The sequence below is a fragment of the Agrobacterium vacciniicorymbosi genome, assembly GCF_040427045.1.
Taxonomy (GTDB): domain Bacteria; phylum Pseudomonadota; class Alphaproteobacteria; order Rhizobiales; family Rhizobiaceae; genus Agrobacterium.
Genome location: NZ_JBETMF010000017.1, coordinates 1 through 96,829 on the forward strand (window position 1 = coordinate 1; position 96,829 = coordinate 96,829).

The 96,829-nt window shown below is 59.1% G+C and carries 87 protein-coding genes and 1 riboswitch; of the genes, 38 read left to right on the plus strand and 49 right to left on the minus strand.

The window, feature by feature from the left end:
* Window positions 1-212: 212 nt before the first annotated feature.
* From holA to leuS, 3 genes are read right to left on the minus strand one after another with little or no spacing between them, the layout of a single operon-like run.
* Window positions 213-1,250: a DNA polymerase III subunit delta gene (gene holA / locus ABUK73_RS21410; protein ID WP_353579033.1), complete on the minus strand. Its 1,038-nt coding sequence runs from the start codon at window positions 1,248-1,250 to the stop codon at window positions 213-215.
* 10 nt (window positions 1,251-1,260) lie between these two features.
* On the minus strand, window positions 1,261-1,809 hold the full coding sequence (locus ABUK73_RS21415) for a hypothetical protein (RefSeq protein ID WP_353579034.1): 549 nt from the start codon (window positions 1,807-1,809) through the stop codon (window positions 1,261-1,263).
* Window positions 1,799-4,429, minus strand: coding sequence for a leucine--tRNA ligase (gene leuS, locus ABUK73_RS21420; protein ID WP_353579035.1), 2,631 nt, complete (start codon window positions 4,427-4,429; stop codon window positions 1,799-1,801). Before leuS ends, ABUK73_RS21415 begins: the two co-directional genes overlap by 11 nt.
* Window positions 4,430-4,621: 192 nt before the next feature.
* On the opposite strand from leuS, the gene ABUK73_RS21425 reads away from it, so the two are divergent.
* Window positions 4,622-5,281, plus strand: coding sequence for a YggS family pyridoxal phosphate-dependent enzyme (locus ABUK73_RS21425; RefSeq protein WP_353579036.1), 660 nt, complete (start codon window positions 4,622-4,624; stop codon window positions 5,279-5,281).
* Window positions 5,282-5,569: 288 nt separating this feature from the next.
* Here the strand turns inward: ABUK73_RS21425 and ABUK73_RS21430 are convergent, their stop codons facing one another.
* Window positions 5,570-14,062: a GH36-type glycosyl hydrolase domain-containing protein gene (locus ABUK73_RS21430; protein ID WP_353579037.1), complete on the minus strand. Its 8,493-nt coding sequence runs from the start codon at window positions 14,060-14,062 to the stop codon at window positions 5,570-5,572.
* A gap of 153 nt (window positions 14,063-14,215) precedes the next feature.
* On the opposite strand from ABUK73_RS21430, the gene ABUK73_RS21435 reads away from it, so the two are divergent.
* A complete protein-coding gene (locus ABUK73_RS21435; protein WP_353579038.1) occupies window positions 14,216-14,542 on the plus strand; it encodes a hypothetical protein in 327 nt (108 codons plus the stop codon).
* Between the two features lie 92 nt (window positions 14,543-14,634).
* On the plus strand, window positions 14,635-15,816 hold the full coding sequence (locus ABUK73_RS21440; RefSeq protein WP_353579039.1) for a M20 aminoacylase family protein: 1,182 nt from the start codon (window positions 14,635-14,637) through the stop codon (window positions 15,814-15,816).
* A 66-nt stretch (window positions 15,817-15,882) separates the two neighbouring features.
* Here the strand turns inward: ABUK73_RS21440 and ABUK73_RS21445 are convergent, their stop codons facing one another.
* Window positions 15,883-16,026: a hypothetical protein gene (locus tag ABUK73_RS21445; protein WP_353579040.1), complete on the minus strand. Its 144-nt coding sequence runs from the start codon at window positions 16,024-16,026 to the stop codon at window positions 15,883-15,885.
* A gap of 225 nt (window positions 16,027-16,251) precedes the next feature.
* Here ABUK73_RS21445 and ABUK73_RS21450 point away from each other — a divergent pair, with 225 nt between their 5' ends.
* Window positions 16,252-17,352 (plus strand): NAD(P)/FAD-dependent oxidoreductase, encoded by a 1,101-nt coding sequence (locus ABUK73_RS21450; protein ID WP_353579041.1) that lies wholly within the window; start codon window positions 16,252-16,254, stop codon window positions 17,350-17,352.
* Here the strand turns inward: ABUK73_RS21450 and ABUK73_RS21455 are convergent.
* From ABUK73_RS21455 to ABUK73_RS21465, 3 genes are all read right to left on the minus strand, one after another.
* Entirely contained in the window at window positions 17,349-18,326 is a 978-nt protein-coding gene (locus tag ABUK73_RS21455; protein WP_353579042.1) for a threonine ammonia-lyase, read from the minus strand. The genes ABUK73_RS21450 and ABUK73_RS21455 overlap by 4 nt on opposite strands.
* A 116-nt stretch (window positions 18,327-18,442) precedes the next feature.
* The gene (locus tag ABUK73_RS21460; RefSeq protein ID WP_353579043.1) at window positions 18,443-19,876 is read right to left on the minus strand and encodes an aldehyde dehydrogenase family protein; all 1,434 of its coding nucleotides are present in this window, start codon (window positions 19,874-19,876) and stop codon (window positions 18,443-18,445) included.
* Window positions 19,877-20,038: 162 nt separating this feature from the next.
* Window positions 20,039-20,935 carry an NAD(P)-dependent oxidoreductase gene (locus tag ABUK73_RS21465; RefSeq protein ID WP_353579044.1) on the minus strand — a complete coding sequence of 299 codons (897 nt, stop codon included), beginning with the start codon at window positions 20,933-20,935 and terminating at the stop codon, window positions 20,039-20,041.
* Between the two features lie 163 nt (window positions 20,936-21,098).
* On the opposite strand from ABUK73_RS21465, the gene ABUK73_RS21470 reads away from it, so the two are divergent.
* Both ABUK73_RS21470 and ABUK73_RS21475 read left to right on the plus strand, forming a co-directional pair.
* Entirely contained in the window at window positions 21,099-21,893 is a 795-nt protein-coding gene (locus ABUK73_RS21470) for a transporter substrate-binding domain-containing protein (protein ID WP_454892405.1), read from the plus strand.
* Between the two features lie 57 nt (window positions 21,894-21,950).
* Complete coding sequence (locus tag ABUK73_RS21475) at window positions 21,951-22,742, plus strand: amino acid ABC transporter permease (protein WP_353579045.1); 792 nt, start codon at window positions 21,951-21,953, stop codon at window positions 22,740-22,742.
* 1 nt (window position 22,743) lies between these two features.
* On the opposite strand, the gene ABUK73_RS21480 is transcribed toward ABUK73_RS21475, so the two are convergent.
* Window positions 22,744-23,259 (minus strand): nuclear transport factor 2 family protein, encoded by a 516-nt coding sequence (locus tag ABUK73_RS21480; RefSeq protein ID WP_353579046.1) that lies wholly within the window; start codon window positions 23,257-23,259, stop codon window positions 22,744-22,746.
* Window positions 23,260-23,379: 120 nt separating this feature from the next.
* On the minus strand, window positions 23,380-24,672 hold the full coding sequence (locus ABUK73_RS21485; RefSeq protein ID WP_353579047.1) for an MFS transporter: 1,293 nt from the start codon (window positions 24,670-24,672) through the stop codon (window positions 23,380-23,382).
* Between the two features lie 424 nt (window positions 24,673-25,096).
* Here ABUK73_RS21485 and leuC point away from each other — a divergent pair, with 424 nt between their 5' ends.
* Window positions 25,097-26,506: a 3-isopropylmalate dehydratase large subunit gene (gene leuC, locus ABUK73_RS21490; RefSeq protein WP_353579048.1), complete on the plus strand. Its 1,410-nt coding sequence runs from the start codon at window positions 25,097-25,099 to the stop codon at window positions 26,504-26,506.
* Between the two features lie 248 nt (window positions 26,507-26,754).
* On the opposite strand, the gene rplS is transcribed toward leuC, so the two are convergent.
* Window positions 26,755-27,300: a 50S ribosomal protein L19 gene (rplS, locus tag ABUK73_RS21495; RefSeq protein ID WP_113087456.1), complete on the minus strand. Its 546-nt coding sequence runs from the start codon at window positions 27,298-27,300 to the stop codon at window positions 26,755-26,757.
* A 337-nt stretch (window positions 27,301-27,637) separates the two neighbouring features.
* Here rplS and ABUK73_RS21500 point away from each other — a divergent pair, with 337 nt between their 5' ends.
* Window positions 27,638-28,384: a sulfite exporter TauE/SafE family protein gene (locus tag ABUK73_RS21500; protein WP_353579049.1), complete on the plus strand. Its 747-nt coding sequence runs from the start codon at window positions 27,638-27,640 to the stop codon at window positions 28,382-28,384.
* On the opposite strand, the gene trmD is transcribed toward ABUK73_RS21500, so the two are convergent.
* The 6 genes from trmD to ABUK73_RS21530 all read right to left on the minus strand — a co-directional run bounded on the left by trmD (window position 28,366) and on the right by ABUK73_RS21530 (window position 32,952).
* On the minus strand, window positions 28,366-29,067 hold the full coding sequence (gene trmD / locus ABUK73_RS21505) for a tRNA (guanosine(37)-N1)-methyltransferase TrmD (protein WP_353579050.1): 702 nt from the start codon (window positions 29,065-29,067) through the stop codon (window positions 28,366-28,368). The genes ABUK73_RS21500 and trmD overlap by 19 nt on opposite strands.
* A gap of 4 nt (window positions 29,068-29,071) precedes the next feature.
* Window positions 29,072-29,647 carry a ribosome maturation factor RimM gene (rimM, locus tag ABUK73_RS21510; protein ID WP_353579051.1) on the minus strand — a complete coding sequence of 192 codons (576 nt, stop codon included), beginning with the start codon at window positions 29,645-29,647 and terminating at the stop codon, window positions 29,072-29,074.
* Window positions 29,648-29,767: 120 nt separating this feature from the next.
* On the minus strand, window positions 29,768-30,145 hold the full coding sequence (gene rpsP / locus ABUK73_RS21515; RefSeq protein WP_113087452.1) for a 30S ribosomal protein S16: 378 nt from the start codon (window positions 30,143-30,145) through the stop codon (window positions 29,768-29,770).
* Between the two features lie 32 nt (window positions 30,146-30,177).
* Complete coding sequence (locus tag ABUK73_RS21520; protein ID WP_113087451.1) at window positions 30,178-30,495, minus strand: chorismate mutase; 318 nt, start codon at window positions 30,493-30,495, stop codon at window positions 30,178-30,180.
* 8 nt (window positions 30,496-30,503) lie between these two features.
* Window positions 30,504-32,093, minus strand: a complete 1,590-nt coding sequence (gene ffh, locus ABUK73_RS21525; protein WP_353579052.1) for a signal recognition particle protein — start codon at window positions 32,091-32,093, stop codon at window positions 30,504-30,506.
* Between the two features lie 277 nt (window positions 32,094-32,370).
* A complete protein-coding gene (locus tag ABUK73_RS21530; RefSeq protein WP_353579053.1) occupies window positions 32,371-32,952 on the minus strand; it encodes a hypothetical protein in 582 nt (193 codons plus the stop codon).
* 142 nt (window positions 32,953-33,094) lie between these two features.
* On the opposite strand from ABUK73_RS21530, the gene ABUK73_RS21535 reads away from it, so the two are divergent.
* A complete protein-coding gene (locus ABUK73_RS21535) occupies window positions 33,095-34,165 on the plus strand; it encodes an MBL fold metallo-hydrolase (protein WP_353579054.1) in 1,071 nt (356 codons plus the stop codon).
* An 87-nt stretch (window positions 34,166-34,252) separates the two neighbouring features.
* Here the strand turns inward: ABUK73_RS21535 and ABUK73_RS21540 are convergent, their stop codons facing one another.
* Window positions 34,253-34,381, minus strand: coding sequence for a hypothetical protein (locus ABUK73_RS21540; RefSeq protein ID WP_353579055.1), 129 nt, complete (start codon window positions 34,379-34,381; stop codon window positions 34,253-34,255).
* Window positions 34,382-35,254: 873 nt separating this feature from the next.
* Between ABUK73_RS21540 and dapF the strand changes: the two genes are divergently transcribed.
* From dapF to ABUK73_RS21570, 6 genes are all read left to right on the plus strand, one after another.
* The gene (dapF, locus tag ABUK73_RS21545) at window positions 35,255-36,157 is read left to right on the plus strand and encodes a diaminopimelate epimerase (RefSeq protein ID WP_353579056.1); all 903 of its coding nucleotides are present in this window, start codon (window positions 35,255-35,257) and stop codon (window positions 36,155-36,157) included.
* Window positions 36,154-37,428, plus strand: coding sequence for a tRNA (N(6)-L-threonylcarbamoyladenosine(37)-C(2))-methylthiotransferase MtaB (gene mtaB / locus ABUK73_RS21550; RefSeq protein WP_353579057.1), 1,275 nt, complete (start codon window positions 36,154-36,156; stop codon window positions 37,426-37,428). Before dapF ends, mtaB begins: the two co-directional genes overlap by 4 nt.
* Window positions 37,429-37,448: 20 nt before the next feature.
* Entirely contained in the window at window positions 37,449-38,912 is a 1,464-nt protein-coding gene (gene ftsY / locus ABUK73_RS21555) for a signal recognition particle-docking protein FtsY (protein WP_353579058.1), read from the plus strand.
* 2 nt (window positions 38,913-38,914) lie between these two features.
* On the plus strand, window positions 38,915-39,565 hold the full coding sequence (locus ABUK73_RS21560) for a septation protein A (protein WP_353579059.1): 651 nt from the start codon (window positions 38,915-38,917) through the stop codon (window positions 39,563-39,565).
* Window positions 39,562-40,158 (plus strand): DUF2585 domain-containing protein, encoded by a 597-nt coding sequence (locus tag ABUK73_RS21565; RefSeq protein ID WP_454892406.1) that lies wholly within the window; start codon window positions 39,562-39,564, stop codon window positions 40,156-40,158. Before ABUK73_RS21560 ends, ABUK73_RS21565 begins: the two co-directional genes overlap by 4 nt.
* Window positions 40,159-40,250: 92 nt before the next feature.
* Complete coding sequence (locus ABUK73_RS21570) at window positions 40,251-41,441, plus strand: GGDEF domain-containing protein (RefSeq protein WP_353579060.1); 1,191 nt, start codon at window positions 40,251-40,253, stop codon at window positions 41,439-41,441.
* A gap of 17 nt (window positions 41,442-41,458) precedes the next feature.
* Here the strand turns inward: ABUK73_RS21570 and ABUK73_RS21575 are convergent, their stop codons facing one another.
* The 5 genes from ABUK73_RS21575 to ccmA form a co-directional block, all read right to left on the minus strand.
* Complete coding sequence (locus ABUK73_RS21575; RefSeq protein ID WP_113087442.1) at window positions 41,459-42,061, minus strand: DsbE family thiol:disulfide interchange protein; 603 nt, start codon at window positions 42,059-42,061, stop codon at window positions 41,459-41,461.
* Window positions 42,058-42,234, minus strand: a complete 177-nt coding sequence (gene ccmD, locus ABUK73_RS21580) for a heme exporter protein CcmD (RefSeq protein WP_353579061.1) — start codon at window positions 42,232-42,234, stop codon at window positions 42,058-42,060. The genes ABUK73_RS21575 and ccmD overlap by 4 nt, the downstream gene beginning before the upstream one ends.
* Window positions 42,231-43,001, minus strand: coding sequence for a heme ABC transporter permease (locus tag ABUK73_RS21585; RefSeq protein ID WP_353579062.1), 771 nt, complete (start codon window positions 42,999-43,001; stop codon window positions 42,231-42,233). Before ABUK73_RS21585 ends, ccmD begins: the two co-directional genes overlap by 4 nt.
* Window positions 43,002-43,046: 45 nt before the next feature.
* The gene (gene ccmB / locus ABUK73_RS21590; protein WP_113087439.1) at window positions 43,047-43,706 is read right to left on the minus strand and encodes a heme exporter protein CcmB; all 660 of its coding nucleotides are present in this window, start codon (window positions 43,704-43,706) and stop codon (window positions 43,047-43,049) included.
* 241 nt (window positions 43,707-43,947) lie between these two features.
* Window positions 43,948-44,589 carry a heme ABC exporter ATP-binding protein CcmA gene (gene ccmA, locus ABUK73_RS21595; RefSeq protein WP_353579063.1) on the minus strand — a complete coding sequence of 214 codons (642 nt, stop codon included), beginning with the start codon at window positions 44,587-44,589 and terminating at the stop codon, window positions 43,948-43,950.
* A gap of 274 nt (window positions 44,590-44,863) precedes the next feature.
* Here ccmA and acnA point away from each other — a divergent pair, with 274 nt between their 5' ends.
* From acnA to ABUK73_RS21610, 3 genes are all read left to right on the plus strand, one after another.
* The gene (gene acnA / locus ABUK73_RS21600; protein WP_353579064.1) at window positions 44,864-47,557 is read left to right on the plus strand and encodes an aconitate hydratase AcnA; all 2,694 of its coding nucleotides are present in this window, start codon (window positions 44,864-44,866) and stop codon (window positions 47,555-47,557) included.
* Window positions 47,558-47,769: 212 nt separating this feature from the next.
* Complete coding sequence (locus ABUK73_RS21605; protein WP_113087436.1) at window positions 47,770-48,522, plus strand: DUF1223 domain-containing protein; 753 nt, start codon at window positions 47,770-47,772, stop codon at window positions 48,520-48,522.
* Between the two features lie 287 nt (window positions 48,523-48,809).
* On the plus strand, window positions 48,810-49,202 hold the full coding sequence (locus tag ABUK73_RS21610; RefSeq protein WP_353579065.1) for a DUF2794 domain-containing protein: 393 nt from the start codon (window positions 48,810-48,812) through the stop codon (window positions 49,200-49,202).
* A 78-nt stretch (window positions 49,203-49,280) separates the two neighbouring features.
* Here ABUK73_RS21610 and ABUK73_RS21615 read toward each other — a convergent pair whose 3' ends face one another.
* The 3 genes from ABUK73_RS21615 to ABUK73_RS21625 form a co-directional block, all read right to left on the minus strand.
* Complete coding sequence (locus tag ABUK73_RS21615) at window positions 49,281-50,018, minus strand: Bax inhibitor-1/YccA family protein (protein WP_113087434.1); 738 nt, start codon at window positions 50,016-50,018, stop codon at window positions 49,281-49,283.
* Window positions 50,019-50,286: 268 nt separating this feature from the next.
* Window positions 50,287-52,845 (minus strand): ABC transporter permease, encoded by a 2,559-nt coding sequence (locus ABUK73_RS21620; RefSeq protein WP_353579066.1) that lies wholly within the window; start codon window positions 52,843-52,845, stop codon window positions 50,287-50,289.
* Window positions 52,842-53,552 carry an ABC transporter ATP-binding protein gene (locus ABUK73_RS21625; RefSeq protein WP_353579067.1) on the minus strand — a complete coding sequence of 237 codons (711 nt, stop codon included), beginning with the start codon at window positions 53,550-53,552 and terminating at the stop codon, window positions 52,842-52,844. The genes ABUK73_RS21620 and ABUK73_RS21625 overlap by 4 nt, the downstream gene beginning before the upstream one ends.
* A gap of 83 nt (window positions 53,553-53,635) precedes the next feature.
* Between ABUK73_RS21625 and ABUK73_RS21630 the strand changes: the two genes are divergently transcribed.
* Together ABUK73_RS21630 and thpR are read left to right on the plus strand one after the other, a co-directional pair.
* Window positions 53,636-54,286: an arylesterase gene (locus tag ABUK73_RS21630; RefSeq protein WP_353579068.1), complete on the plus strand. Its 651-nt coding sequence runs from the start codon at window positions 53,636-53,638 to the stop codon at window positions 54,284-54,286.
* 68 nt (window positions 54,287-54,354) lie between these two features.
* Window positions 54,355-54,948, plus strand: a complete 594-nt coding sequence (gene thpR, locus ABUK73_RS21635; protein WP_353579069.1) for an RNA 2',3'-cyclic phosphodiesterase — start codon at window positions 54,355-54,357, stop codon at window positions 54,946-54,948.
* Here the strand turns inward: thpR and ABUK73_RS21640 are convergent.
* Complete coding sequence (locus ABUK73_RS21640) at window positions 54,855-55,361, minus strand: low molecular weight protein-tyrosine-phosphatase (protein ID WP_353579070.1); 507 nt, start codon at window positions 55,359-55,361, stop codon at window positions 54,855-54,857. The two genes, thpR and ABUK73_RS21640, sit on opposite strands and share 94 nt — an antisense overlap.
* Before the next feature lie 29 nt (window positions 55,362-55,390).
* Here ABUK73_RS21640 and ABUK73_RS21645 point away from each other — a divergent pair, with 29 nt between their 5' ends.
* The 7 genes from ABUK73_RS21645 (at window position 55,391) to ABUK73_RS21675 (ending at window position 61,299) form a co-directional block, all read left to right on the plus strand.
* A complete protein-coding gene (locus tag ABUK73_RS21645; RefSeq protein WP_353579071.1) occupies window positions 55,391-55,696 on the plus strand; it encodes a 4a-hydroxytetrahydrobiopterin dehydratase in 306 nt (101 codons plus the stop codon).
* 52 nt (window positions 55,697-55,748) lie between these two features.
* Complete coding sequence (locus ABUK73_RS21650; RefSeq protein WP_353579072.1) at window positions 55,749-56,126, plus strand: YkvA family protein; 378 nt, start codon at window positions 55,749-55,751, stop codon at window positions 56,124-56,126.
* A gap of 280 nt (window positions 56,127-56,406) precedes the next feature.
* Window positions 56,407-56,910: an invasion associated locus B family protein gene (locus ABUK73_RS21655; RefSeq protein WP_113087428.1), complete on the plus strand. Its 504-nt coding sequence runs from the start codon at window positions 56,407-56,409 to the stop codon at window positions 56,908-56,910.
* A gap of 266 nt (window positions 56,911-57,176) precedes the next feature.
* A complete protein-coding gene (gene rlmN, locus ABUK73_RS21660) occupies window positions 57,177-58,352 on the plus strand; it encodes a 23S rRNA (adenine(2503)-C(2))-methyltransferase RlmN (RefSeq protein ID WP_353579104.1) in 1,176 nt (391 codons plus the stop codon).
* Window positions 58,353-58,453: 101 nt separating this feature from the next.
* Complete coding sequence (locus ABUK73_RS21665) at window positions 58,454-59,407, plus strand: ABC transporter substrate-binding protein (RefSeq protein ID WP_353579073.1); 954 nt, start codon at window positions 58,454-58,456, stop codon at window positions 59,405-59,407.
* Window positions 59,408-59,626: 219 nt separating this feature from the next.
* A complete protein-coding gene (locus ABUK73_RS21670; RefSeq protein ID WP_353579074.1) occupies window positions 59,627-60,508 on the plus strand; it encodes an ABC transporter permease in 882 nt (293 codons plus the stop codon).
* Window positions 60,505-61,299 carry an ABC transporter ATP-binding protein gene (locus ABUK73_RS21675; RefSeq protein WP_353579075.1) on the plus strand — a complete coding sequence of 265 codons (795 nt, stop codon included), beginning with the start codon at window positions 60,505-60,507 and terminating at the stop codon, window positions 61,297-61,299. The genes ABUK73_RS21670 and ABUK73_RS21675 overlap by 4 nt, the downstream gene beginning before the upstream one ends.
* 60 nt (window positions 61,300-61,359) lie before the next feature.
* On the opposite strand, the gene ABUK73_RS21680 is transcribed toward ABUK73_RS21675, so the two are convergent.
* The 5 genes from ABUK73_RS21680 to ABUK73_RS21700 form a co-directional block, all read right to left on the minus strand.
* On the minus strand, window positions 61,360-61,917 hold the full coding sequence (locus ABUK73_RS21680) for a fasciclin domain-containing protein (RefSeq protein ID WP_353579076.1): 558 nt from the start codon (window positions 61,915-61,917) through the stop codon (window positions 61,360-61,362).
* Between the two features lie 115 nt (window positions 61,918-62,032).
* Entirely contained in the window at window positions 62,033-62,755 is a 723-nt protein-coding gene (locus ABUK73_RS21685; protein WP_353579077.1) for an anti-sigma factor, read from the minus strand.
* Complete coding sequence (locus ABUK73_RS21690; RefSeq protein WP_353579078.1) at window positions 62,752-63,291, minus strand: sigma-70 family RNA polymerase sigma factor; 540 nt, start codon at window positions 63,289-63,291, stop codon at window positions 62,752-62,754. The genes ABUK73_RS21685 and ABUK73_RS21690 overlap by 4 nt, the downstream gene beginning before the upstream one ends.
* 121 nt (window positions 63,292-63,412) lie before the next feature.
* The gene (locus ABUK73_RS21695; protein WP_353579079.1) at window positions 63,413-64,060 is read right to left on the minus strand and encodes a LysE family translocator; all 648 of its coding nucleotides are present in this window, start codon (window positions 64,058-64,060) and stop codon (window positions 63,413-63,415) included.
* A gap of 104 nt (window positions 64,061-64,164) precedes the next feature.
* Window positions 64,165-65,019, minus strand: coding sequence for an SDR family NAD(P)-dependent oxidoreductase (locus ABUK73_RS21700; protein ID WP_353579080.1), 855 nt, complete (start codon window positions 65,017-65,019; stop codon window positions 64,165-64,167).
* A gap of 242 nt (window positions 65,020-65,261) precedes the next feature.
* On the opposite strand from ABUK73_RS21700, the gene ABUK73_RS21705 reads away from it, so the two are divergent.
* Window positions 65,262-66,485: an argininosuccinate synthase gene (locus ABUK73_RS21705; RefSeq protein ID WP_353579081.1), complete on the plus strand. Its 1,224-nt coding sequence runs from the start codon at window positions 65,262-65,264 to the stop codon at window positions 66,483-66,485.
* A gap of 46 nt (window positions 66,486-66,531) precedes the next feature.
* Here the strand turns inward: ABUK73_RS21705 and ABUK73_RS21710 are convergent, their stop codons facing one another.
* Both ABUK73_RS21710 and ABUK73_RS21715 read right to left on the minus strand, forming a co-directional pair.
* On the minus strand, window positions 66,532-67,710 hold the full coding sequence (locus ABUK73_RS21710; protein WP_353579105.1) for a multidrug effflux MFS transporter: 1,179 nt from the start codon (window positions 67,708-67,710) through the stop codon (window positions 66,532-66,534).
* Between the two features lie 17 nt (window positions 67,711-67,727).
* The gene (locus tag ABUK73_RS21715; RefSeq protein ID WP_353579082.1) at window positions 67,728-68,198 is read right to left on the minus strand and encodes a MarR family winged helix-turn-helix transcriptional regulator; all 471 of its coding nucleotides are present in this window, start codon (window positions 68,196-68,198) and stop codon (window positions 67,728-67,730) included.
* 210 nt (window positions 68,199-68,408) lie between these two features.
* On the opposite strand from ABUK73_RS21715, the gene ABUK73_RS21720 reads away from it, so the two are divergent.
* The 5 genes from ABUK73_RS21720 (at window position 68,409) to leuB (ending at window position 75,298) form a co-directional block, all read left to right on the plus strand.
* Complete coding sequence (locus ABUK73_RS21720) at window positions 68,409-70,469, plus strand: M3 family metallopeptidase (protein WP_353579083.1); 2,061 nt, start codon at window positions 68,409-68,411, stop codon at window positions 70,467-70,469.
* A gap of 194 nt (window positions 70,470-70,663) precedes the next feature.
* A complete protein-coding gene (gene typA, locus ABUK73_RS21725; RefSeq protein WP_113087417.1) occupies window positions 70,664-72,484 on the plus strand; it encodes a translational GTPase TypA in 1,821 nt (606 codons plus the stop codon).
* A gap of 236 nt (window positions 72,485-72,720) precedes the next feature.
* Window positions 72,721-73,227, plus strand: a complete 507-nt coding sequence (locus ABUK73_RS21730; protein WP_113087416.1) for a GNAT family N-acetyltransferase — start codon at window positions 72,721-72,723, stop codon at window positions 73,225-73,227.
* Between the two features lie 158 nt (window positions 73,228-73,385).
* Window positions 73,386-73,991 carry a 3-isopropylmalate dehydratase small subunit gene (gene leuD, locus ABUK73_RS21735; protein WP_113087415.1) on the plus strand — a complete coding sequence of 202 codons (606 nt, stop codon included), beginning with the start codon at window positions 73,386-73,388 and terminating at the stop codon, window positions 73,989-73,991.
* Window positions 73,992-74,185: 194 nt separating this feature from the next.
* Entirely contained in the window at window positions 74,186-75,298 is a 1,113-nt protein-coding gene (gene leuB / locus ABUK73_RS21740) for a 3-isopropylmalate dehydrogenase (RefSeq protein ID WP_353579084.1), read from the plus strand.
* On the opposite strand, the gene ABUK73_RS21745 is transcribed toward leuB, so the two are convergent.
* The 4 genes from ABUK73_RS21745 to ABUK73_RS21760 form a co-directional block, all read right to left on the minus strand.
* Window positions 75,279-76,517 (minus strand): cytochrome-c peroxidase, encoded by a 1,239-nt coding sequence (locus ABUK73_RS21745; protein ID WP_353579085.1) that lies wholly within the window; start codon window positions 76,515-76,517, stop codon window positions 75,279-75,281. The two genes, leuB and ABUK73_RS21745, sit on opposite strands and share 20 nt — an antisense overlap.
* Window positions 76,518-76,612: 95 nt before the next feature.
* Window positions 76,613-76,990, minus strand: a complete 378-nt coding sequence (locus ABUK73_RS21750; RefSeq protein ID WP_113087412.1) for a hypothetical protein — start codon at window positions 76,988-76,990, stop codon at window positions 76,613-76,615.
* Between the two features lie 10 nt (window positions 76,991-77,000).
* Window positions 77,001-77,897: a glutathione-dependent disulfide-bond oxidoreductase gene (yghU, locus tag ABUK73_RS21755; protein WP_353579086.1), complete on the minus strand. Its 897-nt coding sequence runs from the start codon at window positions 77,895-77,897 to the stop codon at window positions 77,001-77,003.
* 104 nt (window positions 77,898-78,001) lie between these two features.
* Window positions 78,002-79,315: a cobyrinate a,c-diamide synthase gene (locus tag ABUK73_RS21760; RefSeq protein WP_353579106.1), complete on the minus strand. Its 1,314-nt coding sequence runs from the start codon at window positions 79,313-79,315 to the stop codon at window positions 78,002-78,004.
* Between the two features lie 323 nt (window positions 79,316-79,638).
* On the opposite strand from ABUK73_RS21760, the gene ABUK73_RS21765 reads away from it, so the two are divergent.
* Window positions 79,639-80,769 carry a cobalt-precorrin-5B (C(1))-methyltransferase gene (locus ABUK73_RS21765; RefSeq protein ID WP_353579087.1) on the plus strand — a complete coding sequence of 377 codons (1,131 nt, stop codon included), beginning with the start codon at window positions 79,639-79,641 and terminating at the stop codon, window positions 80,767-80,769.
* Here ABUK73_RS21765 and cobM read toward each other — a convergent pair.
* Genes cobM through cbiE form a run of 3 tightly spaced genes read right to left on the minus strand, consistent with a single transcriptional unit; the run spans window position 80,724 to window position 83,124 of the window.
* Window positions 80,724-81,497: a precorrin-4 C(11)-methyltransferase gene (cobM, locus tag ABUK73_RS21770; RefSeq protein WP_353579088.1), complete on the minus strand. Its 774-nt coding sequence runs from the start codon at window positions 81,495-81,497 to the stop codon at window positions 80,724-80,726. The two genes, ABUK73_RS21765 and cobM, sit on opposite strands and share 46 nt — an antisense overlap.
* Window positions 81,494-81,889, minus strand: a complete 396-nt coding sequence (locus ABUK73_RS21775; protein ID WP_353579089.1) for a cobalamin biosynthesis protein — start codon at window positions 81,887-81,889, stop codon at window positions 81,494-81,496. Before ABUK73_RS21775 ends, cobM begins: the two co-directional genes overlap by 4 nt.
* Window positions 81,868-83,124: a precorrin-6y C5,15-methyltransferase (decarboxylating) subunit CbiE gene (gene cbiE, locus ABUK73_RS21780; RefSeq protein ID WP_353579090.1), complete on the minus strand. Its 1,257-nt coding sequence runs from the start codon at window positions 83,122-83,124 to the stop codon at window positions 81,868-81,870. Before cbiE ends, ABUK73_RS21775 begins: the two co-directional genes overlap by 22 nt.
* Between cbiE and ABUK73_RS21785 the strand changes: the two genes are divergently transcribed.
* A complete protein-coding gene (locus ABUK73_RS21785) occupies window positions 83,123-83,890 on the plus strand; it encodes a cobalt-precorrin-6A reductase (RefSeq protein WP_353579091.1) in 768 nt (255 codons plus the stop codon). The two genes, cbiE and ABUK73_RS21785, sit on opposite strands and share 2 nt — an antisense overlap.
* On the opposite strand, the gene ABUK73_RS21790 is transcribed toward ABUK73_RS21785, so the two are convergent.
* From ABUK73_RS21790 to ABUK73_RS21820, 7 genes are read right to left on the minus strand one after another with little or no spacing between them, the layout of a single operon-like run.
* Window positions 83,857-84,618, minus strand: coding sequence for a precorrin-3B C(17)-methyltransferase (locus ABUK73_RS21790; RefSeq protein ID WP_353579092.1), 762 nt, complete (start codon window positions 84,616-84,618; stop codon window positions 83,857-83,859). The two genes, ABUK73_RS21785 and ABUK73_RS21790, sit on opposite strands and share 34 nt — an antisense overlap.
* Window positions 84,615-85,397, minus strand: coding sequence for a precorrin-2 C(20)-methyltransferase (locus tag ABUK73_RS21795; protein ID WP_353579093.1), 783 nt, complete (start codon window positions 85,395-85,397; stop codon window positions 84,615-84,617). Before ABUK73_RS21795 ends, ABUK73_RS21790 begins: the two co-directional genes overlap by 4 nt.
* Entirely contained in the window at window positions 85,394-86,026 is a 633-nt protein-coding gene (locus ABUK73_RS21800) for a precorrin-8X methylmutase (protein WP_353579094.1), read from the minus strand. Before ABUK73_RS21800 ends, ABUK73_RS21795 begins: the two co-directional genes overlap by 4 nt.
* Complete coding sequence (gene cobG / locus ABUK73_RS21805) at window positions 86,023-87,387, minus strand: precorrin-3B synthase (protein ID WP_353579095.1); 1,365 nt, start codon at window positions 87,385-87,387, stop codon at window positions 86,023-86,025. The genes ABUK73_RS21800 and cobG overlap by 4 nt, the downstream gene beginning before the upstream one ends.
* Window positions 87,384-90,734: a cobaltochelatase subunit CobN gene (gene cobN, locus ABUK73_RS21810; protein WP_353579096.1), complete on the minus strand. Its 3,351-nt coding sequence runs from the start codon at window positions 90,732-90,734 to the stop codon at window positions 87,384-87,386. Before cobN ends, cobG begins: the two co-directional genes overlap by 4 nt.
* Window positions 90,735-90,737: 3 nt before the next feature.
* Window positions 90,738-91,775, minus strand: coding sequence for a cobalamin biosynthesis protein CobW (cobW, locus tag ABUK73_RS21815; protein WP_353579107.1), 1,038 nt, complete (start codon window positions 91,773-91,775; stop codon window positions 90,738-90,740).
* Window positions 91,769-92,194, minus strand: a complete 426-nt coding sequence (locus ABUK73_RS21820; RefSeq protein ID WP_353579097.1) for a DUF1636 family protein — start codon at window positions 92,192-92,194, stop codon at window positions 91,769-91,771. Before ABUK73_RS21820 ends, cobW begins: the two co-directional genes overlap by 7 nt.
* A gap of 115 nt (window positions 92,195-92,309) precedes the next feature.
* Window positions 92,310-92,518, minus strand: a riboswitch (cobalamin riboswitch).
* 106 nt (window positions 92,519-92,624) lie between these two features.
* Here ABUK73_RS21820 and cobO point away from each other — a divergent pair.
* Together cobO and ABUK73_RS21830 are read left to right on the plus strand one after the other, a co-directional pair.
* On the plus strand, window positions 92,625-93,242 hold the full coding sequence (cobO, locus tag ABUK73_RS21825) for a cob(I)yrinic acid a,c-diamide adenosyltransferase (protein WP_353579098.1): 618 nt from the start codon (window positions 92,625-92,627) through the stop codon (window positions 93,240-93,242).
* Window positions 93,243-93,245: 3 nt separating this feature from the next.
* Window positions 93,246-94,703: a cobyric acid synthase gene (locus ABUK73_RS21830; protein ID WP_353579099.1), complete on the plus strand. Its 1,458-nt coding sequence runs from the start codon at window positions 93,246-93,248 to the stop codon at window positions 94,701-94,703.
* Here the strand turns inward: ABUK73_RS21830 and cbiB are convergent.
* On the minus strand, window positions 94,690-95,655 hold the full coding sequence (gene cbiB, locus ABUK73_RS21835) for an adenosylcobinamide-phosphate synthase CbiB (protein WP_353579100.1): 966 nt from the start codon (window positions 95,653-95,655) through the stop codon (window positions 94,690-94,692). The genes ABUK73_RS21830 and cbiB overlap by 14 nt on opposite strands.
* Between cbiB and cobD the strand changes: the two genes are divergently transcribed.
* On the plus strand, window positions 95,654-96,718 hold the full coding sequence (cobD, locus tag ABUK73_RS21840; protein WP_353579101.1) for a threonine-phosphate decarboxylase CobD: 1,065 nt from the start codon (window positions 95,654-95,656) through the stop codon (window positions 96,716-96,718). The genes cbiB and cobD overlap by 2 nt on opposite strands.
* Window positions 96,719-96,829 lie beyond the last annotated feature (111 nt).

Consider the following 96,829-nt stretch of genomic DNA (forward strand, 5'->3'; position numbering starts at 1 on the left):
ACCACCACCCAGCACCAACCGACACAAAGACCAGATGGTAATGCAATGGGTGTGAGATTAAACCGGACAGCAGTGGGCTTGTCCCGAGGATCTGATCACGGTTGATGTTGTGGTTCGTTGGATCCTCGGGATAAGCCCGAGGATGACGATAAACGTGTAAGTCTCAGCCTCCCGGCCTACGCTGCGGAGGCTTTTTATTGCCCGCAAGACACTTATCCAGCGCGCCCCGACTGCAACGTGGTGGACAACAGCGTCAGCAATGCCACGCTTTCCTCCAGACTTTGCCGCTGGCGGCTTTGCAGGATCGCTGCCTGTAGTCGGTTCATCTCGCGCGCAATCGCCGCTGGCTGCCATGTACGCAACGCCCGTTCGATAACGGGTTTGCGGCGGAAGTGAACGCCGCGTCCCATGGTCTGCATGACCTGACCCGCCTGCAATTTCTTCTCGTCCATTTCCGCACGCATCTGGTCCAGCAACTGGAACTGCCGCAGGCAGCCTTGCAGCACCAGAAAGATCGGCGTCTTGGAGGCGATGATCTTCTGCGTGGCGTGAAAGAAGGCATTGCGGTCGCCCTTCAGAATAGCATCCACCGCGTCATCGGCAGACACCGTGCTGGCATCGCCGATGATCGCCATCACGTCGTCTTCCTCGATGACATCATGGCCGCGGCAATAGAGCGCCAGCTTGCGCACCTCGTTGCGCGAGGCGATACGGTCGCCGCCGAGCGATTCGGCAAGCCGCTGGCGTGCAGCAGGTGCGATACGCAGATTTTCCGTCGAAAGCTCCTGATCGATCAGCGCATTCAGCGCCCGCGCATCATCGGCATAACAGGGAATGGCGGCGATGGCGCGCGACGGTTCAGCGATCTTGCGAAGGCCAGTTCCTTTTTTCAGATCACCGGCTTCAACGATCAGGAAGCTTGCTTCGGGCGGATTGTCCGAGAGAACCTGCAACGCATCCACCAGCGCCTTCTCATTGGCGGCGCCCTTGACCCAGACCAGCTTTTCGCCACCGAACAGGCCGATGGAATTGATCTCATCCAGCAAACGACCGGGGTCGCCCTGCAGGTCGGATGCCGTCAGCTTTAGGGAAGCGAAGGCGTCGTTAGCGTCTATGCCGGTCTTGGAGGCGATGAGCGAGGCGCGTTCGGACACGAGGCCGCGATCGGGACCATAGAGCACGAAAACACGAAAACGCTCCGCCGGTCTCTCGGCGAAGCGTTCGAATTCATGCGACTTTATTTCCGTCATAAAACGGCTCTCAGCGGCTGAGAGTGGCGGCGATATCCGTACCGATGATCTCGGCAAGCTCACGGGCGGCACGGTTTTCACCGTCGCGCACGGCGCGGATCTTGGCGAATTCCTGCTGCGGCAGATCGAGCATCGCAGTTACGGTGCGGGTTGCCGCACGCAGAACCTGACCGTCGGAAATGCGCGTCAGGACATAGGAGCCCTTCATGTTCACGCGGCCGGGGTAAGGTCCGTCATAATTGTTTTTGCCGATGGACAGGCTGGTATCGTCGGTGACTTCCGTCGAGGTCGCGCTGGACGTGACGGTGATTTTGACCTCGTATTCCTTGCTGGTTGGCGCACCGGCACCACCATAGGCCAGGAAGACCAGATGATTGCGGACTTCCTGCGTGACGCGGTCACTCGCCGAGGCGAAGTTGACGGTCTCGAGCTTCTGGCGCGTGCCGGAGGCCTCGCCGTAAAGCGGGCGCACCTGGCATCCGGCCAGAATGCCGGCAAACAGAACGACAGAAATTGCGGCTGCTACGCGGCCCCATCTGGAATAGGCATCAGACAACAATGTTCACAATCCTTTGTGGAACCACAATGATTTTTTTCGGCTCGGCACCGGCCAGAGCCGCCTTCACAGCATCCAGTTCAATCACCGCCGCGCGGACGGCATCTTGATCCGCATCGCGCGCGATTGTCAATTCGCCACGCTTCTTGCCGTTGATTTGAACCGGCATCACCACGTCATTTTCTTCGATCAGCGCGGGCACGAAAACCGGCCATGCGCTCTGGGCGACAAGACCGTCATTACCCAGCGCCGTCCAGCATTCCTCGGCCAGATGCGGTGTCATCGGCGCAATCATGCGGATCAGAATTTCGGCAGCATCGCGGGCTGCGGCCTTCACATCGTCAGCCTTGCCGCCATTGGCCACTTCAGCGAAAGGACCGGCGAGCGTGTTGACCAATTCATAGATGCGGGCAATCGCCTTGTTGAAGGCAAGCTTGTCCAGATCGTCCTGAACCGCCTTCAGCGTCTTGTGGGCAGCCTTGGAAACGACGAGACCTTCGCCCTCACTTGCAGGGGCAGGCTTGACCGACTTCAATTCGTCGGCAGCTTCACCGATGATACGCCAGACGCGCTGGACGAAGCGATGCGCGCCTTCGACACCAGCTTCCGACCAGATGACGTCGCGGTCCGGCGGGCTATCCGACAAAACGAAGAAGCGGGCCGTATCGGCACCATAAGACGCGATGATGTCGTCCGGATCGACCACGTTCTTCTTCGACTTCGACATCTTTTCGATCGAGCCGATCTGAACCTCGTCACCGCCGGACAGCAGGAAGGCGCGGCGCTTGCCATCGACTTCCTCGATGCGGATATCGGCAGGCACGATCCACTGGCCGTTCTGGCCTTCGCCCAGACGGTAGGTTTCGTGCACCACCATGCCCTGCGTGAACAGGCCCTTGAAGGGCTCCTTCACGTCCACATGGCCGGTGGCCTTCATGGCGCGGGTGAAGAAACGCGAATAGAGCAGATGCAGGATCGCGTGTTCGATGCCACCGATATACTGGTCCACGGGCAGCCAGTGGCTGGCGACCTTCGGGTCGGTCGGCTGCTCTTCCCAAGGCGCCGTAAAGCGCGTGAAGTACCAGCTGGAATCGACGAAGGTGTCCATCGTATCGGTTTCGCGACGCGCGGCATGGCCGCATTGCGGGCAGGAGACATGCCGCCATGTCGGATGGCGGTCCAGCGGGTTGCCGGGCACGTCGAAGGTCACATCATCAGGCAGCTTGACCGGCAAGTCCTTCTTCGGAACGGGCACAACGCCACAGACTTCGCAATGAATGACGGGGATCGGGCAACCCCAATAGCGCTGGCGGGAAATACCCCAGTCGCGCAGGCGGAAGTTCACCTTGCGCTCAGCCTGCGGCTCAGCACCCAGCGTTTGTGTAGACAGCCTCGACACCACAGCCTCGAAGGCATCGGTTGTCGTCATACCATCGAGGAACTGCGAATTGATCATAACGCCGTCATCGACGTAAGCATCCGCACCAATGGTGAAGGTCTCGGCATTTTCGCCCTCCGGCATGACCACGGCCACGACAGGCAGATCGTATTTGCGAGCGAAATCCAGATCGCGCTGGTCGCCGGATGGGCAACCAAAGATCGCGCCAGTGCCGTAATCCATCAACACGAAATTGGCGATGTAAACCGGCAATTCCCAGGATGGGTCAAGCGGATGGACAACCTTGACGCCTGTGTCCAGACCACGCTTTTCCGCCGTTTCCAGAGCGGCCAGAGACGTGCCCTGACGACGGCATTCGTCGCAGAACTCGGCAAGCTCGGGGTTGTTTTCCGACAGGGTCTTGGCCAGCGGATGGTCTGCCGCAATGGCAAGGAAGGAAGCGCCGAACAGCGTGTCCGGGCGGGTCGTATAAACCGTGATGTCGTCAAAACCGGCGGGCGCGGTGGAGGCGACCGTCTGCCAGCGCAGTGACAGTCCCTCGGACTTGCCGATCCAGTTCTTTTGCATCAGCCGGACTTTTTCCGGCCACTGGTCCAGCACATCCAGTTCGTCCAGCAAGTCCTGGCTGAAATCGGTGATGCGGAAGAACCATTGCGTCAGTTCGCGCTGTTCCACCAGCGCGCCGGAGCGCCAGCCACGACCATCGATGACCTGTTCATTGGCCAGAACCGTATGATCGACCGGGTCCCAGTTGACCTTGGACTGCTTGCGATAGACCAGGCCCTTTTCCATGAAATCAACGAACAGCGCCTGCTGCTTGCTGTAATATTCCACGTCGCAGGTCGCAAATTCACGGGTCCAGTCCAGAGACAGGCCCATGGATTTCAGCTGACCGCGCATGGTGGCGATGTTCTGATAGGTCCAGTCCTTGGGATGAACCTTGTTCTGCATGGCCGCATTTTCCGCAGGCATGCCGAAAGCGTCCCAGCCCATGGGGTGCAGCACGTTGAAACCGCGCGCGCGCTTGTAGCGCGCAACCACGTCACCCATAGCGTAATTGCGCACATGGCCCATATGGATGCGGCCCGAAGGATAGGGAAACATCTCAAGAACGTAATATTTCTCGCGGGCATCGCTGTTGTCGGTCACGAAGACATTGTCTTCGTTCCATTTTTGCTGCCAGCGCGGCTCGGCGTCGCGAGGATTATAACGTTCGATGGCCATACTTGTGTAATCCGGGTATCAAGGGGAAAATTCGCGCTGACCTTCACCACGAAACGACCGGGGCGTCAAGTTTGGCAGGGCTGGTCAGGGTGCAATCTTGGTCGACAGCGTTCAAATGGTGACAATGGCGCTTGGCATCAAGCCCCGTGACGGCTACTGAACCCCTCTCCTCTATCAAACGAAGGTCTGGTCATGGAAATCGAAGCGCGTCTTGCTGATGTCACGCAGCGCATTGCAGAAGTTGCGGAAAAAGCCGGTCGTAGGCCCGGCAGCGTCAATCTTGTGGCCGTCTCCAAGACATTCGACGCCGATGCCATCCAGCCGGTGATCGATTGCGGCCAGCGCATTTTCGGTGAAAACCGCGTGCAGGAGGCGCAGGGCAAGTGGCCAGCGCTGAAGGAAAAGACGCCCGATATCGAGCTGCACCTGATCGGGCCGCTGCAATCCAACAAGGCTGCCGATGCGGTGGCTCTGTTCGATGTTATCCAGAGTATCGACCGCGAAAAGATCGCCCGGGCGCTTGCCGATGAATGCCATAAGCAGGGCAAGGCGCTTCGGTTTTATGTGCAGGTCAATACCGGGCTGGAGCCGCAAAAGGCAGGGCTCGATCCCCGCGAAACGGCGGCCTTCGTCACCCTGTGCCGGGACGAACTGAAGCTCAATATCGAAGGCCTGATGTGCATTCCGCCAGCGGAGGAATATCCCGGCCCGCATTTTGCGCTTCTGGCCAAGCTTGCCAAGGAATGCGGCCTGGAAAAGCTCTCCATGGGCATGTCGGGCGATTTCGAAACCGCCATCGAATTTGGCGCAACCAGCGTGCGTGTCGGGTCGGCGATCTTCGGTACGCGCTGAGTATTGGGTAGTCGAGGGCACAGCGGTAGCAGCCCTCATCCTGAGGTGCCCCGTAGGGGCCTCGAAGGACGGGGGTGCGGGCCAAGTGCGCCAACCAAGGATGCTTCGAGGCTTTGCCCTTCGGTCAAAGCACCTCAGCATGAGGTGGAGTGTGTGGCTTAACGTCACGAGCCAGCGGCACTTCCGCTATATGTTGCGTCCTGACAGAGCTTACCAAACAGAAAAGCCACGGCATCTTTCCAGAGCCGTGGCTTTTTGCTGAGCGGTCGGGACTGACGCCCCAAACCCTTAATCGAACGGGATAGCCCGGTCCTTGCCTGTCAGGGGTTTGCCATCGAGAGAGACCTCGATGTCTGGCGTACCGGCGGTGCGCTTGACCGCAACTTCGCGGACCTTGCCATCCAGCGTGATCTTGGCGGAGAAGCCATCCCACGTCTCAGGCAATGACGGTGCGATATGCAGTGTGCCGCCGATGCGGGTGATGCCGAGAATGCCTTCCACGGCAGCGCGGTAGAGCCAACCGGCCGAACCCGTATACCAGCTCCAGCCGCCACGGCCCGAATAAGCGCCTTCGCCGTAGACATCCGCCGTCACCACATAGGGCTCCACACGGTAGGTCTCGGAGGACGGGCGGTCGAGCGCGTGGTTGACCGGGTTGAGCAGCGAGAAGCATTTCCATGCGTCTTCGTTGCGGCCCAGCTTCGCCAGCGCCAGAACGACCCATGTTGCGGCATGGGTATATTGACCCCCATTTTCACGCACACCCGGCGGATAGGCCTTGATGTAACCGGGATCCTGCGGAGAGCGGGAGAAGGCAGGCGTGAAGAGGCGGATGATGCCCGTCTTTTCATCGACGAGGTTCTTCATGACCGCATCCATGGCCTGACCGGACCGCTGATCCTCGCCTTCGCCTGACAGCACGCTCCAGCTCTGGCCAAGCGAATCGATACGGCATTCCTCGCTGGTGATGGAGCCCAGCGGCGTACCGTCATCGAAGTAGCCGCGACGGTAATAGTCGCCGTCCCAGCCCGCCGTTTCCAGTGCCGCACGCAGCTTGTCGCGATGCGTCTTCCACTTCTCGACCCGGTCCAGATCACGGCGCTCTTCGGCAATCTCGATGAAATCGCGAAGCGTACCGGAGAGGAACCAGCCGAGCCAGACGCTCGTGCCCTTGCCGGCGACGCCGACGCGGTTCATGCCGTCGTTCCAGTCACCGCCCAGAATGAGCGGCAGGCCGTTTTCACCCGTGCGATGAATGGCAAGATCGAGCGCCAGTGCCGCATGTTCATAAAGGCTCGCGGTCTTGTCGCTGGTTTCCGGCTGGAAGAAGGCGTCGTGCTGGCCGGGCGTCAGTGCCGGACCCTTGAGGAACGGAATGTTCTCCTCGAGGATCGCCTTGTCGCCGGTGGCAGCGATATACTGATGCGCCGCATAGGCCAGCCACACCACATCGTCGGAGATGGTGGTGCGAACACCTGCACCCGTCAGCGGCAGCCACCAATGCTGCACATCGCCTTCAGGGAACTGGCGTCCCGCTGCACGCAGAATCTGCTCGCGGGCAAGTTCCGGCTGATAGAGCAGGAAGGCCAGCGTATCCTGCAACTGGTCACGGAAGCCGAAGGCACCACTGGACTGGTAGAAGGCCGTGCGCGCCAGAATACGGCAGGCCAGTGCCTGGTAAGGCAGCCAGTTATTGACCATGTGGTTGAAGCCGGCATCCGGTGTGGACACCTGCAACTGGCCGCTAAAGCCGCTCCAGAAGGTCTTGTTTCCGCTCAGAACCGCATCGAAATCGCTCTGGCGGATATCCTTGACGAGAGCGCGCGCTTCGTCAGCGGTATCGGCATCACCCATGTAGAACAGGACATGCCGCTCTTCACCGGGCTTCAGGTGGATTTCCTGCATGATGGCGGCGCAAGGCGCACCATCCAGCTCCACGCTGCCAGAGAGAGCAGCACCGGAAACCACGGCCTGCGGTGCATGCACCGAACCGTGACGGCCGATGAATTCCCGCTTGCTGGTGGTGAAGCTTCCAACCGGACCATCGAGAGACAGGAAGGCGGTGCGCGCATTGTAGTCGATGCTGTAAGGATTGGACGCAAACAGCGCGCCGGTTTCCTCATCATGACTGCTGAGAATGAACGGCGCCGACTTCTGCGGATTGTTGCCCAGAACCCACTCCACATAACCGTAGGTTTTGAGGCGACGGTTCTGCGTGCCGACATTGCGCACGGTCAGACGCGACAGCTTGACCGGCTTTTCGCGGTCCACCGTCTGGGTGACTTCGATATCCAGACCGTCATCCACGCTTCTGAAGACGGAATATCCAAGACCGTGACGGGCTTCGAACACCGCTTCCGGGTTGCGTGAGAGCGCCGCGAATGGCGAATGCAGCTTGCCGCTTTCGACATCCGAAACATAGATCGCCTCACCCGGACGGTTCACGACCGGATCGTTGCTCCATGGTGTCAGCTGATAGTCACGCGAGTTGCGGCTCCAGGTGAAGCCCGCACCTTCGGCGGAGATGTGGAAGCCGAATGTCTCATTGGAAATGACGTTGATCCATGGTTGCGGCGTCGATTGGCCACCATGCAGACGCACGACATATTCGTCGCCGCTCTTGGTGAAACCGCCAAAGCCGTTCCAGAAGTCCAGATCATGGGCATCTTCCACCGGCTCGCCCTGCGGGAAGACCGGTGCCGGCAGGCGGGCCTGTGCCAGATCGCTGCCTTCCGGCCCGCGATGGGCGGCAAAGAGCGAGACGGCACGGTTAACCTGATCGACGATCTTGCCGTTACGAACGTGAAGAACGACGCGGGAAGCCGCGAGTAGTGCCGACCATGTTTCCTCATCCATCAAATCGCGACGAACGGAGAAGACATGCGGTCTGCCACCATCGGCAGGATTGATGCGGCGCTGTGCTTCGGAAATGAAATCGAGCGCGTGCTGCATATCCTGCGCGTAGGAGGCCGCGCGTTCATTGACGATGACGAGATCGAAGATGACGCCACGGGCGCGCAGATATTCATGCGCACTCAGGGCTTCCTTGGCGATATCCATGTCCATGTCGTCATTGATACGCAGGCTGAAGATCGGAAAGTCGCCCGAGATCGCCAGCGGCCACAGCGAGCGCTGCGAACCGAGGCCGGTTTTCAGCGTGTCGGCATCCGCACGTAGATGCATGTCGGGATAGACGAGATAACGCGCCAGATGCTGGAAGGCCGCCGCCTGTTGCGAGGTCACGCCCACATGGCGCATCTGCACCTGTGTTCGCGTCCAGGCATGCACCAGTTCGTGTGCAAAGGCGTCCGGGTGGCGGTAACGGTCGATGGCCTTGTCCACGTCCTCGCGGCTAGGGGCTGCGATGGTCCAGAAGATGAGGCTGACCTTCTTGCCGGCGGGAACGCGCACGACACGTCGCAGCGACAAGATAGGATCAAGCGTGAAACCATCCGTGCCGGAAAGTGCGGCACCCGCATCGAAAGCTGCGGCCTCACCCAGAGAGCGGCCACGACCGATGAACTTGGCGCGGTCGGTCTCGAATTCGGTCGGACGCGCCGGCCCCGCATTGTCAGCAGCCAGATGCGCGATGACCGTGCTGGGTTCGCTCGGAGACCGCTTGTTGCGCCATGCGCGGATCACATCGCCACGCTTGCCGATTTCCGTCTGCACGAACATGCGCGAGAACAGCGGATGGGCGTTGTCGTCATCCTCATTGGCGATGACAGGCTCCATATAGGAAGTCACTTCGATATAGCGATCTTCCGAACCCACATTGAGCAGGGTCACACGACGGCCTTCGGCATCGTGCTCGGTGGCAACGATGCATTCGACCACGCTTTGCAGATCGCCAACCGTCTTGTGGAATTCGGCCTTGTCGTCGGTAAAGACTGTCTTGGTCTTTTCGCCCACGGCAACACGCGGCTCTGCGGTCGCACTCCACCAGTCGCCCGATACGGTATCGCGCAGGAACAGGAACGTGCCCCAGCGATCTTCGGTTGGATCGGACTTCCAGCGGGAAATCGCCAGACCGTTCCACTTGGAATAGCCCGCACCCGTGGAGGTCAGCATGGTGGAATAATGGCCGTTGGACAGGAACACGACTTCGCGGTCGCGCACGGAAGGGTCCGCAATGGTACGCACTTCGGCCCGTAGGAGATCGGCCTGTTCCTTGCCGGGTGTTTCCGGTTCGTATTTGGAGCTGACGACCGGGACTTCGCGCGGAGCCTTTTCCTGAAGAAGCAGTTCGGCAGCTTCAATCACGGGGTCCGCGTGGAAGAGTTCACGCAGGATGCCGTCCAGAGCGACGTTGGCAACCGCTGCAATCGACATGCCATGGTGGTGGGCATAGTAGTTGTTAACGACGGCGCACACCTTGCCATCCGGCACGCGGGTTGGGGTGAAATCGACGGCGTCGTAGAAACCGAACTGTCCGATCGCACCGAGTTTGCGCAGCTTTTGCAGATTTTCCAGCGCTGCATCTGGGTCGTATTGCGACGCGAGGATCGAGGCATAAGGCGCGATGACCGCGTTCTGGCCAAGGCCACGCTTGAGGCCCAGCGTCGGCACACCGAAGTTGGTGTACTGATAGTTCATATTGTGGTCGCGGGCGTTGAACGCCGCTTCGGAAATGCCCCATGGCGTGCCGAGACGACGGCCATGGTTCATCTGTTCCTTGACGATCAGATTGTTGGTCTGGTTCAGAATGCCGCCGTGACGCTCCTGCATGACGAGCGGTGGCATCAGATACTCGAACATCGAGCCAGACCAGGAGACCAGCGCACCCTGTGCGCCAATCGGCACGACCTGACGGCCCAGACGATACCAGTGCTCCGTCGGCAGATCGCCCTTGGCAATCGCAAACAGGCTGGTCAGACGGCATTCGGATGCCAGAAGGTCGTAGCAGGCTTCGTCCAGTTCCTTGCTATCGACGCGGTAACCAATCGACAAAAGGCGACGGTCCTTGCGATAGAGAAAGCCGAAATCCATCGAGAAGGCGAGGTTGCGGCTGCGGTCGCGCAACGAGTTCAACCGGTCACGCAATGGATCGATGGTGGCGAGATCGAAAGCGCTGTCGGAAATATGCGCTTCGCAGCAATCGACCAACGATTGCGCCCAGCGTGTCACTTCGGCGCTCTGCTCCGACTTGACTTCCAGATTGAGATTGGAGGCCAGCTTCTGGATATCGCGGGCCAGAACCGCCAGATTGATGACGCGGATCGAGGCGAACTCATGCTCGCGCTTGACCGAGGCAAGGGCGTTGGAGAAACCGATGATGCGCTCTTCCAGACGGCGGTGCAGGGGCCGCAGGTTCTTGCGGTCGTCAGGCAGTTCCTTCAGCGTTTCGCGCAGGATACCTGCGACATCGCCGATACCATCGAGATTGCCCTGAAGATGCGCAGACGGTGCTTCCGCCCACTGGCGGCAAGCCGAGGAGATGGCGATCAGGTGACCGGCAAGGTTGCCGCTATCGACGGCGGAGACGTAGCGGGGACCCAGCGTATTGAGCGTATCGGTGTGATACCAGTTGTAGAGATGGCCGCGATATTTCTCCATCTTCTCGACCGTCTCGATGGTCTTTTCCATCCGCTCGACGGTTTCCGAGAAGCTGATCCAGCCGAACTGGCGAGCGGAAATCACCGACAGCAGATAGACGCCGATATTGGTCGGCGACGTGCGGCTGGCAACGATGGGCTCCGGCGTTTCCTGATAATTGTCAGGCGGCAGGTAGTTTTCGCCCGATGTGACGAAGGCTTCGTAATAACGCCATGTGCGACGCGCGATCTTGCGCAGCTCGCTGGACACATGTTCAGACACGAACAGGCGATCTTCGGTTTCAGCCGACTGGCTGACATACCAGGCAACGGCTGGCGAGAATATCCACAGCAGCGCAAAGGGAATGCCGACCAGGAACGCATTGTCGCCCGGAAGCGAAGCAAACAGCAGACCGAGCAGCGACACCACCGGGGCGTGCCACATCTGGCGATAATAATCGAGAATGCTGCCCTGCGCGCTGGACTGGATAGAGGCGGCGGTGCGCCATTCCAGCATCAGCTTGCCGCTGACGAAGAGGCGGTAGAGCGAACGGACGATCGCATCGGCCATCATGCAGGCGCTGTCGGCGATGAAGACGATGCGTAGCGCGACCTGCGCGTTGGTGGCACGAACCTCGGACCACAATGTGTGGAAATGCGCCTGCGGCACGATATCGGTGGAACGTGGAACGATGCCGGACAGAAGCGAAATCGTGGGGGCAACGAAAAGCGAGAAGATCAGCAGGATCTGCCAGATCAGCGCACCCAGCGGGCCCATGAAATACCAGCCCAGAATGGAAGCGGCAAACCAGGCAATCGGTGTCAGCGAACGACGCAGATTGTCGATCATCTTCCAGCGACCGATGGCGGTCACGCCGCGCTTCATGTCCATGATGTAGGGCAGAAGCTGCCAGTCGCCACGCGCCCAGCGATGCTGGCGCGAAACTTCCACCTCGTAACGGGTCGGGAAGTCTTCGACTAGCTCGACATCCGTCACAAGTGCGCAGCGCGCAAACGAGCCTTCGAGAAGGTCGTGCGACAGGACGGCATTTTCATCGATCCGGCCCTTCAGCGCCGTCTCGAAGGCATCGACGTCATAAAGGCCCTTACCAGTGAAGGTGCCTTCGGAGGTCAGGTCCTGATAGACGTCGGAAACGGTGAAGACGTAAGGGTCGATACCGCGATTGATGGAGAAGACGCGCTGGAAGACCGAGGCGTCCTTGCCTGTCGTCAGCGATGGCGTCACGCGCGGCTGCAGCAGGCCGTAACCATGGATCACGCGGCCCGTTTCAGGGTCGTGGACCGGACGGTTGATCGGGTGGTGCATCTTGCCGACCAGCTTGGTCACCGCATCGCGCATCAGGCGCGTGTCGGCATCCAGCGTCATGACGTATTTGACGTTGTCAGGCACCATATTGGCGCCGTTGAGGAAGGTCGTGTCCTTGTCGCCACGCAGCAACATGTTCAGCTCATGCAGCTTGCCGCGCTTGCGCTCCCAGCCCATCCAGCAATCTTCCGCGGGATTGTAGAGGCGGCGGCGGTGCAGAAGGAAGAACCTTGTCTTGCCATCAAAAGCGTAACGGGCCGATAGGGCAGCCACTTCGCGCTTGGCATATTCCAGAATCTCGACATCTTCCGCCGACTGCTCATAGGACGCATCGCGCCAGTCGCTGATCAGCGCAAAGGAAATGTCGCCATGCGGATTGGCAAGATAATGAACCTCGATATTGCGGACCATCTCGTCCACGCTGTCGCGGCTCGTCAGCATGCAAGGCACAGCAACCAGGGTCCTTGCGCCTTCCGGTATGCCTTCCTTAAACTCGTATCCGACCAGACGGAACGGTTTGACGAAGAACGTCACGAGTGTGTTGAAAAGACCCGTGGCCCCTTCGGATGCCGGCAGGGCAAACATCAGCAGGAATGCGGTCACCACATACCAGGGCATCCCGGCATCGGCGAGGAACCAGCCGACCGCAAGCATGGCAAGCGCCGTCAGCGCGATGACGGGAACCGCCACCGACATCCAGTTGAATTTGCGCATGATGCGCACGACACTTTGCGAAAACAGCGGCTTGTAGCCGATGCGCTCTTCCAGCTCTTCGCGGCGCTGACCGATCAGGAAGCTGCCGACATTGGGCGCATGCGGGTGTTTCTCATCGGAATTGGCCGTTTCCGTCACCATATCGACAGCGACCTGCGCCACTTCGATTTCGGTTTTGGGCGAACGGCGGGCCAGAAGCTCGATGGTGTTGCGATAGGTGTTGCGCGAACCGAAATCCAGCGTTTCGTAATCGGTCTGCTCCCGCAGAACCTTGTCGATATGGCTGACTTCCTCGAACCAGACCGACCATTCCGTATCGTCGATCTCACGCAGGCTTTTGACGATGTTCCCCATCGTCACATTGCCGGAGGCCAGGCGGTTATGCTCGGCCATCATGATGTTTTCGGCATCGGTGCCAGCGCTGCGAAGTCGCTCTTCCAGCCAGTTCAGCGCAAAGCCGGAGGTCTGCGAGCCATTTCTCAGGCGATAGAGGAACTGGGTGGAGAAGGTCGGGTCATCGACCAGATTGTCGATCTGCTTGAGAAGTTCGGCAGACGCCTCGGCATCGTTGAGGCGGATGATCTCATCGACTACCTCGTTGGCCCGCTGGCGCATGCGACGCGACCGCTCGACGCGGATGGAGATGCGGCGCAGGTTCTCGATCAGCACGAAACGCAGGATCGATGGCAGCGCCCACAACTCGCCGATCTGCAAGGTTTTTGATGTCTGGTAGCCCTCGACCAGCGCCGTCATGCTTTCGCGCGAAATCGTGCTGTGCGTATGGGCGACATAGATCCAGGCCAGCGCCATGACGCGCGGTATCTCGACATTGCCGATCTTCACCGTCGGCAGCTGGCGATAGAATTTGCGCGGGAAGTCGCGGCGGACCTCCTGAATGGCTTCTTCGATCACATAGTGGTTGTCCAGCAGCCATTCGGCCGCCGGTGTGATCGTCGCACCATTTTCGGCATCGACAGCCGTGGTTCTGTAGACGCGCAGGATTTCCTTTTCGTTTTCACGATGGCGCGCGAAAAAGTCGAACTCCATGAAACCCGGCAGGCCTTCGGCGCCGGATTTGGAGAGCTCGGCTCCACAGTCCCTCAACTCCTCGATTGTGAAGTAGACGGAGCGGATCGAATCATTGTGATCGATCTGCTTTGCTTCTGAATCACGGGCGGCGGCGGTCGGCGTAATATGAAATGACATCGGCTCGTATTCTGCACTCTGGTGAGGATCTGGTCTATTTAACCGGAACTTGTTTCAGATTGCTTTTGGAAATTGAAACAACTTTGGCAGCTTTATTTCTTGCTGATCCTGAACCTTTGCTGAACCACCGCGAACCAGCACACGATGATCGACATGAAACCTGCTCGCCCATCAACATGGCATTTTTGGGCAGAAGGCTTCACATCTCAAGAAAATCAACTATTTGACACTGGATTGGCAGGTCGGGCGCGTCATCGCGCCATGCCTTTCATGAAACACTTCGCACACTCCCCCAAAGCGAAAACACGTCATGTTGTGCCCTATCCCGTTTCGTCACTGAACCCCTTGGGTGCCCACGTCTTTTTGAAAGACAAGAAGCTACCCAAAGGAGGGAATGGTTTAAGGCGTCATCAGTTCCATGCCACCTGTCGTGCTTCTGCGCAAGCGCCGAAATTGCCGGGCTTGAATCATGCCGGCTGATGCACCCCTCGACCCTTATCAGGGGCCGGTAATGCTGCTAAACAAGGCAGACGCAAAATAGCCATTTCTAGACAACATGCCGGACCTGAAACATGACGATACAGCCGAAAAACGCCGCCGCATTCGCCAACCACATGCCGGATGTCCGGGCGATCCGTCATCACCTCCATCGCAATCCGGAAATCGGACTGTCGGAATTCAAGACCTCGGATTTCGTTGCCGCCCAACTGGAAGCGATGGGTTATGAGGTGACGCGCGGGCTTGCCGCAACCGGCGTCGTCGCCACCCTGCGCAATGGCACGGGCGGCAAGACCGTCGGCATCCGCGCCGATATCGACGCGTTGCCCATCGTTGAAGAAACCGGCGCTGATTATGCCAGCCTCACTCCCGGCGTCATGCATGCCTGCGGCCATGACGGACACACGGCCATGCTGCTGGGCGCAGCCAAGATCATTGCGGAACGCCGCAATTTCGATGGGACGGTACACCTGATTTTCCAGCCAGCGGAAGAAAATTTCGGCGGCGCGCGCATCATGATCGAGGACGGCCTGTTCGAGCGCTTTCCGTGTGATGCGGTCTTTGCGCTTCACAATGAACCCGGCCTGCCCTTCGGCCATTTCGTGCTGCGCGACGGGCCGATCATGGCGGCGGTGGATGAGTGCAAGATCACCGTCAATGGCTATGGCGGTCACGGTGCGGAACCGCAAAGCGCGCTCGATCCCATCGTTGCCGGTGCCAGCATCATCATGGCGCTACAGACCATCGTGTCGCGCAACATCCACCCTCTGACACCGACGGTCGTGACCGTGGGCGCTTTCCATGCGGGGGTGGCCAGCAATGTCATTCCTGAGAAAGCGGAAATGCTGCTCACTATCCGTTCTTTCGATGCCGACGCCCGCGACGAACTGGAAAAGCGCATCCGTCTCATCGCGGAAGGACAGGCAGCAAGTTACGGCATGAGCGTGACCCTCGATTACCAGCGCGGCTATAATCCGACTGTCAACCACAAGGCCGAGACGGATTACATCGTTGACCTCGCCACCCGCTTTGCCGGTGCCGACAAGGTCATGGAGATGCCCCGCCCCACCATGGGTGCGGAAGATTTCGCCTATATGCTGGAAGAGCGCCCCGGCGCCTATTTCTTCCTCGGCACACAGCGAACCGAAAACGATCCGCCGCTGCACCATCCCAAATTCGATTTCAATGACGATATCCTGCCTGTGGGCACGGCATTCTGGGTAGAGCTGGTGGAAGATTACCTGAAGGCTCAATAGCCATTAGGCAAAAGGCCGGTCAGTGACCGGCCTTTTGTGATCGGGCTTGGGAGAATTTTGGGAGAATTAGGGAACCAGACCAAGAATGACTGCGCCGACAAAGGCGAAGCTGACGCCGACGATGGCCGTATGGATGGTGGCCTGCCAGCTGCGCGATGGCGCGGGCGATGGTGTGAAATCTTTGATTTTTCCGGCTTTGGAATAAGACATCGAACCCTCCCTCGTTGACACTGCCGGATGAACCGGCCTCTCGACTGTGGATGCTAGAATAGCTTTATTCTCTAGTCTTTCTGTAGAGATGATTTTCCATTATTTGCCGAAATCGGGAAAAATACTGATCGTCACTTGCCTCCCAACACGCATCGATCTACCCGATTTGCAGTATCAACGCGCAGCACCATTTCCGGTTCAACACAAAAGTTAACGGAAAGTCACTTGGCAGATATCGACGTCATCATCATCGGCGCAGGCGTGGTCGGGCTTGCCACGGCACGCACCCTGTCTCAGTCCGGGCTGTCCACAATCGTTCTGGAGCGTGAGGGCGAATTCGGCACCCAGACCTCGTCGCGCAATAGCGAGGTCATCCATGCCGGGCTTTATTACCCGAAGGGTAGCCTGAAGGCGCGTTTCTGTGTCGAAGGCAGGCACGACCTCTATGCTTTCTGTGAAAGCCATGGCGTCGGTCACCGCCGCTGCGGCAAGCTGATCGTCGCAACAACCGGCGAAGAAATCCCGCTTCTGGAAAACCTGCGGGCGCGCGGCCTCGAAAACGGCTGCGATGACCTGACGCTGATCGATGCGGCGCAGGCGAAGCGCATGGAGCCTGCACTTAGCGGCGAGGCAGCCCTGTTGTCACCCTCCACCGGCATCATAGACAGCCACGCCTATATGCTGGCGCTTCTGGGCGATGCGGAAGATGCTGGTACCGTAATCGCCTATCATGCGCCGTTCCTGCGCGCCGAACCGACCGATGGCGGCTTCCACGTCGATGTTGGCGGAAACGAGCCGATGCAATTGACCTGCCGATTGCTGGTCAATGCGGCAGGGCTCACCGCACCCCATATGGCCCAGAACATCGAAGGTCTCGCCCCCGATCACATACCCGTCCCGCGTTTCGCCAAGGGTTCCTATTTTTCGCTGTCGGGCAAATCACCCTTCTCGCGGCTGATCTATCCCGCACCTCACAGCCACGGCCTTGGCGTTCACCTGACGCTCGATCTCGGCGGGCAGGCGCGCTTCGGGCCGGATGTGGAATGGGTCGATGAGATCGACTATGTCGTCGATCCCCGCCGCTCGAAAGGCTTCGATGAGGCGATCCGGCGCTACTGGCCCGGTCTTCCTGACAATGCACTGGTGCCTGCCTATTCCGGCATTCGGCCAAAGATTTCAGGCCCTGACGATCCCGCCATGGATTTTCGTATCGATGGGCCGGAAACCCACGGTATCGACGGTCTCGTCAATCTCTTCGGCATCGAAAGCCCGGGGCTGACGGCATCGCTGGCGATTGCCGCAGAGGTGTCGCGCCGCCTCACCTAATCCACAAAGCGCGACAGGGCAGACGCCATCACCTCGGGATCGACATTACCGCCGGAGGCGACCGCGATGACCGTTTCCGCCTGCAACGCTGCACCGTGAAACAGAGCAGCAGCCAGCGCCACCGCACCGCCGGGCTCGACCACCACCTTGAGGCGCAGAAAGGCCAGTACCATGGCGCGCAGGGCTTCCTCTTCCGTCACCGCAATGCCGGTGCCGCAGTGGCTGGCCATGATCGGGAAGGTGATGTTGCCGGGCTGCGGCGTTATGATCGCATCGCAGACGGAGCCGGAGAGCGCCTGATTGCGCTCGATCTTGCCCGATGCCAGCGAGCGGGCAACGTCATCGAATTTTTCCGGCTCACAGGTCCGCACCGTGTAACGCGGCGCTCTAGCTTCCAGCGCCAGCGCGATGCCCGATGTCAGGCCACCGCCACCGCAGGGGACCAGAACCTCGGCCTCATCGATGCCCAGTTCCTGCACCTGCTCGGCAATTTCCAGACCCACCGTGCCCTGTCCGGCAATGACCAGGGGTTCATCGAAGGGCTTGATCAGCGTCAGTCCGCGCTCCTGCGATAGCTTCGCGCCGATGGCGTCGCGGTCGTCTTTCGAGCGGTCGAACAAAACGACTTCGGCCCCGTAGGCTTTGGTATTGTCGATTTTTATTTTCGGCGCATCCTGCGGCATGATGATGACGGCGGGAACGCCGTGCAGGGCTGCGGCCAGCGCCACGCCCTGCGCGTGGTTGCCGGAGGAAAAGGCGATGACGCCGCGCTGGCGCACATCCTCAGCAATGCCTGAAACGGCAGACCAGCCGCCGCGAAATTTGAAAGAGCCGGTGCGTTGCAGGCATTCGGCCTTCACCAGAATTCTGCGCCCGGCGATCTCGTCCAGAAAGGGCGATGACAGCAACGGCGTTCGAACCGCCTCGAAACCAATACGCTGGCGTGCCGCCTCGATCATCGAAATATCTGTCATGCTGTCCCTGTCTCTCTGCCTGTTTGCGCTCACACCATAGGCAGAAATCGCCGCCGGAGAAGAGGCAAAAAAAATCCCCGGACAGTGCCGGGGATCGTTTTCGTCAGATACCGATATCAGGCCAGCGTGTAGGCCGTCTTCACCGTGGTGAAGAACTCGCTCGCATATTTGCCCTGCTCACGCGGGCCGAAAGAAGATGCCTTGCGGCCACCGAAGGGAACGTGGAAGTCCACGCCTGCGGTTGGCAGGTTGACCATCACCATGCCCGCTTCCGCATTGCGCTTGAAGTGGGTTGCATGCTTGAGGCTGGTGGTGGCGATGCCGGAGGATAGGCCGAATGGCGTGTCATTGGCAACGGCCAGTGCCTCGTCATAATCCTTGACGCGGATGACGGCTGCGACAGGTCCGAAGATTTCTTCCTGCGAAATGCGCATGCTGTTGGTGGCTTCGGTAAACAGCGTCGGCTGAAGGAAGAAGCCGGGTGTTTCGCGCTTGACGAGATCGCCACCGAAGGCAACCTTGGCGCCTTCCTTTTTGCCGATCTCGATGTAATCGGTGTCCTGCTTCAGCTGCTTTTCATCAACCACCGGGCCGACATGGGTTTCCTTGTCCATGGCGTGGCCGACATTGATCTTGGCCAGACGCTCGGTCATGGCGGCAACGAACTTGTCGTGAATGCCTTCGGTCACGATGATGCGCGAAGACGCCGTGCAGCGCTGTCCGGTGGAGTAGAAGCCAGAGTTTGCGGCGGCTTCCACGGCAACGTTGAGGTCGGCATCGTCAAGCACGACGAAGGGGTTCTTGCCACCCATCTCCAGCTGGAATTTACGGTTGAAAGGCAGCGACGACGCTGCAACGCGCTGGCCGGTGCCGGTAGAGCCGGTAAAGGTGATGCCGGACAGATGCGGGCTGTCGAGCATGGCCTGACCGACGACCGAGCCGCGACCCATGACGAGGTTCAGCACGCCCTTCGGCAGACCGGCGCGGTGGAGAATATCGACAATCGCCCAGGAGCAGCCCGGAACGAGATCGGCTGGCTTGAAGACGATGGTGTTGCCGTAGCAGAGAGCTGGCGCGATCTTCCAGGCCGGAATGGCAATCGGGAAGTTCCACGGCGTGATGATGCCGATGACGCCGAGCGGCTCGCGGGTGACTTCGACGCCGATATTCGGGCGGGCAGAGGGAATGACTTCGCCAGCAAGGCGCAGCGCTTCACCGGCAAAGAAATCGAAGATTTGCGCGGCGCGGATGGTCTCGCCGATACCTTCGGCCAGAACCTTGCCCTCTTCGCGGGCCAGAAGCGCGCCGAGTTCTTCCTTGCGGGCCAGAATTTCGTCAGCCGTCTTTTTCAGGATCGCGTGGCGTTCCAGAATGCCGGATCGCGACCATGCCGGAAAAGCGGCCTTGGCGGCAGCAATCGCCTCTTTCGCATCGTCTGCGCTCGCCTGCGCATAAAGACCGACGACCTCGTTGGTGTCGGACGGGTTGATGTTTTTCGACGTGTCGGCGCCGATCCACTCGCCGTTGATAAGATTCTGGTGAACTGTCATGAAGTGCTCCCTGTGATGTCGAGCGGCGACCATCTCGTCACCCTCTTTCGTCCAAGGCCAACCGGCCAAAAGCTAGCCGCGCGGATAAGCGGCAAAATTGGTCGCGACCTTATGTCATCTTATCTGTCTGGAAAAGTCACCATATCATAATATTATCAGATTTTATGAAGATCGCTGCCGACCGTTCATTTTTTCGAGGTGCAGAAGGAGGCCACTATGGTCGATATCCGCACCGCCATCGCCGACGAAAAGATCGAATTCCTGCGTGATCGTCTGCGTCAGCGGCAAATCCAGCGACAGGTCTTTCGCCGTCGCCAGCACGCCGTTGAGATCCTTCAGCTGGAATTTGGAAGGACCGCCCGGCACGAAGTCGCGTTTGACCATGCGCTCACCGTGCAGTTCCAATATCCGGCTTTCGGCAAAACCGCCGCGAATGGCATTGCGGAACCCTTCGCGCGAAGCACCGCCCGCCTCCACCAGCATCATCGCCTCGGCAACCGCACCGATGGTAATGGCCACGATCTGCTGGTTGGCCAGCTTGCAGAGTTGCCCGGCACCCGAGGGGCCGACATAGGTCAGCCTGCCCATGGCGGCAAATACGTCCGAAAGGCTCGTGACCAGCGCCTCATCACCACCCGCCATAATGGCCAGCGTGCCCGCACTTGCGCCGACGACACCACCGGATACCGGCGCATCGATGTGACCGATTCCGAGTGCGCTCAGCCTGCCGGAATGGTCGCGCGCGATGGGCGGGGCAATGGAGCTGCTGTCGATGACGACCGCGCCTTTTTCCAGCACCTGCGCCACGCCGCTATCGAACAGCACGTCGCCCACCGCCTTGCCATCGCTCAACATGGTGATGACGACATCGGCACCCTTGGCGGCGTCTGCCGGAGACGAGGCCAGCACTGCACCATCGGCCACCAGCGCCTGCGCCTTCTCGGTGCTGCGGTTCCAGACCCGCACGGTAAATCCAGCCTTCAGGAGATTGCGCGCCATGGGCCCGCCCATCAATCCCGTGCCGATAAAGGCGATCGCGCGGCTATTGTCTTTGGTCATCGTCATTCCTCCCGAATTGGTTTCAATGTGCACATTACCATCGTCTCCGAAAGGGCGTTTGGGCTCGGCGCGGTTCGCTGAGGCACGCAGCCCGCGCAATGCGCTCTTGCTCTCCCACTTCAAACCATGTCATTTTCCAGCATTGCCAGCAGGAGATACGACATTGCTCAGACGCTCGTTTTTCATCGCCATTGCCGCGACCATTCTGTCGCCCGCCCTTTCCTTCTCCGCCGACCTGCCGGACCTGAAGGGCAAAACCGTGGTCGTTGTCACGGAAAATGCCTATCCGCCGCTGCAATTCGTCGATCCCGCCTCCGGCAAGGCAATCGGCTGGGAATATGATGCGATGGGCGAGATCGCCAAGCGGCTGAATTTCAAGGTCGAGTATCAGAACACATCCTGGGATGCGATGATCCAGGCCGTGTCCGATGGTCAATACGACATCGGCATGACCGGCATCAGCATCAAGGACGAGCGCAAGCAGAAGGTGGATTTCTCCAATCCCTATATGCGCTCGGAAATGTTCATGCTGGTGCGCGCCGATGAGACGCGCTTTACCGATGCCAAGAGCTTCGCCGCCTTCGACAAGGGTCTTGTCGGCGCACAGGCTGGGACGACACCTTTCTATACAGCCGTCTACGACATTCTCGACGGCAATGAGCAGAACCCGCGGGTGAAATTGATGGAAACCTTCGGCGCCACCGTGCAGGCACTGAAAACCGGCGATGTCGATCTTGTGCTGACGGATGGTGTGGCTGGCAAAGGCTATGTCGATGCATCTGGCGGCACGCTGAAGCTGATCGGCGGCCCCTTGGGCGGCGATGATTTCGGCTTCATCTTCAAAAAGGGCTCCGATCTGGTCGCGCCTGTGAATGCCGCCATTGCCGCGCTGAAGGCGGACGGCACCTTTACCGCACTCGATAAGAAGTGGTTTCTGGACTACAAGCTCGGCCAGTAAACCCATGCTTGGCAATGACAGAAAGACGACAGCGTGAGCCAGAGGCGCAGATCCACCGTGACGGATGATTTTCCATGGTGGCTGGTGGCGCTCGTCGGCATCGGGCTGGTGCTGGCCGTGGTCATTGCGGTCAACGGCATCTACGCGCAGGTCTTTGCCACCGTCATCAAAGGCATCGGCATGACTGTTTTCGTCACGCTGGTGGCCTTCGCGCTCGCCTCGCTGTGGGGTCTGCTCATCGCCATCATGGGCATGGCCGATACGCTCGTGCTGCGCCAGATTGCCCGTTTCTATATCGAAACGGTGCGCGGCATCCCTGTTCTCGTCGTGCTGTTCTACATCGCCTTTGTCGGCGCACCCGCCTTCGTCAGCCTGTTCAACTGGGTTATCACCCCGCTCATTCAGGCCGGATGGGTTGAAGCGATGCTGGTGCGCGATTTTTCGCTGACATGGCGGGCCATTCTGGCACTGACCATCTGCTACGCCGCCTTCATCGCGGAAATTTTCCGCGCCGGTATCGAGGCGGTGGATGAGGGGCAGATCGAAGCCGCAAAGGCACTCGGTCTCAACCGCTTTCAGCGCTTTCGCCTCGTCACCTTTCCGCAGGCCATCCGCACGATCTTCCCGCCGCTCTCCAATGATTTCGTGTCCATGGTCAAGGACAGTTCGCTGGTCTCGGTACTGGGCGTCATGGATATCACCCAACTCGGCAAGGTCTATGCGGCGGGCTCGTTCCGGTTTTTCGAAACCTATTCCATCGTCGCCTATATCTACCTCATCCTGACGCTCGGCCTGTCGCTGGCCCTGCGGCGCGTAGAAAAATCCCTGCGCCGCAGCCCGCGCGGATAGATTACTGGCCTTTGAGCGCCGAATCCCAATGCTCATCCGCCTTGCCATCCACGAAACGCCATGTGTCGAACCATGTCGTCGTGTAGGTCTTGGACGGGTCTTTCGGGTCCTTGACCTCATGCACGAAACCAACCGTCACCAGATCGCCCTCGGCGGTCACGAAAGCGACGGGTGAGCTGATCTTGTCCGGAATGGGCTTCTTCGGCACTTTCAGCACCTCGGTGAAGAACTTGATCACACCGTCACGGCCCGATGCGGCATTGGGATTGTGCTGGATATAACGCTCGGTCAGATATTGATCCGCCTTGTCCCAATGGCCGGCTTCCAGCAGATCGCGGATGATCTTGTAGGTCACCTGCTTGTTAACATTGAGCTTTGGGTCCGGGCTGGTGAACAGCGCTTCGGCGTCGGGCGCCTTGACGACGGCTTCCTGAGCCTGGGCTGGCAGAGAGGCCAGCGCAAATGCGGGCAGCGAAAGAGCGCAACCAAGCGCGATATGTCTGATGAAGCGTATCATGGGTTCTCCTCATGGGTGCGGGCAGTGGATGCCGGACCATAGAACGCGGAGAACGCTGCCGGAAGCAGGCAGTTTTTCCGCCGCTGGTCACATGCAGGGAACCAGCGGCGGAAAGAGGCGTCAGGCGTGCGCTTCAGCCTGCTTCTTCCCCTGCGCCGCAATCATGCGACCGGCAATGATGACGAGCACGCCCGCCACCGCCAGGCAGGCGGAAAGGAAGAACATCGGCGCAATCGTGCTGCCCGTCTGATCCTTGATCCATGGCACCACATTTTGCGCCACGAAGCCGCCGAGGTTGCCCACCGAGTTGATGGCGGCAAGACCCGCCGCCGCACCGGCACCTTTGAGGAACCGGCCCGGCAGGCTCCAGAACACCGGCTGGCCTGCGAAAATGCCAGCGGCTGCAATGCACAGGAACGCAAATTGCAGGACCGGCATCGTCACCAGCGCCGACATCAACAGGCAGAACGCGCCGAGGAAGGCAGGTCCGACGATATAGGGCGTCTTGTTTTCCGCACGGTCGGCAGCCGCTGGGATGACGTAGAGCGCAACCGCAACCACGATCCACGGAATGATGTTGATGAAGCCGTTGGTGGTGTTGGAAACGCCAAAGCCCTTGACGATGGTCGGCAGCCAGTAGCTGAGACCATAGGCCGCCAGCGGAAAGCCGACGAAGCACAGCGACATGAACAGCACACGCGGATTGATCAATGCCTTGAAACCGTTTTCGGCATGTTCTTCCATATCGGAGTTTTCAGACGCGATGCGGTTCTTCAGCCAGTCCTTTTCCTCCTGGGTCAGGAACTTCGCCTTCTCAGGCGTGTCGTCCAGATAGAAGATGGTGAAGATACCGGCGATGACGGCCGGAACGCCCGTGGCAAGAAACACCCATTCCCAGCCCGCATAACCGAACAGCCCGTCGAGATCGAGCAGCATACCGCCCAGCGGTGCGCCCACGGCATTGGCCAGCGCGCTGAAGATCATGAACAGCCCGACCATCCGTCCGCGATAATCACGCGGGAACCACAGGGTCAGGAGATAGAGAACGCCGGGAAAGAAACCCGCTTCGCAGGCGCCCAGCAGAAAGCGCAGAATATAGAACATCGTCTGGCTGCTGGTATAGGCCAGCGCAATCGTCACCAGCCCCCAGGAAATGATGATGCGCGCAAACCAGCGACTGGCCCCGAACCGGGTCAGCAGCAGGTTGCTCGGAACTTCGAAGATGAAATAACCGATGAAGAACAGCGATGCGCCAAGGCCATAGGCATATTCGCTCAATCCCAGATCGCCCACCATCTGCAGCTTGGCAAAGCTCACATTCTGCCGGTCGATATAGGCGATGAGGTAGAGAAGCCCCAGAAACGGCATCAACCGCCAGGTGATTTTTGAAATGAGTGCTTTTTCAGATACCAAAACGTACCCTCCCCTGTCAGCTGCATGAACATGCAGGCCGAATACAATCGAGAGCGCAGCCCTTCACGCAAGCGTTACGGCGTCGTGAGATCACAACTGCGCGAGAGCGTAACGCGCGAAACTCGATTTTTATCCCGCCAAGGATGATCAATCTCGCGGCGGCGAACCGCCCGGCTAAGCGGATTTCATTCGGCGCGGCAATATTGCCGTGGAAAAGCCGATCTGCTATGAAAGATACATGGGATCGAAATTCGGATGTCTCGCGCAAAACATTTTCGTGCTGCAGGACCACAAGCGTCTGCCGGCACGCTTTTTCGCGGATATTTCCGGCGCGCTGAATACGCGACTTACGTTCGCCTGATAGCCCCTCGCTGCCAGTCTTTTCGCGAACCCAAATCCTTTTCAATATCTGATGGATATAGCCATGAGCGCACCTCGTACCCTCTATGATAAAATCTGGGACGACCACGTCGTCAATCGTGACCCGGACGGAACCTGTCTTCTCTACATCGACCGTCACCTCGTGCATGAGGTGACGAGCCCGCAGGCCTTCGAAGGTCTGCGCCTGGCCGGTCGCCCTGTTCACTCGCCCACCCGTACGCTGGCCGTGGTCGACCACAATGTTCCCACCACCGCCGACCGTCTTGAGGGCATCAAGAACGAGGAAAGCCGCATTCAGGTGGAAGCGCTGGCGCATAATGCTGCGGAATTCGGCGTCGAATATTACTCCGAGCGCGACAAGCGCCAGGGCATCGTTCACATCGTCGGGCCGGAACAGGGCTTTACCCTCCCGGGCATGACCATCGTCTGCGGTGACAGCCACACCTCCACCCACGGTGCCTTCGGTGCGCTCGCGCACGGTATCGGCACATCGGAGGTCGAACACGTTCTGGCGACCCAGACGCTGATCCAGAAGAAGGCCAAGAACATGCTGGTGCGTGTCGATGGCAAGGTGCCAGACGGCGTCACCGCCAAAGACATCATTCTGGCCATCATCGGCGAAATCGGCACGGCTGGCGGCACCGGCCATGTCATCGAATTTGCCGGTGAGGCGATCCGTTCGCTCTCCATGGAAGGCCGCATGACGGTCTGCAACATGACCATCGAGGGCGGCGCGCGCGCCGGTCTGATTGCGCCTGATGAAACCACCTTCGACTATATCAAGGACAAGCCGCGCGCACCCAAGGGCGAGACGCTGGAACAGGCCATCGCCTATTGGAAGACGCTGAAGTCCGATGAAGGCGCGCATTACGACAAGGTCGTTGTGCTGGATGCCGCCAACCTGCCGCCCATCGTCTCCTGGGGCTCCTCGCCGGAAGACGTGGTCTCGGTGCAGGGCACGGTTCCCGATCCGGATGAGATTGCCGACGAGAACAAGCGCAATTCCAAGCATCGCGCGCTGGACTATATGGGCCTTAAGCCCGGCACCAAAATGACGGATATCGCCATCGACCGTGTCTTCATCGGCTCCTGCACCAATGGCCGCATCGAGGATTTGCGCGCCGCCGCCAAGGTGGTCGAAGGCCGCAAGGTCGCCCCCACGGTCTCCGCCATGATCGTTCCCGGCTCCGGTCTGGTGAAGGAACAGGCGGAAAAGGAAGGTCTGGACAAGATTTTCCTCGAAGCGGGTTTCGAGTGGCGCGAGCCCGGCTGCTCCATGTGCCTTGCCATGAATGACGACCGCCTCGCCCCCGGCGAACGCTGCGCCTCCACCTCCAATCGCAACTTCGAGGGACGTCAGGGCTATAAGAGCCGCACCCACCTCGTCTCCCCTGCCATGGCGGCAGCGGCAGCCGTTGCGGGCCATTTCGTGGATATTCGCGAGTGGCAGTAAACCGGCCATGATGATCGACCGAAAGCCCTCCGGGTTTTCGGTCCTTCGGCCTGCGCTGACTGACAGCGCCTTCCCTGCATAGCCCTTTGAAAATCATTGAGCCGTGATTCTCCGTCTTTGACGGGGAATGGCCTCTGCTCGTCTTTAAGACTGCTCACGCCTCAATGGCCCAATCATCCAGACATGCAGCAAAAAGAAAAGGCGGCCCGAAGACCGCCTTTTTTTAAAATTCCCGATGGGGGAAAAGCTTATTCAGCTGCACCTTCAGCGGCCTTTGCTGCTGCGGCTTCTTCAGCTGCCTTGGCTTCAGCAGCTTCTGCTGCGGCCTTTTCAGCGGCCAGAGCCTGTGCTGCTGCAACCTTTTCAGCTTCGATGCGTGCCTTTTCTTCGGCAGCGGCCTGACGCTCAGCGTCGTTGAGCTTGCGAGCGCGAACGCCGGTGTCTTCAACGATACGAGCGGACTTACCGCGACGGTCGCGCAGGTAGTAGAGCTTCGCGCGGCGAACCTTACCGCGGCGGACGATTTCAACGCCTTCAACCAGCGGCGAGTAAACCGGGAATACGCGCTCTACGCCTTCGCCATAGGAGATCTTGCGAACGGTGAAGCTTTCGTTGATGCCGCCGCCGGAACGGGCAATGCAAACGCCTTCATAGGCCTGTACGCGGGTACGGTTGCCTTCCGTTACGCGTACGTTGACGCGAACGGTGTCACCTGGGGAAAATTCTGGAAGCGTACGCTTCGCTTCGATCTTGGCAGCCTGTTCGGCTTCCAGCTGTGCGATAATGTTGGTCATGTTAACCTCTGAGTTCTTCTGAAACAGCCAGAGCGCTCAACTGTCATCCCTTGAAACCTTGTCTCGGGACCATGCCTTGCGGCAGGAGCGGGTTCACCATTCTTTGCTTGCGGTTAAAGGGGTAAACCCCAGTTCCACGCGGGCCATTACAGCAAGACGGCGCATTTGTCATCCCTCTTGTGACATTATTTTGTCGGTCGCTGCCTGATTGTCGTCCATCCCGTCAACGGATATGGAGGTTTCAGGCGTAGCGCATCGGCGCGAAAATACAAAGAATGAGAGCGTCCTATGCGTCCGCAAGAACGCAGGCGCTCTCAGAGACGCGCCGGGAGGGGCCATGTCATTCTTCATCATCCTGCTGCTGCTTGCCAGCGGCTTTCTGTCCGGTGCCGTCAATGCCATCGCCGGCGGCGGCACGTTTCTAACCTTCGGTGCCATGACGATTGCCGGAATCGCGCCGATTTCGGCAAATGCCACCTCCTCCATCGTGCAGTTTCCCGGCTATGTCACATCCGTCATCGCCTACTGGCCGGAAATCCGCGCCCACTGGAAAGGCGCGGTGTTTCTCGCCATTCTTTCCATTGCTGGGTCTACCGCAGGCGCGCTGCTGCTTCTGTCGCTGGATAACCCCTCTTTCCGCCAGCTCGTACCATGGCTGCTGCTCGCTGCTACGCTTCTCTTTGCCGCAGGTCCTTGGCTGCGCCCGCGCACAAGTGTTGAGCGCTCACCCGGCAATGCAGCCAGCCTCACCGGTCAGTTCTTCACATCCATCTATGGTGGCTTCTTCGGCGCGGGCATGGGCATCATGATGCTGGCCGTGCTGGGCCTGACGGCAGGTGGCAGCTATCACCACCTCAATGCGCTGAAAAACCTGCTGGCCGTCGTCATCGCGGCGGTCGCCATCGTCGTTTTCGTCGGTGGCGGTGTGGTGGCATGGCCTGCCGCGCTGATCATGATCCCGGCCTCGGCCATTGGCGGCTATAGCGGCGTCTATATTGCGCGCCGCGTGCCGCAGTGGATCATCCGCGCCTTGGTGATCTCGGTCGGCCTGCTGCTGTCGGTCTATTATTTCGTATCGACCTGAGTTGGCTTAGCCAGAAGGTCCGGGCGACGCTCTTTCGTCAGCGCCAGCGCCTGCTCATGCCGCCAGGTGTCGATAGCCTTGTGGTTGCCGGAGGTCAGAACAGCGGGAATATCGCGCTCTTCCCAGACCTGCGGGCGGGTATAATGCGGATGCTCCAGTAGCCCGCCCTCGAAACTCTCATGCACGCCCGAGAGGTCGTTGCCCATCACACCGGGCAGAATGCGAACCACGGCATCCAGCAGCGTCAGCGCTGCCGGTTCACCACCGGAGAGAATATAGTCGCCGATGCAGACTTCTTCGAGATCGCGCGCATCGATCACCCGCTGGTCCACGCCCTCGAAACGGCCACAGATAATGATCACACCATCCCCGGCGGCAATCTCGCGCACCCGTTCCTGTGTCAACGGTCGCCCACGCGGGCTCATCAGCAGCCGCGGACGCGTATCATCCTTTGAGACGGCATCGATAGCCGCTGCCAATACATCCGGCTTCAGCACCATGCCCGCACCACCACCGGCTGGCGTGTCATCCACGCTGCGGTGTTTGTCGGTGGCAAAATCACGGATTTGCACCGGCTCGATCTGCCACTGGCCGCGCTCCAGCGCCTTGCCCGCCAGCGAATGGGAGAGATGTCCCGGAAACATGTCCGGGTAGAGCGTCAGCACCGTTGCCTTGAAGCTCATCGGCTTATTTCTTGCTCTTGCCGAAAATCGGATGATCCGGGTCATCCTTGCCGTCTTCAGGATTGTCGATCAGCCCGGCAGCAAAGGGATCGATCAGGATTTTTTTGGCCTCGAGATCGATTTCCAGAACAGCAGCCTCGGAAAAGGGAATGAGCGCCGGGCGTCGGCCCGCACCCTTCAGTTCCAGAAGATCGCCCGCACCGAAATCATGCACGGCAGTGACAGAACCATAGCTCTTGCCGTCGGCATCCACTGCCTCCAGCCCTTCCAGATCGGTATAATAGAATTCGTCATCATCCAGATCGTCATCCGGCAGATTGTCGCGGTCGACGAACAGCTCGATACCATTCAGAGCTTCCGCCGCATTGCGGTCGTTAATCCCGCGAAAGCGCACGATGACAACAGTCTTGGCTTCGCGAATCTCAAGAATCTCGAACACGCGCCCGTCAGCGGCAACCAGATTGCCGTAATCGCCCAGCGCCGTCGGATCGTCCGTATAGGAACTCACCCGCACCTCGCCACGCAGTCCCTGCGCCGCGCCAATCTTGGCCATGAGAATGGGGTTTTCCAGCTTTGCCATCGGTCGTCCGTTTCGGTGTTCGTCTTTAAAAATCTATGTACGGCATGTTGCGGTCAAAATAAACATAAACGGGTGGCGCGGAAAACCACGCCACCCGTTTCATAACCGTGCAGGCCGGAATTATTCGGCAGCAGATGCTTCTGCGGCAGCAGCAGCGGCGTCGTCGGCCTTCTGCTTCTTCTCAGCAACGCGCTCGAGAGCCTTCTTGCCTGGCTTTGCCTTTTCAGGGTTGCTGCGTGCGTCGCGGGTTGCGATGCCAGCTTCTGCGAGGAAGCGCAGAACGCGGTCGGTTGGCTGTGCGCCCTTTTCAATCCATTCCTTGACGAGGTCAGCGTTGATCTGGATGCGATCAGCATTGTCCTTGGCAAGCATCGGGTTCCACGAACCGACCTTCTCCAGGAAACGGCCGTCGCGTGGCGAACGGGCGTCTGCAACGACGATCTGGTAGTACGGGCGCTTCTTGGAACCACCGCGTGCGAGACGAATTTTCAGTGCCATGTGAGTTCTCCTTATAATGGCTTGCCCGCCGGTCAGGCGGTCTTGTCGGTGCCGTTGTGTTCAGCGGCAATTGCTTCATGATGCCGGATGACTTCCTTGATGATGAAGTTTAAAAACTTCTCAGCAAAATCCGGGTCCAGATTGGCGTCCTTTGCCAGACGGCGCAGGCGTTCGATCTGGTATTCCTCGCGCGCCGGGTCTGCCGGCGGCAATTCGTGGGTTGCTTTCAAAACGCCAACCGCCTTGGTGCGTTGGAACCGTTCTGCCAGCATATGCACCAGCGCCGCATCGATATTGTCGATGGACTGGCGGTATTGCGAAAGTTGGGCCTTTATCTCTGCATCGGTCATGCCAGCTCTCACTTCTTCTTGCCAAAACCGGGCAGGCCGGGAAGACCACCCAGACCCGGAAGCTTCGGTCCGCCCAAACCGGGAAGACCGGGCATTCCGCCCATGCCACCAAGACCGGGAGGCATAGCGCCGGGCTTGCCAAGACCTGCGGCTTCCGCCTGCTTTTGAAGCGCTTCCAGCTGCTTGGGGTCCATATTGGCGAGATCAGGCATTCCGCCCATTCCGCCACCCATTCCACCGCCAAGGCCCATCTTGCCCGCAAGTCCACCCATCATCTGTTTCATGATGCCGCCCTTGCCCTTGCCGCCCATGGCTTTCATCATGTCGGCCATGCCGCGATGCATCTTGAGCAGCTTGTTGATTTCGGCAGCGTCCGTGCCGGAACCGGCAGCGATGCGCTTCTTGCGGCTGTGTTTCAGCATGTCAGGGTTGGCGCGCTCGGCCTTGGTCATCGAAGAGATGATGGCGATCTGGCGGTCGAACATCTTGTCGTTCATACCGGATGCCGCCATCTTGTCCTTCATGCCCGCCATGCCGGGCATCATTCCCATGATGCCGCCCATGCCGCCCATTTTCTTCATCTGGCCCAGCTGGTCGGCCAGATCGTTCAGATCGAACTTGCCGGACTGCATCTTCTTGGCCATCGCCGCGGCTTTTTCCGCGTCGATGTTTTCAGCAGCCTTTTCGACCAGCGAAACAATGTCGCCCATGCCCAGAATTCGGTCGGCGATACGGCGCGGGTGGAACTCGTCCAGCTCGCCCATGCGCTCGCCGGTACCGATCAGCTTGATCGGCTTGCCGGTCACCGCACGCATCGAGAGCGCTGCACCGCCACGGCCATCGCCGTCCATACGGGTCAGCACGAGGCCGGTAATGCCGACGCGCTCATCGAAGTTGCGGGCCAGATTGACGGCGTCCTGACCGGTCAAACTATCCGCGACCAGCAGAATTTCATGCGGCTTGGCGTTTTTCTTGATATCCGCCATTTCCATCATCAACGGCTCGTCGATGTGGGTACGACCGGCGGTATCGAGGATCACGACATCATGGCCGCCGAGCTTGGCCGCCTGCACGGCGCGCGAAGCGATATCGGTCGGCGATTGTCCTGCAATGATCGGCAGCGTATCGACGCCCGTCTGCACGCCGAGCTGGCGCAACTGCTCCTGCGCTGCCGGACGACGCGTGTCGAGAGATGCCATCAGCACCTTCTTCTTGTCGCGGTCGGTCAGGCGCTTGGCGATCTTGCCTGTCGTGGTCGTCTTACCAGAGCCCTGCAGACCCACCATCATGATGACGACGGGGGCAGCCGCGTGCAGGTCGATGGCCACGCCTTCGGAGCCCAGCATCTCGACCAGTTCGTCATGGACGATCTTGACGACCATCTGGCCGGGCTTGATGGCTTTGAGAACCGAGGCGCCGACGGCCTTTTCACGTACCTTGTCGGTGAAGGACCGCACGACTTCGAGCGCCACGTCCGCTTCCAGAAGCGCACGGCGAACCTCGCGCAGGGCCGCCGTTACATCGGCTTCCGAAAGCGCGCCACGGCCGGTCAGTCCATTCAGAATGGAGCCAAGGCGGTCCTGGAGGTTTTCAAACATTGCGTCATCCTTCTTCGTTTCGGGGTCACCGAAACGTCGGTTCTTTTGCTGTCAAAAACAAGACGCCCGGGAAAGGGCATAGCCAAAAAGCACCCGAGGGCGCATCGCGCTGTCGGATGTTTGCCTCCGGGATCTCTTTATACCTTGCGGGTCCCGGTCGGCGGCTGCGGTCATGAAACTGCCAGCTGATGGGCGCGGGTAAACAGCAAAAGCCCGCAGGAGTCAAGCCAAAGCTGGTTTTTGCCGTTCCGGATGCTGTCGTCCGCGCGCCGTCAGATCAATTCTTCGAGCCTTTGGCGAGATATTCCTGGCGGTAGCGCTCGATGGCGACATTGTATTTGATGACATTGTCGGAGCTCTTGGACGCTTCCATGGCCATGACGCGGACCCAGCGCCCGGCTTCCTGCGAAAACTCGTAGGGCGTGAGGTTATGCTCTTTAAGAACCTTGGCAGGGTCGAGCTTGAGTTCGGTTGCCGCCTGCAAATGCCCCTGCACGCGCGCATAATCGTCCAGCGTCGCCAGCTTGCCCTCGATGTCGACCTGCTCGGTCTTGGCGAAACGGCCCCGGTTGGGATCGCCGAATGCCTCGCCGAACACCCGCATGATGTCGCCATCGGGGGCGGATGTCTTCAGCGCCTCGGTAAAGGCAACGTCGACGGCCTCATAGGAGTGCATGTCGAGACCCAGTATGGCGATCACCTCCTGCTTGTCCTGATGGTTGGCGATCCGTCCGTTGGCAGAGGCCCATTCCTCGAAGGTCACGCCGTTCACCGGTTCGGGCAATGGTTCGGCCCGCACCGTCGCGGCCAACATGAGCAGAAGCACAAAAGGAAGAGCAAGAAATCTGAGGATCGTCATGGTGGCGTCTCCTGAAATAGGTTTACGAACATGAAAAATCGAAATGGTTGTACGTCGGTAGTTTTACAACAATTTTTCAAAATTCGACAAGCCTGACGCCGTCGGCATTGAATGCGGGGCTTCGCAGACTTACACATGAGGGATGAAAAGACGAAGCCTCTTCAAACTCTCCTTTCTCGGTGCACTGCTTGCAGGCGGCGGTCTTTACGCGCGCCAGTCCAGTGCCAGCGCCTATTATAAAGGCCCGCTCTCCGACCATTTCGATGGCGCGCGGTTTTTCAATCCCGGCGGCGAAGCGCCCAATGGGTTTCTCGATCTCATGAAGTGGCGGTTCGATGGCAACAAGGCCACATGGCCGGACGCCTATCCCAGCCCGTTCCCCTTCGTCAAACCGGACGAGCGCGTGAACGGCACAAATCTGCGGGTCACCTTTATCGGCCACGCGTCCTTCCTCATCCAGACGGCTGGCCTCAATATCCTGATCGATCCGGTCTGGTCGGAACGCACCAGCCCCTTCAGCTTCGCCGGTCCCAAGCGTGTCAATCCGCCCGGCATCCAGTTCAAGGATCTGCCGCCCATCGACATCGTACTGGTCACGCATAATCATTACGACCATCTCGATCTGGAAACGCTGCAACAGCTGCACATCCACCACAAGCCGCATTTCATCACACCCCTCGGCAATGATGTCGTCATCCGTACCCGCGTGCAGGCGGCAAAAATTTCGACCGGCGACTGGGGCGACGTATTGCCCGCCTCACCGGATGTGAAAATCCATTTCGAGCCCTGCCATCACTGGTCGGCGCGAGGCCTCAACGATCGCCGCATGGCGCTCTGGGCCGCCTTCGTCATCGAAACACCAGGCGGCAAGATTTATCACATCGGCGATACCGGCTTCCACAGCGGCCTGAACTACCACGCCGCCGCCAAGAAACACGGCTCTTTCCGCCTCGCCAACTTGCCGTTTGGCGCTTACGAGCCCCGCTGGTTCATGAAAGGCCAGCACCAGAACCCGTCAGAAGCCGTGGAAGGAATGAAAATCTGCAACGCAGCCTATGCCTGCGGCCACCATTGGGGCACTGTTCAACTCACTGACGAAGCCATCGACGCGCCGATCATCGCCTTGAAGGCAGCGCTGACAGAATACGACGTCTCCCCAGACCGCTTCCGCCCGATGCACCCCAGCGAAGTCTTCGACGTGCCGATGGCATGAATGAAAAAGGGCGCTTCGGCCATGCCAAAAGCGCCCTTACCCGAGACATCGCCCCGGGCACCATCCCACTGCACAACAGCGAAATGCTTACTTCTTCTTGGTCGTGCTCTCGCTGGCCTTCACCTGCGACCCAAGCGTCGGAGCCGCCGCAGGCGCCACCTTGTCCTTCTTGGGTTTTCTGACTTCTTTATTGCTACGAACCTGACCCTTGGCCATGATCTATACTCCCATTCTGCGCCCCCATCTTAGCGGCTATCTGGCCTGCAAAGGCAAGCGGTTTCTGATAGAGGGGGTTGATTGGTCGGGCGAATGCGACGGGGACGGTTGTGTTTTTTGGGTTTGTGGCTGGGGGAGCTTTGGCTGCAACGTTAGCACGGTACACCAATATCGTTGTGAAGCGGGAAGTCAGTCTAGACACAACGGCAGCAACCCTCATCCTGAGGCGCGAGCAAAGCGACCCTCGAAGGACGAGGGTTGCGGGCGTGGGGGGGGGCAGAGTGTGCGGCGGATGCTTCGAGGGTCGCTTCGCTCCCACCTCAGCATGAGGGCGGAGGGTGTGGCGGGCGTCCCCATGAGAGCGCAGGGCGAGATCGCCCCCTCTGCCCTGCCGGACATCTTCCCCACGAGGGGGAGATTGGCAGGAGGCACGCTCACTGCACCAGTTGTAGACATGGGAGGGATCGCAGACCAGCAACTTAAGCCCGTGCATCAGAATGGCTAAAGAGGGCAGGTAAGAGGCTGGATGCGCGGCACACCGCAGCAACCCTCATCCTGAGGTGCCCCGTAGGGGCCTCGAAGGACGGGGGTAGCGGGCTTAGGGCAGAGTATGCGGCAGATGCTTCGAGGCTTTGTCCTTCGGCCAAAGCACCTCAGCATGAGGGCGGTGGGTGTGGCGGACCTCCTTACAATAGCGTCCAGCAAGCCGTAGCCCCCCTGCTTACAAGACAGAGAGGCGCGATTACTCCAACGCCAGCCACCCCCCACCAAACCCAACACCTCACCACGCACTGGTAATTCGCCCTCAATTCCGCCATATAGAGGCAAATGCGCCAGCCGTGCTGGGCAAACACCCCAAACAGGTTCAGGATCATGTCGAATACGGTCGAATTTGCGAAGATGAACGGGCTTGGTAACAAGATCCTTGTTGTCGATATGCGCGGTCGCAAGGATATGGTCACACCGCAGGCGGCGATTGCGCTGAATGCTGATCCCGAGACCGCGTTCGATCAGATCATGGCCATTCACGATCCCAAGATCGATGGCACCGATGCCTATATCGATATTCTCAATTGCGATGGCACCAAGGCGCAGGCCTGCGGCAATGGCACGCGCTGCGTGGTGCAGGCGCTGGCTGCCGAGACCGGTAAAAAGGCATTCACCTTTCAGACGGTGGCTGGCATTCTCAATGCCTCCGAGCGTGAAGATGGCATGATTTCCGTCGATATGGGTCTGCCGCACTTCCGCTGGAGCGATATTCCGCTTTCCGAAGAATTCCACGATACCAGCCGCATCGAGCTTCAGATCGGGCCAATCGACGATCCCGTGCTGCATTCGCCTGCCGTCATGTCGATTGGCAATCCGCATGCGGTGTTCTGGGTGGACCGCGATCCAATGGAGTTCGATCTGGAGCGTTTCGGCCCGCTGCTGGAAAACCACCCGATGTTTCCGGAAAAGGCCAATATCACGCTCGCGCAGGTCATATCTGACAGGGCGCTGCGCACCCGCACCTTCGAGCGTGGCGCGGGCCTGACGCTGGCCTGCGGTTCCGCCGCCTGTGCTGCCGCCGTGTCCGCTGCCCGCACGGGCCGCACTGGCCGCACCGTCGAAATCGATGTCGCCTCCAGCCCGGTGCGAATCCCGCTCACTATCGAATGGCGCGAAGACAACCATGTCATTATGACCGGCCCTGCCGAATGGGAATGGGCTGGCACCCTCAACCCGGTAACGGGTACATGGCAGCGCGATGCCGCGCCGGAACAGGCGGCTTTATGAGCGGCGTCGAGGTCATAACCTTCGGCTGCCGCCTCAATACCTACGAATCGGAAGTGATGCGGGCGGAGGCCGAGAAGGCGGGGCTGAACAATGCCGTGCTGGTCAACACCTGTGCCGTGACAGGCGAAGCGGTGCGTCAGGCACGCTCCGCCATCCGCCGCGCCCGCCGGGAAAACCCGCATGCCCGCATCATCGTCACTGGCTGTGCCGCGCAGACGGAAAAAGAGACTTTTGCCGAAATGCCGGAAGTCGATGCCGTGCTGGGCAACGAAGAAAAGCTGAAAAGCGCCTCCTATCGCGCGCTTCCCGATTTTGGCGTCTCGGCGGAAGAAAAGCTGCGCGTCAACGATATCATGAGCGTGCGCGCCACCGCGCCGCAGATGATCAAGCATATCGATGGGCATGTGCGCGCCTTCATTCAGGTGCAGAACGGCTGCGACCATCGCTGCACCTTCTGCGTCATTCCCTACGGACGCGGTAATTCCCGCTCCGTGCCGATGGGCGCTGTGGTCGAACAGGCCCGCAAGCTGACGATGAGCGGGTATCGCGAAGTCGTACTGACCGGCGTCGATGCCACCAGCTATGGTGCCGATCTGCCGGGCGAACCCTCGCTGGGATATCTGGCCAAGGCGCTACTGAAACAGGTGCCCGATATCCTGCGTTTGCGGTTATCCTCCATCGACAGTATCGAGGTGGACAGGCATCTGCTGGACCTCATCGCTGACGAGCCGCGCTTCATGCCGCATCTGCACCTGTCGCTCCAGCACGGCGATGACATGATCCTGAAACGCATGAAACGCCGCCATATGCGCGCCGATGCCATCGCCTTCTGTCATCAGGTCAAGGCGCTGCGCCCGGAGATGGCGTTCGGGGCAGATATGATTGCTGGTTTCCCGACGGAAACCGAGGAGATGTTCGAAAACGCCGCGACCCTTGCGGAAGAATGCGGCATCTCCAACCTGCATGTCTTCCCCTACAGCCCACGCCCCGGCACGCCAGCGGCGCGCATGCCGCAACTGGACCGTGGGCTGATCAAGCAGCGGGCGGCACGGCTGCGCCAGCGCGGCGAAACCTTGCGGGATGCGCATCTGACCCGCATGGTCGGCACCACGCAGACCGTGCTGGTCGAGAATAACGGCTTTGCCCATACTGACAATTTCACCCTCGTTGCCGCAGCCGATCTTGCACCCCGCACCCTTGCGCAGGTTGTGATTACCGGTCACAACGGAAAACACTTGAGTATGCAATGTCTGGCAGCACACGCTGCGTGACTTAAAGATACGGAATCGTCATGGCCCTCGGCTTCATCAAAAAAGTTTTTTCCTTCGGCAAGGATAAGGCCGAAACGGACAAGCCGGACGCGGACCAGACGCCCCTACCCACGAGCGATCACCCCGCCACCTTCGAAGAGGTGTTGAGCGAAGCCGAAGCGCATGCGCCCGTGGCCGACGATCCGGTTTCCGAGGTCGAAATGGAAACCGCGGGCGGCCCCGCCCCCGACAGCTTGGTCGAGAGCGAGCCCAGCCCGCAGGAAACCGACGCAGAGGAAGAAGAAGCACCGCTGCTTCCGGGCACCGAGCAGGTCGGCGATATCGGCATGGTGCCGCTTTCGCTGCTGCAGGCCGAAGCCGAAGCGCAGGACGATAGCACCGCCTTAGAGCAGGAGCAGGTCGCTCCCGACGCGCCGCTCGACGATGCCGCCATGGATAAATTGCTGGAAGAGGCGGAGGAAGCGACGGGGCCAGAGCTTGCCGATGCGACCCCTTCCCCAACCGTGCTTCCCAAGGGATTTGCCTCCGCAAGCGACCGGATCGAGCCCGTCGAGGCGCTGCCGGAGCCGAAACTCACCTGGTTCCAGCGCCTGCGCGCGGGGCTTTCTCGTACCTCATCGCAGCTGACCAGCCAGATTTCTGCCCTCTTCACCAAGCGCAAGCTGGATGAAGACACGCTGGATGAGCTGGAAGATTTGCTGATCCAGTCCGATCTCGGGCTGGAAACCGCCATGCGCATCACCGGCGCGCTGTCATCCGAACGCTATGGCAAGGATGTGAGCGGCGAGGACGTGGCCCGTATCATGGCGGGTGAGATTACCAAGGTACTGGCCCCAGTCGCCAAGCCGCTGGAGCTTGATCTGTCTCACAAGCCGCATGTCATCCTCGTCGTCGGCGTCAATGGAACCGGCAAGACCACGACCATCGGCAAGCTGGCAGCGAAGCTGTCCGGTTCCGGCCTGAAAGTCATGCTGGCGGCGGGCGATACGTTCCGTGCCGCAGCCATTGAGCAGCTGAAAATCTGGGCGGATCGCACCGGTTCGGAATTCATCGGCACCAAGCTTGGTGCGGATGCAGCGGGACTTGCCTATGACGCTTACGAGCATGCGCTGGCCAAAAAGAGTGATGTTCTCATCATCGACACCGCTGGCCGCTTGCAGAACAAGACCGAATTAATGGCCGAGCTGGAAAAGATCGTGCGCGTGCTGGGCAAACTCGATCCGGATGCTCCGCACACCGTGTTGCAGACGCTGGATGCGACCACCGGCCAGAACGCGATGAACCAGGTCGAAATTTTCCGCAACATCGCGGGCGTTTCCGGCCTGATTATGACAAAATTGGATGGCACGGCGCGCGGCGGTATCCTCGTTGCCATTGCTGCGAAACATAAGCTGCCGGTGTATTTCATCGGCGTCGGTGAAGGCGTGGACGATCTGGAGCCCTTCGAGGCGGAAGATTTCGCCAAAGCGATTGCGGGAGTTTGAGTATGGATGTGGAAAGCAATCAGCGCGAAAGCGAAAAAATGGTGCGGGAAATCAGCCCGCTATTGAAATTCGCGCTCGAACTGGGGCCGTTGCTGATTTTCTTCTTCGCCAATTCCAAAGGCGAGTGGCTGGCAACGACGTTCCCGGTTCTCACCGAGTTCGGTGGCCCGATCTTCATCGCCACCGGCCTGTTCATGATCGCGACGATCGTTGCGCTGACCGTCTCCTGGATATTGACGCGCACCCTGCCGATGATGCCGCTCATCTCGGGCATCGTGGTTCTCGTCTTCGGGGCGCTGACGCTCTATCTGCAGAACGACACCTTCATCAAGATGAAGCCGACTATCGTCAACACCCTGTTCGGCGTCATCCTGCTCGGTGGTCTGCTGTTCGGTCAATCACTTCTCGGCTACGTCTTCAACTCTGCCTTCAAGCTGAATGAAGAAGGCTGGCGCAAGTTGACCTTCCGCTGGGGCTTTTTCTTCCTGTTTCTGGCCGTCCTCAACGAAGTCGTCTGGCGCGGATTTTCCACCGATACATGGGTTGCTTTCAAGGTCTGGGGCACCATGCCCATTACCATCATCTTCACCATGGCGCAGATGCCGCTCATCATGCGCCACTCCACCGAACCGCTGACGAAAGACAAGAAATGACAGTTGCGGACATGTCTGCGTCGCGCTCGACGTCCTACAAATGGTTCGGTGTCGCAGCAGCTTTGCTCGTCGCGCAGATTGTCATTCTGTACTTCATGGGCCGCGTCCCGATCTGCGAATGCGGTTACGTCAAGCTGTTCGAGCCGGGCGTGAATACGCCGGGCAATTCGCAGCATTTGGCCGATTGGTACACGCCATCCCACATCATTCACGGCTTCCTGTTTTATGGCTTTGCTTGGTTGCTGTTTCGCAAGCAGAATATCGGGATGCGACTGTCCTTCGCCGTTCTCATCGAGGCGGCCTGGGAACTGCTCGAAAATTCGCCCATCATCATCGACCGCTACCGCACCGCGACGATGGCGCTAGGTTACAGCGGTGACAGCATCTTGAATTCGGCTATGGACACGGTGTTCATGATGGTCGGCTTTTTCTTCGCCGCCCGCATGCCGATCTGGCTGACTGTTGTCGTCGCAATCTTTTTCGAGATTTTCACCGGCTGGCTGATCCGCGATAATCTGACCTTGAACGTGTTGATGCTGGTCGCGCCCATCGATGCCATCAAGGAATGGCAGAATGCGCTGCCTGCCTCCTGAACCACTGTATGAAATCTAATTATAAGCGGATACTTTTTTAACGAAGCCTCATTAGAGGTTGTGCTTTATTGTTTTGCATAAGGGTCGATATCTTGCAGGATAATTTTGCCTATCTGCTGCCCTTTATCATGCTGACCTTTGGGCTGATCTTTATCAGCCTGCAAACAATCGGCTTCCGCTCCGGTCGTTACTGGGGCATCGGCTATATCTGCGCGGCCAGCGGCTTTGCCATTCCCATGGTGTTGCAGGACAATTTCGCGCTGACGCAGGCCGTCTTGTCGAACATCGTGTTTTTCGCAGCCTTTTTTTGCTACGGCCACGCCTTGCTGCTGCATTTTAACGCAAAACCGCATGTGTGGCCGCGCGTAGCGCTGGCCGTCTTTGCGTTTCTGGGCGTCTGTTTCTTCATTTTCTTGCAGCCCGACTTACGCCTCGGCCTTGCCCTCAGCGACACTATGTGTGCCGCTCTTTTGGCGCCATCCATCTGGCTAGTGCGCAAGAAATTGCGTCACGGCATGGACAGGCTGCTGCTGGCCGCCGTGGCCGCCGTTGTGCTGGAGACCATGACGCGTGTCGTCGTGCTGCTGTCGATGACCAGCAGCAACTCCCTGCAAAGCGTCGATGACTATCTGACATCAGACTATGCCTATCTCATGCAGTTTGCCGCCAGCATTTTCGGCTTTCTGCTGGCGCTTGCGGTGCTGGCCAGTGCGGCGGCGCATATTCTGGCGCAGCATCGCTTTGCGGCGGATCACGATCCACTCACGGGGCTGCTCAACCGGCGCGGCTTCGATCTTGCTGCCCCTGACTTCCGCGCCTCGGAACCGCCTTCAGGCGTCGTGCTGATGGGCGATATCGACCATTTCAAGCAGGTCAATGACGACTTCGGCCACGCGACCGGCGATCTCGTCATCATCGCGGTAGCAGAGCTATTGCGGGAAAGACTGCCTGATAATGCGAAGATAGCGCGCTTCGGCGGCGAGGAATTCGTCGTCTTTATTCCCGACCTCAAGGCCTCGGAAGCGGCGGTTCTGGCCAATATGGTGCGCTGTGGCTTTGCCGCACGCGACTGGAGCGAGATCGGCATGAACCGGCAGATCACCACCAGCTTCGGCATCTCCTCCGTGGCGCGGGGCGATCACTCCATTCATGATGCGATTGGCCGCGCTGACGGTTTCCTCTACCGGGCCAAGCAGGCGGGCCGAAACCAGGTGGTGCAGGAGGGCATGCATGTTCAGGCAGCGAAAGCAGCGCCCGCGCTCAAGGCCGTGCCGAAATCCTGATCTGCGCGTTGGAGCTTTCAGTCTCCGGCGATCGCTCTTTCGATGGCCGGGATAATGTCCCGCTCATAGGTCGCGGCATCGATCGGCCCGACCTTTTTGTAGACGATAATGCCGTTTCTATCCACGAGATAGGTCTCTGGAATGCCATAGACACCCCAGTCAATGGCGGCTTTGCCATTCGGGTCGATACCGATGGCATCATAGGGATTGCCGAGTTCGCCGAGGAAACGCAGGGCGTTGTCCGATTTGTCCTTGTAATTGATGCCGACCACGTTCAGCCGCTCGTCTTTCGACATTTCCGTCAGCATTGGATGCTCCTGCCGACACGGCACACACCACGAAGCAAAGACATTGACCAAGGTCACCTTGTCCTTGATCGCCGCATCGGTCAGCGCGGGAAGGCCGGAGCCTTCAAGCGGCGGCAGTGCCAGCGATGGTGCCTTGGTGTTGATCAAAGCAGACGGGATGGCGCTGACGTCAAGCCCGTTGACGTCCTGCTCATACAGCATCTTGGCGGCGATGGCGGCAAAGCCTGCGAAGGCGAGCAAGGGCAGAAGGGCAAGAAGCACGCGCGCTTTTTTACCCGAGGAAGCGGGAGCGATCTGGCTATCCTTGGTCATGCGGATGCTCCGTCTGACGGGGCGGCGCGCGCCCGGCGGCGGACGCCGGAGGCCTCAAGCTGCGCCATTTCCTTGCGCCGAGCGCGTCCATCAAACCAGATCCAGGCAATCAGGACCGAAACGATCAAACCGGTCAAGGCATAGGACATGCCGATATAAAAAGCGTGGCTCATGGCTTGGCACTCTCCCGGCCTGCCATGCGGGCAGCCAGACGGCGTTGGGCCGCAATGCGTCTGCGCCAGATTTCATTGCGCATGGAAGCGATGTGAAGGGTGAAGAACAAAAGCGTAAAGCCGAGCGCCATGATGAGCAGCGGCCAGAGAAACTCCGATGCAATGGCCGGGCCACTCATGCGAATGACGCTGGCAGGCTGGTGCAGCGTGTTCCACCATTCGACCGAGAATTTGATGATGGGGATGTTGACGAAGCCGACGAGGATCAGCACCGCGCTGACGCGGGCTGCCTTGGAGGGATCTTCCATGGCCTTGTTGAATGCGATCAGACCCAGATACATCAGAAACAGAATGAAGACGGAAGTGAGCCGCGCATCCCACACCCACCATGTGCCCCACATGGGCTTGCCCCAGAGGGAACCGGTGACCAGAGCAATGAGTGTGAAGGCAGCGCCGATCGGGGCGGCAGACCGGTGGGCGACATCCGCCAACGGGTGCCGCCAGACCAGCGTGCCGATGGCGGATGCGGCCATGACCGTATAACACATCATCGACAGCCAAGCGGCGGGCACATGCACATACATGATGCGCACCGTATTGCCCTGCTGGTAATCGCTATCCGTCGTAAAGGCGAGATAGAGACCGACGGCAAGACAGAGTGCCGACAGCGCCGCCAGCCACGGTAAAATGCGAGAGGCCAATGCCAGAAACCGTGTCGGGTTGGCAAGATCACTGAATTTGGTCATGGCAAGGCTCGTATCGTTCATGGCGTCTTTCTACAGCGAGAGCGTGATGGCCGCAATTGATCCTTATCAATCCATCGAACTGCGCAATGCCAAAGCGGCAAAGAACGGACCGACGACCGATGAAAAAAGCGTGATGGCGATCAGGATCAGGAACGGTGGCATGAAAGGTGCGGGGTCCTGAACGGCGGCGTAGGATGCGCTGACACCGAAAATGAGAACGGGAATGCAAAGCGGCAGAACGAGGATGGACACCAGCAACCCGCCACGCGGCAGAGCCACGGCCACCGCCGCACCCACTGCCCCAATGAAGGTCAGCGCAGGGGAGCCGACCAGAAGCGTCACCATGACAGCGCCAATGGCGACTTCGCTCATGTTCATGAACAGGCCGAGCAGCGGCGATGCGATGACCAGCGGCAGGCTAGTGGCTGTCCAGTGAGCGAGGCATTTCACCAGAACCGTCAGCACCAGCGGGTTTTCCTGCATCAGGATGAGATCGAGCGAGCCGTCGTCGCGTTCGGCCTGAAACAGGCGGTCGAGGCCGAGGAGAGCGGCGAGAAGCGCGCCGATCCAGACAATGGCGGGGCCGATGCGGGACAGGAGATTGAGGTCAGGGCCGACACCGAAGGGGATGACGGCAACGACGGTCATGAAGAAAAGGACACCGATCAGCGCACCGCCGCCTGCGCGGATGGAGAGTTTGAGGTCGCGGAGGAAGAGGGCGGTCATTGGGTGGTGCTCGCAGCGTAGGTCAGATCGCACCGCGTGGATAATGGATGGGTTCGGTGGGTGTAGCTACCCCCCTCTGTCCTGCCGGACATCTCCCCCTCAACGGGGGAGATCGGCTGGGCGCTCAGACACCACTTCACTCTCGACGCGAGAGATAGCCGAAAGGTCGCCGCGAGTCGATCTCCCCACCTGAGGGGGAGATGCCCGGCAGGGCAGAGGGGGGTAGCGGCAAACTCGACGATCACCACGCTATCTCCACCCCAGCAAACCCCGTCATCTGCAACTCCTGCGCATTACCCAGCCCAAGCGATTGATGCGTCGCGGCCATCACGATACCGCCCTTTGCCAGATGCGATTCCACCAACCCCGTGAACATAACATCCGCACTCGCATCCAGTGCAGCCGTCGGCTCGTCCAGTATCCAGATGGGTCTCCATGCAACAAGTAGTTTGGCCATGGCGAATCGGCGCTGCTGACCGGCGGAGAGATAGCCGAAGGGAAGATGGGTGATGCCGGACAGGCCGACGGTTTCGGCAGCCTCTTCTATCCCCATGGAGGGACCATGGTTGAAATCACCCAAAAAATCTTTCCAGAAATCGAGATTTTCGAAAACCGTGAGTTCCTGCTTCATTGCATTCTTGTGGCCGAGATAGTGGCTGGCTTCTGACGCGTGGGTGCCGTTTTCAATCCCTTCGCCGGCTATCTTTATGCTGCCTGTTTCCGGCCGCAACAGGCCCGCGATGACGCGTAAAAGCGTGGATTTTCCAGAGCCGTTCGGCCCGGTCAGTACCAGCGCCTGCCCGCTCGTTAACTTGAAGGAAACATTCATGAATATCAAATCTTCGCCGCGGCGGGCGGCGAGATTTTCTGCTGTCAGCAGCATGGGATCATCTCGTTTAAGATTTTAATCATCTCGATGGCAAAAAAATCGATTTAGGGCTTTTTCCGGTCTGGCACGTTTCGATGAAATTATCTATATGACTTTCAACCACGCCAGCGGTCGGCGTGATCATCATATAGCGCCGGGCCTGAAGGGTGTGAAAACATCCTTCTCGTGCGGACAGCGGAAATGACCGTACCCGCATCCTGATGTGCACGTGTTGCACAGGGGTCCGCACGCGCGTGTTGGCTACTCAGAGGAAGCGGGGTTTTTATCCGTGGCTAAATCTCTAGACAGTTTCAATTGTCGTTCCGTTCTTACCGTTGACGGTAAGGACTATGTTTATTTCAGTCTGCCGAAGGCGGAAGCGAACGGCCTGACGGGCGTTTCGAAACTTCCCTATTCGATGAAGGTTCTGCTTGAGAACCTGCTGCGCTTTGAAGACGGCCAGACCGTTACCAAGGAGCACATCACGGCCGTTGCCGACTGGCTGAACAACAAGGGCCGCGTCGAAAACGAAATCGCCTACCGCCCTGCCCGCGTTCTGATGCAGGACTTCACCGGCGTTCCAGCCGTGGTCGATCTTGCCGCTATGCGCGATGCCATGGTGGCTCTGGGTGGCGATCCTGAAAAGATCAACCCGCTCGTTCCCGTCGATCTGGTTATCGATCACTCTGTTATCGTCGACGAATTCGGCACGCCAACGGCTTTTGCCCGCAACGTGGAGCTGGAATATGAGCGCAACGGCGAGCGTTACCGCTTCCTGAAGTGGGGCCAGCAGGCGTTCAAGAACTTCCGCGTTGTTCCGCCCGGCACCGGCATCTGTCACCAGGTGAACCTCGAATATCTCGGCCAGACGGTCTGGACCAAGGAAGAAGACGGCGAAACCATCGCTTACCCAGACACCTGCGTCGGCACCGACAGCCACACGACCATGATCAATGGTCTGGGCGTTCTGGGCTGGGGCGTTGGCGGTATCGAAGCCGAGGCTGCCATGCTTGGCCAGCCGGTTTCCATGCTTCTGCCTGAAGTCATCGGCTTCAAGCTGACGGGCAAGGTCAAGGAAGGCGTCACCGCCACCGACCTCGTGCTCACAGTCGTTCAGATGCTGCGCAAGAAGGGCGTTGTCTCCAAGTTCGTCGAATTCTTCGGCCCTGGCCTTGATTCGATGACATTGGCCGACCGTGCCACCATCGGCAACATGGGTCCAGAATACGGCGCGACCTGCGGCTTCTTCCCGGTTGACGGCGAAACCATCAACTACCTTACCATGTCTGGCCGCACCAAGGACCGCATCGCACTGGTCGAAGCTTATTCCAAGGCGCAGGACATGTGGCGCACGGGCGACGGCTCCGAGCTTGTCTTCACCGACACGCTGGAACTCGACCTCGGCGACGTCGTGCCATCCATGGCCGGTCCAAAGCGTCCTGAAGGCCGCATCTCTCTGGAAGGCATCGCCTCCGGCTTTGCGACAGCATTGGAAGCCGACTACAAGAAGCCCGGCCAGCTCGACAACCGCTATCCTGTCGAAGGCACGGATTTCGATCTCGGCCATGGCGATGTTGCCATTGCTGCCATCACCTCCTGCACCAACACGTCCAACCCATCGGTTCTGATTGCTGCCGGACTTCTGGCCCGCAACGCAGTGGCCAAGGGTCTGACATCCAAGCCTTGGGTCAAGACGTCGCTTGCACCGGGATCTCAGGTTGTTGGCGAATATCTGGAAAAGTCCGGTCTTCAGAAGGATCTGGATGCCATCGGCTTCAACCTCGTCGGCTTCGGCTGCACGACCTGCATCGGTAACTCCGGTCCGCTGCCAGCGCCGATCTCCAAGACCATCAACGACAAGGGTCTGATCACCGCTGGCGTTCTCTCCGGCAACCGTAACTTCGAAGGCCGTATCTCGCCGGACGTTCAGGCGAACTACCTCGCTTCCCCGCCGCTCGTCGTCGCTTACGCGCTGGCTGGCACGGTTCAGAAAGACCTGACGACCGAGCCGCTTGGTACGGGTTCCGATGGACAGCCTGTATTCCTTAAGGACATCTGGCCGACATCTGCCGAAATCCAGGAATTCATCCTGAAATACGTCACGCGCGAACTCTACGAGTCGAAGTATGCAGACGTGTTCAAGGGCGACGAGAATTGGCAGGCCGTTCAGGTTCCTCCGGGCCAGACCTATGCATGGGACGACAAGTCGACCTATGTGCAGAACCCGCCTTATTTCGTGGGCATGGGCAAGACCGGCACAGGCTTGAAGAACATCAAGGGCGCACGCGTTCTCGGTCTCTTCGGCGACAAGATCACCACCGACCATATTTCTCCGGCCGGTTCGATCAAGGCTGCTTCCCCTGCCGGTGCATACCTCACCGAAAACGGCGTGGGCGTTGCCGACTTCAACCAGTACGGCACACGCCGTGGTAACCACGAAGTGATGATGCGCGGCACATTCGCCAACATCCGTATTCGCAACCACATGCTTGGGCCGAACGGCAAGGAGGGTGGCTACACCATCCACTATCCGTCCAAGGAAGAGATGTCGATTTACGATGCGGCCATGCAGTACAAGGCCGAGGGCGTTCCGCTCGTCATCTTCGCAGGCGTAGAATACGGCAACGGTTCTTCGCGTGACTGGGCTGCCAAGGGCACGAACCTGCTCGGCGTCAAGGCTGTCATCGCGCAGTCGTTTGAGCGTATCCACCGTTCCAACCTCGTTGGCATGGGCGTTGTCCCATTCGTCTTCGAAGAAGGCACCACATGGGCAAGCCTCAACCTCAAGGGCGATGAAACAGTCGAGATCGACGGTCTCGAAGGCGACATCAAGCCACGCGAGAAGAAGATCGCCAAGATCACCTATGGCGACGGCACCGTGAAGGACATTCCGATCCTTTGCCGCATCGATACGCTGGACGAAGTGATCTACATGAACAATGGTGGCATTCTGCAGACCGTTCTTCGCGATCTGGCTGCATAAGCCATCGATCATCGAGACAGAAAAACGCCGGGAGCAATCCCGGCGTTTTTGCGTAAGATGACGGGAGTGAAATGGCGGGCACGCTTCGTGATCGGCACTCACCCCATCGTGACTTTCTATTGAAGGGATTTCGGCGCTATTTTCGCCGTCGCGTCCCGACATGTATTGATAGCATCAATGGTCTGGATAGGCGTCCAGACAAGGGTTTCGCAATGTCTTTTAAATATGGACCTTTGACATTTGGTCTTTCACTGTGTGTGCTCAGCACCGTTGCGGCGGTCTCCGCGCAGGCGCAGGAGACGGTAAAGGGCGTTGTGGAGCTTTTCACCTCGCAGGGCTGCGCGTCGTGCCCGCCCGCAGATGAGGCAATGCGCAAACTCATCCAGAAGGGCGACGTGATCGGCCTGTCTTACCATGTCGATTACTGGAACTATCTCGGCTGGGCGGATTCGCTGGCGTCTAAGGAAAATACCGAGCGGCAATATGGCTATGCGCGGGCGCTGGGCCGCAACAATGTCTATACGCCGCAGGCGGTGGTGAATGGTCGCGACCACGTCAAGGGCGCCGATATGAACGCCATCTACAGCCGCCTGGATGCCTTCAAGAATGCGGGCGAAGGCCTGAGCGTGCCGGTAAAGGCACAGCGCATCAACGATGAGATCGCCATCGATATTGGCGAAGGCCATGGCAAGGCGGATGTCGTCGTTGCCTATTTCACCCGCGAGCAGATCGTGGACGTCCAGAAGGGCGAAAATCAGGGAAAGAAGATTTCCTACTGGCACAGCGTCTATGACGTTCAGACTGTGGGCATGTGGGATGGAAAGTCGATGGCGGTGAAGCTGCCAGCCAGCATCATGAGCAAGGCGCAGAACGGCGGGTGCGCGGTTCTGTTGCAGACGACGGATGCGCAGGGCAATCCGGCTGCCATCATTGGCGCGAGCGTTCTTTTACCATCTGGGAATTGAGTTCACCCTGAAGGGTGAGGAGATCCGGTCCGGGCATTGGGGGCTGGGGGTAAAGGGTCAATGCACCGGACCGGGTCATCTTGGTGCCTAGGCATCAATTGACTTCAGCAATATTCCACCCAATTCGGGCCATGGTTTGACCGAAATAGGGCAATTGCACCTTTAAGATCTGCCTAAATTATTACCTGCGAAGCATTTTTTGAAGGGCTGCGCCAAGGCTTGCAATTTCGCCAGCGTGGCGGCAGACTGTCGTACAAATGTCATTTGCAGTTGAGCGAGGTTGCCTGATGACCGATCAGCCGGATTTGCAGCGCGCAGGTTCATCTCACAGAGATAGCTCATCCGTCATCGATCTCCGTGAATACAAGCAGAGCAAGGACCCCTTGCCGATCACCTTCCATCGCCGTGAACTGGATGCGATATTGCGCATCTATGGGCGCATGGTGGGTGAAGGAGAATGGCGCGACTATGCCATCGACCATTTGAAGGACAAGGCGGTGTTCTCCGTTTTCAAACGGTCCGGCGAGATGCCTCTGTTCCGCATTGAGAAGAACCCCAAGCTTGCGGCCAAGCAGGGCGCGTTCAGCGTCGTCAATGTCGATGGTCGCATTCTGAAGCGAGGGCACGAGTTGCCGCAGGTGCTGAAAGTCTTCGACAAGGTGCTGAAGCTGATCGAGTGATCCCCAGCATCGCGAGAGATACGGACAACAAAAAAGGCGGCCCGAGAGCCGCCTTTTCGATGTCTATCTCATCAGATCTTACTTGTCGCGGTTTCCGAGGAACTGCAGCAGGAACATGAAGAGGTTGATGAAGTCGAGGTAGAGCGTCAGCGCGCCCATGATGGCTTTACGGCCAGCAGTCGCAACATCGTCACCGTCGAAATACATTTCCTTGATCTTCTGCGTGTCATAAGCCGTCAGACCAGCGAAGATCAGCACGCCGATGGCGGAGATCGCAAAGCCCATGGCAGACGACTGCAGGAAGATGTTGACGAGCGACGCGATGATCAGGCCGAACAGACCCATGATCAGGAACGAGCCCATGCCGGACAGGTCCTTCTTTGTGGTGTAGCCGTAAAGCGACAGGGCACCGAAGGAAGCAGCCGTGATGAAGAACGTCTGTACGATGCTCTGGCCGGTATAGACCAGGAAGATCGACGACAGCGAGATACCCATCAGCGCGGCGTAACCCCAGAAGGTTGCCTGCGCGGCAGGGACACTCATGTTCTGAATGCGGAAGCTAAGGAAAAGCACCAGACCCAGCGGTGCGAACATCACTACCCATTTCAGCGGGGAGCCATAGAGCAGCTGCGCGAAAGCGGGGTTGGAAACCGCCATTGTATAGGTGAAGAAGGACGCTACGCCGGTAATTACCAGCGCAAGTGCCATCAGGTTATAAACCTTCAGCATATAGGTGCGCAGACCCTGGTCGATCATGGCACCAGACTGTGCATGACCCTGGGCCATACGGTTCTGGTAATTGTTGAAGTCAGACATTGTTACCTCTTTTGAGCTCCGAAATTGCTACGGTGTCGGGCATATCGTCGTTTCACGACTATATCCCAGGCGCCGCTGCGGAGCTACAGCAAGCCTACCGAAGAATATGATGATATCGTTTCATAGATACAAGAGCTTTCAGAGCCGAAAAAACACCGTATGCGCGAAAATCGATAACGTTTTGGCGATCATTACAGAGATTTAATCGTTAAAGTTAAGTGGCGTACAACTTTTCAGAATGCTCTTCGGTTCCGGGCTCTCGTTTATCTTACTCTCCTGCCTGCCGCAGAACCGGCGCTGCCTTTTGCCCCAGTATCCGCCATGTACCGATGAGGCCGATGCCGACAGTCATGACGAGGGCCACGACGATGGTGCCGATGGCGACATCCGGCAGAAAGCTGGAGGGCAGTTTCATGATGCGGGCAATGACGAACCATGCGGAAACGCCACCGGCAAACAGCGCAAAAATGGCCGTCGCCAGACCCAGCATCATGTATTCGTAGGAGAAGGCGCGGATCAGCATGGCGCGTGTGCCGCCCAAGGTCTTGAGAATGACCGCGTCATGCGTGCGGGCGCGATTTCCGGCAGCCAGAGCTCCAGCCAGCACCAGCACCGAGGCGATAAGGGCAACGGCGGCGGCAGCGCGAATGGCAGTGGCAAGCTGATCGACAAGGCGGTTGACCACATCCAGCGCATCCTTCACCCGCACACTTGTGATGGTCGGATAGGCATTGGTGACGGCGCGCAGGATTTCGCCTTCCTTGGCAGCCGTGGCCGATGGGTCGGACAACGTCGCGAGCCACGCATGCGGCGCACCGCGGAACGTATTGGGCGAAAAGACCATGACGAAGTTGAGAGACAGTGATTCCCATTGCACGTCGCGCAGATTGGCAATCTTGGCGGTGATGTTGCGGCCTAAAACATTGACGGTGACGCTATCGCTGATCTTCAGGCCAAGTTCACCCGCCTCTTCCGATGCAAAGGACACGAGCGGCTCGCCACTATAATCCTTGTCCCACCAGCTGCCTTGAGACAGCTTGGCATTCTCGGGCATGTCTTGCGCATAGGTAATCCCGCGATCACCACGCAGAACCCAGCGGCCTGCGGGTGGCACGTCGATCTTGGTGACATCCTGGCCGTTGAGCGCCAGAATACGGCCGCGCAGCATCGGCACTTCGGTCAGCACGCCCTCCGGTGCCTGTTTCTGCACAAGATCACGGAAGCCATCGCGATCTGCGCCCTGAATATCCACGAAGAAGAAATTCGGCGCCCTCTCGGGCAGGCTGCCCGTCAGTTCACGGCGCAGATTTCCGTCGATCAGCGTCAGCGTGACGAGCAGCGTGAGGCCGAGACCGAGTGACAGAACGACAGACGGCGTCAGTGCGCCGGGGCGGTGGATGTTGCCGATGGCGAGCCGCAGAGCGGCGGAATGAACACGCGGGCTTCGCCTTGCAATGGCCTTGATGCCCCAGGCAACCAGACGCAGCACCACGAAGACGAAAGCGACCGCCGCCAGAAACACCGAGGCGATATAGCGCTCTTCCGCAGAGAAGATGGCAAGACCAGCAAGTGCCGCCAGAAGAACAGCGGTGGCAAGAAGATAGGGCCAGGACGGCAGGCGGTTTTCCTCGAAACCCTGCTCGCGAAACAGCGCGGTTGCTGGCACTTCCCTCGCCTGCCCCAACGGCATAACGGCGAAGGCAAGCGTTGTCAGCAGACCGAAGATGCCTGCCAGAAACAACGGGCCGGGATAGATCGCCAGCTCATTGGGAACGGGAAGCACACCTTCCAGAAACCGCATGGCAATCAGCGGTGTGACCGCCCCCAGCATCAGCCCGATGACGATGCCGATGCAGGCAATGAAGGCGATCTGGAACAGATAGGTCATGGTGACGACGCTGGCCGGTGCGCCAAGGCATTTCAGCGAGGCGATGGTCGTGCGTTTGGAATCGAGAAAAGCGCGCACAGCATTGGCGACGCCAACGCCACCGACGATAAGAGCCGTCAGACCCACAAGCGTCAGGAACTGCGAGAAACGGTTGACGTTTTCGGTGAGCGAAGGGGCGGCACGATCGCTGGTGCGGATTGACCAGCCCGCGTTGGGAAATTCCCGGTTGGTATCTTCGGTGATCGTCGCGCGTTTGGACGGGTCGTTCAGACGGATTTTGTAGCCATGTTCGACAAGGCTGCCGGTCTGGACAAGGCCCGATGCGAAGAGCGCATCGCGGCTGATAAGCAGCCGCGGCGCAAAGCCAAAACCATCAGACAAAGCATCCGGCTCATTGAAGACGGTGGCGGACAGTTTGAGTCGAACATTGCCGAGCAGCAATTCGTCACCGACCTTGATACCAAGCCGTTCGAGCAGAAGAGGGGCGGCGACAGCGCCGTAAGCTTCGCCCTGCTTCGCCAGCAATTGCGAGAGCGGGGCGGCTGGTTCCGCCTCAAAGGTGCCGTAGAGCGGATAGGCACCATCCACGGCCTTAACCTCGGCCAGTGTCTGTTGCGACCCATCCGCCAACCGTGCCATGGAACGCAGACCGGTGGAAACGGCAACTTGGCCAAGACCATCCAGATAGGCGCGCTCATCCGTGGTCACTTCGCGATTGCGCAGTTCAAAGCGCACATCGCCGGCCAGAATGGATTGGCCTTCGGTGGCGATGGAGCTGGTGACGGCGCGGGAAACGGAATTGACGGCGGCAATCGCCCCGGTTCCCAGAGCAATACAGGCCAGAAAGATGTAAAAGCCGCGAAAACCGCCGCGAATTTCACGCCGGGCAAGGCGCAGCGCGTTGCGGATATTGAACAGCGACGGCACGAAGCGGCTCATGCCAAAACCGCCTGCGCAGGCTTCGATATCGTGCTATCGCCTTCGATCAGGCCTGAGCGCACCTTGATCTGGCGCGAGCAGCGGGCGGCGAGTGAAACATCGTGGGTGACGAGGATCATCGTCATGCCGCGTTCTGCCTGTTTGGAAAACAGAAGATCGGCAATCTGTTTGCCGGTATCCGTGTCCAGATTTCCGGTCGGCTCATCCGCGATCAACACGGCGGGCGAAGGCGCGAGCGCACGGGCAATGGCGACGCGCTGCTGCTCGCCGCCGGAAAGCTGGCCCGGATAGTGATTGAGCCTTTCGCCGAGCCCAACGGCCACCAGCTCCTTTTTGGCGATGTCGAAAGGGTTGGCGACATTGGCCAGCTCCAAAGGCACGGCAACGTTTTCCAAAGCGGTCATATTCGCAATCAGGTGGAAAGACTGGAATACGATCCCGACATTGCGCCCGCGAAACTCCGCAAGAGCATCTTCTCCCAGATTGTGAAGCTCTGTTCCCGCAATTGTGATCTCGCCGCTATCGAGCCGCTCCAGACCGGCCAGAACCATCAAAAGCGTGGATTTGCCGGAGCCGGAAGGCCCGACGATACCAACGGCCTCACCTTCTGCGATGCTGAGGTCGATGCTTTTGAGAACGTGGACGGAAGCGGCGGCGTTGCCCAGGGTCAGATCCGCCTTATTCAGCTCGATGATGCTTTTCGTCACAATTCGCGTTCCTATATGAAGGAGAAGGGCAATCGGGAATTCAAAAATATCCTGACATTGCCAGACAAATTAGGAAGGCCGTCATGCGTTTTAAAGCCGTCGCTGCTCAATTCATCGTCATCTGCACTGCGGTGCTGACCGCCAGCTTTGCGCAGGCACAGGATAAACCGGTGCAACTGGTGGGATTTGGCGACAGTTTGATGGCCGGATACCAGCTGCCGCCGACCGACAGCTACACCGCCCAGCTGGAGGCCGCATTGAAGGCCAAGGGCATGGACGTGACCATCGCCAATGCTGGTGTTTCTGGCGATACGAGTTCCGGTGGACTGGCACGGGCCGAATGGTCGGTGCCGGATGGAACGGATGGCGTGATTTTGGAGTTGGGAGCCAATGACGCCCTGCGCGGCATTTCACCGGAGGAGACCGAAAAGAACCTCGAGGCGATGATTTCAGGTTTTCAGAAGCGCAACATTCCGGTCCTGCTGATTGGCATCATGGCACCACCGAATATGGGTGACGATTATGCCAAGCGCTTCAACCCCATCTACCAGCGCCTTGCAGAAAAACATGGGCTTCCTCTCTACCCATTCTTTCTGGACGGCGTCGTCCTGAATGAATCCCTGCAACTGGAGGACAGAATGCATCCCAATACCAAAGGCATAGCCGTGATGGTCGAAAAATCCATGCCAACGGTAGAAGCCTTCATTAAGACTATCGGTGCGCAAAAAAAATAAGCGCTTGCGCCAAGCAGCGTTGCATGATTCGCTACACTTGTTCTGCCAAAAGATTCGGGGAGCTCGCCATGCCGAGACTGTTTACCGCCCTCGAAATTCCGCGCAATGCGGCGATGAGCCTATCATTGTTGCGCGGTGGTCTGCCGGGTGCCCGGTGGATCGATGTGGAGAATTATCACATCACCCTGCGCTTTATCGGCGATATCGATAACCGTACAGCCGACGAGGTGGTGAACAGGCTTGACCGGATCGACAGACCGGAATTTCAGGTCAACCTCACCGGCATCGGCTCGTTCGGCTCCAAGAAGCCGCACTCCATCTGGGCCGGAGTGTCTCCCTCCGCAGAGATGACAGCCCTGCAAGGCGAGATCGAGCGCATTTGCCAGCGCCTCGGCCTTCCGCCAGATCCGCGCAAGTTCACGCCCCATGTGACACTGGCCCGGCTCCGCAACTCGCGGCTGGACGATGTGGTCCATTACCTCTCCGGGCGCGGCGATTTTCGCACCTCTCCCTTCACGGTCGGACGCTTTGTGCTGATGTCCTCGAAGGAATCGGTCGGCGGTGGCCCCTATATCATCGAAGAGGCATTCCCTCTGAGCGAAGCCTGGCCTGTCTCCAGCTTTTCCAGCGCGGATTTGCAACCGGCAAAGAGCATGCTGTAGACGGTCTGAAAGCCGTCTTCGCCGCCATAATAAGGGTCAGGCACGCTTTCGCGGCGGCCTGACGCATATTGGCTGAAAAGGTGGAGCTTGTGCGCATGCTGCTTCGGGCAGGATGCCCTAAGCTTTTCCAGATTGTCTTCATCCATGGCCAGAATGATATCGAAGACCTCGAAATCGGCGGGCCTGACCTGACGGGCCTTCTGGCCAGAAATATCGATGCCGTGCAGCTTTGCGATGGCAACGGAGCGTGGGTCGGGCGCATTACCTGCATGCAAGCCACCAGTACCAGCGGAATCGATCACGAAATGATGATCGCCCTGCTGTTTTTCGTCCAGATGTGCGAAGATGCCCTCTGCCAGAGGTGAGCGGCAGATATTTCCCATGCAAACAAATAGGACTGCTGTGCGTTTCATAAAACCATAGCCAGAAAGAGGTGACGCCCATGAATTACCCCAAACTCGACAGAGACGCCATCGATGCTGAGCTTGCCAAGCTGGAAGGATGGTCTTTGCGCGAAGATGGGCTTGCCATCGTCAAGGCGTTCAAATTCGCGAACTTCGCCGAAGCCTTCGGCTTTATGGCTCAATTCGCGCTGGTGGCGGAAAAGCTGAACCACCATCCCGAATGGTCGAATGTCTATTCCCGGGTCAAGGTGTGCCTGACGACGCATGATTCTCAAGGCGTCACCGAACGGGACTTTCTTCTGGCGACTGCCATGCAGAAGGCAGCGGCGGGCAGACATGATTGAACGGGCTGCGTCCCGTCCTATATAAATGTCCATGACCAAAGGACACACAACCATGGATGACGTGAAGATTGGTGAAATCCTGATGCCGGGAGAGCCCGACCATCAGGAAGAGCGCGAACAGCAGGTGCGTGCCAAATTCTGGCCGAAGATGAAGCGGGTGATCAGCAAGGTGCCGTTCGCGCGCGATGCGGCTGCCGCTTACTACTGCGCCATGGACCGCGACACGCCGTTCCGCGCCAAGGGTATTCTTCTGGCGGCACTCGGATATTTCATTCTTCCCTTCGATGCAGTACCCGACATCTTCGCCGTGGTTGGTTTTACCGATGACATCGCCGTTTTGACCGCAGCGCTTGCCATGATCCGCGCCCATATCAAAATGGAACACTACGAAGCGGCCGATGCGGCGATAGATGCTTTGAAGAAAGAGTAACGGCTCTGTGATGGCGTGTGTGAAACCGCGCCAAATGCTGACAAATTCTTGCCTGAATTCTTGTGTCATTGCTGATGACGCAGACACAACTGGTGTTTGCTTCGCTGGCGCTAGGAGTCACCGATCTGTTACAGGCCAATGCAAATCTCGACTTTTAGCATTGGCGTTGACGGTTTGGTAACCGATCTTTAGCCAATATCAGGATGACGGACTTCACCTAGCATCGGCCCGGCGCAGCCGTTCGGCCAACTGGAAGACAATAAACCCGGCAGGAAATTCAATGTTTGTAAGAAGTGTAGCAACCGCAGTCGCCATTTTGCTGGCCAGCATCAATGTAGCCTCTGCACAGTCGCCCACGCGCATCCAGCAGTTCAACGCATGGGGTGCCTATTCGTACAAATCGGGTAAAAGCACCGTTTGCTATGTTCTTTCCATTCCCACGGCAAAGGAACCGGCCAGCGTCGACCACGGTGATATCTTCTTCATCGTTTCGCAGCGCCCTGGCCAGAATATTTCCTATGAGCCACAGGCAATGGTGGGCTATGCGCTGAAAGAGGGTTCGAAGGTCAATGTGACCATCGACAACAAGAACTTCGTGATGTTCACCAAGGACAAGGCCGCCTGGGTGGAAAATGCCGCTGAAGAGCCGGCACTGGTTGCAGCCATGAAGGGCGGCAAGTCCATGACGGTCAAGGCGACATCTGCCCGCGGCACCGCGACGTCCTATTCCTATTCGCTTTCGGGTATTTCGGCTGCCTTCAAGCAGATCGAAACCTGCAAATAAGCGCGACGGGATATCGTTTTGGAATGGCCGGTCTGTGACCGGCCATTTGCGTTTTGGCTATTTTGGTGCTAAAGGCCCGCCAACACTGACGAGTGCCTGCGCGACAAGCGCGTCACTCTTGATTTTTCTCGACATGCAGACGGTTTCAGCCTTTCTCTAGAAGGTAGCGCAACGCTGTATGGGATGATGGGATAGGCACGATGTCCGTACTGGAAGCCACCGCAGGTCTTGCAATCAAAAGCCCGCTGATCGCCAATAGCGATCTCATGTCCGGCAAGCCGTCGCTGATCGGCCTGACGCGTGAGGACATGGCGGATGCGTTGCTGGATGCAGGCGTGCCGCAAAAGCAGGTCAAGATGCGCGTCAGCCAGTTGTGGAACTGGCTCTATGTGCGCGGCATCTCCGATTTCGATCACATGACCAATGTCGCCAAGGATCTGCGCGAAACGCTGAAGGCGAAGTTCACCATTGCACGCCCCGAGATCGTCGATGAGCAGGTCTCCAATGACGGCACCCGCAAATGGCTGATGCGTTTTCCGCCGCGCGGTGCTGGCCGTCCGGTCGAAATCGAAACCGTTTATATTCCGGAAGAAGGTCGCGGCACGCTGTGCATTTCCAGCCAGGTCGGCTGTTCGCTGACTTGCTCCTTCTGTCACACCGGCACACAGCGCCTCGTGCGCAACCTGACGGCGGAAGAAATTTTAGCGCAGCTTCTTCTGGCGCGTGACCGTCTGGGCGATTTCCCCGACCGCGAAGCACCGCAGGGCACGATCATGCCAGCCGAGGGACGCAAGGTGTCCAACATCGTGATGATGGGCATGGGCGAGCCGCTCTACAATTTCGAGCATGTCAAAACCGCGCTGTTGATCGCGACGGATGGCGATGGCCTGTCGCTTTCCAAGCGCCGGGTGACGCTGTCGACCTCGGGCGTGGTGCCGGAAATCTTCCGCACCGGCGATGAAATTGGCGTGATGCTGGCCATCTCCTTGCATGCGGTGCGCGACGATCTGCGCGACATGCTGGTGCCGATCAACAAGAAATATCCGCTGAAAGAGCTGATCGAGGCCTGCCGCAACTATCCCGGCCTGTCGAATGCCCGCCGTATCACCTTTGAATATGTGATGCTCAAGGACGTCAATGACAGTCTGGAAGACGCCAAGATGCTGACGCAGCTTCTGAAAGGTGTTCCAGCGAAGATCAATCTTATCCCCTTCAACCCATGGCCCGGCACCAACTACCAGTGCTCGGACTGGGCGCAGATCGAGAAATTCGCCGATTTCATCAATCAGGCCGGTTACGCCTCGCCGATCCGCACACCACGCGGGCGCGATATTCTGGCTGCCTGCGGTCAGTTGAAGTCGGAATCCGAGCGTATGCGCAAGACCGAACGCATGGCGTTCGAAGCCATGATGATCGCCAATCACGGCGCGGATGACGAATAAGAACAAGAATTGATAGGTGAGTTCAGGCTTGCGCGATTGATTTCGTTTTAACCCTTTCTTAAAGAGGGCAACGACAAGCGAAACAACCGGAGGAATATCCTATGCGCGCAATCGTTCTGGCGCTCGCCGCTGCAACGGCCTTTGCCCTGCCTGCAAAAGCAGAAGACGTCACCGTTGCCGTTACCGCAATCGTCGAACATCCCGCACTGGATGCCGCGCGTGATGGCGTGAAGGCAGCCCTTGCCGAAGCTGGCTACAAGGAAGGCGAAAATCTGAAATTTGTCTACCAGTCGGCGCAGGGCAATCCCGGCACGGCAGCGCAGATCGCCCGCCAGTTCGTTGGCGATGCACCAACCGTGATCGTTCCGATTTCAACCCCATCCGCACAGGCCGTCGTCGGTGCTACCCGCGACATCCCGGTCGTCTTCACCGCCGTATCCGATCCGGTCGGCGCACAGCTGATCAAATCCATGGAAAAGCCGGGCCGCAACGTCACCGGTCTTTCCGATGCGCTGCCGGTCAACGAGCATCTGGCGCTGATCAAGGAAGTCGCTCCCAACGCCAAGACCGTGGGCTACATCTACAATTCCGCCGAAGCCAACTCGGTTTCGACGCTGGAGCTTCTGAAGACCGAAGCCGAAAAGGCCGGTTTGAAGGTCGTGGAATCGGTCGCGACCAAGTCTGCCGAAGTACAGGGCGCGACGCGCGCGCTGGTGGGCAAAGCTGACGTGATCTACGTCCCGACCGACAACACCATCGTTTCCGCCTTCGAAGCCGCAGCTGGCGTCGCCTCCGAAGCCAAGATTCCGCTGTTTGCCGCCGATACGGATTCCGTTGCCCGCGGTGCAGTCGCTGCTCTCGGCTTCAACTATTTCGACGTGGGCAAGCAGACGGGTGCAGTCGTCGTTCGCATCCTGAAGGGTGAGAAGCCCGGTGACATTCCAGCAACGGTCGCTGTCGGCACCGATCTCGTCTTGAACAAGAAGGCTGCTGAAAAGGCTGGCATCACGTTTCCCGAGAGCCTGACGAAGCGCGCGACGAAGATTATCGACTGATCCTATCCGTCATTCCGGCCTTGAGCCGGAATCCAGCAGCGCCGCGTCTGCGGTGCAAAAGAGTCTTCTTCGATCAAGGACTTGATCGCACTGGATCCCGGATCAAGTCCGGGATGACGAAAGAACACTTTGAAACCGACCCGAGTGCCGCACCCGTGCGGCCCTCATGTTATCCCGACCGAACTACCGAGATCGGCGGGCAAACTAAGGAATTCTACCGTGAGCCAAATCGCCTTCTGGGGCGCCGTTGAACTAGGGCTGGTTTTTGCCTTTGTCGCTATCGGCGTTTATCTCGCATTTCGCGTGCTCGACTTTCCCGATCTCACCGTCGATGGGTCGTTTCCGCTGGGCGCTGCCGTGGCGGCGGTGCTGATTGTTGCGGGGTTCAACCCTTGGCTGGCAACGGCTATTGCCATGGTTGCCGGTGCGGCAGCCGGTATGGTGACGGCGGTCTTGAACGTCCGCTTCAAAATCCTCAATCTTCTGGCCTCGATCCTGACCATGATCGCGCTGTTTTCCGTGAACCTGCGGGTAATGGGAAAGCCGAATGTCGCGCTGCTCAACCAGGAAACGGTGATCGAGCCCTTCTACGGTCTCGGCATTGCCGAATATCTGCTGCGCCCGCTTTTTGTCGGCGTGCTGGTGGTCATCGCCGTCATTCTCGTCTGGCGCTTTCTGGAAAGCGATGCGGGCCTTGCCATGCGCGCGACCGGTGCCAATGCGCGAATGGCGCGGGCTCAAGGGGTGAAGACCGGTAACCAGATTTATCTCGGCATGGCGCTGTCCAATGCGCTGGTGGCACTGGGCGGAGCCCTCTTCGCACAGACGAACGGCTTTGCCGATGTGACGTCAGGTGTGGGCACCATTGTCGTGGGTCTTGCTGCCGTCATCATCGGTGAAACGCTGTTCGGATCGCGCGGTATTCTGATTGCGCTGATCGGCTGTGTTCTGGGCTCCATCGCCTATCGCCTGGCGATCCAGCTGGCGCTTTCCAGCGACGCACTTGGCCTCAAGGCCTCCGACCTCAACTTCGTGACCGCCGTGCTGGTTGCGGTTGCGCTGATATTGCCGCGCCTGCGCCGTGGGGGAGCAACATCATGATTTCGCTTTCCGACATCCAGGTTGTCTTCGGACGCGGCACGCCGCTGCAAAAGCAGGCATTGGCCAAGATCGATCTCACCATTGAAGACGGCTCCTTCGTCACCGTCATCGGCTCCAACGGTGCTGGAAAATCCACGCTGCTGGGCGTGCTGGCGGGCGATGTTCTGCCAACCGCCGGTAAAGTGACCATCGGTGGCGTGGACGTGACCCGCAAGCCCACGGCAAACCGTGCTGGACAGGTGGCGCGCGTGTTTCAGGACCCGCTGGCCGGAAGCTGCGGCGCGCTGACCATCGAAGAAAACCTCGCGCTTGCGGCAGCACGCGGCAAGACACGCGGATTGCTGCCAGCACTCGGCGGCGGACGGCGGGCGTTCTTTCAGGAGCGGATCGCGTCCCTCAATCTGGGGCTCGAAAATCGCCTGAAGGACCGTATGGACCTGCTTTCAGGCGGTCAGCGTCAGGCCGTATCGCTGGTGATGGCAACGCTGGCTGGTTCCGACGTTCTGCTGCTGGATGAGCATACGGCGGCGCTCGACCCCGGCATGGCGGAATTCGTGATGCAACTGACCCAGAAGGTGGTAGCGGAGCGCAAGCTGACGACCCTGATGGTGACGCATTCCATGCGACAGGCGCTGGATTATGGCGACCGCACCATCATGCTGCATGCGGGCGAGATCGTTCTCGATGTCTCCGGCGAGAGCCGCAAGGGCTTGCAGGTGGAAGACCTGATCGAGATGTTCCGCAAGATACGCGGCCAATCCATTGATGATGATGAATTGCTGATCGGGTAACATAGGAAAAGAAAAACGCCGTGCGCCTGGGGGAGCGCACGGCGTTTCTTCGCGCCGAAATTACATCTTCGGCAGCAAGACCTTGTCGATGACGTGAATGACGCCGTTCGACTGCTTGACGTCGGCAATCGTCACATGGGCGACATTGCCGTTTTCGTCGGTCAGCGTGATTTTTTTCATGTCGTATTTGGCCTTCAGGATGCAACCGCCAACGGTTTTCACATCATGAGTGCCATTATCGTCTTTGATCATTTTTTCGATGGTGCTGGACATCGCATCTGCCGCAACGACGTGGCAGGTGAGAATCTTGGTGAGCTTGGCCTTGTTTTCCGGCTTCAGCAGCGTCTCGACCGTGCCCTTTGGCAGAGCGGCGAAGGCTTCATTGGTAGGAGCGAAAACCGTGAACGGGCCCTTGCCTTCCAGTGTTTCAACCAGACCGGCAGCCTTGACGGCGGCAACGAGTGTGGTGTGATCCTTCGAATTCATCGCATTCTCAACGATGTTCTTGTTCTCGTACATGGCAGCGCCGCCAACCATCGGGTTCTTGGCCTGGGCTGCAAATGCGACGGTGGAAACGGCTGCGGCAAGCGCGATCATGCGCAGGCTGGACTTCATCATGGCGTTTTCTCCTCTGGTTCCGCCAATCGTCCCTGCGTTGGTGCAGGTGACGTATCCGGTACATGAGAAGCTACGGAGCGGGATCAGAGGAAGTTTCAGCCAGGCGAATCTTTTTTTAAAGCTGCCGTGTCGTGCCGCTGGCAATGACGGGGCCGGTGGGTTTGCCGGTGGGCGAACCGCCATAGGGCTCTACGCTGACGGCGAGCGTGATGCCATCGCGAAGCTGGTCTCGCATATCTGGTGGAATGGTCATTTCCGCGTTTTTGCTCGGATCAACGAGACCGAGCGAGTAAGGCGTGCCATCTGCCTTGACGAGCCAGAGCTGCAACGAATTTTGCGATTTGTCGCCCGCGGCCATCGGCGTCAGTGCCATGCGCCCGGAGCCTGCATCATAGGATACCATCAAGGCCATGGGGGCATTGGGTGACGACAGCTGCGCCGTATAGGAGATTTGAAGTGGCTGTTGCGGGGATGAGGGCAGCAACACGAAAGAGATTGCCGCGATAACTGCACATGCGGTGGTCAAGGTGCTGAGGCCACGCCAGAAGGCCAGCGAGCCCCATAGCGAGGGCAGGAAGCCGGGCTTTTCCTTTGCGTCTGAATGAAACAGACGCGCTTCTATTGCCTTGTAGGTAACACTAGCGGGCGCTACCGGCTCATATTCTGCGTTGAGACCGGAAAAATGCGCTTCCCACTGGCGCACGCGTTGGGCAAAACTCTCTTCGGTGCGGATGCGCTTTTCCACCAGCCGCCGGTCGTCCGCAGACAACACGCCAAGCACATATTCGGCGGCGATCACGTCGTCCCTTGGAATATTGCTGTCAGCCGGTTCTTTCATCGCTCCATGCACTCTTTCAGCTTGATGAGGCTGCGCCTCAACCATGTTCGCATCGTATTCAACGGAACCGCGTAAACTTGCGCCAGTTCCTGATAGCTCATGCCCTCCACATAGGCCTGCCGCACGGCTTTCGCCCTGCTCTCCTCCAGCTCATCCAGACAGCGCTCAATGCTGCGGCCTGTATCCTTCTGTAGCGTCGCTTGCTCCGGGTCCGGTGCTGCATCGACCAGATCGGGAACATCGCTCAACTCGCTGGCAATCGGCTTGCGGGCGCGGATGATGTCTATCGACTGGTTACGGGCAATGGCGGCCAGCCACACTTCGGCAGTGCCGGAGGCGGCGGAAAACAGCCGTGCCCGCTGCCAGATTTTGACATAGACTTCCTGCAAGGCTTCGTCAGCGTCTGTACGGTCTTTGAGTATACGGAGACAGATGGAAAAAAGTTTCGGGCTCGTGGATGTGTAGAGCGAGGCGAACGCATTTCGGTCTGACAGGGCCACAAGGCCAATCAGCGTGCTCAGATCGTCTTGCCGCATCGCTCCATCCCGCCCGAAGGCCAGTTCCCGAATAGTCTGCAAGCTGGCAGGGTCTTGCCGAAAAGACAAGCGCCGCGTGTCACATCAACTCCCATGACGGACAGCCAGCTCTGCCAGCCAACTATTTGGCAGTGGTCAGAAAAATCTTCACGGCAAACAGCGAGAAGACGCCTGCGATGGTATAATCGAGACCACGCAAAACCTTGCGATTGCGCTGCAGCCAGCCAGACAGCCCATCTGCAGCCACGACGATGCCGATACCGATCGGTACTGCCACAATGATCGACCAGAACCCGAGGAAAATCAGTTTGCCCGTGACATGCGGATCGGATGCGCTGACGAATTGCGGCAGGAATGTCATGAAGAAGATAATGACTTTCGGGTTGAGTAGATTGACCCAGAGGCCGTTGAGCAATGCCGACTTCTTGGACGCCTTCGCCTTCTGCTCCGTCGGCCGTTCCATAACGAAATCCGAGCCCTTGCGAATGGCCTGAATGGCCAGCCAAACGAGATAGGCCGCACCACCGGTTTTCAAAACGAGAAAGGCCGTCGGAGAAGCGACGATCAGGGCTGCCACGCCGAAGGCGACGAGCATCGTGTGGACGGTGATACCGAGATTGGTGCCGACCAGCGTCATGAAACCGGATGCGCGCCCTTCCCTAACAGAACGGCTGATCCACAGCGTCATATCCGGGCCGGGTGTGACCGACAGCAGCAGAATGGCGATTGTAAAGGCAATCAGGGTCGGCAGACTGGGTAGAAAATCCACGGCGGCACCACACTCGCAAGGGTTTGATGCATGTTCATAACGCGGTTTCCAGAGCCTGCCAAGCCAGACGAAAGAATGCCGCGCCCGAGGGCGCGGCAGGCATATCAGCTGTTCAGGAAGGATTTGAAGTCGTTGCTGTAATCCTCGTGCCAGCGCGACAATGGCGGGCGATTTTCAACGATGTCATTTGCCGCCCAGAGGATGCGTTTTTCATCCGTCTTGCGGTCCACTTCGCCATCCGGGCACAGAATGTAGAAATCGCCCTTGCCGATGCTCTCGACCATGAAGTCCACCGTCTGTTCCGGTGTCCAGGCACCCGATGGCTTTTCCGTCCGGCCATTGGCGGTCAGCCCGGTGAAGACGAAACCGGGGATGAGAAGATGGGCGGAGACATTGCCGGTAGAGGCATTTCTCAACTCATATTCCAAAGCTTCGGTAAAGGCTTTGACGCCTGCCTTAGACACATTATAGGCCGGATCGCCCGGCGGCGTAGTGATGCCCTGCTTGGAGCCGGTGTTGATGATAAGGCCCGGTTCGCCATGGGCCAGCATGCCGGAGCCGAAGACGCGGCTGCCATTGACGACGCCCATCAGATTGACGCCGAAAACCTTTTCCCAGTTTGCCTGCGGCCCAAAAATGGCGCTGCCGGGCTGCACACCGGCATTGTTCATCAACACATGGACACGTCCGAAACGCTGGATGACAGCGCGCTCCAGAGCTTCCAGTTCATCGAGTTTCGAAACATCCGCTGGAATGGAAACGATCTGCTCATTGCCGTTTTCGGCAAGTGCAGCAATCTCGCTTTGTGCCGCGGCCAGCTTCTCGCCATCGAGATCGACCAGCACGACGCTCATGCCGAAGCTGGCGAATTTACGCGCAGCGGCAAGGCCGATGCCGGATGCCGCGCCGGTGATGACGGCAACATTGTCCTTCGTGAATGCGTTGTGAAGTATCGTCATTGGTTTCTCCTTTTCGCTACCGCTTCAAATCTCCGGCAGTGACGTCCCATGGAACCATGCGCTCTACTGACGCGGTGGAAGTTTAGTATTTTTATCCCTCAAAGTCACATGACGATGAATGCGTTCCATCCGCGCCTTGCTTTGCATTTTTGTTGCACCCGCCGATAAACTCGCTAAAAGTGCCGAAATCCCAAGGAAATGGCGATATCCAAATGTCGCCGGCACGCAAATGGATTTCACTGATGGCACTCCCGAAAGACGTAAAGAAAGTCGTTCTCGCCTATTCCGGCGGGCTCGATACTTCCATTATCCTCAAATGGCTTCAGACCGAACTGAATGCGGAGGTGGTGACCTTCACCGCCGATCTCGGTCAGGGCGAAGAGCTGGAGCCTGCGCGCAAGAAGGCCGAGATGCTGGGCATCAAGGAAATCTTCGTCGAGGATGTGCGCGAGGAATTCGTGCGCGATTTCGTCTTCCCGATGTTCCGCGCCAATGCCGTCTATGAAGGCGTCTATCTGCTGGGCACCTCTATCGCCCGTCCGCTGATTTCCAAGCACCTGATCGACATTGCCAAGAAGACCGGCGCAGATGCCATCGCTCACGGCGCGACCGGCAAGGGCAACGACCAGGTTCGTTTCGAGCTTTCGGCCTATGCGCTGAACCCCGACATCAAGATCATCGCCCCATGGCGTGACTGGACGTTCAAGAGCCGTACCGATCTTTTGAACTTCGCCGAACAGCACCAGATCCCGGTTGCCAAGGACAAGAAGGGCGAAGCGCCGTTCTCCGTCGACGCCAACCTTCTGCATTCGTCCTCCGAAGGCAAGGTTCTGGAAGATCCGGCAGTCGAGGCCCCCGAATACGTGCATATGCGCACCATTTCGCCGGAAGCCGCACCTGACAAGGCAACCATCATCAAGGTCGGTTTCCGCAATGGTGACGCCTGCTCCATCAACGGCGTTGAAATGTCGCCTGCGACATTGCTGGCAGTGCTCAACGATTACGGCCGTGACAACGGCATCGGCCGTCTCGATCTGGTCGAGAACCGCTATGTCGGCATGAAGAGCCGTGGCGTTTACGAAACGCCGGGTGGTACCATTCTCCTGGCCGCCCACCGCGCCATCGAGAGCATCACGCTCGACCGCGGTGCAGCCCACCTCAAGGACGAGATCATGCCGCGCTATGCCGAGCTGATCTATTACGGCTTCTGGTTCTCGCCGGAGCGCGAAATGCTGCAGGCGCTGATCGACAAGAGCCAGGAGCATGTGGAAGGCGAAGTGACGCTGAAGCTTTACAAGGGCAACGTCATGGTCACCGGTCGCGAATCGGCCAAGTCGCTCTATTCCGACAAGCTGGTGACCTTTGAGGACGACCAGGGCGCTTACGACCAGAAGGATGCAGCAGGCTTCATCAAGCTCAATGCGCTGCGCCTGCGCACGCTGGCCAAGCGTAATCTGAGCAAGTAAGCCTTGCCGAAACCCATCCTGAAAGCCCCGGACCTCCGGGGCTTTTTCATGTCTGCCTGCGCGACAGAATGACGAAGCCGATATAACTCGCCACCGCGCTCAGTTCCATCAAGGGAATGATCGTGCCGAAACTCATGAGCGGCGAGCCGAGCAGCGACGCTGCGACCCCCGCCAGAAAACCAGCACTCATCTGGATAAAGCCCATCATCGCCGATGCCGATCCGGCAATATGCGGAAACGGGCCCATACCCGCCGTGATGATATAGGGCGTCAGCAGCGCAAGCCCGAAGGTTGCCACCGCAACCGGCCCCATGATCGACAGGAACGAGGGTGCTATGAGGTGGACCGAGAGAAAGATCAGCACTCCTCCTGTCGCAGACATACAAAGGCCCATCACCGCCGAGCGACGATCGCCAATCCTGCGGGCGATGAAACGCAAGGCGATGGACCCCAGAAAATAGGCGCCCGATTGCATCAGCATTCCCACACCAAAGGCGGTCGGCGATAACCCGACCTCGTTGATGAGAACGAATGGCAGCATGGTGGATTGCGCGTAGAGCGCACCGACAGATCCGCCCAGCACCAGCGCCGACAAGACGAAGCGCGGCGACGCCAAAAGCTCTCCATAGGCGATGAGCAGGCGGGATGGCCGCAGACGGCTAGCGTCCGGCACCGTCGTCTCGCGCAGACACAAGATGACGGCTGTGACCGATATCAGCCCGAAGGCGAGCATCAGCACGAAGACAGACTGCCAGCCGAAGGCCAAAAGAGACAGGCCACCAATTGTCGGCCCCGCCGCCGGACCGACCGCCAGCATGATGCCGATGAGGTTCAAGATGGCCGTGGCTTGCGGGCCGCTGAACTGGTCACGCACGACAGCACGGGCAACGGTAACCCCGACGGATGCGCCGATGCCTTGAATGAGACGGGCAGCCAGCAGAACCTCGACACTGGGCGCAAAAGCCGCAAGAGCGCCGCCTGCCAGATAGATCAGCAAAAACAGGATGGTGGCCTTGCGGCGACCGAAAGCATCCGACATCGCGCCGGAAATAAGCTGGGCAACGGCGAAACCACCGAAATAGAGCGTCAGGCTCATCTTGATGGCGGATTCGGTCGTCGCAAAAGCTCTGACGAGTTCCGGCATGGCTGGCGTGTAGATTGCCATCGACACCGGCCCGAGCGAGGTCAGCATGGCGCCGAGAATGGCGGTGCGCCGCACCGTCATCGGAGGGTGGCCTTGGGTCATTGCGAGGTCTGCTTGCTTTTGTCGCTCGCCGCGATCTGCAGGTTTTTCTGCAAGATCGTCAGGAGATCATGAAATTTGGAAAGATCGTTCTCATCAAAACCATCGGTGGCCTGACCGATGAGGCTGTCCACCTCACGGCGGATGGCAACAAGCAGTTCCGACGACGCATGCGTGAGATAAATACACTTGGAACGGCGATCATCGGGGTTCGGTCGTCGTTCCACCAGATCCAGCGATTCCAGCTTGTCGAGATAGGTGCAGACCGTCATCGGTTCGAGCCCGATGCGGCTGGCAATATCCGCCTGCTTGCTGCCATCGATGGCGGCGACCGTCAAAAGTGCCCGCGCCTCACCGGGCGTCAGCCCAAGCCCTGCCTCACCGATCCGTCGTTCAAAGACGCTGTTGAGAAACCGCGCGCTGCTGTTGAGCAGGAAGGCCAGCGATTCTTTTTCGAGTGAGGTGTTCATGGCGCGCCTTATTCGTAAGGTTCTCTTATTAAAAATTCCGATCTCTCTGGCAAGGCTTGCCGCTAACGGCCAAAGGGCCCGCTTGGAAATAGTTTTGCGAATGCAGCGGTTGTACGTACGACCCGCACATCTTGTTGATCCGCCCATATTGAAACACAGCCGCAGCCATGCCCATATGGTTGCAAATCGCATCTGCATGAGGACTTGACCATGACATCCACCGCCACGCTCTACCCATCCTTGACAGAATGGAATGGAAAAAACGGTCTGCCCCGGTTTGAACAGGTCCGCGATGAGGATTTTGCCGGCGCTTTCGATGCGGCGCTGAATGCGCATGATGCCGAAATCAACGAGATTGCTGAGAGCGCCGAAGCGCCGAGCTTCGCCAACACCATTATCGCACTTGAAATCGCTGGCGATGCCCTGTCGCGAGTATCCGCGCTGTTCTGGAACAAAGCAGGCGCACACACAAACCCAGCCATTCAGGCACTGGAACGCGACATCGCGCCAAAAATGTCGCGGCATTATTCCAAGATCAGCATGAATGAAGCGCTGTTCAAGCGCGTTGATACGCTGTGGGAAAAGCGCGACACGCTTGGCCTGACCGGCGAAGAACTGCGCGTTTTGGAACGGCACTGGAAGGGTTTCGTGCGCTCTGGCGCGAAGCTAGCGAAGGATCATCAGGAACGGCTTGCCGCCATCAATGAAGAGCTTGCCGGGCTGGGTGCGAAATTCGGACAGAATGTTCTGGCCGACGAAAAAAGCTGGAAACTGATTTTGTCTTCCGACGAAGAGCTTGCGGGCATTCCCGGCTTTTTGCGCGATGCGATGCAGGGTTCCGCGCGCGAGCATGGGGAAGACGGCAAGTTCGCCGTGACCCTGTCGCGCTCGATCATCGAGCCCTTCCTGACATTTTCCGAACGCCGCGATCTGCGCGAACAGGCCTTCAAAGCGTGGGTTGCGCGCGGCGAAAATGGTGGAGAAACCGACAATCGCGACACGGTGAAACGCACGCTGGAACTGCGCGATGAAAAGGCAAAGCTTCTGGGCTACGCCAATTTCGCCGCTTACAAGCTGGACAATACCATGGCGAAGACGCCAGAGGCCGTGAACGGGCTTTTGACCCAGGTCTGGGAAAAAGCTGTTGTCCGTGCAAGCGAGGAAGAGGCCGAGCTGGCAGACCTCATCCGCGACGAAGGCAAAAATCACGACGTTATGCCATGGGACTGGCGTCATTATGCCGAAAAACTGCGGGCAAAGAAATTCAACTTCTCCGAAGCCGAGTTGAAGCCCTATCTGCAACTGGAAAAAATCATCGAGGCCTGCTTCGATGTGGCGCGCAGACTGTTCGGCATCAAAGCCATCGAACTGAAAGACGTGACCGCCTATCACCCTGACGTGCGGACCTTCGAAATTCGCGACGACAAGGGCGACCTCGTTGCCATGTTCCTCGCCGATTTCTTCGCCCGCCCTTCGAAGCGATCTGGCGCATGGATGAGTTCTTTCCAGTCGCAGCACAAGCTGCCTCTGAAGAACGGCACGACAGGCGAATTGCCGATCATCTACAATGTCTGCAATTTCGCCAAGCCCTCCGAGGGCAAACCTGCTCTGCTGTCTCTCGACGACGCCCGCACGCTGTTCCACGAATTCGGCCACGCGCTGCACGGCATGCTGTCCAACGTGACCTATCCATCCGTATCGGGCACAGGCGTTTCGCGCGACTTCGTGGAACTGCCGTCGCAGCTTTACGAGCACTGGCTGACCGTGCCGGAAATCCTCGAAAAATACGCCCTGCACTACGAGACAAGCGCACCGATGCCAAAGGCGCTGCTGGACAAGGTTCTGGCAGCACAGACCTTCAACGCCGGTTTCAACACAATCGAATTCACCTCCTCGGCCATTGTAGACATGGCCTTCCACACCCGCGGCGCCGTTGCCGACCCGATGGCGGTGCAGGCCGAGGTTCTGGCATCGCTCGACATGCCGAAATCCATCGTCATGCGCCACGCCACACCGCATTTCCAGCACGTCTTTTCTGGCGATGGTTATTCGGCGGGCTATTATTCCTACATGTGGTCCGAAGTCTTGGACGCCGACGCCTTCGCAGCCTTCGAAGAAACCGGCGACCCCTTCAATGCGGATATGGCGCGCAAGCTGAAGGACAACATCTATTCCGTTGGCGGCTCGATCGATCCGGAAGAGACCTACAAGGCATTTCGCGGCAAGATGCCAAGCCCGGATGCGATGTTGGAAAAGCGCGGACTGGTGTAAGCAAACGGGATCGGCTGCCGGTTTTGTTTCATTTCCGGCAACTGAAAACTGTCACACAACTCTGTTACGGCGTTTTCGCAACGGGCTTATGTTATGGGCCCCCCTTTCGCATTTGCAAAAAAAAGGTTATGAGCCCGCCAAACTAAATTGGCGCACACCCGATTGATAGCGCCCAACCTCAGAGATCTTGAACAATGGCACTTCGCAACATCGCGATTATCGCGCACGTTGACCATGGCAAAACGACGCTCGTTGACGAGCTTCTGAAACAGTCCGGCTCGTTCCGCGAAAACCAGCGCGTTGCTGAACGCGTGATGGACTCGAACGACCTCGAAAAAGAACGCGGCATCACCATTCTCGCCAAGGCGACTTCGGTCGAGTGGAAGGGCGTTCGCATCAACATCGTCGACACCCCCGGCCACGCCGACTTCGGTGGTGAAGTCGAGCGTATTCTGTCGATGGTGGATGGCGCGATCGTTCTGGTCGACTCCTCTGAAGGCCCAATGCCGCAGACCAAGTTCGTGGTTTCCAAGGCGCTCAAGGTTGGCCTCAAGCCTATCGTTGCGATCAACAAGATCGACCGTCCCGATGGCCGCCATGAGGAAGTCATCAACGAAGTGTTCGACCTTTTCGCGAACCTTGATGCGACTGACGAGCAGCTGGACTTCCCGATCCTTTACGGTTCCGGTCGCGATGGCTGGATGAACGTCAATCCTGAAGGACCAAAGGATGAAGGTCTTGCACCTTTGCTCGATCTGGTTCTCAAGCACGTTCCAGAGCCTACGGTTGAAGAAGGCCCGTTCCGTCTGATCGGCACGATCCTCGAAGCCAACCCCTTCCTCGGCCGTATCATCACCGGTCGTATCGCCTCCGGTTCGATCAAGCCGAACCAGGCCGTCAAGGTTCTGGCCCAGGATGGCAAGACCATCGAAACCGGTCGTATTTCCAAGATTCTCGCATTCCGCGGTATCGAGCGTACAGCCATCGAAGAAGCCCATGCGGGCGACATCGTCGCTATCGCTGGTCTTTCCAAGGGTACGGTTGCCGACACGTTCTGCGATCCTTCCGTCAACGAAGCGATGACGGCGCAGCCAATCGATCCGCCAACGGTTACGATGTCCTTCATCGTTAACGACTCTCCGCTGGCTGGCACCGAAGGCGACAAGGTAACGTCCCGCGTTATCCGCGACCGTCTCTACAAGGAAGCCGAAGGCAACGTTGCGCTGAAGATCGAAGAAGCCGAAGGCAAGGATTCGTTCTTCGTGTCCGGCCGTGGCGAATTGCAGCTTGCCGTTCTGATCGAAACCATGCGTCGTGAAGGCTTCGAGCTTGCTGTTTCGCGTCCTCGCGTTGTCATGCAGAAGGACGAGAGCGGCCAGACCATCGAGCCGATCGAAGAAGTCGTCATCGACGTGGATGAAGAACATTCCGGTATCGTCGTTCAGAAGATGTCCGAGCGCAAGGCAGAAATGACCGAGCTTCGCCCATCCGGCGGCAACCGCGTTCGTCTGAAGTTTCTGGCTCCAACGCGTGGCCTCATCGGCTACCAGTCCGAACTGCTGACCGACACACGCGGCACGGCAATCATGAACCGTCTGTTCCACTCCTACCAGCCGTTCAAGGGTGCTATTGCTGGTCGCGTCCAGGGCGTTCTGCTGTCGAACGGTTCCGGTGAAGCCGTTGCCTACGCCATGTTCAACCTTGAAGATCGCGGCCCGATGATGATCGAGCCCGGCGAAAAGGTTTACGCGGGCATGATCATCGGCATTCACACACGCGACAACGACCTCGAAGTCAACGTGTTGAAGGGCAAGCAGCTGACCAACATCCGCGCCGCCGGCAAGGATGAAGCCGTCAAGCTGACGCCGCCGATTCGCATGACGCTCGACCGCGCGCTGTCCTGGATTCAGGACGATGAGCTGATGGAAGTGACACCGAAGTCGATCCGTCTGCGCAAGATGTATCTCGACGCCAACGACCGCAAGCGTTTCGAAAAGGCAAAGCTTGCCGTCTGATTTTCGGCATCATCTGTGACTTTGGAAAACCCGGCCATTGCGCCGGGTTTTTTGTGTCTCGGGCTGCGTTAACCCTCTGCCCGTTTTATTTGGGGGATGAGTCGCATGCGACTTGCTTCAATGGTAAATATAGCGTTAATTTTTACCCTTCATCCACATGAATAGGCTGTGGGTAAGCTTCGAGCCGTTAACCTTTATGGCTGGTAAGTTTTCCCCGCCGGGGTCAGAATCGCGTTATGAAAACGTTATCCATAGACATTCGCCGAGCAGAGCCGGACGATGCGCACGCTATCTCAGATGCGCACAGATCGTCGTGGCAGCAGGCCTATGCGGGTCTCATTCCCCATAAGCCCCTGCGGCAAATGCTGGATCGTCGCGACGAAAAATGGTGGCGCAAGGCAACGCGCGGATCGGCTACCATGCTGGTGGTGGAAGTGGCGGGCGTTGTCGCCGGTTATACGACACTCGGGCTCAACCGGGCCCGCGGTCTGCCCTATGATGGCGAAATCTACGAGATTTATCTTCGTCCGGAATATCAGGGCATGGGACTTGGCTCCGTCCTGTTTACCGAAGCACGCCGCCTGCTGAAATCTCTGGGCTGCAGAGGCGTGGTTGTCTGGTGCCTCGAAGACAGTGATGTCGCCAACAGCTTCTTCCGCTCTCACGGCGGCGAAGACGTGGCGGAAGGCATGGAAGACTTTGCCGGTACGCAATTGCGCAAGCTCGGCTTCGTCTGGCACTGAATTTATCCTTCATTGAAAAACGTGCGTTCTGTCACCCGTCTTTTGGCGGGGTGTACCGAGTCCGCGCTGTTTGGCCTTCAAATATTCCCGATTTTGCGCTATTGCGACAGAAAGCGCGCGCGATATGGCGCTGCATTCGCAACATTTCGGAGTGAGAGATGGATAAGTTCACCAAACTGACGGGTGTCGCCGCCCCCATGCCGGTCGTCAATGTCGATACGGACATGATCATTCCGAAGGACTACCTCAAGACCATCAAGCGCACGGGCCTTGGCAAGGGTCTCTTCGCGGAGTCACGTTATCTGGAAGACGGTTCCGACAACCCGGATTTCGTGCTGAACAAGCCTGCCTATCGCAACGCGCAGATCCTGGTCGCTGGCGACAATTTTGGCTGCGGTTCGTCACGCGAGCATGCGCCTTGGGCATTGCTGGACTTCGGTATTCGCTGCGTGATCTCCACCAGCTTTGCCGATATCTTCTACAATAACTGTTTCAAGAACGGCATTCTGCCGATTGTCGTCAGCCCGGAAAATTTGGAAAAGCTGATGGACGATGCATCGCGTGGCTCCAACGCCGTCGTGACCGTCGATCTGGAAAATCTGGAAATCAGCGGCCCGGATGGCGGCACGATCAGCTTCGAACTGGATGAATTCAAGCGTCACTGCATGCTGAACGGCCTCGACGACATCGGGCTGACGCTGGAACATGCAGGCGCCATCGAGGGCTTTGAAAAGTCCAACGCCTCTGCCCGCCCCTGGGCCTGATCCTTTTCGCACGCATTCAAGGCCGGTTTGGTGCTTCCCGTACCAAATCGGCTTTTGCCTTCCTTGAAATAGGCTATGGCCGGGGTTAAGAAGCCCGCACCCTGCGGCGATTGCGCTGCGGGGCCAAGGATTTTTGACGCGCCCGCTGTTTCGAAACCATCGATGGTTTTGCGGTGTGGCCAAGGAGGGTTTTCATGACAGTGCGCACGCTTTTTCTGCTGCCCGGTGACGGCATCGGCCCCGAAGCCATGGCGGAAGTCCGCAAGCTGATCGATTATATGAACAGCGAAAAAGCTGCGGGCTTTACCACCGAAGAAGGCCTCGTGGGCGGTTGCGCCTATGATGCGCACGGTGTTGCCATCTCCGATGCGGATATGGAAAAGGCGCTGGCAGCGGACGCCATTCTGTTTGGTGCGGTCGGCGGTCCGAAGTGGGATGCCGTACCGTACGAAATGCGCCCGGAGGCCGGTCTTTTGCGCTTGCGCAAGGATCTGGAGCTTTTCGCCAATCTTCGCCCGGCCATCTGCTATCCGGCGCTGGCTGCCGCATCCTCGCTAAAGCAGGAACTGGTGGAAGGCCTCGATATTCTCATCGTCCGCGAACTGACCGGCGGCGTCTATTTCGGTGAACCCAAACAGATCATCGATCTGGGCAACGGCCAGAAGCGCGGTATCGATACGCAGATTTACGACACGTTCGAAATCGAGCGCATCGCCAGCGTGGCTTTCGAACTGGCCCGTACCCGCGGCAACCGCGTTTGCTCCATGGAAAAGCGCAATGTCATGAAGTCGGGCGTCTTGTGGAATCATGTCGTCACCGAAACCCATGCGGCGAAATACAAGGACGTTCAGCTGGAGCACATGCTGGCCGATGCCGGTGGCATGCAGCTGGTACGCCAGCCCAAGCAGTTCGACGTCATCGTCACCGACAATCTTTTCGGCGACATGCTGTCTGACGTTGCTGCCATGCTGACGGGTTCGCTGGGCATGCTGCCATCCGCTTCGCTCGGTGCACCGGATGCCAAGACAGGCAAGCGCAAGGCCATGTATGAGCCCGTACATGGCTCGGCCCCTGACATTGCCGGCAAGGCCATTGCCAACCCCATCGCCATGATCGCGTCCTTTGCCATGTGCCTGCGCTATTCGTTCAACATGGTGGACGAAGCCACGCAGCTTGAAACAGCTATCGCCAACGTTCTGGATAAGGGCATCCGCACCGCCGACATCATGGCGGACGGCAGCCGTCAGGTCAGCACGTCTGAAATGGGCGATGCGGTTCTGGCAGAATTCAAGGCGCTGTCGGCCTAATCGATGCGTTCTGGGCAGGCGGCATAGCGGCCTGCCCAACATCTTCCTTCGGCAAGAGATGCTCATATCTCTTGTCGGTGAGCGTTTTCAGAAACGCCACAACAGCATCCACCCGCTTATCGTCCAGCGCCGGTGCGGAGGTCAACTCCGTCATGGCGATATTCTCGGGCACCTCTGGCGCATCCCATGCCTGCCCCGTTTCCGGGTTGATCTGACGGCTGGGCTTTTTGCTTTTGTATTTCACGTAAAACAGCACGACGGTGCGCAAATCCTTAAACACGCCATTGTGCATGTAGGGACCGGTCACCGCGACATTGCGCAGAGTCGGCACCTTGAACTTGCCGCGCTGGGCCGGATCGCCCGCAACGGCGGGGTTTTGGGCAAGACCCAGATCAACGGCATCGGGCTTCGAACCATTTGCCGCCCTGACCACCTTATTGGCGGGAACGCCGATATTGAAATATTTGTGGTTGGTGAAGATACCGTCGGACAGTCCATTCGGACCCTTGATCTCATGGCAGGTGTTGCAGTTCGTGAACTGTGTCGATGACATCAACACGCGGCCCAGTTCTTCCTGATCGGTCAGCTTTTCTTCACCCCGCAAGAAGCGGTCATATTTCGAATCGAAGGTGGAGAATTCATCTGAACGCTCGAAGGCGGCGAGCGCCTTGGTCATGGCGGCAAAGGCAGCGTCATCGCTTTTAAAGACGTCGCCGCCGAATTGCGTGCCGAAGGCTGCCGCATAATCCGGGTTTTCCTTCAGGCGCTTCACAACGGTCGCCTTGTCGGGCATTCCCATCTCGATGGGGTTGAGGGGCGGACCGGCGGCCTGATCTTCCAGCAGAGACGCGCGGCCATCCCAGAACTGCCCGCCGACATACTCGCCCCCAGCGTTTTTGCCGAAGGGTGGAGAAAAGCTGGCATAGGCGGCACTCGGCGCGTTGCGGTCTCCAAGAGACGTGCCATCGTCGCCCAGCGAGACATCGTGCCCCACGGCGCCGCTGTCACGCGCATCGGTAAAGCCTGCCCCCTGCATATGGCAGGTGGAACACGACATGGTGCGGTTCATGGAAAGATTGGGATCGACAAACAGAGCGGCGCCGAGCTTTTCCAGCGTCGCATAATCCTCGCCGCCATGGGCAGCCTGACCCGTGCCTATGCCAGCGGGCAGGAAGGAAAGCGCACATGCAGCGATAACGCAGAGAAAATGCCTGGGCATGGCAGACGCCGGAATAGATGAAACTGGCGTGCTCTATAGCATTTCAAAATGGCGAAGCACAGAAACTTTCTGCGCCCGCTCCACTTTGCCGCAGATCAGATTTCAAAGTAGTTTTCGAAGGATTCCGGGAAATTCTGCCGGGCCAGACGTTCGTCGATGACGAGCATGGACTGGTAGGACAGCGGATCGAAATCCTTGTCCGCAGGCAGGACTTCGCGACCGAACAAGAGGCTGAGACGCGCAGCGTCGAGATTGCCACGCTCGAAAGGCTCGGCTCCGAATTGATGCCAGAGCGCGTGCATGAAGGCGGCATCGATCTTGTGGGTCGCCGAATTGTCGCGCGCGCGGCGCGGAATGAATTTCACGGGCGTGACGCCGCGCGGATTGGCGCGGCGTATGGTGAATTGAATGCCCGTGCTCGGCATGCCGGATGGAAAGCCGCGGTGTTTCGTCATTTCAGGCAGCTTTGCCATCGTCTGTTCCTTATGCTTTGCCGATCTTGTCCTGTGTCTTCGTATCGAAGTCGGACGCATCGTGACGTTCGTGTAACTGTTCCGACGGGTCGCCATTGACCTTGTTGACCATGCGACCGCGTTTGACCGCAGGGCGCTCTGCAACCTCGTTTGCCCAGCGCTGAAGGTGCTTATAGCCCTTCACATCCAGAAAGACATCGGCCTTCGCATAGGACTGGCCGCGCGCCAGATTGCCATACCATGGCCAGACGGCAATATCCGCAATCGAGTATTCCGAACCGGCCAGATACTGGTTCTCTGCCAGATGACGGTCCAGCACGTCAAGCTGACGCTTGGCCTCCATGGCAAAACGGTCGACCGCGTACTTGATATGAATGGGCGCATAGGCATAAAAATGACCGAAACCACCACCGAGATAAGGTGCGGACGCCATTTGCCAGAACAGCCAGTTCATGGCTTCCGTGCGCGCCTTGTGCTCGCTCGGAAGAAACGCTCCAAACTTTTCCGCCAGATAAAGCAGGATAGAGCCGCTTTCGAACACGCGGGTCGGCTCCGGGGTGGAATGGTCCACCAATGCCGGAATTTTCGAATTCGGATTGGCCTTGACGAAATCGGAGCCGAACTGGTCGCCATCGCCGATCTTGATCAGCCACGCATCATATTCCGCGCCCGTATGGCCTGCGGCCAGCAGCTCTTCCAGCATGATGCCGACCTTCTGGCCGTTTGGCGTTGCCAGCGAATAGAGCTGCAACGGATGCTTACCGACCGGCAGTTCCTTGTCATGGGTCGCGCCTGCAATCGGGCGATTGATGTTGGCGAACTGACCACCATTGCCCTTTTCCCATTCCCAGACATCGGCTGGTTCGTAACCGGCGGGAAAGTTATTTTCGGGGGATTTCTCGGTCATGAAAATCTGTCCTTATTCAACGGATCAAGCGCCAGCGTTCAGCACTCGAAAGCAATATAGGCATCACCAGGGATTTCCTCCACCGCATCATCGATGAGAAAAATTCAACCTTTGGCGATGGCGTGAAAAAACGTGCCCGTGACTTGCCCGCGTCTGCCACCGGATGCTCCGAGCGGTTTTCCCTGCCCATCGGCAATCTGCGCAAAGGCCTCGTCGTGACCTTGATCGATCACCCGCGCATAGTGGAACTCATGGCCACGCAGGACATCGCCAGCGCGCCCGATGGGACTATCGGCTGATATCGTCGCCTGCCGATAGCCGAGGTTCATCTTGCGCTTGGCAAAGCTTGTGGCATGCGACAGCAGCCCCGTCATCGCGTGGGTGACGCCATCCGCATCCTCGATGGCAGCGCCCAGCACCATGTAGCCCCCGCATTCGCCGTGAACAGGTTTCGTTTCCGCAAACCGCGCCAGACCCGATGTGAAGGTAGCCGCAGCAGCGAGTTGGCCCGCAAAAAGCTCGGGATACCCGCCGGGCAGCCAGCAGATATCGCATGACGGGTCCGGAGCCTCATCGGTCAGCGGCGAAAAGGGCACGATTTCGGCCCCGGCTTCGCGCCAGTGGCGGGCAAGATGCGGATAAAGAAAAGTGAAGGCGCCGTCCTGAGCCAGCGCGATCCGCTGGCCCGGCGGGGCAATGGCCGCCTCGGTAGAGCCAAGCGGTACCGTGACGGGTTGCGCCAGGGACAGAAGCGCATCGAGATCGATAGCCGCCTCCATGGCATCTGCCAGCCTGTCGATGTGTTCGTCTATTTCAGGATGTTCACTGGCCTGCACGAGCCCCAGATGCCGCTCCGGCAGCACCAGTGAGAGATCGCGCATCACACAGCCCGCAACGGGCAGGCCAATCTTCTCGATGGCTTGCGAGCAGAGCGTGCGATGCCTCTCGCTGCCCGCACGGTTCAGCACCACGGCAGACATTTTGACCGCTGGATCGTAATGGGCAAAGCCATGGGCGACGGCGGCTGCTGTCTGCGACTGGCCGGAGACATCCAGCACCAGCAGCACGGGAATACCGAACAGCCGCGCCAGATCGGCCGCAGAGCCGGCTCTGTTATCCGGTACAACGATCCCATCGAACAGGCCCATGGCGCTTTCGATCAACACCAGTTCCGCATCTTCAGCCTGCTGAGCGAAAAGATGCCGCAGCAAATCCGGCTGCATGGCCCAGCTGTCGAGATTGAGCCCCGGCGTTTTTGCCGCGAAAGCATGAAAGCCGGGGTCGATATAGTCAGGCCCGGTCTTGATGCCACGCACTTTTACGCCCCGTCGCGCAAACGCACGCAACAGCCCAATAGTCACGCTGGTCTTGCCCGACCCGGAGCGCGGCGCGCCGATGATGATCGCCCGCGCCGTCATGAGGATAGTCCCTTCGACATTATAGCGTAGAACATGTGGCTTACCCCCCTCTGCCCTGCCGGGCATCTCCCCCACAGGTGGGGAGATCGGCAAGACGCACACTCCTCTGCCAACTCCAAGCGTTCAAATTGGCCGAAACGGCGCCACATATCGATCTCCCTCCTTGTGGGGGAGATGCCCGGCAGGGCAGAGGGGGGTAAGCCACACCCGCCGCCGTCCAAGACTATCCGATCGACCGGTTCTCCCAAAATAAGCAATCTCGACATTCACACTGCCTGCTGTTTCCCGATGACGGCCAAACCCGTAACCGCTATAGAAACACGATGGAAACGGATGGAAAAAATCTGCGTCGCGGCTGGACGACCGGCGCTTGCGCCACGGCGGCGACGAAGGCTGCCTGCACCGCGTTGCTGACCGGTGAGTTTCCATACCCTGTCGAGATCGAACTTCCAAGCGGCAAGCGCGTCGGCTTTTCGCTGGCCACCAGCCATCGAGGCGATGGTTTTGCTAAGGCCGGCATCATCAAAGACGCAGGCGACGACCCTGACGTGACGCACGGCGCGCTGGTGGAGAGCACGGTTCGGCCCGGAAAACCTGGCACCGGCATCACCTTCAAGGCGGGCGAAGGCGTTGGCACCGTCACCCGCCCCGGCCTGCCACTGGCCGTCGGGGAGCCTGCCATCAACCCCGTGCCCCGCAAGATGATCGAAAAGGCCATTCATGAGGTCGCGGGTGAAAATGCAGATTTCGAAGTGGAAATTTCAGTTGAAAATGGCGAGAAGATCGCCGAGAGGACGCTGAATGGCCGACTAGGCATCCTCGGCGGTATTTCGATCCTTGGCACCACCGGCATAGTCATTCCTTTTTCCTGCTCTGCCTGGATTCACTCCATCTGGCGCGGAATTGATGTGGCACGCGCCGAGGGGCTGCCCCATATTCTCGGTGCCACCGGCAATGCTTCGGAAAAAGCCGGACAGGCATTTCATGGCCTGTCGGAAACGGCACTGATCGACATGGGCGATTTCATCGGCGGCATGCTGAAATATCTGCGCACCCACCCGGTTGAGAAACTTACCATTGCCGGTGGTGTCGCCAAAATGACCAAGCTCGCTCAAGGCATGCTCGACGTTCATTCCAAGCGTGGCCTGGCGGATCTGGATGCGCTGGCGAAACTCGCGACGGAAGCGGGCGGGGATGAGGCTTTGGCAGACGCCATCCGCCACGCCAACACCGTGTCCCATGCCTTCACCATGGCAGGCAGCGCGGGCATAGACTTGGGCAGCGTCGTGGCCGAGAAGGCCTGGAAAACGGCAGCGGATGCGCTCAACACGCCTGAAACGGCGCTGGAAATTCTGGTCTTCGATAGGGATGGAGCGTTAAAGGGGCGCTATGGCTTTGCGCCATCCCATCACGTCTCGGCTTTTCCATCCGGCGAGCGGAACCGCCGCACATAATCCGTACTGTAAAGCGCACTCTCGCGAAAATCTTCTGACGCCAAGCCCTTGCCGACGAAAATCAGCGCTGTGCGCTCCACCGGCTCTTCCGCGAGTTTGGCTTCGATATCGCCCAGCGTGCCTCTGATGATCCGCTCCTCCGGCCATGAGGCTCGCACGACGATGGCCACTGGGCAGTCCGCTCCATAAAGCGGCGTCAAATCCTCAACCACCTTCGCAATGGCATGGATGGCAAGGTGGATGGCAAGCGTTGCACCCGTCGCGCCGAATGCCTTCAGCGTTTCTGTCTCCGGCATTTTGGAGGCACGGCCCGACACGCGGGTCAGCACAAGACTTTGGGCCACTTCCGGCACCGTCAATTCCCGCCGCAAAGTCGCAGCGGCTGCTGCAAATGAGGGAACTCCGGGGGTAACGGTATAATCCAGCCCTAGACGTTCCAGACGGCGGATTTGCTCGCCCATGGCGCTCCAGACGGAGAGATCGCCGGAATGCAGCCGCGCCACATCCTTGCCCTCACGGGCGGCGGCAGCATATTCAGCCTCGATATCATCGAGCGAAAGCGCTGCCGTATCGACGATGCGGGTACCGGGAGGGCAATAATCCAGCAGCGCCTTCGGCACCAGCGAGCCCGCATAAAGGCAGACCGGGCAGGCAGCGATGAGATCGCGCCCGCGCACGGTGATAAGGTCTGCCGCACCCGGACCGGCACCGATAAAATGAACCGTCATTCGTTGTCTCCTAAAGTGGCAAGCGCCACCGTCATATCGCCGATCACCATTCGCGGGGCAATCAGCCTTGATTTCGGTCCTAGAGCCGCAAGCGCCGCAGCCTCGCTCAAACTGGGCGAACCGGAATGCTCTAGGCTCACAGCCGATTGCGTGATGGTGCGAGCGCTAGCCAGTTCGAAATCTGGCTGCGCCACCACGACGAAGGCCATATTGAGCCGCGTGGCGGCCTCCAGCAAACCCGGCTCATCCGCCTTGATTGGCGCCGTTGCGATGAAATCGATTGCCACACCCTGTTCTTTCGACGCCGCTTCGAGTGCAGCGATGATCGTCTCTGCACTGGTTCCCTTGCGGCATCCAATCCCGGCAACAATCACGGCTTGACCCATGCCCATTGCGTGACCGGCATGGCCGGACGCCAGCCCTGCATGGAGCCAACCGGCGAGGCGCGCGCGACCTCGAGCCGGATCAGCGAACCGCCCAACCGCGCCTGTGCGGCCAGCAACATCGCCTCCATCTCCAGAGTCACCGCATTGGCCACCAGCCGACCGCCGGGTTTCAACGCCGCGATTGCGCCATCCAGCACGCCATCTTCACTGCCGCCGCCGCCGATGAAGATCGCGTCAGGCGTGGCCAAGCCCTCAAAAGCATCCGGTGCGACCCCAATCACCATCTCAAGCCCCGGCACGCCGAAGGTTTCGGCATTGCGCATGGCGCGTTCTGCCCGCTCCGCATTCTGTTCGATACCGATGGCACGCAAGGACGGATGCGCCAGCATCCACTCGATGCCTATGGAGCCGGAGCCCGCACCGATATCCCACAGCAATTCGCCGTGACGAGGGGCCAGTGAGGAGAGTGTGAAAGCGCGTATTTCGCGCTTGGTCATCTGACCATCATGCTCGAACAGTGCATCGTCCAGACCTTGGGTGTAAGGGAGGATGCGCGCCTTTTTATCCGCAACGACATCAATTGCCACGACATTCAGTGGATCGATATCGTCATGAGAAAAGGACCCGGCCTTGCCGTGCCTTATATTCTCGCGCGGACCGCCTAAAGCCTCCAGCAGAATAAAATCCGAACGCCCGAACCCGTTCTCCGCCAACAGTGCTGCCAAAAGGGCAGGGGCTTTTTCATCCGATGTCAGGACGATGAGTTTTGCACCCGGATGCAGATACGGACGGATGAGGTCAATGGAGCGGCCATGCAAGGAGACGCATTCCACATCCTGCAAGGCCCAGCCAAGCCGCGAGGCCGCCAGCGAGAAGGCCGATGGCGCAGGGTAGGAGATGGTTTCACCCAAAGCCACATGCCGAAGGAGGGTAACGCCCACACCGTAAAAGAAGGGATCGCCGGAAGCCAGCACGCAGACCTTGTGACCACGCAGCGCCACAACATCGGCCATATCAACATCGAACGGCACCGGCCATGGCCGCGCTTCACCCTTTATGGCACCCGCTGCCAGCCCCAGATGCCGCTTGCCGCCAAAGACGAATTCGGCGCTTTCGACAGCGCGGCGCGCGTCCTCGCCCAGACCGGCGAGGCCATTTTCGCCGATGCCGACGATGGAAAGCCAGTGTCCAACCGGCTTTTTGCTGGATGCGCCATCGATTCCGGCATATTCAGACGCCATGACACGCTCCATTCTCATTCTCGGCGGCACGGCGGATGCCCGCATTCTGGCCGGAAAACTGGCTGAAGACTCCGGCTACCGGTTGCTTCTGTCCATGGCTGGCCGCACCCGGAATCCCGTTGCGCAACCCGTGCCGATGCGCACCGGCGGCTTTGGCGGTGCGAGTGGCTTGGCGGCGTTCATCACCGAAAACCAGTTCGATCTGCTGGTCGACGCAACGCACCCTTATGCGGCGCGTATCTCTACCAACGCTATCGAGGCCGCACGGCTGGCCAATATTCCTCTTGTCACGCTGGAGCGCCCGGCGTGGGAAAAACAGCCCGGTGATGACTGGCAGAGCGTGGCCGATGTCGAGAGTGCTTTGGCTGCTCTCGGCGCGGAAAGCACAAACGCCTTCCTCGCGCTCGGTCGTCAGGAACTGCTGCCCTTCGAGGCAGCACCGCAGCACCATTATCTCATTCGCAGCGTCGATCCGGTCGAGCCACCGCTCGACGTACCACATGCGCACTACATCACTGCGCGCGGCCCCTTTGCTCTCGACGACGAAATGACCTTGCTGCGCGATAACCGTGTCGCCTTCATCGTTTCCAAAAACTCCGGCGGCACGGCGGCCTATGCGAAGATCGAGGCGGCGCGACGGCTGGGCATCACGGTGCTGATGATCGAGCGCCCGGCGATTTCCCGCACAGCGACCGTACCGACCATCGATGCCGCTCTGGCCGCCATTCGCCATCAGCTTTCCCTTTTGGACGAACGGGGCGAATAGACGATGGGTGGATGCCCATCGCGTTTGATCAGCCGCGTTTCCACCGAACCGACAATGATGCAGGTGGCCATGTCCGCCATATCGCTTGCCGCTTCAGACAGCGGCACCACCCGCATACGCTCATCCGCCCGCCCGGCAGCACGCCCGAAAATGACGGGGACGGTGCCCGGCAGATGGGCGCGAAGCACATCAAACGCCGTTGCCAATTGATGCGGGCGCGCCTTGCTGACGGGGTTGTAGAAGGCCATCACGAATCCGGCCTCAGCCGCCGTAATCAGCCGTTTTTCGATCAGCGACCAGGGCTTGAGGTTATCCGATAGAGAAATCGCGCAGAAATCATGCCCCAGCGGTGCTCCCGCTTTCGCAGCAACCGCAAGCATCGCCGTGACGCCAGGAACTACGGACAAATCGATCTCCCGCCATTCGGCAGGGCCGTTTTCGATAGCCTCGCAAACCGCCGCTGCCATGGCGAAAACACCGGGATCGCCGCCGGAGACGACACAGACCTTGCCGCCAGCCGCTGCTATCGTCAGCGCAGCCTCTGCGCGGGAGAGTTCCTCACGATTATCGGAGGCATGACGGCGTTGGTGCGGTGCCAGCGAAAGCCGTTCGAGATAGGGAATATAGCCGAAGAAGTCTTCCGCCTCACGCACTGCTTCCAGCGCTTCCGGCGTGATCTGGCCCTCATTGCCCGGGCCGAGCCCGACGACGGTGAGACGACCGCTCATACCGGCTCTCCACCTGCAGGCCGATCTTTCCAGCCCGGAACCAGAACCAGCGAGAAATACGGGGCAGGCGAGCCATCATGCTCCACCAGACGCATGGCATGGCCGTTTTCCATCGTACCGCGTTCGACATAAAGCGCGCTTTGCAATTTGCCCGCTCTTTCCAGCGCCCGGCGGATTTTCGGCAGGTTGCGACCGACCTTCATGATGACAGCACCATCGGTACCGGAAAGCCGTTCCGCCAATGTCTCTTCGCCCAGAGTGCCCGGTAAAACGCTCAAGATATCATCGCCTTGAACCAGCGGCAGCCCGGCCATGGACCAGCAACCGGACATGGCGGTAATGCCCGCCACGACCTCTGCCGGATAAGATGGAGCAAGCCGCAAATGCAGGTGCATATAGGAGCCGTAAAACAGTGGATCGCCTTCGGAGAGAACAGCAACGTTGCGCCCGGCATCGAGATGAACCGCGATATCCTTCGCAGACTGATCGAAAAAACCAGCAATGGCTCCGCGATAATCATCACCGTTCTTGTCGCTTTCCACCGTTACCGGATAGACCAGCGGCATTTCCAGCGTGCCGGGGCGAATGAAGCTTTCAACGATACCGCGCCCGTTGCCCTTGCTGCCCTTCTTGCAAAAGAAGGCGACAACGTCGGCATTTTCGATGGCGCGCACCGCCTTCAGCGTCAAAAGCTCGGGATCACCCGGCCCGGTGCCGACACCCGTTAGCTTGCCCTTCAGCGCCGTCTGCGGCGCGGGATCGAAAAGTGCCGCGCTCATAGGCCGGGCCTCGCGACCGCGTTGACCGCCGCTGCCGTCATGGCCGAGCCGCCGAGGCGGCCCTTGACGATGGCATAGGGAATGCGCAGTGGACTTTCCTCCAGCGCATCCTTCGATTCCATCGCACCGACGAAACCAACCGGCATGCCGATGATGGCGGCGGGGCGGGGTGCGCCGCGCTCCAGCATTTCAAGAAGATAAAACAGCGCGGTCGGCGCATTGCCGATGGCCACCACCGCGCCATCCAGCTTTTCGCCCCAGAGATCGAGGGCGGCAGCGGAACGGGTATTGCCGATGGCCTTTGCCAGTTCCGGTGTTTGGGGGCTGCGCAAGGTGCAAATTACCTCATTGCGGGCGGGAAGGCGTGCACGCGTCACGCCATGCGCCACCATTTCTGCGTCGCAGAGAATGGGCTTGCCCGCTTCCAGCGCACCGCGCGCAGCTGCCACGAAATCGGGAGAAAAGCGAAAATGCTGTGCTGCTTCCACCTGCCCGCAAGCGTGGATCATGCGGATGGCAATTTCAGCCTGATCAGGCGTGAAGGCGGACAGATCAGCCTCTTCCCGCACCATCGCAAAGGAGCGCTCGTAAATCGCGTTTCCATCGCGAATATAGTCGTATTCAATCATCGATCATCCTGTCGGAGCGCCGCGACGATCTTTTGCCTGCCAAGACGGGCAAGCAGCGCGCGGGCATTTTCTCCGGGCTTATGTTCTTTTTCATACAAACGGGCAAGTCGCGAAAGTGCGGCCTTCTGTTCAGTGACGGGCAAAATCACGTCTGGCGCATCCGAAACACGGCCCGAATAGCGAAACGCCAGCCCCTCGGAAGAGCCGGAGATGGCAAGCGGTGCCGCCGTGGGATGAGCACACCCCTTGCCGCAGCCGGAAAGATGCAGCGTGATCGAGCCATCCAGCAGAGCCGCACAGTCCGTCGCCGCGTGTTCGGCCAGCTCTCTTGTGGCGATGAAGGCGGAGGCGCAAGCCGGTTCACCAGCACACACGGCAATGCCGGAACGTGGATCATGCGCATTCGTGACGAAGCCTGCTTCGTGCGCCTGGACGAGAAGCCTTTGGCATGCCTCTTCGTTTCCGAGACAATAGAGGGCGTGGGCTGGACCGGGCCTGACAATGTTGATGCCAAGCGTCGAAGCCACAGTGCAAAGCGAAGACAGCGCCTCTGCCGGGATTTGTCCATAAGCTGGCGCAAGGGCAGCGGCGAAGAGGTTCTGCGAGAGGCGCATCAGACCGTAATGGTGCACTTCTTTATCGGCGGCAATATTTTGCCCAGAAACACTTCCGAGCAATCTGCCCGCACATACGGCCCGCACCGTTTCAATATCCAAGTCACGACCACGCGCGTCCAAACCCCGATCGGCGAGATACGTCAGCAGATCGATGACCGCGTCGGCTGCATGTTCGGTTCGCAGGAAACCGGCCTGCAATGCCTTGGCTTCCGCGCCACCCAGCACAAGCTGCCACAGCACGCCATCATGGGCGCGAACGGCCTTTAGCCTGATATCTGCCAGCAGATCAGCCATGCTCACATGCCCGCCGCCATCGATGATGACAGACATTTTCGCAGCCAGCCTTTCGGACAGGTGAAGCGCATCGCTACGCTCCTCTATCCGCCTGACGATATCGCGCGGATCGGCAATGGCCGTGTCATCCATGCCTGCCAGAGGCGAAGTTTCCACCGCCAAACCCTGCCTCAGCGGCAGACCAAGAGCCAGAACATCGTGTTCAAGCGCCACGGCACTTTCAGCCGTCAGACCACGAAATTGCAAACCGCCACGCGCGGTTATGTCGATCAGCCCGTTACCGTTCTGGACGGCGAGGGCACATAGCGCCGCAAGATCGTTGGGAGAAATAGCATCCGTAAAGGCAATGCGCGACAAAAGTCCGTCGCCCGTCTGCATCGGGGCAGACAGGGCAGGGCAGGTGCCGCGACGGGTAAAAGGCTTGATATCCACACGGCTGGTAGCGTTCATGCGCTCGCCCTCACCGTCTTTGGCGCAATCAGCATTTCCAGCTCGGCATCGACAGCATTGCGGCGGCTGTGCCAGAGGCCGCGGCGGCGGGCGGAGAGAAAGCGTTGCGCCATCACCTCTGCGGCCTGCGGATTTTCCCGCAGAATGAAATCACGGACCTCTTCATTGCCGAAATAGGCATCATAGAGCGCCTCGATCAAAGACGATGACACCGCATGCGTCGTTTCGGCAAAACCGATCAGCCGGTCCACCGTTTCGGCAAATTCCGCCGCACCGCGTGGCCCGTGCCGCATCTGCCCGGCAATGAAGCGCGGATTGATGGCGCGGGCGCGCACGACACGGGTGATGGCCTGCGCGATGGAGCGCGCACGAGGACGGGCTGGATCGGTCGTATCCAGCGCCACTACATCAGCCGATTGACCGAGAGCCGCCTTGGCCGCCGCAAAGCCGCCGATGAAGGCGACATCGGAGGAGCCATCGAGAAGATCGCGACCCGGATCGTCGCCGGTGTGCACCAAAAGATCGGCCTTTTCCAACTGGTTTGCAAAGCCTGCATCGGCGAACACGCCAAGTCCGTCAGCGCCGCCGAAAGCATGGCTGGCGGCATCCAGATAGATCTGGCCCAGCTCTTCGCGCTCTTCCCAGCGCCCGTTTGCCAACTTTTCTTCGATACCGGCACCATAGGTACCAGGCGCGGAGCCGAAAATACGCGCCGGTATGTGGCCGAGGCTCGTAGCTTCTTCGCCCAAAGGGTTATCACCCGGAGATTCCTCCCGGCGCGCGATGGCCTTCGCGGCGGCATCGAGCAGGGCAATCAGAGCCGGGAACATATCGCGGAACAGGCCGGAAATACGGAACGTCACATCAACCCGGGGCCGTCCCAGGGCGGCGGGCGGCAGCACTTCGATGCCGGTGACGCGGCCAGTCGCCTGATCGTAAATCGGTCTTGCACCCATCAGGTGCAGAGCTTGGCCTACATCCTCGCCGCCATTGCGCAGCGAGGCAGACCCCCAGAGATCGAAGACCAGATGTTTCGGCCAATCACCATGGCTCTGCAAATAGTGCCGCAGGACTTCTTCGCTCGCCATGCGGCCAAGCTCGAAGGCAGTCGGCGTCGGCATGGTGCGTGGGTCTGCGGCATAGAGATTGCGGCCCGTCGGCAGTACATCCTGTCGGCCACGTGCCGGAGCGCCCGCTGGTCCCGGTGTGATATGCCGCCCGTCAAGCGCTGCGAGGAGCGCTGTCTTTTCCGCTACCGCGCTTTGCTCTCGCAGCGAATCCGGCTCATCGTCCGCGCAGCGACCAAACACATGCTGGCCGTCTTTGATGGCGAAATCCTTGAGATCGCAGAGAAAGGCATCGATCCGCGCCAAAGCCGTGTCGGCATCATCCTGCGTACCGACACCAGCATCGCCGGCAAGCCCGGTTTCCTGCGCCTTCTCGACAATCAGTTTTGCCAGCCGGTCACGGCGGCGGCGATCCAGGCCATCGGCCTGCGCATATTCATCGACCAGCTGTTCCAGCGCCATCTGCTCCGGCGACAGCCCGGCATCGACCAAGACAGGTGGAATATGCCCGATGGTGACGGCAGCGATGCGCCGCTTCGCAACAGCAGCTTCGCCCGGATTGGACACGATAAAGGGATAGATCACCGGCAGCGGGCCGGTCACGATTTCTGGGAAGCAGGCCTGAGACAGCGCCACCGTCTTGCCGGGCAGCCATTCAAGCGTGCCATGAGCGCCGACATGGATGATGGCATGTGCATGAACGCTTTTTTGCATCCAAGCCCCGAAGGCGACCAGCGCATGCCGTGGCGGCAGGGCCGGGTCGTGATAATCCACCCGCCGATCTTCATTGCGGCCACGATCCGGCGCAAGTGCCACCGTTACGGAACCGAATCGAGCGGCGCGGAAGTGGAACATGCCATCGGTAACGGCATCGTCATCGTCCGCATCGCCCCATGTCTCATCCAAGGCCAGATCGGCATATTGTGGCAGGTCACTGCGGAAGGCTGAATAATCGGCTAGGCGGAAACTGGCAGTGTCTTCTTCAACGCGGTCGAGCAGCGCCCGCGCCGTCTCCGGAATATCACCTACAACGTAACCCGCATCGCGCAAGTCGTGCAGCATTTCCAGCACGCTTTGCGGCACGTCCAGACCAACGGCATAACCTGTCCGTCCCGGGGCTGCGCCCGGATAATCCGGCATGAGAATGACGACATTCCGCTCAGACGGAGCGGCATTCTTCAAACGAAGAAAAGCGGAAATGCGGTTCGCAACCTGCTCGACACGATCCGGCTCAGCCTGATGAACGAGGCCACGCCCACCCTCCGGGTCTGGTGCCTTAAAGGAAATCGCTCCGGCCAGAAGACGGCCATCCAGCTCTGGCAACACCACATGCATGGCAAGATCGGAAGGGTTGAGGCCACGCATATTGTCCGCCCAGCCATCGCGGCGGGTGGTGGCCATGATGACCTGAAAGGTTGCCACGCCCAGCCGGTCGAACAGGCTCTTGCCGTCCTCATCCGACTGGCTGGCAAAGGCAGTTGCCGTCACCATCGCCGCCGGCTTTAAACGACCGAGCGTCTCTTCCAGAAACCGGATCGCTTCATTGTCTTTCAAACCGCTGACGAAGATCGGCAAAGGGGCAAAGCCGCGCTCGCGAAGCGCTGCATAAAGCGCGTCGATGGGAGCGACATCGGCGGCCATCAGCATGGAGCGGTAAAACAGGATTGGTAGCAGGGGTGCACCATTTGCAAAGCCATTCAGCGCAGCATTGAGGTCAACGACGCCTTCATCGGGCTTGTAAAATCCGCTTTTTGGCAAGGGCTCTGCTGCCATGTCCGGCCAGCCTTCCCCCCGCGCAAAGGCCGCAAGTCCTTTTGCAACCCGGTCCATATTCTCAGGCCCGCCTTCCCGGAAGAAAGACAGGATTTTGAACTGCGTCGGCAGATCGACTGTGGAGGCAGCCTCAAGCTTCTCATCGCGCTCGCTGCATTCCCCCGGCAAAAGCACCAGCTTGATACCGCGCCGCCGCGCCATTCTCGACAATTCGTCCACGCCGTAACGCCAGCGGTCGGCGCCGCCGAGAATCCGGATAAGGATCAGCTTGGCATGTTCCGCCGTCTTTTCGATCCACAGATCGAACGACATGGGATGGCGAAGTTCGGAGAGGTTGGCGGAGAGGAGCGAGACCGACCCATCCGTACTGCGCTGCCATCCACGTTCCAGCCCACCCAGATCGCTGGCCGAAAAGGACAGCACCACCACATCCGCCTGACCCTGGTTGAGATCAACCGGCTCGATCAGGTCGTCCAGAGACGAGGATGTGGTGGCGAGGATGTGCATAGATCAGGCCGCCAGCATCCGCTCGATCTTTGCGCGGTCGAGACCCTTTTCGCCGATCACCACCAGACGGCTGCGGCGCACCTCGCCGGACGCCCAGGGGCGGTCGAAGTAATGGTTGACGCGTGAGCCAACCGCCTGCACCTGCAACCGCATCGGCTTGGACGAGACCTCGACAAAACCCTTGATGCGCAGCACGTTTTCAGAGGCCGCCGTTTCGGAAATGCGAGCAGCCAGTGCATCGGCATCCGTCACGGCACCCAGTTCCACGACGAAGCTGTCGAACTCGTCGTGATCGTGGTCTTCTTCCTCATCGTGATGGGTGTGGCGGTTTTCGATATCCTCTTCCACCGCAAGGCCAAGTCCGATCAGCACGGCAGGATCGACGGCACCATTGGACGCAACGACGATCTTCGCAGCCTTCGGCAGATGCGCATTGATATGCGCCTTGGCGCGCTCCAGACCTTCGGCATCCAGTAGATCACCCTTGGTCAGAACGATGAGGTCGGCGCAGGCAATCTGGTCCTCGAAGACTTCTTCGACCGGATCGTCATGGTCAAGTGCTTCGTCATTCTGGCGCTGGGCGGCAAGCGCCTCCAGATCATGCGAGACCATACCTTCGGCAAGGGCTGCGCCATCGGCCACGGCGACCACGGCATCCACCGTCACCCGGCTTTTGATCGCGGGCCACTGGAAGGCCTGCACGAGTGGCTTTGGCAGAGCAAGCCCCGACGTTTCGATCAGAATATGCTCGACGCGCGGCTGACGGCTCAGAATCTGTTCGATGGCGGGTTGGAAATCATCGGCCACGGTGCAGCAGATGCAGCCATTGGCCAGTTCAACGATGTTTTCCTCCGGGCAGCTTTCGATGCCGCAGCCCTTCAGAATTTCGCCGTCGATGCCGACATCGCCGAACTCGTTGACGATAATCGCCAGCCGCTTGCCCTCGAGCTTTTCCAGAAGGCCGCGCAAAAGCGTGGTTTTTCCCGCGCCCAGAAAGCCGGTGATGATGGTGCAGGGAACGCGATCGAGCGTTGTCATGATGTCTCCTCGGTGAAATGCAAAGGGGGAATGCGCGACACAAGGCCACGCTTCAAACTATCGGGGCGTCCGCGCCAGGGCATCAACCCATCCGGTGCTTCGGCCAATAAGCGCGCGCCAGTCATCAGGTCTGCGGCATCATCTTCGGTCAGTCCGCCGAACATATAGGACCAGCCGTCGGCGCTGCGCATGGCGGCGCTGAGGCCACGCTTGCAATTGGCAAGGCAATTGACGCTGCGAACGGTCACGCCTTCACTCGCTCCAAGCGCTAAGGCAGCCTCCGTCAGAAGCGCGCCGGGGCGGGGGTCTGCATTCGGTTCGGCTTCGGACCGGCAGCTGCGGCAGACGAAGACCACGACGCCGGGTGCGGTGTCACGGTCCGTCTTTTCGGTCTGGCTGGTCGATGTCGCTGTAATATCCAAGGGTCTGCTTTCCGCGCCTTCAAAATGTCTCAGGGGTGCGGATATCGAAAACGGAATGCGGGACACGCACAACCATCGTTCGAACAACCGGCTGACCGGAGCACCCCGCCCGGCAGACGTTTTTCCTGAAACGGCAGGTCTCCTGGCTTGCGGCTTCGACACCCTTGCGCTGCCTTCCCGGATTGTCATCCAGTGGCGTTCAGCGCGGGCTCACCGCTTACAGTTGCGGGGGCAGCCACGGATTTGTCCGCTCAAGCGAAATGCACCGTGTTCCCTCTTAGCTTTTCCCGTTGCCGGAAAAAGACCGTCAGTCCTTAACCCTTATGCCCTGCGATGCTTTTGTGTCAATGCCGCGCATCATTGCCGCGGCACGCGTTTTGGTTATAGTCGCCGCTTTGAAAAAGCATGAGACCCGGAAGGACCAGCCGCCATGACCCGCGACATCAGCGACAGCGAAGCCGAACGTCACCGCGCCAAAATGGTCAACCGCAAGGCCGTGCAGGATGCTGAAGTCTCGGAAAAGACCATCGAAAAAGGTCTGCTGATGATCAACACCGGCCCCGGCAAGGGCAAGTCCACCGCCGCTTTTGGTCTGGCCCTACGCATGCTGGGCACCGGCAGGCGCGTCGGCATCGTGCAGTTCATCAAGGGCGCATGGTCCACCGGCGAGCAGGGCGCTCTGGCACTGTTCGGCGACCGTGTCGAATGGCGCACCATGGGTGAAGGTTTCACGTGGGACACTCAGGATCTCAAACGCGACGTCGCTGCTGCCACCAAAGCCTGGGAAGAGGCAAAGACGCTGATGGCCGATGAAACCATCGGCCTTGTGGTACTGGATGAGCTCAACATCGCGCTGCGCTATGACTATCTGCCGCTGGAGGAGGTGGTGGAGACCCTGCAGAACCGTCGCCCCGGCCTGCACGTCATCGTCACAGGCCGCAACGCCAAGCAGCCGCTGATCGATGCCGCCGATATGGTGACGGAGATGACGCTGGTGAAACACCACTTCAAGGCAGGCGTCAAAGCGCAGTCCGGCATAGAGTTCTAATTCATGACAGCACGCGTTTTGATGTTTCAGGGGACCGGCTCCGATGTCGGCAAATCGCTGATGGTGGCGGGGCTGGCGCGTGCCTTTACCCGGCGCGGGCTGTCCGTCATGCCCTTCAAACCGCAAAACATGTCCAACAATGCCGCCGTGACCGCCGATGGCGGAGAGATCGGCCGGGCGCAGGCCTTGCAGGCGCGCGCTGCAGGAGTGCCCCTATCCGTACACATGAACCCCGTGCTGCTCAAACCCCAGAGCGAGACCGGCGCACAGGTGGTTGTGCAAGGCAAGGTCATCGGCAACGCCAAGGCTGCGGATTACCAACACATGAAAGCCGGGCTGATGCCGCGCGTGCTGGAAAGTTTCGAGCATCTCAAAACCAAGGCAGATCTGGTGCTGGTGGAAGGCGCGGGCAGTGCATCCGAAGTCAATCTCCGCGCCAATGACATTGCCAATATGGGCTTTGCCCGTGCAGCCGATGCACCCGTCATCCTCATCGGCGATATCGACCGGGGCGGCGTCATTGCCAGCCTCGTCGGCACTAAGACGGTTCTGGATGCAGATGATGCGGCGATGATCGAAGGTTTCATCGTCAACCGCTTCAGGGGCGATCCGAGCCTGTTCGATGAGGGGATGCGGATCATCGCAGACAAGACCGGCTGGAACCAGATCGGCTTGCTGCCGCATTTTGCCGATGCCAGCCGCTTGCCCGCCGAAGATGCACTGGGGCTATCGGCACCGGGACAGAGGAAACCGGGTGCGAAAATCCGCATTGCGGTCCCCATCCTGCCGCATATCTCCAATTTCGATGATCTAGACCCCTTGGAGGCGGAACCGGATGTCGAGTTGATACGGGTGCGCCAAGGAGATGTCATTCCGGCAGATTGCACGCTGGTGCTGCTCTGCGGTTCCAAATCCACGATTGCCGATCTCACCACTTTGAAAAATGCAGGTCTGTATGTGGATATCAAGGCGCATCTTCGGCGCGGCGGTTCTGTGCTTGGTCTATGCGGCGGTTACCAGATGCTGGGCAATAGTGTTGCCGACCCTGATGGGATAGAAGGCGCGCCGGTGACCGTGCAGGGGCTAGGTGTGCTTGACGTCGATACCGTGCTGACCGGCGATAAGAAGCTTGTGTCGGTGACAGGTCGCAGTTTCGACGGCGTATCCTTCACCGGCTACGAAATGCACGTCGGTGTGACAAAGGGGCCCGACGATATCAGACCGTTTTCGACCATCGGCAATCATACAGACGGAGCTGTCTCCCCGGACGGTCGCGCTTTCGGCACTTATATCCATGGTCTTTTCGCAGATGATAACCAGCGCAGCGCATGGCTTCAGCGTCTAGGAGCCGAGCGCTCCGCGCTCAATTACGAGGAGCAGGTCGATGCCGTGCTGGACGGCCTGGCCGATCACATGGAACGGCATCTTGATCTCGATGCGCTGCTGGCTATAGCGCGATAAGGAGTGCTAAGGCTCCCAAAAAGCCGATCAGCAATGCGTCGGCAATACGGGCAAGCTTCAGCGCCCTGCGAATATCAGCAGCCGTCAAATCCCGCCGCCCGCCTTCGCCCATGAAGCGCGCCTCGATCATCTGCCCGCCATAAGAGCGTGGTCCGGCCAGCGCAAAACCCAGTGCACCCGCCATCGCCGCTTCCGGCCATCCGGCATTGGGCGAGCGGTGGTGGCGCGCATCGCGAAACACGGCGCGCATTCCGTTTCGGGGCGAGGCCCCTTTCACAAAACAAGCCGCCAGAATGAAAAGAAATCCGGTGAGACGGGAAGCGGGTAGGTTGACCAGATCATCCAGCCGCGCGGATGCCCATCCAAACGCCTCGTGGCGGGGCGAGCGATGGCCAATCATACTGTCAGCCGTATTGATGGCCTTGTAGCCCGCACCGCCGGCAAGGCCGAGAAGCCCGAGCCATAGCGAAGGCGCGACGATGCCATCAGAAAAATTCTCCGCTAGGCTCTCAATCGCCGCCCGGCACACTGCTGCCTCGTCGAGCTTTTCCGGGTCACGCCCGACGATCATCGACACCGCCTTTCGCCCACCCTCGATCCCATCGCGCTCTAGCGCAATGGCTACCGCCTCGACATGCTGTTCCAGACTTTTCTGCGCGGGAAGCGATGCTCCGAGAACTGCAACGATCAGAAAGCCGAGGGGAAGCAGGAGGAGCCCGGCCTGCAAAAGCCCGGCGATTAACACCGTCAAACCGAGGAAGACGGCCAGAGCCGCCACACCCATCACCTTGCGGCGTGAAAATGAATCACTCTCCCAGTTCCATTTTCTGTCGAGGAGGGCGATAAGCGAACCGATCCAGGTCACGGGGTGGCCGATGCGCTTGAACAGCCAGTCGGGATAGCCGACAAGGCGTTCGATCAGCAGGGACAGAAAAGCGAGAGCGAAGAACATGGGCGAAAGGGTACCAGAAAAAGCGCAGCCAGCGATCCGCCATGGTGGCAATCTGGGTCGGGCGCGTCTGCTTTTTCCCAAAGCGCCCGAACCGTGGATCGATCTTTCCACCGGGATCAACCCGCACTCCTACCCGCATTCGTCCATTCCTGCCAGCGCCTTTGCCCGCCTGCCTGAGCCAAGCGCCGTGGAAAGGCTAAAAGAGATAGCCGCAACGGCGTTCGGCGCACCTTCGGCGGCGCATATCGCGGCGGCACCGGGAACACAGATGCTGATGCCGCTGCTTGCGCAGATCGCTGTCAGGAGAGGTGCCAAAAGCTGCGGCGTTCTCTCCCCCGCCTATGCAGAACACGCCCGCACCGCCCGCATGGCAGGGCTTTCCGTCACCGAGGTATCTGATATCAAGGCCTTGAGCGCCTTCGATTATGCCGTCATCATCAACCCCAACAACCCCGATGGACGCGTGTGGGAGCGCCCAGAAGTGCTGGCCCTAGCTAACACCATGCACCAAAAAGGCGGGCTGCTTGTTGTGGACGAGGCCTTCATCGAGACGGGCTATGCCGAAAGCGTTGCGGACGCGGCGACCTCGGATGGCCTCGTCGTCCTGCGCTCCTTCGGCAAGTTTTACGGCATGGCAGGCATTCGCCTCGGCTTTGCCATTGGGCATCCAGATATCGCAGAAAGTCTCGAATCGAGGCTGGGACCATGGGCCGTCTCCGGTCCGGCATTGCATATTGCGACCGAAGCTCTAGTGGATCAGGTTTGGCGAGATGAAATGCGACTCCGGCTAAGGGAGGATTCCCAACGATTGACTGAACTTTTGGACGTAGCTGGTCTCTCGATTGCTGGGGGAACATCGCTCTTCAAGCTTGTCCGCGATGATCAGGCGCCCACAGTCTTCACTCATCTCATGGAAAACGGCATTCTCACACGCAGTTTCGATGAAAGACCGGCCGACCTGCGCTTCGGACTTCCGGGGGTGGAAGCTGAATGGTTTAGACTGGAGGCGGCTTTGGTGGAATTCCACTCGGCCACTAGGACCTCCCGTCATCCTCGGGCTTGACCCGAGGATCTAATGAATCCCAACGTCAAACGTGGTTAGATCCTCGGGACAAGCCCGAGGATTGTTTGCTGCTATCAAGCTATTGTCGGTGCGGGACTGCGCGCCCTTCAC

What these genes read in the sequence shown, in the direction of transcription:
- holA (WP_353579033.1), bottom strand. Translation starts at nt 1,250, where the DNA reads ATGACGGAAATAAAGTCGCATGAATTCGAACGCTTCGCCGAGAGACCG.
- leuS (WP_353579035.1), bottom strand. Translation starts at nt 4,429, where the DNA reads ATGGCCATCGAACGTTATAATCCTCGCGACGCCGAGCCGCGCTGGCAG.
- ABUK73_RS21425 (WP_353579036.1), top strand. Translation starts at nt 4,622, where the DNA reads ATGGAAATCGAAGCGCGTCTTGCTGATGTCACGCAGCGCATTGCAGAA.
- ABUK73_RS21430 (WP_353579037.1), bottom strand. Translation starts at nt 14,062, where the DNA reads ATGTCATTTCATATTACGCCGACCGCCGCCGCCCGTGATTCAGAAGCA.
- ABUK73_RS21435 (WP_353579038.1), top strand. Translation starts at nt 14,216, where the DNA reads ATGAAACCTGCTCGCCCATCAACATGGCATTTTTGGGCAGAAGGCTTC.
- ABUK73_RS21440 (WP_353579039.1), top strand. Translation starts at nt 14,635, where the DNA reads ATGACGATACAGCCGAAAAACGCCGCCGCATTCGCCAACCACATGCCG.
- ABUK73_RS21445 (WP_353579040.1), bottom strand. Translation starts at nt 16,026, where the DNA reads ATGTCTTATTCCAAAGCCGGAAAAATCAAAGATTTCACACCATCGCCC.
- ABUK73_RS21455 (WP_353579042.1), bottom strand. Translation starts at nt 18,326, where the DNA reads ATGACAGATATTTCGATGATCGAGGCGGCACGCCAGCGTATTGGTTTC.
- ABUK73_RS21460 (WP_353579043.1), bottom strand. Translation starts at nt 19,876, where the DNA reads ATGACAGTTCACCAGAATCTTATCAACGGCGAGTGGATCGGCGCCGAC.
- ABUK73_RS21465 (WP_353579044.1), bottom strand. Translation starts at nt 20,935, where the DNA reads ATGACCAAAGACAATAGCCGCGCGATCGCCTTTATCGGCACGGGATTG.
- ABUK73_RS21480 (WP_353579046.1), bottom strand. Translation starts at nt 23,259, where the DNA reads ATGATACGCTTCATCAGACATATCGCGCTTGGTTGCGCTCTTTCGCTG.
- leuC (WP_353579048.1), top strand. Translation starts at nt 25,097, where the DNA reads ATGAGCGCACCTCGTACCCTCTATGATAAAATCTGGGACGACCACGTC.
- rplS (WP_113087456.1), bottom strand. Translation starts at nt 27,300, where the DNA reads ATGACCAACATTATCGCACAGCTGGAAGCCGAACAGGCTGCCAAGATC.
- ABUK73_RS21500 (WP_353579049.1), top strand. Translation starts at nt 27,638, where the DNA reads ATGTCATTCTTCATCATCCTGCTGCTGCTTGCCAGCGGCTTTCTGTCC.
- trmD (WP_353579050.1), bottom strand. Translation starts at nt 29,067, where the DNA reads ATGAGCTTCAAGGCAACGGTGCTGACGCTCTACCCGGACATGTTTCCG.
- rimM (WP_353579051.1), bottom strand. Translation starts at nt 29,647, where the DNA reads ATGGCAAAGCTGGAAAACCCCATTCTCATGGCCAAGATTGGCGCGGCG.
- rpsP (WP_113087452.1), bottom strand. Translation starts at nt 30,145, where the DNA reads ATGGCACTGAAAATTCGTCTCGCACGCGGTGGTTCCAAGAAGCGCCCG.
- ABUK73_RS21520 (WP_113087451.1), bottom strand. Translation starts at nt 30,495, where the DNA reads ATGACCGATGCAGAGATAAAGGCCCAACTTTCGCAATACCGCCAGTCC.
- ffh (WP_353579052.1), bottom strand. Translation starts at nt 32,093, where the DNA reads ATGTTTGAAAACCTCCAGGACCGCCTTGGCTCCATTCTGAATGGACTG.
- ABUK73_RS21530 (WP_353579053.1), bottom strand. Translation starts at nt 32,952, where the DNA reads ATGACGATCCTCAGATTTCTTGCTCTTCCTTTTGTGCTTCTGCTCATG.
- ABUK73_RS21535 (WP_353579054.1), top strand. Translation starts at nt 33,095, where the DNA reads ATGAAAAGACGAAGCCTCTTCAAACTCTCCTTTCTCGGTGCACTGCTT.
- ABUK73_RS21540 (WP_353579055.1), bottom strand. Translation starts at nt 34,381, where the DNA reads ATGGCCAAGGGTCAGGTTCGTAGCAATAAAGAAGTCAGAAAACCCAAG.
- dapF (WP_353579056.1), top strand. Translation starts at nt 35,255, where the DNA reads ATGTCGAATACGGTCGAATTTGCGAAGATGAACGGGCTTGGTAACAAG.
- mtaB (WP_353579057.1), top strand. Translation starts at nt 36,154, where the DNA reads ATGAGCGGCGTCGAGGTCATAACCTTCGGCTGCCGCCTCAATACCTAC.
- ftsY (WP_353579058.1), top strand. Translation starts at nt 37,449, where the DNA reads ATGGCCCTCGGCTTCATCAAAAAAGTTTTTTCCTTCGGCAAGGATAAG.
- ABUK73_RS21560 (WP_353579059.1), top strand. Translation starts at nt 38,915, where the DNA reads ATGGATGTGGAAAGCAATCAGCGCGAAAGCGAAAAAATGGTGCGGGAA.
- ABUK73_RS21565 (WP_454892406.1), top strand. Translation starts at nt 39,562, where the DNA reads ATGACAGTTGCGGACATGTCTGCGTCGCGCTCGACGTCCTACAAATGG.
- ABUK73_RS21575 (WP_113087442.1), bottom strand. Translation starts at nt 42,061, where the DNA reads ATGACCAAGGATAGCCAGATCGCTCCCGCTTCCTCGGGTAAAAAAGCG.
- ccmD (WP_353579061.1), bottom strand. Translation starts at nt 42,234, where the DNA reads ATGAGCCACGCTTTTTATATCGGCATGTCCTATGCCTTGACCGGTTTG.
- ABUK73_RS21585 (WP_353579062.1), bottom strand. Translation starts at nt 43,001, where the DNA reads ATGAACGATACGAGCCTTGCCATGACCAAATTCAGTGATCTTGCCAAC.
- ccmB (WP_113087439.1), bottom strand. Translation starts at nt 43,706, where the DNA reads ATGACCGCCCTCTTCCTCCGCGACCTCAAACTCTCCATCCGCGCAGGC.
- ccmA (WP_353579063.1), bottom strand. Translation starts at nt 44,589, where the DNA reads ATGCTGCTGACAGCAGAAAATCTCGCCGCCCGCCGCGGCGAAGATTTG.
- ABUK73_RS21605 (WP_113087436.1), top strand. Translation starts at nt 47,770, where the DNA reads ATGTCTTTTAAATATGGACCTTTGACATTTGGTCTTTCACTGTGTGTG.
- ABUK73_RS21610 (WP_353579065.1), top strand. Translation starts at nt 48,810, where the DNA reads ATGACCGATCAGCCGGATTTGCAGCGCGCAGGTTCATCTCACAGAGAT.
- ABUK73_RS21615 (WP_113087434.1), bottom strand. Translation starts at nt 50,018, where the DNA reads ATGTCTGACTTCAACAATTACCAGAACCGTATGGCCCAGGGTCATGCA.
- ABUK73_RS21620 (WP_353579066.1), bottom strand. Translation starts at nt 52,845, where the DNA reads ATGAGCCGCTTCGTGCCGTCGCTGTTCAATATCCGCAACGCGCTGCGC.
- ABUK73_RS21630 (WP_353579068.1), top strand. Translation starts at nt 53,636, where the DNA reads ATGCGTTTTAAAGCCGTCGCTGCTCAATTCATCGTCATCTGCACTGCG.
- thpR (WP_353579069.1), top strand. Translation starts at nt 54,355, where the DNA reads ATGCCGAGACTGTTTACCGCCCTCGAAATTCCGCGCAATGCGGCGATG.
- ABUK73_RS21640 (WP_353579070.1), bottom strand. Translation starts at nt 55,361, where the DNA reads ATGAAACGCACAGCAGTCCTATTTGTTTGCATGGGAAATATCTGCCGC.
- ABUK73_RS21645 (WP_353579071.1), top strand. Translation starts at nt 55,391, where the DNA reads ATGAATTACCCCAAACTCGACAGAGACGCCATCGATGCTGAGCTTGCC.
- ABUK73_RS21650 (WP_353579072.1), top strand. Translation starts at nt 55,749, where the DNA reads ATGGATGACGTGAAGATTGGTGAAATCCTGATGCCGGGAGAGCCCGAC.
- ABUK73_RS21655 (WP_113087428.1), top strand. Translation starts at nt 56,407, where the DNA reads ATGTTTGTAAGAAGTGTAGCAACCGCAGTCGCCATTTTGCTGGCCAGC.
- rlmN (WP_353579104.1), top strand. Translation starts at nt 57,177, where the DNA reads ATGTCCGGCAAGCCGTCGCTGATCGGCCTGACGCGTGAGGACATGGCG.
- ABUK73_RS21665 (WP_353579073.1), top strand. Translation starts at nt 58,454, where the DNA reads ATGCGCGCAATCGTTCTGGCGCTCGCCGCTGCAACGGCCTTTGCCCTG.
- ABUK73_RS21675 (WP_353579075.1), top strand. Translation starts at nt 60,505, where the DNA reads ATGATTTCGCTTTCCGACATCCAGGTTGTCTTCGGACGCGGCACGCCG.
- ABUK73_RS21680 (WP_353579076.1), bottom strand. Translation starts at nt 61,917, where the DNA reads ATGATGAAGTCCAGCCTGCGCATGATCGCGCTTGCCGCAGCCGTTTCC.
- ABUK73_RS21685 (WP_353579077.1), bottom strand. Translation starts at nt 62,755, where the DNA reads ATGAAAGAACCGGCTGACAGCAATATTCCAAGGGACGACGTGATCGCC.
- ABUK73_RS21690 (WP_353579078.1), bottom strand. Translation starts at nt 63,291, where the DNA reads ATGCGGCAAGACGATCTGAGCACGCTGATTGGCCTTGTGGCCCTGTCA.
- ABUK73_RS21700 (WP_353579080.1), bottom strand. Translation starts at nt 65,019, where the DNA reads ATGACGATACTTCACAACGCATTCACGAAGGACAATGTTGCCGTCATC.
- ABUK73_RS21705 (WP_353579081.1), top strand. Translation starts at nt 65,262, where the DNA reads ATGGCACTCCCGAAAGACGTAAAGAAAGTCGTTCTCGCCTATTCCGGC.
- ABUK73_RS21710 (WP_353579105.1), bottom strand. Translation starts at nt 67,710, where the DNA reads ATGACGGTGCGGCGCACCGCCATTCTCGGCGCCATGCTGACCTCGCTC.
- ABUK73_RS21715 (WP_353579082.1), bottom strand. Translation starts at nt 68,198, where the DNA reads ATGAACACCTCACTCGAAAAAGAATCGCTGGCCTTCCTGCTCAACAGC.
- ABUK73_RS21720 (WP_353579083.1), top strand. Translation starts at nt 68,409, where the DNA reads ATGACATCCACCGCCACGCTCTACCCATCCTTGACAGAATGGAATGGA.
- typA (WP_113087417.1), top strand. Translation starts at nt 70,664, where the DNA reads ATGGCACTTCGCAACATCGCGATTATCGCGCACGTTGACCATGGCAAA.
- ABUK73_RS21730 (WP_113087416.1), top strand. Translation starts at nt 72,721, where the DNA reads ATGAAAACGTTATCCATAGACATTCGCCGAGCAGAGCCGGACGATGCG.
- leuD (WP_113087415.1), top strand. Translation starts at nt 73,386, where the DNA reads ATGGATAAGTTCACCAAACTGACGGGTGTCGCCGCCCCCATGCCGGTC.
- leuB (WP_353579084.1), top strand. Translation starts at nt 74,186, where the DNA reads ATGACAGTGCGCACGCTTTTTCTGCTGCCCGGTGACGGCATCGGCCCC.
- ABUK73_RS21745 (WP_353579085.1), bottom strand. Translation starts at nt 76,517, where the DNA reads ATGCCCAGGCATTTTCTCTGCGTTATCGCTGCATGTGCGCTTTCCTTC.
- ABUK73_RS21750 (WP_113087412.1), bottom strand. Translation starts at nt 76,990, where the DNA reads ATGGCAAAGCTGCCTGAAATGACGAAACACCGCGGCTTTCCATCCGGC.
- yghU (WP_353579086.1), bottom strand. Translation starts at nt 77,897, where the DNA reads ATGACCGAGAAATCCCCCGAAAATAACTTTCCCGCCGGTTACGAACCA.
- ABUK73_RS21760 (WP_353579106.1), bottom strand. Translation starts at nt 79,315, where the DNA reads ATGACGGCGCGGGCGATCATCATCGGCGCGCCGCGCTCCGGGTCGGGC.
- ABUK73_RS21765 (WP_353579087.1), top strand. Translation starts at nt 79,639, where the DNA reads ATGGAAACGGATGGAAAAAATCTGCGTCGCGGCTGGACGACCGGCGCT.
- cobM (WP_353579088.1), bottom strand. Translation starts at nt 81,497, where the DNA reads ATGACGGTTCATTTTATCGGTGCCGGTCCGGGTGCGGCAGACCTTATC.
- ABUK73_RS21775 (WP_353579089.1), bottom strand. Translation starts at nt 81,889, where the DNA reads ATGGGCATGGGTCAAGCCGTGATTGTTGCCGGGATTGGATGCCGCAAG.
- ABUK73_RS21785 (WP_353579091.1), top strand. Translation starts at nt 83,123, where the DNA reads ATGACACGCTCCATTCTCATTCTCGGCGGCACGGCGGATGCCCGCATT.
- cbiE (WP_353579090.1), bottom strand. Translation starts at nt 83,124, where the DNA reads ATGGCGTCTGAATATGCCGGAATCGATGGCGCATCCAGCAAAAAGCCG.
- ABUK73_RS21790 (WP_353579092.1), bottom strand. Translation starts at nt 84,618, where the DNA reads ATGAGCGGTCGTCTCACCGTCGTCGGGCTCGGCCCGGGCAATGAGGGC.
- ABUK73_RS21795 (WP_353579093.1), bottom strand. Translation starts at nt 85,397, where the DNA reads ATGAGCGCGGCACTTTTCGATCCCGCGCCGCAGACGGCGCTGAAGGGC.
- ABUK73_RS21800 (WP_353579094.1), bottom strand. Translation starts at nt 86,026, where the DNA reads ATGATTGAATACGACTATATTCGCGATGGAAACGCGATTTACGAGCGC.
- cobG (WP_353579095.1), bottom strand. Translation starts at nt 87,387, where the DNA reads ATGAACGCTACCAGCCGTGTGGATATCAAGCCTTTTACCCGTCGCGGC.
- cobN (WP_353579096.1), bottom strand. Translation starts at nt 90,734, where the DNA reads ATGCACATCCTCGCCACCACATCCTCGTCTCTGGACGACCTGATCGAG.
- cobO (WP_353579098.1), top strand. Translation starts at nt 92,625, where the DNA reads ATGACCCGCGACATCAGCGACAGCGAAGCCGAACGTCACCGCGCCAAA.
- ABUK73_RS21830 (WP_353579099.1), top strand. Translation starts at nt 93,246, where the DNA reads ATGACAGCACGCGTTTTGATGTTTCAGGGGACCGGCTCCGATGTCGGC.
- cobD (WP_353579101.1), top strand. Translation starts at nt 95,654, where the DNA reads ATGGGCGAAAGGGTACCAGAAAAAGCGCAGCCAGCGATCCGCCATGGT.
- cbiB (WP_353579100.1), bottom strand. Translation starts at nt 95,655, where the DNA reads ATGTTCTTCGCTCTCGCTTTTCTGTCCCTGCTGATCGAACGCCTTGTC.